Annotated in this window: 117 protein-coding genes, 5 tRNA genes, 3 pseudogenes, 1 riboswitch and 1 other annotated feature (2 of these 127 only partly in view); of the genes and pseudogenes, 61 read left to right on the top strand and 64 right to left on the bottom strand. The window is 53.7% G+C overall.

Features of this window, described 5'->3' with window-relative positions; all coding sequences use genetic code 11:
- The 5 genes from hisB to hisL all read right to left on the bottom strand — a co-directional run.
- Positions 1-964: the 5' portion of a bifunctional histidinol-phosphatase/imidazoleglycerol-phosphate dehydratase HisB gene (gene hisB, locus OGX81_RS18000; RefSeq protein ID WP_047462654.1), read on the bottom strand. Its footprint begins 104 nt before the window's first position; 964 of the gene's 1,068 nt are visible here — the first part of the coding sequence; it begins with the start codon at positions 962-964; its stop codon lies beyond the left edge, outside the window.
- Positions 961-2,040, bottom strand: coding sequence for a histidinol-phosphate transaminase (gene hisC, locus OGX81_RS18005; protein ID WP_047462657.1), 1,080 nt, complete (start codon positions 2,038-2,040; stop codon positions 961-963). Before hisC ends, hisB begins: the two co-directional genes overlap by 4 nt.
- Positions 2,037-3,341, bottom strand: coding sequence for a histidinol dehydrogenase (gene hisD / locus OGX81_RS18010; protein ID WP_047462660.1), 1,305 nt, complete (start codon positions 3,339-3,341; stop codon positions 2,037-2,039). Before hisD ends, hisC begins: the two co-directional genes overlap by 4 nt.
- A gap of 5 nt (positions 3,342-3,346) precedes the next feature.
- Positions 3,347-4,246 (bottom strand): ATP phosphoribosyltransferase, encoded by a 900-nt coding sequence (hisG, locus tag OGX81_RS18015; protein WP_058669367.1) that lies wholly within the window; start codon positions 4,244-4,246, stop codon positions 3,347-3,349.
- 45 nt (positions 4,247-4,291) lie between these two features.
- Positions 4,292-4,416: a sequence feature (His leader region), on the bottom strand.
- Positions 4,392-4,442, bottom strand: a complete 51-nt coding sequence (gene hisL / locus OGX81_RS18020) for a his operon leader peptide (RefSeq protein WP_001364200.1) — start codon at positions 4,440-4,442, stop codon at positions 4,392-4,394. It overlaps the preceding feature by 25 nt.
- A 175-nt stretch (positions 4,443-4,617) precedes the next feature.
- Here hisL and OGX81_RS18025 point away from each other — a divergent pair, with 175 nt between their 5' ends.
- The 5 genes and pseudogenes from OGX81_RS18025 to OGX81_RS22155 all read left to right on the top strand — a co-directional run.
- Complete coding sequence (locus OGX81_RS18025; protein WP_049009132.1) at positions 4,618-5,442, top strand: SDR family oxidoreductase; 825 nt, start codon at positions 4,618-4,620, stop codon at positions 5,440-5,442.
- Between the two features lie 41 nt (positions 5,443-5,483).
- Positions 5,484-6,468 (top strand): annotated as a pseudogene (locus OGX81_RS18030) (LysR family transcriptional regulator).
- A gap of 161 nt (positions 6,469-6,629) precedes the next feature.
- Positions 6,630-6,692 (top strand): membrane protein YoeI, encoded by a 63-nt coding sequence (gene yoeI / locus OGX81_RS18035; protein WP_099433339.1) that lies wholly within the window; start codon positions 6,630-6,632, stop codon positions 6,690-6,692.
- A complete protein-coding gene (locus OGX81_RS18040) occupies positions 6,682-8,043 on the top strand; it encodes an APC family permease (RefSeq protein ID WP_181397032.1) in 1,362 nt (453 codons plus the stop codon). Before yoeI ends, OGX81_RS18040 begins: the two co-directional genes overlap by 11 nt.
- A gap of 110 nt (positions 8,044-8,153) precedes the next feature.
- Positions 8,154-8,237 (top strand): annotated as a pseudogene (locus OGX81_RS22155) (hypothetical protein); the annotation flags it as partial.
- Between the two features lie 13 nt (positions 8,238-8,250).
- Here the strand turns inward: OGX81_RS22155 and sbcB are convergent.
- Entirely contained in the window at positions 8,251-9,675 is a 1,425-nt protein-coding gene (gene sbcB / locus OGX81_RS18045; RefSeq protein ID WP_104868484.1) for an exodeoxyribonuclease I, read from the bottom strand.
- A 224-nt stretch (positions 9,676-9,899) separates the two neighbouring features.
- Here sbcB and dacD point away from each other — a divergent pair, with 224 nt between their 5' ends.
- The 4 genes from dacD (at position 9,900) to OGX81_RS18065 (ending at position 13,498) form a co-directional block, all read left to right on the top strand.
- Entirely contained in the window at positions 9,900-11,072 is a 1,173-nt protein-coding gene (gene dacD, locus OGX81_RS18050; RefSeq protein ID WP_080750383.1) for a serine-type D-Ala-D-Ala carboxypeptidase DacD, read from the top strand.
- A gap of 248 nt (positions 11,073-11,320) precedes the next feature.
- Complete coding sequence (sbmC, locus tag OGX81_RS18055; RefSeq protein WP_012131750.1) at positions 11,321-11,788, top strand: DNA gyrase inhibitor SbmC; 468 nt, start codon at positions 11,321-11,323, stop codon at positions 11,786-11,788.
- 143 nt (positions 11,789-11,931) lie between these two features.
- A complete protein-coding gene (locus OGX81_RS18060; protein WP_012131751.1) occupies positions 11,932-12,990 on the top strand; it encodes an FUSC family protein in 1,059 nt (352 codons plus the stop codon).
- A gap of 172 nt (positions 12,991-13,162) precedes the next feature.
- On the top strand, positions 13,163-13,498 hold the full coding sequence (locus tag OGX81_RS18065; protein ID WP_024130204.1) for a DUF496 family protein: 336 nt from the start codon (positions 13,163-13,165) through the stop codon (positions 13,496-13,498).
- 33 nt (positions 13,499-13,531) lie between these two features.
- Here the strand turns inward: OGX81_RS18065 and OGX81_RS18070 are convergent, their stop codons facing one another.
- From OGX81_RS18070 to pduA, 21 genes are all read right to left on the bottom strand, one after another.
- The gene (locus OGX81_RS18070) at positions 13,532-14,398 is read right to left on the bottom strand and encodes a GHMP family kinase ATP-binding protein (RefSeq protein ID WP_049009208.1); all 867 of its coding nucleotides are present in this window, start codon (positions 14,396-14,398) and stop codon (positions 13,532-13,534) included.
- Positions 14,399-14,490: 92 nt separating this feature from the next.
- Complete coding sequence (locus OGX81_RS18075; RefSeq protein ID WP_104868486.1) at positions 14,491-15,705, bottom strand: acetate/propionate family kinase; 1,215 nt, start codon at positions 15,703-15,705, stop codon at positions 14,491-14,493.
- Positions 15,690-16,142, bottom strand: a complete 453-nt coding sequence (pduV, locus tag OGX81_RS18080; protein ID WP_012131755.1) for a EutP/PduV family microcompartment system protein — start codon at positions 16,140-16,142, stop codon at positions 15,690-15,692. Before pduV ends, OGX81_RS18075 begins: the two co-directional genes overlap by 16 nt.
- Positions 16,143-16,146: 4 nt before the next feature.
- Positions 16,147-16,497: a propanediol utilization microcompartment protein PduU gene (pduU, locus tag OGX81_RS18085; protein ID WP_024130207.1), complete on the bottom strand. Its 351-nt coding sequence runs from the start codon at positions 16,495-16,497 to the stop codon at positions 16,147-16,149.
- Positions 16,497-17,051: a propanediol utilization microcompartment protein PduT gene (gene pduT / locus OGX81_RS18090; protein ID WP_012131757.1), complete on the bottom strand. Its 555-nt coding sequence runs from the start codon at positions 17,049-17,051 to the stop codon at positions 16,497-16,499. Before pduT ends, pduU begins: the two co-directional genes overlap by 1 nt.
- 2 nt (positions 17,052-17,053) lie before the next feature.
- Positions 17,054-18,409: a 4Fe-4S dicluster domain-containing protein gene (locus OGX81_RS18095; protein WP_049009202.1), complete on the bottom strand. Its 1,356-nt coding sequence runs from the start codon at positions 18,407-18,409 to the stop codon at positions 17,054-17,056.
- Positions 18,406-19,518, bottom strand: a complete 1,113-nt coding sequence (locus tag OGX81_RS18100; RefSeq protein WP_012131759.1) for a 1-propanol dehydrogenase PduQ — start codon at positions 19,516-19,518, stop codon at positions 18,406-18,408. The genes OGX81_RS18095 and OGX81_RS18100 overlap by 4 nt, the downstream gene beginning before the upstream one ends.
- Positions 19,519-19,528: 10 nt before the next feature.
- Positions 19,529-20,914 (bottom strand): CoA-acylating propionaldehyde dehydrogenase PduP, encoded by a 1,386-nt coding sequence (gene pduP, locus OGX81_RS18105; protein WP_049009199.1) that lies wholly within the window; start codon positions 20,912-20,914, stop codon positions 19,529-19,531.
- Positions 20,911-21,918, bottom strand: coding sequence for a two-domain cob(I)yrinic acid a,c-diamide adenosyltransferase PduO (pduO, locus tag OGX81_RS18110; protein WP_286487626.1), 1,008 nt, complete (start codon positions 21,916-21,918; stop codon positions 20,911-20,913). Before pduO ends, pduP begins: the two co-directional genes overlap by 4 nt.
- A 10-nt stretch (positions 21,919-21,928) precedes the next feature.
- On the bottom strand, positions 21,929-22,204 hold the full coding sequence (locus OGX81_RS18115) for a EutN/CcmL family microcompartment protein (RefSeq protein WP_047462697.1): 276 nt from the start codon (positions 22,202-22,204) through the stop codon (positions 21,929-21,931).
- A gap of 3 nt (positions 22,205-22,207) precedes the next feature.
- On the bottom strand, positions 22,208-22,699 hold the full coding sequence (gene pduM / locus OGX81_RS18120) for a microcompartment protein PduM (RefSeq protein ID WP_049009195.1): 492 nt from the start codon (positions 22,697-22,699) through the stop codon (positions 22,208-22,210).
- A complete protein-coding gene (locus tag OGX81_RS18125) occupies positions 22,696-23,328 on the bottom strand; it encodes a phosphate propanoyltransferase (RefSeq protein ID WP_012131764.1) in 633 nt (210 codons plus the stop codon). The genes pduM and OGX81_RS18125 overlap by 4 nt, the downstream gene beginning before the upstream one ends.
- An 11-nt stretch (positions 23,329-23,339) precedes the next feature.
- The gene (locus OGX81_RS18130; protein WP_104868487.1) at positions 23,340-23,804 is read right to left on the bottom strand and encodes a BMC domain-containing protein; all 465 of its coding nucleotides are present in this window, start codon (positions 23,802-23,804) and stop codon (positions 23,340-23,342) included.
- Positions 23,805-23,828: 24 nt separating this feature from the next.
- Positions 23,829-24,104, bottom strand: a complete 276-nt coding sequence (gene pduJ / locus OGX81_RS18135) for a propanediol utilization microcompartment protein PduJ (protein WP_004853788.1) — start codon at positions 24,102-24,104, stop codon at positions 23,829-23,831.
- 19 nt (positions 24,105-24,123) lie between these two features.
- On the bottom strand, positions 24,124-24,474 hold the full coding sequence (locus tag OGX81_RS18140) for a glycerol dehydratase reactivase beta/small subunit family protein (protein ID WP_012131766.1): 351 nt from the start codon (positions 24,472-24,474) through the stop codon (positions 24,124-24,126).
- Entirely contained in the window at positions 24,464-26,296 is a 1,833-nt protein-coding gene (locus tag OGX81_RS18145; RefSeq protein WP_104868488.1) for a diol dehydratase reactivase subunit alpha, read from the bottom strand. The genes OGX81_RS18140 and OGX81_RS18145 overlap by 11 nt, the downstream gene beginning before the upstream one ends.
- Before the next feature lie 15 nt (positions 26,297-26,311).
- A complete protein-coding gene (gene pduE, locus OGX81_RS18150; RefSeq protein WP_012131768.1) occupies positions 26,312-26,830 on the bottom strand; it encodes a propanediol dehydratase small subunit PduE in 519 nt (172 codons plus the stop codon).
- Between the two features lie 14 nt (positions 26,831-26,844).
- A complete protein-coding gene (gene pduD / locus OGX81_RS18155; RefSeq protein WP_012131769.1) occupies positions 26,845-27,519 on the bottom strand; it encodes a propanediol dehydratase medium subunit PduD in 675 nt (224 codons plus the stop codon).
- 10 nt (positions 27,520-27,529) lie between these two features.
- Complete coding sequence (gene pduC, locus OGX81_RS18160) at positions 27,530-29,194, bottom strand: propanediol dehydratase large subunit PduC (protein WP_047462720.1); 1,665 nt, start codon at positions 29,192-29,194, stop codon at positions 27,530-27,532.
- Between the two features lie 18 nt (positions 29,195-29,212).
- Positions 29,213-30,025, bottom strand: coding sequence for a propanediol utilization microcompartment protein PduB (pduB, locus tag OGX81_RS18165; RefSeq protein WP_012131771.1), 813 nt, complete (start codon positions 30,023-30,025; stop codon positions 29,213-29,215).
- Complete coding sequence (pduA, locus tag OGX81_RS18170; protein WP_001183618.1) at positions 30,022-30,306, bottom strand: propanediol utilization microcompartment protein PduA; 285 nt, start codon at positions 30,304-30,306, stop codon at positions 30,022-30,024. Before pduA ends, pduB begins: the two co-directional genes overlap by 4 nt.
- A 523-nt stretch (positions 30,307-30,829) precedes the next feature.
- On the opposite strand from pduA, the gene pduF reads away from it, so the two are divergent.
- The 23 genes from pduF (at position 30,830) to ldtA (ending at position 50,856) form a co-directional block, all read left to right on the top strand.
- Positions 30,830-31,639: a propanediol diffusion facilitator PduF gene (gene pduF, locus OGX81_RS18175; protein WP_047462725.1), complete on the top strand. Its 810-nt coding sequence runs from the start codon at positions 30,830-30,832 to the stop codon at positions 31,637-31,639.
- 205 nt (positions 31,640-31,844) lie between these two features.
- The gene (pocR, locus tag OGX81_RS18180; RefSeq protein ID WP_012131773.1) at positions 31,845-32,756 is read left to right on the top strand and encodes a transcriptional regulator PocR; all 912 of its coding nucleotides are present in this window, start codon (positions 31,845-31,847) and stop codon (positions 32,754-32,756) included.
- A gap of 298 nt (positions 32,757-33,054) precedes the next feature.
- Positions 33,055-33,228: riboswitch (cobalamin riboswitch) on the top strand.
- Positions 33,229-33,327: 99 nt separating this feature from the next.
- Complete coding sequence (locus tag OGX81_RS18185) at positions 33,328-34,707, top strand: cobyrinic acid a,c-diamide synthase CobB (RefSeq protein ID WP_104868489.1); 1,380 nt, start codon at positions 33,328-33,330, stop codon at positions 34,705-34,707.
- Entirely contained in the window at positions 34,704-35,663 is a 960-nt protein-coding gene (gene cbiB / locus OGX81_RS18190; protein WP_047462732.1) for an adenosylcobinamide-phosphate synthase CbiB, read from the top strand. Before OGX81_RS18185 ends, cbiB begins: the two co-directional genes overlap by 4 nt.
- Before the next feature lie 12 nt (positions 35,664-35,675).
- The gene (locus tag OGX81_RS18195) at positions 35,676-36,308 is read left to right on the top strand and encodes a cobalt-precorrin-8 methylmutase (protein ID WP_012131778.1); all 633 of its coding nucleotides are present in this window, start codon (positions 35,676-35,678) and stop codon (positions 36,306-36,308) included.
- The gene (cbiD, locus tag OGX81_RS18200; protein ID WP_012131779.1) at positions 36,305-37,444 is read left to right on the top strand and encodes a cobalt-precorrin-5B (C(1))-methyltransferase CbiD; all 1,140 of its coding nucleotides are present in this window, start codon (positions 36,305-36,307) and stop codon (positions 37,442-37,444) included. Before OGX81_RS18195 ends, cbiD begins: the two co-directional genes overlap by 4 nt.
- The gene (locus OGX81_RS18205) at positions 37,438-38,043 is read left to right on the top strand and encodes a cobalt-precorrin-7 (C(5))-methyltransferase (RefSeq protein ID WP_047462737.1); all 606 of its coding nucleotides are present in this window, start codon (positions 37,438-37,440) and stop codon (positions 38,041-38,043) included. The genes cbiD and OGX81_RS18205 overlap by 7 nt, the downstream gene beginning before the upstream one ends.
- Entirely contained in the window at positions 38,033-38,602 is a 570-nt protein-coding gene (locus OGX81_RS18210; RefSeq protein WP_047462740.1) for a decarboxylating cobalt-precorrin-6B (C(15))-methyltransferase, read from the top strand. The genes OGX81_RS18205 and OGX81_RS18210 overlap by 11 nt, the downstream gene beginning before the upstream one ends.
- Positions 38,595-39,368, top strand: coding sequence for a cobalt-precorrin-4 methyltransferase (locus OGX81_RS18215; protein ID WP_104868490.1), 774 nt, complete (start codon positions 38,595-38,597; stop codon positions 39,366-39,368). Before OGX81_RS18210 ends, OGX81_RS18215 begins: the two co-directional genes overlap by 8 nt.
- Positions 39,349-40,404, top strand: a complete 1,056-nt coding sequence (gene cbiG, locus OGX81_RS18220) for a cobalt-precorrin 5A hydrolase (RefSeq protein WP_047462746.1) — start codon at positions 39,349-39,351, stop codon at positions 40,402-40,404. The genes OGX81_RS18215 and cbiG overlap by 20 nt, the downstream gene beginning before the upstream one ends.
- A complete protein-coding gene (locus OGX81_RS18225; RefSeq protein WP_012131784.1) occupies positions 40,404-41,129 on the top strand; it encodes a precorrin-3B C(17)-methyltransferase in 726 nt (241 codons plus the stop codon). Before cbiG ends, OGX81_RS18225 begins: the two co-directional genes overlap by 1 nt.
- The gene (locus OGX81_RS18230) at positions 41,126-41,911 is read left to right on the top strand and encodes a cobalt-precorrin-6A reductase (RefSeq protein ID WP_012131785.1); all 786 of its coding nucleotides are present in this window, start codon (positions 41,126-41,128) and stop codon (positions 41,909-41,911) included. The genes OGX81_RS18225 and OGX81_RS18230 overlap by 4 nt, the downstream gene beginning before the upstream one ends.
- A 10-nt stretch (positions 41,912-41,921) precedes the next feature.
- Entirely contained in the window at positions 41,922-42,716 is a 795-nt protein-coding gene (gene cbiK / locus OGX81_RS18235) for a sirohydrochlorin cobaltochelatase (RefSeq protein WP_012131786.1), read from the top strand.
- Entirely contained in the window at positions 42,713-43,426 is a 714-nt protein-coding gene (locus tag OGX81_RS18240; RefSeq protein ID WP_104868491.1) for a cobalt-factor II C(20)-methyltransferase, read from the top strand. Before cbiK ends, OGX81_RS18240 begins: the two co-directional genes overlap by 4 nt.
- Positions 43,423-44,160: a cobalt ECF transporter S component CbiM gene (gene cbiM / locus OGX81_RS18245; protein WP_012131788.1), complete on the top strand. Its 738-nt coding sequence runs from the start codon at positions 43,423-43,425 to the stop codon at positions 44,158-44,160. The genes OGX81_RS18240 and cbiM overlap by 4 nt, the downstream gene beginning before the upstream one ends.
- A 1-nt stretch (position 44,161) precedes the next feature.
- The gene (locus OGX81_RS18250; protein WP_012131789.1) at positions 44,162-44,443 is read left to right on the top strand and encodes an energy-coupling factor ABC transporter substrate-binding protein; all 282 of its coding nucleotides are present in this window, start codon (positions 44,162-44,164) and stop codon (positions 44,441-44,443) included.
- The gene (locus OGX81_RS18255) at positions 44,430-45,107 is read left to right on the top strand and encodes an energy-coupling factor ABC transporter transmembrane protein (RefSeq protein WP_047462753.1); all 678 of its coding nucleotides are present in this window, start codon (positions 44,430-44,432) and stop codon (positions 45,105-45,107) included. The genes OGX81_RS18250 and OGX81_RS18255 overlap by 14 nt, the downstream gene beginning before the upstream one ends.
- Positions 45,108-45,115: 8 nt before the next feature.
- Entirely contained in the window at positions 45,116-45,931 is an 816-nt protein-coding gene (locus tag OGX81_RS18260) for an energy-coupling factor ABC transporter ATP-binding protein (RefSeq protein WP_012131791.1), read from the top strand.
- Entirely contained in the window at positions 45,928-47,448 is a 1,521-nt protein-coding gene (locus tag OGX81_RS18265; RefSeq protein ID WP_104868493.1) for a cobyric acid synthase, read from the top strand. Before OGX81_RS18260 ends, OGX81_RS18265 begins: the two co-directional genes overlap by 4 nt.
- Complete coding sequence (cobU, locus tag OGX81_RS18270) at positions 47,445-47,990, top strand: bifunctional adenosylcobinamide kinase/adenosylcobinamide-phosphate guanylyltransferase (protein ID WP_012131793.1); 546 nt, start codon at positions 47,445-47,447, stop codon at positions 47,988-47,990. The genes OGX81_RS18265 and cobU overlap by 4 nt, the downstream gene beginning before the upstream one ends.
- A complete protein-coding gene (gene cobS / locus OGX81_RS18275; RefSeq protein WP_104868494.1) occupies positions 47,987-48,730 on the top strand; it encodes an adenosylcobinamide-GDP ribazoletransferase in 744 nt (247 codons plus the stop codon). Before cobU ends, cobS begins: the two co-directional genes overlap by 4 nt.
- A gap of 25 nt (positions 48,731-48,755) precedes the next feature.
- Positions 48,756-49,814, top strand: coding sequence for a nicotinate-nucleotide--dimethylbenzimidazole phosphoribosyltransferase (cobT, locus tag OGX81_RS18280; protein ID WP_047462767.1), 1,059 nt, complete (start codon positions 48,756-48,758; stop codon positions 49,812-49,814).
- A 112-nt stretch (positions 49,815-49,926) separates the two neighbouring features.
- Entirely contained in the window at positions 49,927-50,856 is a 930-nt protein-coding gene (gene ldtA, locus OGX81_RS18285) for a L,D-transpeptidase (protein WP_104869120.1), read from the top strand.
- Here the strand turns inward: ldtA and OGX81_RS18290 are convergent.
- Entirely contained in the window at positions 50,831-51,733 is a 903-nt protein-coding gene (locus OGX81_RS18290; protein WP_071258852.1) for a LysR substrate-binding domain-containing protein, read from the bottom strand. The genes ldtA and OGX81_RS18290 overlap by 26 nt on opposite strands.
- Before the next feature lie 110 nt (positions 51,734-51,843).
- Here OGX81_RS18290 and OGX81_RS18295 point away from each other — a divergent pair, with 110 nt between their 5' ends.
- Both OGX81_RS18295 and dctP read left to right on the top strand, forming a co-directional pair.
- Positions 51,844-52,434, top strand: a complete 591-nt coding sequence (locus tag OGX81_RS18295) for a nuclear transport factor 2 family protein (protein ID WP_104868495.1) — start codon at positions 51,844-51,846, stop codon at positions 52,432-52,434.
- Between the two features lie 48 nt (positions 52,435-52,482).
- Positions 52,483-53,538, top strand: coding sequence for a TRAP transporter substrate-binding protein DctP (dctP, locus tag OGX81_RS18300; RefSeq protein ID WP_233596423.1), 1,056 nt, complete (start codon positions 52,483-52,485; stop codon positions 53,536-53,538).
- Positions 53,539-53,626: 88 nt separating this feature from the next.
- Here dctP and OGX81_RS18305 read toward each other — a convergent pair whose 3' ends face one another.
- The 4 genes from OGX81_RS18305 to OGX81_RS18320 all read right to left on the bottom strand — a co-directional run bounded on the left by OGX81_RS18305 (position 53,627) and on the right by OGX81_RS18320 (position 56,350).
- Positions 53,627-53,899, bottom strand: a complete 273-nt coding sequence (locus tag OGX81_RS18305; protein WP_049011709.1) for a hypothetical protein — start codon at positions 53,897-53,899, stop codon at positions 53,627-53,629.
- Positions 53,900-54,016: 117 nt separating this feature from the next.
- The gene (locus tag OGX81_RS18310) at positions 54,017-54,520 is read right to left on the bottom strand and encodes a YqhG/Tai3 family protein (RefSeq protein WP_104868497.1); all 504 of its coding nucleotides are present in this window, start codon (positions 54,518-54,520) and stop codon (positions 54,017-54,019) included.
- Entirely contained in the window at positions 54,520-54,888 is a 369-nt protein-coding gene (locus OGX81_RS18315) for an NlpC/P60 family protein (protein ID WP_181397031.1), read from the bottom strand. The genes OGX81_RS18310 and OGX81_RS18315 overlap by 1 nt, the downstream gene beginning before the upstream one ends.
- A gap of 337 nt (positions 54,889-55,225) precedes the next feature.
- Complete coding sequence (locus OGX81_RS18320; RefSeq protein WP_047462784.1) at positions 55,226-56,350, bottom strand: YbdK family carboxylate-amine ligase; 1,125 nt, start codon at positions 56,348-56,350, stop codon at positions 55,226-55,228.
- Between the two features lie 243 nt (positions 56,351-56,593).
- On the opposite strand from OGX81_RS18320, the gene OGX81_RS18325 reads away from it, so the two are divergent.
- Entirely contained in the window at positions 56,594-57,157 is a 564-nt protein-coding gene (locus tag OGX81_RS18325) for a flavin reductase family protein (protein ID WP_104868499.1), read from the top strand.
- An 87-nt stretch (positions 57,158-57,244) separates the two neighbouring features.
- Here OGX81_RS18325 and OGX81_RS18330 read toward each other — a convergent pair whose 3' ends face one another.
- From OGX81_RS18330 to OGX81_RS18350, 5 genes are all read right to left on the bottom strand, one after another.
- Entirely contained in the window at positions 57,245-58,222 is a 978-nt protein-coding gene (locus OGX81_RS18330; RefSeq protein WP_180961894.1) for a FecCD family ABC transporter permease, read from the bottom strand.
- Positions 58,223-58,254: 32 nt separating this feature from the next.
- Positions 58,255-59,004 (bottom strand): class I SAM-dependent methyltransferase, encoded by a 750-nt coding sequence (locus OGX81_RS18335; RefSeq protein ID WP_047462788.1) that lies wholly within the window; start codon positions 59,002-59,004, stop codon positions 58,255-58,257.
- Positions 58,934-59,947, bottom strand: coding sequence for an ABC transporter substrate-binding protein (locus OGX81_RS18340; protein ID WP_104868500.1), 1,014 nt, complete (start codon positions 59,945-59,947; stop codon positions 58,934-58,936). Before OGX81_RS18340 ends, OGX81_RS18335 begins: the two co-directional genes overlap by 71 nt.
- Positions 59,947-62,016, bottom strand: a complete 2,070-nt coding sequence (locus tag OGX81_RS18345; RefSeq protein ID WP_233603717.1) for a TonB-dependent siderophore receptor — start codon at positions 62,014-62,016, stop codon at positions 59,947-59,949. The genes OGX81_RS18340 and OGX81_RS18345 overlap by 1 nt, the downstream gene beginning before the upstream one ends.
- 243 nt (positions 62,017-62,259) lie before the next feature.
- Positions 62,260-62,335: transfer RNA gene (locus tag OGX81_RS18350), tRNA-Asn, on the bottom strand.
- Positions 62,336-62,341: 6 nt separating this feature from the next.
- Here OGX81_RS18350 and OGX81_RS18355 point away from each other — a divergent pair.
- From OGX81_RS18355 to OGX81_RS18365, 3 genes are all read left to right on the top strand, one after another.
- Positions 62,342-62,494 (top strand): DUF5951 family protein, encoded by a 153-nt coding sequence (locus OGX81_RS18355; RefSeq protein WP_153257545.1) that lies wholly within the window; start codon positions 62,342-62,344, stop codon positions 62,492-62,494.
- 1 nt (position 62,495) lies between these two features.
- Complete coding sequence (locus tag OGX81_RS18360; protein WP_104868502.1) at positions 62,496-63,995, top strand: EmmdR/YeeO family multidrug/toxin efflux MATE transporter; 1,500 nt, start codon at positions 62,496-62,498, stop codon at positions 63,993-63,995.
- A gap of 87 nt (positions 63,996-64,082) precedes the next feature.
- Positions 64,083-64,158, top strand: a tRNA-Asn gene (locus tag OGX81_RS18365).
- Between the two features lie 101 nt (positions 64,159-64,259).
- Here the strand turns inward: OGX81_RS18365 and OGX81_RS18370 are convergent.
- Complete coding sequence (locus OGX81_RS18370; RefSeq protein ID WP_012131810.1) at positions 64,260-64,799, bottom strand: DUF2058 domain-containing protein; 540 nt, start codon at positions 64,797-64,799, stop codon at positions 64,260-64,262.
- Positions 64,800-64,926: 127 nt separating this feature from the next.
- Positions 64,927-65,400 carry a cold-shock protein gene (locus OGX81_RS18375; RefSeq protein ID WP_012131811.1) on the bottom strand — a complete coding sequence of 158 codons (474 nt, stop codon included), beginning with the start codon at positions 65,398-65,400 and terminating at the stop codon, positions 64,927-64,929.
- Positions 65,401-65,699: 299 nt separating this feature from the next.
- Here OGX81_RS18375 and OGX81_RS18380 point away from each other — a divergent pair, with 299 nt between their 5' ends.
- On the top strand, positions 65,700-67,433 hold the full coding sequence (locus tag OGX81_RS18380) for an ABC transporter ATP-binding protein (RefSeq protein ID WP_158661216.1): 1,734 nt from the start codon (positions 65,700-65,702) through the stop codon (positions 67,431-67,433).
- A gap of 175 nt (positions 67,434-67,608) precedes the next feature.
- On the opposite strand, the gene OGX81_RS18385 is transcribed toward OGX81_RS18380, so the two are convergent.
- Positions 67,609-67,935 (bottom strand): winged helix-turn-helix transcriptional regulator, encoded by a 327-nt coding sequence (locus OGX81_RS18385; RefSeq protein WP_012131813.1) that lies wholly within the window; start codon positions 67,933-67,935, stop codon positions 67,609-67,611.
- 90 nt (positions 67,936-68,025) lie between these two features.
- Here OGX81_RS18385 and OGX81_RS18390 point away from each other — a divergent pair, with 90 nt between their 5' ends.
- Together OGX81_RS18390 and OGX81_RS18395 are read left to right on the top strand one after the other, a co-directional pair.
- The gene (locus OGX81_RS18390; protein WP_104868504.1) at positions 68,026-68,352 is read left to right on the top strand and encodes a nuclear transport factor 2 family protein; all 327 of its coding nucleotides are present in this window, start codon (positions 68,026-68,028) and stop codon (positions 68,350-68,352) included.
- Complete coding sequence (locus OGX81_RS18395) at positions 68,352-69,131, top strand: SDR family oxidoreductase (protein WP_104868505.1); 780 nt, start codon at positions 68,352-68,354, stop codon at positions 69,129-69,131. Before OGX81_RS18390 ends, OGX81_RS18395 begins: the two co-directional genes overlap by 1 nt.
- 196 nt (positions 69,132-69,327) lie before the next feature.
- Here the strand turns inward: OGX81_RS18395 and OGX81_RS18400 are convergent, their stop codons facing one another.
- The 4 genes from OGX81_RS18400 to shiA all read right to left on the bottom strand — a co-directional run bounded on the left by OGX81_RS18400 (position 69,328) and on the right by shiA (position 74,712).
- Positions 69,328-69,807 carry a hypothetical protein gene (locus OGX81_RS18400; RefSeq protein WP_012131816.1) on the bottom strand — a complete coding sequence of 160 codons (480 nt, stop codon included), beginning with the start codon at positions 69,805-69,807 and terminating at the stop codon, positions 69,328-69,330.
- Positions 69,808-70,029: 222 nt separating this feature from the next.
- Positions 70,030-71,808 carry an aminopeptidase P family protein gene (locus OGX81_RS18405; protein ID WP_104868506.1) on the bottom strand — a complete coding sequence of 593 codons (1,779 nt, stop codon included), beginning with the start codon at positions 71,806-71,808 and terminating at the stop codon, positions 70,030-70,032.
- Between the two features lie 15 nt (positions 71,809-71,823).
- Positions 71,824-73,278 carry an AMP nucleosidase gene (locus OGX81_RS18410; protein ID WP_104868507.1) on the bottom strand — a complete coding sequence of 485 codons (1,455 nt, stop codon included), beginning with the start codon at positions 73,276-73,278 and terminating at the stop codon, positions 71,824-71,826.
- Between the two features lie 117 nt (positions 73,279-73,395).
- On the bottom strand, positions 73,396-74,712 hold the full coding sequence (gene shiA / locus OGX81_RS18415; protein WP_104868508.1) for a shikimate transporter: 1,317 nt from the start codon (positions 74,710-74,712) through the stop codon (positions 73,396-73,398).
- A 229-nt stretch (positions 74,713-74,941) separates the two neighbouring features.
- Here shiA and OGX81_RS18420 point away from each other — a divergent pair, with 229 nt between their 5' ends.
- The 3 genes and pseudogenes from OGX81_RS18420 (at position 74,942) to OGX81_RS18430 (ending at position 77,757) form a co-directional block, all read left to right on the top strand.
- Positions 74,942-75,775: an ABC transporter ATP-binding protein gene (locus OGX81_RS18420; protein ID WP_232103840.1), complete on the top strand. Its 834-nt coding sequence runs from the start codon at positions 74,942-74,944 to the stop codon at positions 75,773-75,775.
- 19 nt (positions 75,776-75,794) lie between these two features.
- Positions 75,795-76,751 carry an ABC transporter substrate-binding protein gene (locus tag OGX81_RS18425; RefSeq protein ID WP_024130219.1) on the top strand — a complete coding sequence of 319 codons (957 nt, stop codon included), beginning with the start codon at positions 75,795-75,797 and terminating at the stop codon, positions 76,749-76,751.
- Positions 76,748-77,757, top strand: a pseudogene (locus OGX81_RS18430) (FecCD family ABC transporter permease). The gene OGX81_RS18425 and the pseudogene OGX81_RS18430 overlap by 4 nt, the downstream one beginning before the upstream one ends.
- A 98-nt stretch (positions 77,758-77,855) precedes the next feature.
- Here the strand turns inward: OGX81_RS18430 and OGX81_RS18435 are convergent.
- Positions 77,856-77,931, bottom strand: a tRNA-Asn gene (locus tag OGX81_RS18435).
- A 327-nt stretch (positions 77,932-78,258) separates the two neighbouring features.
- Here OGX81_RS18435 and nac point away from each other — a divergent pair.
- Entirely contained in the window at positions 78,259-79,176 is a 918-nt protein-coding gene (nac, locus tag OGX81_RS18440) for a nitrogen assimilation transcriptional regulator NAC (protein ID WP_104868511.1), read from the top strand.
- Positions 79,177-79,277: 101 nt separating this feature from the next.
- A complete protein-coding gene (cbl, locus tag OGX81_RS18445) occupies positions 79,278-80,228 on the top strand; it encodes an HTH-type transcriptional regulator Cbl (protein ID WP_024130225.1) in 951 nt (316 codons plus the stop codon).
- 37 nt (positions 80,229-80,265) lie between these two features.
- Here the strand turns inward: cbl and OGX81_RS18450 are convergent.
- Positions 80,266-80,341 (bottom strand) — tRNA-Asn (locus tag OGX81_RS18450).
- Positions 80,342-80,441: 100 nt separating this feature from the next.
- The gene (gene mtfA / locus OGX81_RS18455) at positions 80,442-81,239 is read right to left on the bottom strand and encodes a DgsA anti-repressor MtfA (protein ID WP_012131863.1); all 798 of its coding nucleotides are present in this window, start codon (positions 81,237-81,239) and stop codon (positions 80,442-80,444) included.
- 93 nt (positions 81,240-81,332) lie between these two features.
- Here mtfA and OGX81_RS18460 point away from each other — a divergent pair.
- The 6 genes from OGX81_RS18460 (at position 81,333) to OGX81_RS18485 (ending at position 87,586) form a co-directional block, all read left to right on the top strand.
- Positions 81,333-81,422 (top strand) — tRNA-Ser (locus tag OGX81_RS18460).
- Positions 81,423-82,031: 609 nt separating this feature from the next.
- Positions 82,032-82,640, top strand: coding sequence for a fimbrial protein (locus OGX81_RS18465; protein WP_104868512.1), 609 nt, complete (start codon positions 82,032-82,034; stop codon positions 82,638-82,640).
- A 95-nt stretch (positions 82,641-82,735) separates the two neighbouring features.
- On the top strand, positions 82,736-83,437 hold the full coding sequence (locus OGX81_RS18470; RefSeq protein WP_058669310.1) for a fimbrial biogenesis chaperone: 702 nt from the start codon (positions 82,736-82,738) through the stop codon (positions 83,435-83,437).
- Positions 83,438-83,448: 11 nt separating this feature from the next.
- Positions 83,449-85,935, top strand: a complete 2,487-nt coding sequence (locus OGX81_RS18475) for a fimbria/pilus outer membrane usher protein (protein WP_104868513.1) — start codon at positions 83,449-83,451, stop codon at positions 85,933-85,935.
- On the top strand, positions 85,926-86,921 hold the full coding sequence (locus OGX81_RS18480; RefSeq protein WP_047462854.1) for a fimbrial protein: 996 nt from the start codon (positions 85,926-85,928) through the stop codon (positions 86,919-86,921). Before OGX81_RS18475 ends, OGX81_RS18480 begins: the two co-directional genes overlap by 10 nt.
- 14 nt (positions 86,922-86,935) lie before the next feature.
- Positions 86,936-87,586 (top strand): fimbrial protein, encoded by a 651-nt coding sequence (locus tag OGX81_RS18485; RefSeq protein WP_104868514.1) that lies wholly within the window; start codon positions 86,936-86,938, stop codon positions 87,584-87,586.
- Positions 87,587-87,645: 59 nt separating this feature from the next.
- On the opposite strand, the gene mrkJ is transcribed toward OGX81_RS18485, so the two are convergent.
- The 8 genes from mrkJ to iucA all read right to left on the bottom strand — a co-directional run bounded on the left by mrkJ (position 87,646) and on the right by iucA (position 97,965).
- The gene (mrkJ, locus tag OGX81_RS18490; RefSeq protein ID WP_058669307.1) at positions 87,646-88,362 is read right to left on the bottom strand and encodes a cyclic-di-GMP phosphodiesterase MrkJ; all 717 of its coding nucleotides are present in this window, start codon (positions 88,360-88,362) and stop codon (positions 87,646-87,648) included.
- A gap of 142 nt (positions 88,363-88,504) precedes the next feature.
- A complete protein-coding gene (locus OGX81_RS18495; RefSeq protein WP_181397029.1) occupies positions 88,505-89,089 on the bottom strand; it encodes a helix-turn-helix domain-containing protein in 585 nt (194 codons plus the stop codon).
- A 15-nt stretch (positions 89,090-89,104) separates the two neighbouring features.
- A complete protein-coding gene (locus OGX81_RS18500) occupies positions 89,105-89,818 on the bottom strand; it encodes a flagellar brake protein (protein ID WP_104868515.1) in 714 nt (237 codons plus the stop codon).
- A gap of 176 nt (positions 89,819-89,994) precedes the next feature.
- Entirely contained in the window at positions 89,995-92,196 is a 2,202-nt protein-coding gene (gene iutA, locus OGX81_RS18505; RefSeq protein WP_012131873.1) for a ferric aerobactin receptor IutA, read from the bottom strand.
- Positions 92,197-92,221: 25 nt separating this feature from the next.
- Positions 92,222-93,556, bottom strand: coding sequence for an NADPH-dependent L-lysine N(6)-monooxygenase (gene iucD, locus OGX81_RS18510; protein WP_104868516.1), 1,335 nt, complete (start codon positions 93,554-93,556; stop codon positions 92,222-92,224).
- Between the two features lie 3 nt (positions 93,557-93,559).
- A complete protein-coding gene (gene iucC, locus OGX81_RS18515; RefSeq protein ID WP_104868517.1) occupies positions 93,560-95,293 on the bottom strand; it encodes an NIS family aerobactin synthetase IucC in 1,734 nt (577 codons plus the stop codon).
- Positions 95,293-96,240 (bottom strand): N(6)-hydroxylysine O-acetyltransferase IucB, encoded by a 948-nt coding sequence (iucB, locus tag OGX81_RS18520; protein WP_104868518.1) that lies wholly within the window; start codon positions 96,238-96,240, stop codon positions 95,293-95,295. Before iucB ends, iucC begins: the two co-directional genes overlap by 1 nt.
- Entirely contained in the window at positions 96,241-97,965 is a 1,725-nt protein-coding gene (iucA, locus tag OGX81_RS18525; RefSeq protein ID WP_024130228.1) for an aerobactin synthase IucA, read from the bottom strand.
- A gap of 132 nt (positions 97,966-98,097) precedes the next feature.
- Here iucA and OGX81_RS18530 point away from each other — a divergent pair, with 132 nt between their 5' ends.
- Both OGX81_RS18530 and OGX81_RS18535 read left to right on the top strand, forming a co-directional pair.
- Entirely contained in the window at positions 98,098-99,309 is a 1,212-nt protein-coding gene (locus tag OGX81_RS18530) for an MFS transporter (RefSeq protein WP_012131880.1), read from the top strand.
- A 15-nt stretch (positions 99,310-99,324) separates the two neighbouring features.
- A complete protein-coding gene (locus OGX81_RS18535) occupies positions 99,325-100,221 on the top strand; it encodes a siderophore-interacting protein (RefSeq protein WP_012131882.1) in 897 nt (298 codons plus the stop codon).
- Positions 100,222-100,285: 64 nt separating this feature from the next.
- Here the strand turns inward: OGX81_RS18535 and ompC are convergent, their stop codons facing one another.
- Positions 100,286-101,467: a porin OmpC gene (ompC, locus tag OGX81_RS18540; protein ID WP_012131883.1), complete on the bottom strand. Its 1,182-nt coding sequence runs from the start codon at positions 101,465-101,467 to the stop codon at positions 100,286-100,288.
- Between the two features lie 408 nt (positions 101,468-101,875).
- On the opposite strand from ompC, the gene OGX81_RS18545 reads away from it, so the two are divergent.
- The 3 genes from OGX81_RS18545 to OGX81_RS18555 all read left to right on the top strand — a co-directional run bounded on the left by OGX81_RS18545 (position 101,876) and on the right by OGX81_RS18555 (position 104,528).
- Positions 101,876-102,571, top strand: coding sequence for a phosphohydrolase (locus tag OGX81_RS18545; protein WP_012131884.1), 696 nt, complete (start codon positions 101,876-101,878; stop codon positions 102,569-102,571).
- 72 nt (positions 102,572-102,643) lie between these two features.
- Positions 102,644-104,077: a DNA cytosine methyltransferase gene (locus OGX81_RS18550; RefSeq protein WP_012131885.1), complete on the top strand. Its 1,434-nt coding sequence runs from the start codon at positions 102,644-102,646 to the stop codon at positions 104,075-104,077.
- Positions 104,058-104,528, top strand: a complete 471-nt coding sequence (locus OGX81_RS18555) for a very short patch repair endonuclease (RefSeq protein ID WP_012131886.1) — start codon at positions 104,058-104,060, stop codon at positions 104,526-104,528. Before OGX81_RS18550 ends, OGX81_RS18555 begins: the two co-directional genes overlap by 20 nt.
- Here the strand turns inward: OGX81_RS18555 and yedA are convergent.
- Positions 104,517-105,437, bottom strand: coding sequence for a drug/metabolite exporter YedA (gene yedA / locus OGX81_RS18560; protein WP_012131887.1), 921 nt, complete (start codon positions 105,435-105,437; stop codon positions 104,517-104,519). The genes OGX81_RS18555 and yedA overlap by 12 nt on opposite strands.
- 177 nt (positions 105,438-105,614) lie before the next feature.
- Here yedA and OGX81_RS18565 point away from each other — a divergent pair, with 177 nt between their 5' ends.
- The 3 genes from OGX81_RS18565 to dgcQ all read left to right on the top strand — a co-directional run bounded on the left by OGX81_RS18565 (position 105,615) and on the right by dgcQ (position 108,601).
- Positions 105,615-106,526, top strand: coding sequence for a DUF808 domain-containing protein (locus OGX81_RS18565; protein ID WP_024130229.1), 912 nt, complete (start codon positions 105,615-105,617; stop codon positions 106,524-106,526).
- A 78-nt stretch (positions 106,527-106,604) separates the two neighbouring features.
- The gene (locus tag OGX81_RS18570; RefSeq protein WP_024130230.1) at positions 106,605-106,787 is read left to right on the top strand and encodes a YodC family protein; all 183 of its coding nucleotides are present in this window, start codon (positions 106,605-106,607) and stop codon (positions 106,785-106,787) included.
- A 98-nt stretch (positions 106,788-106,885) separates the two neighbouring features.
- The gene (gene dgcQ / locus OGX81_RS18575) at positions 106,886-108,601 is read left to right on the top strand and encodes a cellulose biosynthesis regulator diguanylate cyclase DgcQ (protein ID WP_024130231.1); all 1,716 of its coding nucleotides are present in this window, start codon (positions 106,886-106,888) and stop codon (positions 108,599-108,601) included.
- Positions 108,602-108,771: 170 nt separating this feature from the next.
- Here the strand turns inward: dgcQ and yodD are convergent, their stop codons facing one another.
- Positions 108,772-108,999, bottom strand: a complete 228-nt coding sequence (yodD, locus tag OGX81_RS18580) for a YodD family peroxide/acid resistance protein (RefSeq protein WP_024130232.1) — start codon at positions 108,997-108,999, stop codon at positions 108,772-108,774.
- A gap of 130 nt (positions 109,000-109,129) precedes the next feature.
- On the opposite strand from yodD, the gene dsrB reads away from it, so the two are divergent.
- Entirely contained in the window at positions 109,130-109,318 is a 189-nt protein-coding gene (gene dsrB / locus OGX81_RS18585) for a protein DsrB (RefSeq protein WP_012131894.1), read from the top strand.
- 55 nt (positions 109,319-109,373) lie between these two features.
- Here dsrB and rcsA read toward each other — a convergent pair whose 3' ends face one another.
- From rcsA to fliN, 6 genes are all read right to left on the bottom strand, one after another.
- Positions 109,374-109,997 (bottom strand): transcriptional regulator RcsA, encoded by a 624-nt coding sequence (gene rcsA / locus OGX81_RS18590; protein WP_047462896.1) that lies wholly within the window; start codon positions 109,995-109,997, stop codon positions 109,374-109,376.
- Between the two features lie 280 nt (positions 109,998-110,277).
- Positions 110,278-111,072, bottom strand: a complete 795-nt coding sequence (fliR, locus tag OGX81_RS18595) for a flagellar biosynthetic protein FliR (RefSeq protein WP_012131896.1) — start codon at positions 111,070-111,072, stop codon at positions 110,278-110,280.
- Between the two features lie 6 nt (positions 111,073-111,078).
- A complete protein-coding gene (fliQ, locus tag OGX81_RS18600; protein WP_012131897.1) occupies positions 111,079-111,348 on the bottom strand; it encodes a flagellar biosynthesis protein FliQ in 270 nt (89 codons plus the stop codon).
- Between the two features lie 9 nt (positions 111,349-111,357).
- Positions 111,358-112,095: a flagellar type III secretion system pore protein FliP gene (gene fliP, locus OGX81_RS18605; protein WP_012131898.1), complete on the bottom strand. Its 738-nt coding sequence runs from the start codon at positions 112,093-112,095 to the stop codon at positions 111,358-111,360.
- The gene (fliO, locus tag OGX81_RS18610) at positions 112,095-112,469 is read right to left on the bottom strand and encodes a flagellar biosynthetic protein FliO (protein ID WP_012131899.1); all 375 of its coding nucleotides are present in this window, start codon (positions 112,467-112,469) and stop codon (positions 112,095-112,097) included. Before fliO ends, fliP begins: the two co-directional genes overlap by 1 nt.
- A gap of 2 nt (positions 112,470-112,471) precedes the next feature.
- Positions 112,472-112,644, bottom strand: the end of a protein-coding gene (gene fliN / locus OGX81_RS18615; protein WP_012131900.1) for a flagellar motor switch protein FliN. 241 nt of this gene lie beyond the right edge of the window; the window shows 173 of its 414 coding nt (coding positions 242-414); its start codon lies beyond the right edge, outside the window; it ends in the stop codon at positions 112,472-112,474.

Here is a 112,644-nt window from a genome sequence, read left to right on the forward strand (position 1 = left end):
CGTTTTTACCTTTGGTCTTCAGGTGCAGCGTCACGCCCATGGTGTAGGAGAGCGAGCGGAAGAAGTGTTCAACCATCTCGGTGCTCAGATCGCCTACGCGCTGATAGGTAAACTCGGCTTTATATTCCAGGTGCGGGCGCCCGGAGATATCCAGTGCGCAACGCGCCAGGCATTCGTCCATCGGCAGTACAAAACCGAAGCGGTTGATGCCGCGCTTATCGCCCAACGCCAGTTTTAGCGCTTCGCCCAGCGCCAGACCGGTATCTTCTACCGTGTGGTGATCGTCAATATAGAGGTCGCCCTTGACCGCGATCTCCATACGGAAACCGCCATGCGTGGCGATCTGATCGAGCATATGGTCAAAAAAGCCCACGCCGGTATTGATCTTGCTGCCGCCTTCGCGATCCAGCCACACCTTGACGTCAATCTGTGTTTCTTTGGTATTGCGCTCAACGTGGGCATAGCGGTCGCGTTTTGTCAGCTGTTCGCCAATCATCGTCCAGTTCAGGGTTTCACGGTTATAACGTAACCCGTTAATGCCCATGTTTTCGGCCAACTGGATGTCGGTAGCGCGATCGCCAATCACGTAGCTGTTGGCGCTATCCATCGCCTGTTCAGCCAGATAACGTTCAACCAGCTTTACCTTCGGCTTACGGCAGTCGCACTCATCTGCTGGCAGGTGCGGGCAGATCAGCACTTCATCAAACAGTACGCCCTGGGAGGTGAAAACCTGCATCATCAGGTCGTGCGGGCCGTCGAAGTCTGCCTGCGGGAAGCTTTGCGTTCCCAGCCCGTCCTGGTTGGTGATCATCACCAGCTTAAAGCCGGCTTTTTGCAGCTTCAGCAGAACCGGCACCACGTCCGGTTCAAAGGCGAGTTTGTCAAAACGATCCACCTGAAAATCACTCGGCGGTTCGGCAATCAGGGTTCCATCACGGTCAATAAAAAGATACTTCTGGCTCATACTTGCTCCGCACGTAAGGCGTCAATGACGCGCTGGCTTTCTTCGCGGGTTCCAACAGTGATACGCAGACAGCCGCTTAAAGAAGGTTGTTTATTCTGATCACGTAAGATAATGCCCTGATCCCACAGAGATTTAAACACGCTACTTGACGCGGTAAAACGTGCCAGAATGTAGTTGGTTTCTGAATCGAACACCTGTTCTACGCAGGCAATCTCTTTCAGCGCATTAACCAGATACTGACGTTCCAGCAGAATCTGCGCCACACGTTCGCGCATCGCGTTGACGCCTTGCGGCGTCAACGCCTGAGCGGCAATATCGGCGACCGGCGTAGAGAGCGGGTAGGGGGCGATGACTTTCAGCAGCAGGTTGATGACCTCTTCGTTCGCCAGCGTAAATCCGCAGCGCAGACCTGCGAGCGCAAAGGCTTTAGAGAGTGTGCGTAGCACCACCAGATGCGGGTATTCAGAGAGCCAGCCAGCCAGCGTCGCCTGTGGGCAGAATTCAATATAGGCTTCATCCGCCACCACAATGGCGTTGCCGCGCGTCATTTCCAGCAGAGTACGTAAATCCTGTGGATTGATAAGCTGCCCGGTCGGGTTGTTGGGGCTGCATACAAACACCACTTTAACGCCGTCGAGTTTATCGGCGATGCCCCGCAGATCCAGCTGCCAGTTTTCCAGCGTCGGAACCGTCCGGCATTCAACGCCAATGGTTTCCGCGCTGACGCTGTACATGCCGTACGTTGGCGGGCAATAGAGAATTGCCTCTTTCCCCGGTTCGCAGAATGCGCGAATCAGCAGTTCAATACCTTCGTCTGCGCCACGGCTGACCAGCACCTGCCCGGGGTTCACCCCGGCGTACTGCGCATAATTTTCAATAACCGCTTTTGGCTGGCATTCCGGGTAGCGGTTGAGCGTTTGCTGAGTCAGCTGAAACTCCACTGCCGTCGGGAACTCATTGGCATTCAGCCACACATCGCCATTACCGCCCAGACGGCGAGCGGACTGGTACGGCGTCAGGTTGCGAACGTTTTCCCGGGCTAAGTCGGTGACGCTGCGGGTATTTTCAGTGCTCATGCTTGCTCCTTAAGGGCGTTAACGCGCAGGGTGACAGCATTTTTGTGGGCGGTCAGCCGTTCTGCCGCAGCCAGCGTTTCAATGGTGGATGCCAGTGCGGAGAAACCCGCCTGCGACAATTCCTGAACGGTCATGCGTTTCTGGAAATCCGCCAGACCGAGGCTGGAGCAGGTGGCGGTATAACCATAGGTCGGCAGCACATGATTGGTGCCGGAAGCATAGTCGCCTGCGGATTCCGGTGACCAGTCACCGAGAAAAACGGAACCCGCGCTGGTAATATCCTCCACCAGATCGCGTGCCTTACGGGTCTGAATGATCAGGTGTTCCGGCCCATACTGGTTCGAGATGGCGACGCACTGGGCTAAATCTTTCGTCACGATCAGACGGCTGGCGCTTAATGCCTGACGCGCCGTTTCCGCACGCGGTAACTCCGCTAACTGGCGTTCGACGGCCTCCGCGACGTTCTGCGCAATACCGGCATCCGGGGTCAGCAGAATGACCTGAGAATCCGGGCCGTGTTCCGCCTGAGAGAGCAGGTCAGACGCCACGAAATCTGGCGTGGCGCCGCTGTCGGCGATCACCAACACTTCAGAAGGGCCGGCAGGCATATCAATTGCCGCGCCGTCGAGACGCTGGCTGACCTGGCGTTTCGCCTCGGTGACAAACGCGTTGCCGGGGCCAAAAATTTTGTCCACTTTTGGCACGGACTCGCTGCCGAACGCCAGAGCGGCAATGGCCTGGGCGCCGCCGACGTTGAAGACTTCCTGCACACCGCACAGCTGCGCAGCGTAAAGGATTTCATCCGCGATAGGCGGTGGCGAGCACAGCACCACTTTTTTGCATCCGGCAATACGCGCGGGCGTGGCGAGCATTAATACGGTGGAGAAGAGCGGGGCAGAGCCGCCCGGGATATACAGGCCGACAGATGCGACAGGGCGCGTCACCTGCTGACAGCGAACGCCGGGCTGGGTTTCAACATCTACTGCCGGTAGTTTTTGCGCATTGTGGAAGGTTTCGATGTTTTTTACCGCTACCGCCATCGCCTGTTTGAGATCGTCGCTCAGACGCGCGCTGGCCGCGGCAATCTCTTCGGCGGACACTTTCAGCGCTGCGACGTTCGTTTTATCAAACTTCGCGCTGTATTCACGCAGGGCGTCATCACCGCGTGATTTCACATTATCCAGGATCTCTGCGACGGTACGGGTAATGCTGTCGGAGGCGGAAATAGCCGGACGCATCAGCAATGCACGCTGCTGTTCAGTATTGCAGCTATTCCAGTCGATGATTGTATTAAAGCTCATGGCCGTCACTCCATCATCTTTTCAATTGGCAGCACCAGAATAGAGCTGGCGCCGAGCGCTTTCAGTTTTTCCATCGTTTCCCAGAACAGGGTTTCGCTGCTGACCATGTGCATGGCGACGCGCTGCTGATCGCCCGCCAGCGGCAGAATGGTCGGACGCTCTGCGCCCGGCAGCAGGGCGATGACTTCATCCAGACGCTCGCTTGGCGCATGCATCATGATGTATTTGGATTCACGCGCCTGAATAACGCCCTGAATACGGGTCAGCAGTTTGTCGATAAGCTGTTGTTTGGCTTCGGCCATTTCGCCGTCACGCTGGATCAGGCAGGCTTTGGAGCGGTAAATCACCTCGACTTCACGCAGACCGTTGGCTTCCAGCGTCGCCCCGGTAGACACCAAATCGCAGATGGCATCGGCCAGACCCGCACGCGGAGCGACTTCAACAGAACCGTTTAACAGACAGGATTTAAACGACACGCCTTTCTGATCCAGATAACGCTTAAGCAGGTGCGGGTAAGAGGTGGCGATACGCTTGCCGTCAAGGGAAGCCGGGCCGTCCCAGGCTTCATCGACGGCGGTGGCCAGCGAGAGGCGGCAGCCGCCGAAGTCGAGACGGCGCAGGGTGTAGTAGCGCGGATCTTCGCCCTGCGCGCGGCGGCTCAACAGTTCTTCTTCCAGAACGTTTTCCCCGATGATCCCCAGATCGACAACGCCATCCATGACCAGACCGGGAATATCGTCATCACGCACGCGCAGAATATCAATCGGCATGTTCTCCGCCATCGCAATCAGACGCTGGGTGTGCAGGTTGATTTTAATACCGCAGCGGGCCAGTAATTCGCGTGAATCATCGCTTAAACGGCCTGATTTCTGAATAGCTATGCGTAAACGGGTGTTATCTAACATTCTTTTTTCCTCTTTATCCTGTCTGAACCGGTCTGAATCGCGCACAAAAAAAAGCCCCCGGAAGAATGATCTTCCGGGGGCTTTCTCATGCGTTCATGCACCACTGGAAGATCTGAATGTCTTCCAGCACACATCGCCTGAAAGACTAGTCAGGATGATGGTGATGATGGTGGTGTTTAAATTGAACGCGTGTCATAAAATTCTCGATGAATGCTTATTCATTTGATGCCTTTTAACCTAAACCACTTTAGCGCCGGAAAGCAAGGGCTTTTTTTCATCATTAATTCATTTCATATTGAAGGTATGAATTGTCAGTCCCGGCGGGCTGGCGTAGCCTTAGATAAGATGGCGTTAAAGTCAGGAGAGAACGCATGAAAAAGGTCGCAATTGTCGGTTTAGGATGGTTAGGAATGCCGCTGGCGATGTCGCTGACGGCAAGAGGCTGGCAGGTTACTGGCACGAAAACCACGCAGGATGGCGTGGAAGCGGCCCGCATGAGCGGCATTGAGAGCTATCCGCTGCGCCTGGAACCTGAGCTGGTTTGCGAAACGGACGATCTTGATGCGCTGATGGATGTGGATGCTCTGGTCATTACGCTGCCCGCTCGCCGTAGCGGGCCGGGGGAAGATTTTTACCGCCAGGCAATACAGGAGGTGGTCGACAGCGCGCTGGCGTATCACGTTCCGCGTATCATTTTTACCAGTTCCACGTCAGTGTACGGCGATGTGCACGGCATTGTGAAAGAGACTACGCCGCGTAATCCCGTCACGGCGAGTGGGCGCATCCTGAAGGAACTCGAAGACTGGCTGCACAATCTGCCTGGCACCTCCGTCGATATTCTGCGTCTGTCCGGGCTGGTAGGGCCAGGACGGCATCCGGGGCGTTTCTTTGCCGGTAAAACCGCGCCTGACGGCCAGCAAGGTGTGAATCTGGTCCACCTGGAAGATGTGATTGCCGCTATTACTCTGCTGTTACAGGCACCTAAAGGGGGACACATCTATAATATATGTGCGCCTTCGCATCCGGCGCGTAATGTGTTTTATCCGCAGATGGCGCGTTTGCTGGGTATGGAACCGCCGCATTTTCTGGAAAGCCAGAGTAACGATAAAGGCAAGATTATTGATGGCAGCCGGATTTGTAATGAACTCGGGTTTGAATACCAGTATCCCGACCCGCTGGTGATGCCGATGGAGTGACGCGCCAGCAGACTACCGCCATACACCGCAAGGGGGCGAGTATGAAACCACTGCTGGACGTTCTGATGATTCTCGATGCGTTAGAGAAAGAGGGGAGCTTTGCGGCGGCGTCGGCAAAATTGTTTAAGACGCCGTCAGCGCTCAGCTATACCGTCCATAAGCTGGAAAGCGATCTGAATATCCAACTGTTGGATCGCAGCGGGCATCGGGCTAAATTTACCCGCACCGGCCAGATGCTGCTGGAAAAAGGCCGGGAAGTTCTGCATACCGTGCGCGAACTGGAAAAGCAGGCCATCAAACTTCACGAAGGCTGGGAGAACGAACTGGTCATCGGCGTGGACGATACGTTTCCTTTTTCTCTCCTTACTCCCCTCATTGAATCCTTCTACCAACATCACAGCGTAACGCGCCTGAAATTCATAAACGGCGTGCTGGGCGGTTCCTGGGAGGCGCTGACGCAGGGGCGGGCGGATATCATCGTTGGCGCGATGCACGATCCGCCCTACGCCAGTGGTTTCGGTTTTGCGCGTCTGGGAGAGCTTGAGCAGGTTTTTGCGATTGCCCCGCATCATCCACTGGTGCCGGAAGAAGAGCCGTTGAGTCGGCGCACAATAAAACGGTTCCGCGCGATTGTGGTCGGCGATGAGACGCATCCGGCGTGTTCGGCAAGCGCGCAATTGCTTGATGATCAGGAAGCTATAACGGTTTTTGATTTTAAAACCAAACTGGAACTGCAAATCAGCGGCCTGGGATGTGGGTATTTACCGCGCTATCTGGCGCAACGCTTTCTGGACAGCGGTGCGCTTATTGAGAAGAACGTGGCGGCGCAGATCGTGTCGGAGCCGGTGTGGATGGGCTGGAACGAACAGACGGCCGGACTGGCCAGCGCGTGGTGGCGAGATAAAATTTTAGCAAATAGTGCTATTGCTGGCGTCTATACAATGGGGGATGCTGGAAAATCAAACAGTTAATAAAAAATATTTTTTGACGGGGCTCTCATTCTATTGTCATTTCGCCTTAATTTAGTGCACAATGCGCCGCTTGCAAAAAATGACATTAACCGACGTTTTAATACGCGTCGGTTATTTTTTTGCATCAAACCAATCATTCAATAAAAGAGGCCGGGCTTCGTACCGGATAGATACTTACTAAAAACCGACAGTTGTTGTCGCTGAGGAATCCAGAAAATGGGGCAATTTTTTGCTTACGCGACGGCATTCGCCGTAAAGGGGAATGACCATGTCGCATAACGTTACTCCAAACACCTCTCGCGTGGAATTGCGTAAGACGCTTACGTTGATTCCGGTTGTAATGATGGGTCTTGCCTATATGCAGCCGATGACGCTGTTCGATACATTTGGTATCGTCTCAGGCCTCACTGACGGTCACGTTGCGACGGCGTATGCCTTTGCGCTGATCGCGATTCTTTTTACTGCGTTGAGCTACGGTAAACTGGTGCGTCGTTTCCCGTCCGCTGGCTCCGCGTACACTTACGCCCAGAAATCCATCAGCCCGACCGTAGGCTTTATGGTGGGCTGGTCATCGCTGCTGGACTACCTGTTCATGCCGATGATCAACATTCTGCTGGCGAAAATTTATTTTGAAGCGCTGGTGCCGACAGTGCCGTCGTGGATCTTTGTGGTGGCGCTGGTGGCCTTTATGACCATCTCTAACCTGCGCAGCATCAAGACCGTCGCTAACTTCAACACCCTGATTGTTATTCTGCAAATGGGGATTGTAGCGGTGATTGTCGGGCTGATTATCTACGGCGTGTCTCACGGCGAAGGTGCGGGTACGCTGGTAAGCTCCCGTCCATTCTGGTCTGAAGGCGCGCACGTTGTGCCGATGATTACCGGTGCGACAATCCTGTGCTTCTCGTTCCTCGGCTTTGACGGTATCTCTTCTCTGTCTGAAGAGACTAAAGACGCGGAGCGCGTTATTCCGCGCGCGATTTTCCTGACGGCGCTGATTGGCGGCCTGATCTTTATCGCGGCGTCTTACTTCCTGCAACTGTACTTCCCGGATATTTCGCGCTTTAAAGACCCGGATGCATCACAGCCTGAAATCATGCTGTACGTTGCGGGTAAAACCTTCCAGTGGGGCGTGCTGATTTTCTCCAGCGTGACCGTACTGGCATCCGGTATGGCGGCACACGCGGGCGTTTCCCGTCTGATGTACGTCATGGGTCGTGACGGCGTGTTCCCGACGCGTTTCTTCGGCTACGTTCATCCGAAATGGCGTACTCCGGCGTGGAACGTGCTGCTGGTTGGCGCGATCGCACTGCTGGCGATTAATTTCGATCTGGTTACGGCGACGGCGCTGATCAACTTCGGTGCGCTGGTGGCGTTTACCTTCGTGAACCTCTCCGTGATTTCCCAGTTCTGGATCCGTGAGAAGCGCAACAAAACGCTGAAAGACCACTTCAACTATCTGATTCTGCCGGTGTGCGGCGCGCTGACTGTTGGCGCACTGTGGATCAACCTGGAAGAAAGCTCAATGACTCTGGGTCTGATCTGGGCAGGTATTGGCCTGGTGTATCTGGCTTGCGTGACCAAAAGCTTCCGCAATCCGGTACCGCAGTACGAAGATATCGCACAGTAATGAAATGACCTTTCACAGGTAAAAAACCGGAGACATGTTCTCCGGTTTTTTTATGCAAAAATCTGTAGGCCGGATAAGGTCATCGGCCGTCCTTCGGCACAACGCCAACGCCTGATGGCGCTTCGCTTATCAGGCCTACACTCCTCACTGTTTGTAGGCCGGATAAGGCGTTTACGCCACCATCCGGCAAAAGCGACGCGTGGCTCCTCAGACAATCTCTTCTGCGTACTGCCAGAGTGATTTCAGCAATGCCAGTTTCTCTTTGTCGTCAGCATATTGCTGATACAGCATCTGTAACTCTTCCGCATACCGTTGCAAAAACTCTGGCGTAAACACCTGACGACGATGCTCCAGCCAGCGTTGCTGTTCGGTTTCATCCAGCGTCCCAGGGAAGTTACGGGCGCGATAGTTGAACAGCAGTTTTTCAATCCGCTTATCGACAAACGTAATATCCAGCGCGGGCAAATTGCGCGGTTCGGTTTCCAGCACGATTTTCATGGCGGCACGATCGGCGTCGCTGAAAAAGCCATTGTATAGCTGCGCATCGACGTTTTCAGACGGCGTAAACGGCTCGGCCTCAGCGAAGATTGCCACAACTTTATCGCGTACCTGCGGATTATCGCGCAGCACTTTCAGGTTATCGAGGCAGTGCTGACGGTTAATCCCCAGGCGATCGGCATCCTCCGGGCGGAGCGTATTAGCCTGAGCCAGCACCGGGCATTTATTGATGTGTACCAGTTTTACCGGAACTGCGGCGTTATCGCCGAGATCGGCTTTAGCGGTATATAACCGCTCGCGCAGGGTATCGCTGTCCAGCTCCAGCAATGGCGACATATCGCCCGCCAGATCCACCATAATGACCGCGTTGCGGTTTTCTGGATGCCAGGCCAGCGGCGCAACCCAACTGGTGTTGCCGCGCCAGGCGCCAAACATACCGGAGATATGTACTAGCGGTTTCATTTGCGGCACATCGATCAACGCCGCCAGTTTATGTTTGTTGCGATGCGTGTAAAGGTAGTCAAACAGACGCGGCTGGCGCGACTTCACCAGTTGCGCCATAGCGATGGTGGCGTACACGTCTGCCATTGCATCGTGCGCGTTGGCATGTTCGATCCCGTTGGCTTTGGTCAAGTGCTCAAGGCGGAAGCTGGGCAATCCGTCGTCATTTTCCGGCCAGTTTATGCCTTCCGGGCGCAGGGCATAGCAGGCGCGCATCACATCCAGCAAATCCCAGCGCGAGTTGTCGTGCTGCCAGCTCCAGGCATAGGGATCGTAGAAGTTGCGATACAAAATGTTACGCGTGACTTCATCATCAAAACGGACATTGTTGTAGCCGACGACACAGGTCTTTGGCACGGTGAACAGCGAATGAATACGTCTGGCAAAGGAGGCTTCGTTCTCTCCTTTGTCGCGCGCTTCCTGCGGCGTAATCCCGGTGATGAGCACAGCGCCTGGTTGAGGCAGGTAATCATCGGCGGGCTTGCAGTAAAAGACTTCAGGTTCGCCAATAATATTAAAGTCGCTATCCGTGCGGATGGCGGCAAACTGTGCGGGTCTGTCCAGCGCCGGGTGAGTCCCGAAGGTTTCGTAGTCATGGAACAGGAAGGTAGGGTGCTGCTTGCCGTCATTCATTGTTCAGTTCTATCCGTTACTGTGTGTTTGCGCGGTTCTGCGCAGCAGGGTATCAAATCCTGGCGGTGTTATCAGCTTCTGAGTCGTTATTGGGAGCGTTAAGGTTACACTGTCCGGCACTGCATAGAAAAACGTGCGTTATGTCACATTTTCTTGCAATTTATCCCTGTTTGTTTATCAGAACTTCCGTAAAAAGAACGGCAAATTATGACTTTCCTGAGGAAATAGTGTTGAAACGCCGTTTGTTTATTGCCGCTTCACTTCTCGCGATGAATCTTTCTTCCGCTCTGGCTGCCGATGTGCCAGATTTTTCTCCCCAGCCTCCGGCCATTCAGGCAGGGTCATGGGTACTTATGGATTACACCACGGGTCAAATTCTGACCGCAGGTAATGAACATCAGCGGCGTAACCCGGCCAGCCTGACCAAGCTGATGACCGGCTATGTTGTCGATCGCGCTATCGACAGCCATCGTATTAGCCCGGACGATATCGTAACCGTTGGACGTGATGCCTGGGCCAAAGACAACCCGGTGTTTGTGGGATCTTCATTAATGTTTCTGAAACAAGGGGAGCGCGTTTCGGTTCGGGATCTCAGCCGGGGGCTGATTGTTGACTCTGGAAACGATGCCTGCGTTGCGCTGGCGGATTACATTGCCGGAGGGCAACCGCAGTTCGTCGCCATGATGAATCACTACGTTGAAACCCTGAAGTTGCAGGATACCCATTTTGAAACGGTACACGGACTGGATGCGCCAGGCCAGCACAGCTCAGCCTATGATCTGGCGGTATTGTCCCGCGCCATTATTCACGGTGAGCCTGAGTTTTATCATATGTACAGTGAAAAGAGCCTGACATGGAACGGTATTACCCAGCAGAACCGTAACGGACTGCTGTGGGATAAAACCATGAATATCGACGGGCTGAAAACCGGCCATACCTCCGGCGCGGGTTTTAACCTGATTGCCTCCGCCGTGGACGGGCAGCGTCGTCTTATCGCCGTTGTGATGGGCGCGGAAAGCGCGAAAGGGCGCGAAGATCAGGCACGTAAGTTGTTGCAATGGGGGCAGCAAAATTTCGATACGGTACAAATTTTACGCAGTGGCAAACAGGTTGGCACGGAACGTATCTGGTACGGCGATAAAGAAAATATTGCTCTGGGCACCGAGCAGGATTTCTGGATGGCGCTGCCGAAAACTGAAATTCCGCATATTAAGGCCCGGTATGCCCTTGATAAAAAAGAACTTGAAGCCCCTATTGCCGCACATCAGCGGGTCGGTGAAATTGAGCTATACGATCGGGATAAACTGGTGGCGCACTGGCCTCTGGTGACGCTGGAGTCTGTTGGCAAAGGCGGCGTTTTTTCCCGACTGAGCGATTACTTCCACCATAAGGCGTAACCCCCTTTTCTGACACGGCAGACTGGTAAGAGTGCGAGTCTGCTCACATACTCATCATGATTTCCTTGTGACCTTTATATGCAAAATCCTATACTGTGTTTATATACAGTATAAGATTTGCCGGAGGGGACATCGCTTCCTTATCCGGCGCTGACTTCAATGCATTATGGAACACCGTCGACCTGATACGCGCAGCGCCATCAGGTCGACGGTGTGCTATCAGTCTCAGTGAAACTATCGGAGGCAGTATGGACTACGAAATCAGGCAGGCAGAGAAGCGTAATATCGCCGGTTTTCACATGGTCGGCCCGTGGGAAAAAACGGTGAAGCAAGGTTTTGAACAACTCATGATGTGGGTTGACGGGAATCAGGTTGTTCCGCTCGAATGGATCGCGGTTTACTACGATAATCCAGATGAGGTTCCGGCGGAAAAACTCCGCTGCGATACGGTGGTGTCTGTCCCGGATAATTTCACCATTCCGAAAAATAGCGAAGGCGTCATCCTGACGGAGATCGCCGGCGGGCAGTATGCGACAGCGGTGGCGCGCGTTGAGAATCATGATTTCGCGACGCCCTGGTATCAGTTTTTCAATAGCCTGTTACAGGACAATCACTACCAGATAGCGGCTAAACCGTGTTTTGAGGTCTATCTTAACAATGGAACGGAAGACGGGTACTGGGACATTGAAATGTATGTACCCGTACAGTCGAAATAGCCCTGTGTAAATTGTACGCAGTACCCGGCGGATAGGCGTCGTGACGGGGCAGTTTACGTGCGAGTCCTGTCCGCTCTAGTGATATTTTCGCTGCAAAAGCGGGTACAATTCGTTTTTTGGTCATTTCCAGACGGAGTGCGTGAGTGCGGGCTGATAAATCGCTGAGTCCCTTTGAAATTCGTTTATATCGCCATTATCGTGTTGTACACGGCATTCGCATTGCGCTGGCGTTTATTCTCACTTTCCTGCTGGTTCGACTGTTCAACATCCCGGAAGGCACCTGGCCGCTGATTACACTGGTCGTCATTATGGGGCCGATCTCCTTTTGGGGGAACGTGGTTCCCCGTGCGTTTGAGCGCATCGGCGGCACGATTCTGGGGTCGGTATTAGGTCTTGTAGCGTTACGTCTGGAGCTTTTTTCCCTCCCGCTGATGTTGATCTGGTGCGCTGCGGCAATGTTCTTGTGCGGTTGGCTGGCGTTAGGGAAAAAGCCGTATCAGGCTCTGTTGATCGGCATCACGCTCGCCGTGGTGGTAGGCGCGCCGGCAGGCGACATGAACACGGCATTGTGGCGCGGCGGGGATGTTATTTTAGGTTCGCTGCTGGCGATGCTGTTTACCGGCATCTGGCCGCAACGCGCGTTTTTACACTGGCGCATTCAGATGGCGCATTGTGTGACGGCGTACAATCGGGTCTATCAGGCCGCGTTGTCGCCCAATTTGTTAGAGCGTCCCCGGCTGGAGAAACATTTACAGAAACTGCTGAGCGACGTCGTCAAAATGCGTGGGCTGATTACGCCAGCCAGTAAAGAAACCCGCATTCAAAAGTCGATATTCGAAGCGATTCAAACCGTGAACCGCAATCTGGTCTGTATGCTTGAGCTGCAAATTAATGCGCACTGGGCATCTCGTGCCAGCCATTTTGTGATGCTGAATGCGCATACGCTGCGCGAAACGCAGCAAATGACGCAGCAAACGTTGCTCACCATCGCCCATGCGCTGTTCGAAGGCAACCCACAACCGGTACTGGCAAACACGGAAAAACTCAATGAGATTGTCGCGGAGCTGCGCCAGTTGATAAACGAGCATCATGGCAATACCGTGGCTGAAACGCCTATTCATGGCTATGTTTGGCTAAGTATGGAGACGGCGCGGCAACTGGAGCTGCTCTCCCATTTGATCTGCCGGGCATTGCGCAAATAAAAAGCAGATGACGCTCGTGATTCGGCTGCTGCTTCGATTCAGCACCGATTAAGGGTATGATACTGAAAAAGGATAAAACCATTGTCATCTGCAACGGCTAAAAGTAATGTTTACCCTAACGTATAGCGGTTGCTTAAACGAATCCGAATCTCACATTATCAGGGGTGTAAAAATGGAAACCAACAAGCCTTCTTTCCAGGACGTACTGGAATTTGTTCGTCTGTTCCGCCGTAAGAACAAACTGCAACGTGAAATCCAGGACGTTGAGAAAAAGATCCGTGACAACCAGAAGCGTGTTCTGCTGCTGGACAACCTGAGCGATTACATCAAGCCAGGTATGAGCGTTGAAGCGATCCAGGGCATCATCGCCAGCATGAAGAGCGACTATGAGGACCGCGTTGATGATTACATCATCAAAAACGCAGAAATTTCTAAAGAACGCCGCGACATTTCTAAAAAGCTGAAAGCGATGGGCGAAATGAAAAACGGCGACGCAAAAGCAGAGTAACAGCCTGTGGCAGTGGGGAACGCCGCGTGTTCCTCACTGCAATTCAACCCCGCCAGTGACCATCTTCAGCAAATGCTGATCGGGCCAGTGTTCCGTCAGTTTTCGTTGTGCGAGTTCCCACTTAATATGGTCAACGTCATGGCGCTGCCTGTCCAGCATCAGCCCGACAACGCTTCCGCTGTGCGCCACATTCAGACCGTATAAATCACATGTTTCCACCAGCGCCAGCAGGGCATCAAAGCCTGGCTTTGGTAACAGTTGTTGGCTGGCGATAGCGCTGAGCGTGGCGGCTTCCCCCATCCGACGAGGGTTTTGCGTTATGCAGGCTTCCTGCACTCTCTCCCATGCCTGCTGCAACATCGCTGCCCCCGCATGCAGACGTTCCAGTCGGGGGATGCGGTGATAATCTGCCGTGCGCAACGTTATTGGGCTTTCGAGGACTAAAAGATCAAGCTGTGGCTGCGCTTCACAAGCCATTTGCGTAGAGGCGTCATTGTGATCGAAAAGCGTCAGTTGACGGAAAATGGTGCTGTCGGTGGGTTCAAGCGAAACACACAGATGTGCAAGCGTGGGTTCATCTAGCGTATGCCCCAGATGGTGTGCGGTTGCGACTGCCGTTGCCGCGATATCTGCGGTACTGCTGGCCATCCCTTTGGCGACGGGAATGGTGGAATGCACTGCGATCCGAATCTCCTGGCTCCACTGCGCAGGGTAGCGCCAGTATTCCAGTAGCCGATTGACCATTGCGCGTGAAAGGGGGCGTTCATCCGCAAGGGGAGCGCCCGAGCTTACTTCCACGGTGCTGTACCATTCGACAGGGCAGGAGACCAGTTTCTCACTGCCCAGAATCCAGCCCTGGATAAGTTCTCCGCATGACGCGGGACATTGCGCAACAGCCACGTTTTCACCTTTCTGGTCAGCAATCCTCGGCGCATAGTGTCACGGCGATTGCGCTATTACCATGATTTTCCGCAAGTTGCAGTCGGGCAAAATCAGGCGGAAACGTCAAATGTGACCTTGTCACTTAACGCAATCCGCATCACATCTTGCGCGATCATAAGCTCTTCATTGGTATTAATGACCGCCACTTTCACCACTGCGTTTTCTGCCTGAATAAACGTAGCATTGCGCAGGTTTTTTCCCTCATCAATACTCAGCCCCAGGAAATGCAGATTATGGCAGACTGCCGCTCTGGCACGGGCGGAGTTTTCGCCGATTCCACCGGTAAAAATGAGCGCATCCAGACCGCCCATTTGCATGATATAACTGCCGATTGTCGCGCGAATGCGCTCAGCGAATAGCGTAAGCGCAAGCGCCGCCCGGCGATTTCCGCCATCGGCGGCCTGCTCAACGTCGCGGTAATCATGCGAAACGCCGGAAATGCCCAGCAGCCCCGACTCATTGTTTAATAAATAATTAAGCTGCTGGGGCGTCTTCCCTTCACGTTCTGCAATCCAGGGCAGAATGGAGGGATCGATGTCTCCGCTACGGGTTCCCATCATCACGCCTGATTGCGGCGTAAATCCCATTGATGTATTGACGGATTGCCCCCCTTTGATAGCGCAAATGCTGCTGCCATTACCCAGATGGCAGCAAATAACGCGTAAGGCGCTGAGCGGGACGCCCAGTCTTTCAGCTAATGCCGTGCTGACATATTTATGGCTGGTACCGTGAAAACCATAGCGGCGAATACCCAGCTCGGCGTAATAACGCCAGGGCAGAGGGTAAATATAGGCCGACTCGTCCAGCGTCTGATGAAAGGCGGTATCGAATACGGCTACAGAAGGCGTTGAGGGTAACAACTGGCGAAAAATATGAATACCGAGCGCGTTAACCGGGTTATGCAACGGGGCCAGTTCGGCAAGACGCTCAATTTGAGCGAGCGTTTCATCGGTCACGCGCGCCGAATCCTTAAAGAACTCTCCGCCGTGCGCCACGCGATGACCCACGCCGTCAATATCCTGTAAGGTATTAATGATGTGATGACTGAGGAGCTTATCCAGCAGCAGGGTAACGGCTTCGCGGTGATCGGCGATGGGGGCCGTTTCCTGCCATTTTTGCGCGGATGTTTTCATTGTGACTCTGGCGTTCGCCATTCCGATACGTTCGATTAATCCCTGGCAGATCATTTCGCCCTGCGGCATTGCCAGCAACTGGAATTTTAGCGATGAGCTACCGGCGTTAATCGCCATTATTTTGTGAGACATAAGGGTTCCTTAGCACTCAGAAAAACAAACATTTCATCAATCCCGGATTTCATCAGCGCGCTGGTGACAAAAATTTTCTGCGCACCGGCTTGAATCAGCCAGTTCTCCACGCATGAGATACGTGACGAATCCGCCAAATCAGATTTGGTGACGATCCCGATAACGGGTCTGTTCATTGGGCCGGTAAAACCGGGGGAGAAGGGCGACCACGGCGCATCGGCATTAAGAACCAGCGCGATAATGTCGGCTTCACAGGCGCTTGCCAGCAGCGCGCTATACAGACAGCGGTTCTCCAGATATTCGCCTGGCGTATCGATCGTGCCGGGCGACCAGACAATAGCCTGTGTTTTCTGGTAATGAAGCGCTTCGCCGTTCAGACTCTGTGTAAGAGAGGTTTTCCCGCACTGGCTGGGGCCGATTAACATAATGCGTTTCATGGCGTTATGTCCGGGTAATTGGGCAGGCGGTAAAACACATCATTTCTCCCAATGTTCTGGTCACCTGATTTAACGCATACTCGACGGCTGATACATCGCCGGTCAGCACGACGGCCCCGGTGAAACGGTCAAGAAAACCAATCTCGACCGCGCCGGATTTGGTGGCGATATCGCAGGCAATAATCGAGGCTTCGCTGGGCGTAATGGTCAGGATCCCAATAGCGGACACCGCATCCGGCAGACCCAGTTTTTTAAAGAGATCTTTGCCTGGGTTAGCAATCAGATGCGCCAGCGTCACCTGTTTCCCGGGAACATACTCCTGAATCATGCGTTCCGTTGTCGGTTGCTTTTCCATCATCCCTCCACGATCTGTCGCCACATGGCTTCATGCGGACGGGGGATCACGGCGCGGTAAACCAGCAGTCCTTTTTCGCCTGCGCTTTCACTGGCTACCGTAACGGCGTTGTTGACATCGGAGACATCGCCTGCCACCACCATGTAACATTTTCCGCCAATACCGAACGCCATATGGACACGCACCAGCGTCACGTTGGAGGCTTTAACGGCGCGATCGGCGGCACTGATACAGGCTGCTACGCTCCAGGTTTCCACGATCCCTACGGCCTGACGTTGATCAACGCTGTTCAATCCGCTGACCGCAGGCAGCACGCTGGCATGAATATTCGGTAGCACCAGACTATCCACGAGCATGTCTGCGGCCAGCGATGTACCCGTTTCGATGGCCTGCTGTACCGCACCGACATCGCCGCCCAGCATCAGTAAAAATTTACCCGGACAGATTGTTTTACTGACCAGTAAATTGACGCTGGCGCTTTTCAGCATGGCATCGCCTGCTTCCATTCCTTTAGCGATGCTGGTGAGTTCTAAAATACCTATAGCCTGAGACATGGTTAACCTCTTACAACCGTGATGGCGTGTTCAGTAATGTCGCTGACAATGCCGTCAATACTGGCGTGAACGGGAGCGCCTAACGCGCCAGATGGCATATCGGCGACACACTGTCCACGGACAACGCGTTCACCTTTTTGCACGCAGGGAACGGCGCTGGCGCCAATATGCTGACGCAAGAGCAGCGTCGTTTTGTCTGTTGAAGGGGCGACGTCCGTTAGCGGCGCGTCGTGATACCAGTCGCTGAGCCCCAGTTTGGTAATTAATCGTTTAATCGGCACCAGCCGATATTTCGCCATTTCATCGGCGGGATTCAGCGGGCCTTCGTAACGGAGGTTTTGCGCCCGTAGCTCACGTTTCAGCATGCGGTTAATGCGCATGGGGGAGATCCCCACCGGGCATGCCACGCTTTCGCAAACATTGCATTCTGAACACGTCAGCGCGCTAAGCAGGAGTTGCGGTGTCGCGGCCTGTTGATAGTTCACCGCGCGTACCAGCAAATGGGGAGATAACTCATGGCCGATCAAATGCCTGGGGCATAAATCAGTACATAACCGGCATTGCTCGCAAACGGTTTTTGCAACAGACAAAACGGTGCGTTCATCCTGCATTCGCCGCTGAATCAAGGGATGGTTTTTTGGTAACACCAGCAGGCCGCCGGTGGTCTTTGTCACCGGTGAATCCAGCGATGTCACCAGGCTTCCCATCATGGGGCCGCCGTTAATCAATCCGGGGTCATCAACGGTGGCGCCGCCTGCAAGCGCTAAAACGTCGCGTAAAGACATACCGACAGGGACGGTGACGGTCAGCGGCCTTGCAACCGCGCCGTTAACGGTAAGAGTGCGGCGCGTTACGGGATACTGTTGTTCTACCGCACGGGCGATATTCAGTACGGTCTGAACATTATTGACCACCACGCCGACGCTCACCGGTAACGCCGCAGGCGGAACGCGTCGGCCTGTCGCCATCCAGATGGTCAGCACTTCGTCCCCGGCCGGGTAGACATCCGGTAAAATATGCAGCCTGATACTGGAAGGTAGCAGGGGGGTTAATGCCTCAATCGCATCGTGGTATTTTTCTTTTAACGCAATAATCCCCTCGCGTGCGCCGGTTGCCTTCATGGCGTACTGCACGCCGCGAATCAGACGCGCGGGCTGCTGCGCCATTAATTGCTGATCAACCTTGAGCATCGGTTCACATTCAGCAGCATTAACCAAAAAGATCTCAACCTGCGCCTGTAGTTTGACATGGGCGGGGAAACCCGCACCCCCGGCGCCAACCACGCCCGCAGCACGTACTCGATCGCGTATGGTTTGCGCATCATAGCTATCCTGTTCAATGGCGCTGACGGTATTCATGACAACGCCTCAAGAAGTTCCCGGATCGCGCTGGCATCGGCGGTACGCGGGTTGGTTCTTAACGTCACATCAGCCAGCGCCGCCTGAACCATGACCGGGATTCGTTGTGAATACGCCTGTCGTCCCTCTTTAAGCGCCTGGGCGAATGAAGGAATTGCACACTGCGTTTTGAGCTGCTCAATCTGATGAATCAGCGCATTGAGGCATGACGTCTCGTTTGCGCTGGCGGGGCAGAGTTGACAGGCTTTAGCGAGTCTTGCGTATCGTTTTGCCGCCCGGGGATCGTGGGCGTTAAAGCGGATGACCGATGTCAGCAGCAGCGCATTGGCAAGCCCGTGCGGCAGATGAAACTGGCCGCCTAACTGATGGGCAATAGCATGGTTCAGCCCCAGTCCAGCTTGGCTAAACGCCATTCCCGCCAGCGTTGAGGCGTTGTGCATCTTCCCACGGGTAGCCAGACAATCCCCTTTCCTGACCGCAACGGGCAGATACTGAAAGACGATTTGCGCGGCTTTTTCCGCCAGCGCGTCAGTGAAGTCGCTGGCATGCGGAGACACATACGCTTCAAGCGCATGCGTCAGGACGTCCATCCCCGTGTTGGCGGTAATATTTGCCGGAACGGTGACAACCAGCGTCGGGTCGAGAATAGCCATATCTGGATACAACGCTTTATTAAATAACGGATATTTAATGCCCTTTTCTGGATCGCTAATGACGCATGCGCTGGTGACTTCGGAACCGGTGCCACTGGTGGTGGGAATTGCAACACAGGTTTCAATTTCGATGCCGAACTGACGGCTGAACCAGACGATGGCTTTTGCCGCGTCGAGCGCCGATCCCCCGCCAAAGCCGATGACTACATCCGGTCGCAGGGCATGCATCTGCGCAATACCTTGCACTACCGTACCGATGGTAGGGTCCGGGGTGATGTCGCTGAATATGCTGATGCGATTATCCGTTGGAAGGGCGTCGCGCAGCGTATTGATCAGCGGTGATTGCGCCAGAAATCCATCACAGATAATCCAGATATGACGGTTTGTAAAACGCGTCAGCACATCCAGACTTCCTCTGCCACTGTACAATCGGGTTGGTAGTGAAAACGTATTCATAACGACCTCATTAGCGAATTGAAAAGCCGTTGGTCAGTACGCAGCGACGGGAACGGGCAAATGTGCGTGCTGAGGTTGTCCCTTCGCCGGTCGGGGTGGCGATGGTAAAGGTGGTAAACCCTTCGCCGCCAACGCCGATACCGGCATAGGAAGGGCCGTTTTTCACAAAAATAGAGGTCTGTAAGGTGCGCGCCGCCAGATTCAGGCGAGAGACATTCTGCGAGTGCATAATGGCGGTATGGTGCAGACCTTCTTCAACGTTTAGCGCCAGTGCCAGCGCGCTGTCGAAATTATCGACCTTCACGACGGGTAGCATTGGCATCAACTGTTCGCTGGTTACCCACGGATCGTCGGCACTGACGATACCGATAAGCAAACGCGGCGGTTTTGCGGGAACGGCAATACCGGCGGCTTCCAGCATGGCGGTCGGGCTTTTCCCGACCAGTTTTTTATTCGCGTGACCTTCCGGGAGGCAGACGGCGCGTAATTTATCGATATCCGCAGCGTTTAACAGCAATGCGCCGAAAGCCTGCATTTGCTGAACCAGGAGCTCAGCGACGCTCTCTACGACAATCAGACTTTTTTCTGCGATACAGGGCAGGTTGTAATCGAACGCTGCGCCGTTGATGATATCTTCGGCCGCTTTGACGATATCGGCGGTCTCATCAACGATACAGGGCGGATTGCCCGCCCCGGCGCCAATGACCTTTTTACCGCTTTTCATTCCCATCGCAACAATGCCGGGGCCGCCAGTAATAGCCAGCACCGCAATATTGGGATGCGCCATCATTTGCTGGGTTGCCTCAAAAGTCGGTTCTGCGACAGTGACGACCAGATTGCGGATGCCGCAGCAGCGGAAAGCGATATCTTCGATCATGCCGATCAATTTGAGTGAGACGTTTTTCGCGCCAGGATGCGGGCTGAAATAAACGCTGTTGCCCGCAGCCAGCATACTGATGCTGTTGTTAATAATGGTTTCGGTAGGGTTGGTGCTGGGCGCGACGGAACCAATGACGCCGAACGGTGAATATTCAAACAGCACCATGCCGCCATCGCCGGTGAGGGCCGTGGTTGTCAAATCCTCAATGCCTGGCGTGTTATCCAGCGCGGCTTTGTTTTTAAGGAATTTATCTTCTTTGTTTCCCATCCCCGTTTCCGCTGCGCTCTCCGCCGCCAGCGTGGCAAGATGCGGCGTAAGCTCCTGGCGCAGGGCGCTGATAATGGCGCTGCGCGTTTTGAGCGGACACTGCTGATAACGTAAGAAAGCCTGATGCGCCGCGTCTATCGCTTCACCGACGGACTGAAAAATACCGTGTCCTTGCGTTTCGGCCTGCGCAGGCGCCAACTGTTCGCTTAAAATATTACGGATGAGGGTTTCCAGCTCAGAAGTATTCATTGATGTGTTCTCACGTTAATTGCCGCAATGGCGGCTTGTGCAATATCCATGTCCTGTTCAACGCTCCCGCCGCTGATGCCAAGACCCCCAATGAGCAGACCATCACGCCATAACGCGAATCCGCCGCCAAAAGTGACGACTTTCCCCTGCATATGGCTTTCCAGACCGTAGAGCGAAGCGCCCGGCTGAACGGCGCAAGCCAGTTCGTGGGTGGCTGTTTTCATAGCGACGGCGGTCCAGGCTTTTTTCGGCGCCAGTTCACTGCTCACCAGCAGAGCGTCCGGCATACGCCAGGTCACGGTTTCGGTGCCATTGGCATCCACAATGCTGACGACCACAGGAACCTGAAGCGCCTCCGCCCGCGCCACCGCTGAACGAGTTAACTGATGAAGCTCGTGAAAAGAGAGGGCCATAGAGGGCTCCTTGACGACAGAGGCCGGGTTTGAGGCCAGGTAGCGCTCAGTGACCTCCCGAATGATGTTGCTCTGATGAGCGTCATGATCTTCGGCGCGCGCCAGCGCATACAAGCAATCAGATAAGCGGTTGATGTAGCGCATCAGGACGTGCCTGACGCTGGCGGTTGCCGACAGCTCGACCAGACGTCTTTCAGCCCGGCGGGCAAGCGTGCGGGCAAAGTGCAGGCGATTTGCGGCTTCGCAACGGCCAGGTAAAATAAAACTGTGTAAAGGCGTAACGCGTCCCATCGCGGTATCAATAGCCGCTTCAAGCGCGGCAATATCTTCCGCGCTGATATAGCGCTGCTCCGGCGACGGCTGCTCGCTTTCGCTGGCGAGTTCGGCGCTAAACCAGAATATCTGCATCTGAATAGATTCGAGCAACGTGCGGTGTTGCGCGCAGGTTGTGGCGCAAACGCATAAACTTAGCGCTGCATTGAGTTCATCCAGCGTGCCGTAGGTTTCGACGCGTGGATGCGTTTTACTGACCCGTTGGCCGGTAAATAAGGCCGTAGTGCCGGTATCTCCTGTTCGGGTATAAATCGCCATCATCCGCTCCTTAATGAGAAAGCGTGTCTACGATGCCGACAATGGCCAGGTCGATGGCCTCGTTCGGGCTGGAAAAAACATGTCTGGCGCTGGAGCCGCTGCTGAGTAAAACCAGTTCACCCACGCCAGCGCCGACGGAATCGACGGCAACCTCATCTCCGGTAATGGGCGGGTCGGGAAGCTCTCCATCGGCACTTACCCGACGTACCAGCAAAAGTTTTTTCCCAACCAGAGAGGGCGATTTTTGCGTGGATACCACCGCGCCTGTGACTCGTGCCAGATGCATGGTTCACTCCTGCTTAATAAGTTGAATATTCCGCGCGCTGGCGGCTTCATGGGCCAGAGCGGTGACGACGCAGCGACGACGCAGCACCAGTAATTGCCCCGCGAGTAGGGCGACGTCGGCGTAACTCAAAAGAGTGGTCGGATGCAGGCAGATTGTTTGCCCTCGTTCATCGACCAGCCTGATGGGCAGACGCGCCAGCTTTTTCACCGGCAGCGACGGCAACAGGCGATGGTGCAGGGATATCTGTAGACGAATACCTGATGCCAGTGCGTCATGGATTTTCTTCGCTACAGGGTCGTCAGCATCCTGCTCTGCGATATACGTCAGCGAAGGCAGGTCCGCCTGCACAATATGCAGCGCCGCATACTGACAAAACAGCGCGCGGGAATCGGCCTCCCGCAGTTGCGAAATACTGAGCGTGGCCGTGCTTTCCGCCCGACGCTGCAAGCGGGAAATGACCTCCTCAATAATGCGCTGCAACATCTCGCCGTTCATCGCGGTGTAACCAGAGTGGCAAACGCGTCCGGGCTGTCGGCGCCTGCGGCATTGGCTTCGTCTGTGTCGATGTGCATTTCAAGACGCATATCCGCAGAGACACGAATCGCGACGTTGTCGAAAATTAGCCTGCGCGCATTGCCTTCAATAGCGACAGAAACTTTATCGCCATGCGCAACGCGAAATATCAACGCATCAAGCGGCGACATATGAATGTGGCGTTGGGCGACAATCACGCCGGATGCGAGATCCAGCTCGGCGAAGGGGCTGACAAGACGAATGCCTGGCGTTCCTTTAAGGTCTCCCGACATGCGCAGCGGCGCAGCGATGCCCAATGTTCTGGCATCGGTGCGGGAAATCTCAACCTGGCTGGTACGGCGAAGGGGGCCGAGCAGGCGCACATTCTTTAACTGACCTTTAGGGCCAATAAGCGTGACGGTCTGGTCGGCCGCATATTGCCCAGGCTGGAGCAGCGCTTTTTTCTCGCTGATTGGCTGACCAGGGAAAAGCCGGGCATAGTCTTCAGCGCTAAGATGGATATGACGGTTGGAAACACCCAGAGGAATAGGGCGCTCACGCATTTCATCCAGCACTTTGCTGACAGTTGTTTCCAGAAGCTGTTTATCCATTACGCTTTACCTCACTTACCTGAATGCAGGCAGAGTGACCGGGGCTCGCCTTTTTGCCGTTTACAGGCAGGGTCAAGACAGAGATTGCAACTGACCATTCCGGCTTCGGGTTCTGCTTCCGGTGCTGACTCTTCTACAACCACGACGTCAGGTTCAGATTCAGGTTCTGTTTCAGGTTCCGGGGCTGGCATGGGCGCGGGCGGAATAACCTTCGCGCGGGAAAGAATCCCCTCCCCAGGCCTGGCGATAACTTTATGGGCGATCAGCCCCTGCTGTTGATCGGCAAAACTGGCACCGGTGATGATGGCGGACTGCACGGAGGCCACATCACCGGTGATTTTGATCACCGTCCAGCCGGAACCATTAGTTCTCTCAAGCCCCACCAGCGTGATGGAAGCGGCTTTCGCCATGACATCCGCGCAACTGATGGCTAATGCCAGACCACTAACTTCAAGTAATCCCAGTGATTGCTTCACGCTGTGCTCCTTGGTTGCGGCCGTTTAGGCTGACTTGGGTAAAATGGCCTCAACGTCGCTGTGCGGACGTGGAATGACGTGGCAAGATTTCACCTCGCCCACGGCGCTTGCTGCGGCGCTTCCCGCATCGACTGCCGCTTTAACCGCGCCAACATCACCGCGAACCATAACGGTGACCAGGCCGGAGCCGATTTTTTCATAGCCCACCAGTTGCACGTTGGCGGACTTCACCATGGCGTCAGCGGCTTCGATAGCGCCGACTAACCCTTTTGTTTCAACCAGTCCCAGTGCGTTGTTCATACTGCGATTCTCCTGTTGCTTAGGTATTCAGATCCCGAAAGGGGATCCCTTTGACTAACCTTGCCGCGTTGTTACCAGCACTTCGCCGGGCATGGCTGTCCTGGTGATACATCAGCGTAAAAAGCGGCGCTGATGCGGGTAAATTCTTGTAATGCACAACCAGCTTTTCTTTGTCGCAGGCTATGCCGACGAGTAGCGGAGACCGACGCGCCGCCTGCCAGGCGCAATGGGTCACGTCACCGTCAGTCTGCGTCTGGATAACAAAGGGGATACCTTCTTCTTCAATACCGAGAAGCACCTCTTTCCAGACCGTGATACCGTCATTGATGGTCGAAATAACGATAGCCGGGGCACTGGCGTTACTGTCCATGCGCGAACTCCTTATGCCAGGAGAGAATCAGCCCGGTCGCGACCGCATTTCTCGGGCCTTCTGTGCCGCGAATGTTTCCGCGACCGGCCACCAGGCGATAGTGCGCCAGCGCATCGGTGACGAGTTGCGGGATCTCGAAATCCAGAGACGATCCGCCAACCAGCACGACAAAAGGAATGTCACGAATGTTGCCGGTCGGGCTGACCTGGCGCAGCGCGCGCAGGGCGTTAGTGACGAAAACCCGCTCTTTGGCGCTGCGGCGAATGGCGCGTACTTTTTCCAGCGCTAAATCGCCGGGTAATGGAACCAGTTCATCGGGCTTCACCACACATACGCGGGCAAATACGGCTGGCGGCAGCGGGGTGGGGAAAAACTGGACGCTGCCATCTTCGTGACGCAGATGAAAAAGGCTTTCCACCTTCGCGAGCGGATACTTTTTAATCTCTTCTGCCAGATAGCGGTCATCCAGACCCAGCTCACGGGCAATAATCATCGTGACCATATCGCCAGCCCCTGCGAGGTGGGTGGCAATGATCTCTCCTTTGGGATTGATGATGGAGGCATCTGTCGAACCTGCGCCCAAATCGAGAATCGCCAGCGGACGCGTGGTGCCGGGAGTCGTCAACGCGCCTAAAATCGCCGCTTCAGCCTCAGCACCGCCAACCTGAACGTCAACACTCAGCTTCTGTTTGATTTCGCGGGCGATCATCGCCATTTGCAGACGGTCGGATTTCACCATTGAGGCGATGCCCACGGCCTGCTCCAGAGAAAATTCGCCAGCCAGCCCGCCGGTAACGCTCACCGGAACGGAAGTATCGACAGCCAGCAAATCCTGAATGAAGATCTCGTTGCTGGGCTTATTGGTCAGTTCCGCCATGGTCTGGCGTACATGTTCCAGCATGCCGCCAATATTGGTGCCTGCTTCGCCGGTCACGTTGTCCAGCTTGCGGCATTCGCCCACCGCTTTCATGATGGCTTCAGCACCGGCGGCAACATCTACACGGAGCGTGCGTCCCTGAGAAAGCAGTTCCAGATTCCCGGCGGGAATGGCGCGCGCTTTGACATCCCCTGACGGCGTTTTCACGACGACGGCGGAGCGATTGCCAATCAGCGCGCGCGCCATAGGGACGATATTTTTAGTTTCTTCGGCATTAAGGCCGAAAACCGTGGCAATACCGTAAGGGTTAGAGAGCGTTTCAATCACTTTCCCTGGTACGGCAACCTCAATAGCGGCCAGCATGCCCAGCGGAATCCGGTCGATATAGAGCACTTCATCGATGATCGGTAAAGGCTGTTCCAGACGGTTGCTGACCAGGACGCCGTCATCTTGCTGCAAAATGACGCCGGTGAGTTGATATCCGGCACGTACGGAGGCGTTAATCATGGTGGCGACATCGGCGAAATCGAACGCCGATGACACGACCAGGATATAAGGCGTATCCGCCGGGCGGGTTAATAACTCTTGCGGCGTAATGGTCACTCCCACACCCAGACCGACCCCGCCTGGGGTTTTAGGGTTATGGCCGATCATTGTGGACTCGGTAATGATGGTTTCCGTGATGGTTTCCATCGCGACATCGCCAATGACCGGTGTGGCTTCGTTGATGCGGATAAGCGAAATATCGCTGACATTGATGCCTGCGTTTTTTGCCGCAAGCGTAAGCGCCTCCTGAATACCAAACACATTTCGTAATGTGCCTTTAATTCCGGTGGTTTCTGCCAGCGCGCTGCCGGTAATGGTCAGTGCGCCAGCCTCATCCAGCCGCGCCAGCGCGACTTCTGTTGATGAGTTGCCAATATCAATGCCAGCTATGTATCGCATCGTATTTCCCTAAAATTAATCGTCACCTTTGAGTTTTTTACGCTCGACGTATAACGTTGCCGCTTCACGCACGAAAGCTGCGCAAATCTTCGCCTGATAGCGATTTTCCAGATCGTCTGCGATAGCCATCAGCTCTTCTTTCGTCGAACGGTATGGACGCAGGGCGTTGTAAATTTCAAGGATTCGATCGTCCGGTACGGCGGTCAGTTCCGCTGCGCGCTCAAAGTTCATCGCCAGGCGGTCACGTCCGGCATCTCTGGCGATAGCCGCCTGAATGCGCAGCGTATCCGGCGTGATACGCATATCCTGTGCGGTCACTTTGTCGCTGAGGACGTTTTCCAGCGTGAATTCATCCAGCGTTTTATTGGTGGCGGTTTTTACCCATTCTGGATGTTTATTCGCCAGCGGATAATCCGTCACTTTTGCGGTATGCGTTGATGCGCTTGCTGCGGCTGGAGCAGGTGCGTTGCCCTGCAAGCTGTTCATGCGGCTCAACACGTCCCGAACCATCGATTCAATTGCGTCGGTATTCATGGAGGTATCCTTTGTTAAAGCGCCACGCGCAGTTCCTGCGGGTTTTTGCCCGTCACGACATACTTCGTCTCTTTAATGTGCAGAATGGCGGATTTCGCCTGGTACTTCGGGCGCGCCATTTGGTCATTTAAGGTCGGAACCGGTTGTGGTGACTCACGCTTCGCATAGCGCGCGGCGTTCTTGCCAATCTGACGATACGTTTCCAGCGTCAGCAGCGGCGCCTGAGGGAATAACTCCAGATTGGAGAGCGGCGGCAGCCCTTGCTGATGAATAACGGTAGTGCCTTTTGACTGAATACCGATTGAAATGCCGGAGCCGCTGAGGCGGTTGCCTTCAACGGCGACGAACGCCACGTCAGAGGATTTAAAGCAGCGGATCACGCGGGCTTTAATGCCTTCTTCTTCAATACCGGCGATCACTTCACGCAGGATATTTTTGTGCGGCAAGCCGACGATATTCACGGTCTGCGACAGGCCAAATGCCGGGCCCACGGCAATGATCACTTCATCCTGCTGCGTACCTTGTCTGGCCTCGCCAATTTCCGTCAGAAAACCGTCGTCTTGCGGTGCTGCGGCTTGCGGCGAAGTTGATGCTGTCGGTGCGCGAAAGGAGACGGGCTTATCGCTGGTTTGCATTTCAGAAAGCACGTCTTCGATTATCTGGCGCAGCAGCTTTTCATTAATTTCCATTTTTCACCCCTTAGCCAAGTTCGTTGGGATCGAGTGCGCCAGGGATGTTTTTAATCTCTTCCCAGCGTTCGCCTTGCAGGCGATAACCTGTTGCCGGACCGGCATAATCGTTGACGTCATTCACCGCAGAGAGCACCTGCCCGTCGCCGACGATAATGGCGGAGGTATGCAGATAGTCTCCGGTTAATTTGGCTTTCTGGATGTTGAGCATGTCTTGCGCGACGTCGGTGAAACCGCCTTTTGCAAGGGCTTTCACCACTTCCAGACCGTTACGGTTTTTGTTGATGATCTCTTGCGCGAACTTGATGTCTTCGACGATGTTACGTTCAGGCATATCTTTCGAGCCGTGAGCGTAGGTTGCGGCTTCAACCTCTTCATCGGTAATCGGCGGCAGCCCCATTCCGGCAAACACGGCTTGCAGCGCGCGCGCGGCTTTGTTACGGATGGCGATAACGTCTTCTTCGCGAACCGGACGCAGACCACCGTCCACTTTCAGGTCACGCTGGATAACGTTGTAGTCGTCGAAGTCCTCCGCATCTTCGTTTGAACCGGCAAACATGTTGTCGTAGTTCGGTACGGCGGAATAACCCGAGGAGATGAAGTCAGTACCCGGCAGGAACTGCATCAGCAGACGCGCGGTACGACGCATATCGGAGTGGGTGAAGGTCTGGTCGTTACTGGAGGCGCATTCCAGATCCAGCGCGGAGCAGATCAGGTTTTCCGCCAGTACGGCGCGAATGCCTGACGGTACGGCAGAAGGAACGCCGATGCAGCTGACAGAACCGTTCTGTAGACCCTGAACGCCTGCGGCTTTGGTGATATAGATACAGCGGGCTTCCAGATAGAGCATTGATTTGCCTTCAGCATAGCCCATCTGTACTTCGGAACCCGACCCCGAGGTAAAGCGCATTTTCAGGCCGCGAGAGGCATAGGAAGAGGCGAGGAAGCCTTTTGACCAGGGGGTATCGTCGCCATCGGTAAAGACCGGTTCAGTACCATAGACGGAAATGGTTTCGGCGTAGCAGGTGTGGCCCAGCATACCGAGCTTCAGTTCGGTGGCTTCTTCCAGTGAACACTGCGTTAATACGCCTGGGCGACCGACCTGGGAACCCACCAGCAGAGCGATAGCATTGAACGGGGCGTAGCGTGCGACCGCAACCGTTGTCTCTTGCTCATCAAACCCACGCCACGCGCCTTCTGCGGCATCGGCGGCAATCTGAACCGGGTTGTCTTTCACGTTGGTGACATGCGCCTGCTGAGAAGGCGTGCGGCGGGCGCGCATTTTTTGCATCGCCATCATCATCTCTACCACGTTCATGTGTGAGACGACTTCAACGATTTTTGCTGGCGTCATCGCCGTGGTGAGCGGAACGATGTCGCTGCGTTTGACGTTTGGATCGCACAGCATATTAGCGAGTTTGACCGAGTCCATCGCCATCACTTCTTCCGCGCGCGCCAGGTTAATACCGTAACGGGCGATAAAGTGGTCGATCAGGTCAAATTCGCTGGCGGCTTTGCCGTCCAGCTCGGTAACCGCGCCGTTAACGATTTTAATCGACGGTTTGGGGTCGTTCGGGCTTTCCATCGCAATGAAGCCTTCTTCGATCCACTCCTTAACGAAGCCATCCTGATTCACAGGGCGTTTCGCCAGTGCTTCAAATCTTTTCGATCTCATGAATCAGCCTCACGGATATCAGATGTAGGACGGACGATCGTTTTTCGGCGTCGCGCCGAGGGTGGACAGAACGGTTTTGCCGATTTCACGGGCTGAAATAACCGCCTGACGCACCGCGCCGGAATCCCCGGAAATCACCAGAATGGCTTCGTTACTGAAGCTGGTGCCGTGTGCCGGAGAGCTGTAAGCCACGACCTCAACATTGGCGGATTTCAGCGCGGTATCCGCCATCAGTACGCCAACGGAGGCGGGGGCGCCGACAATCACGCCGCAGGCGCGGCCAATTGGCGCGCCAAAGGCTTTTTCAAGCGCATAGCTGGCGCGGGCGGTGTATTGCAGCTCGATATGTCCGGCTTCATTGGCGTATACGTCGCCGAACGTCCGGTCGAGTTCTTTCAGCGCAACTTCAATGCCGCGCTTCACGTCCGAAACATCGTTGCCGCCTAAAATAATCAGCGAACCGTGGCCTGCGCCGCCTTTGGTATCGCGGGGAAGCTCAATGCTGACCACTTCGGTATTGGTCGCTTTTACTGCTTCATCGGCGGCCATAATGTGCGGGCCTGCGCCAGTTCGCGCGCCAAGGATTCCGATGGAGCGGTAGCGCTTTTCCAGCTTCATCGCTTCCAGTAAGGCACTGTCCACATTTGCGATCACCAGACCGACGGTGTCGCCAATCGCGGTGCCGACAAATTCCGTTAAACTGCAACTTTTCTCTGCCATAGCCGTCTCTCGTATTGGGTGGGTTTCTTCAGGAATGGCCGTTTGTTCTGGCGTTGCCACACGGGCAATCACCTGCGCCATGATCTGTTCCACCAGTTCATTGCTGCTCATTGGCTAATTCCCTTCGGTAAGATTTTTTCTACATCGGTATGAGGGCGTGGAATAACGTGTACGGCTTTCACTTCTCCCACGTTGCGTGCGGCAGCGGCGCCCGCATCGGTTGCCGCTTTTACTGCGCCAACGTCACCGCGAACGATGACCGTTACCAGCCCGGAGCCAATTTTTTCGTAGCCGACTAACATCACATTGGCTGACTTCACCATTGCGTCTGCGGCCTCTATGGCTGCGGTTAAGCCTTTGGTTTCTACCATTCCTAATGCTTCTTGTTGCATAAAGACCTCGCCTGGGTTGTCCCGATGTTGATGACTATAAAAAGAAGCGAGGAAAAAGAATGGCTGACTTTAAAAAGAGAATGAAAAAATAATGGGTGGTCAATAGCACTAAATTGCTGTGATTTTTTATAACCCGTTGAATCTAAAGGTTTGATGTGTTGTTTTTGATATGATTATTTCGTTTTCGCTATTCCATTTTTACATTTTACAGGGTGACAAAATAAATAACTTTTGCTACGCGAAAAATGGAATTGTGATATTTGTTTGAAAACGAATATCTGGTGATCGCAATTTTTTATTATCCCTAATCTGGCATTTTATTCGTTAGAGTACGCTCCATTATTGCCCTGGAGAATAAACAGAGAGCAATATTTTGCTATAGCAACACGATTTTTCGGGGCAGGTTAACGGCAGATTGCCAACAATTTACAGGTGCCGCTTTTTATAGTGATGCTCGTTGTACTCTACTGCCAGTACGGCGTTGTGCTGGTAAAGACACGAACTCTGCTTAGAAGGTGTCACAATGAACGATTCACTAAAAGCACAATGTATTGCCGAGTTTTTGGGCACCGGGCTGTTTTTGTTCTTTGGTATCGGTTGCCTGAGTGCATTAAAGGTTGCGGGTGCGAGTCTGGGGCTATGGGAGATCTGCATCATTTGGGGGCTTGGGATCTCGCTTGCCGTTTATCTCACGGCCGGGATATCGGGCGCGCACCTGAACCCGGCGATTACCATTGCGCTGTGGTTGTTTGCCTGTTTCCCTGGGCGAAAGGTCTTGCCTTATTCCATCGCTCAGGTTGCCGGAGCGTTCGGCGGCGCGCTGTTGGCCTATCTGCTCTACGGTAGCTTATTTACCGAGTTTGAAGCGGCGAACCATATGGTGCGCGGCAGCGTGGAGAGTCTGCAACTTGCCAGTATTTTCAGTACCTACCCGGCAGCCGCGCTGAGCGTATGGCAGGCGGCGCTGGTCGAAGTGGTCATTACCTCGATTCTGATGGGGATGATCATGGCGCTGACCGATGATGGCAATGGGGTTCCTAAAGGGCCGCTGGCGCCTTTGCTTATCGGTATTTTGGTTGCCGTTATCGGGGCGTCTACCGGGCCGCTTACGGGGTTTGCGATGAATCCGGCGCGTGATTTTGGTCCAAAATTATTCGCGTGGTTTGCCGGTTGGGGAGACATTGCCATGACCGGGGGGCGCGATATTCCTTATTTTATTGTGCCGATTATTGCGCCGATTGTCGGAGCTTGCGCCGGAGCTGCGGTTTATCGCTACCTGATTGGTAAAAATTTACCGTGCAATGCCTGTAAGCTGGAGGAAAATGGACGTTAACACGACGGGACGTATGTATTTTTGAAACACGTAAAATCATTTCGTGATCTGGTTTCACGAACTGGTCAAAACGTCTCCCACGGATGGGAGACTTTTGTTATTGTCCCTTATACTTTTTTATCACTAATACAGTATGGTGATGATGAAAGGTAAATGTGAAATAAATGTTCCATTTGCAACAATAAATTAACTGAGGGGTTTTATCATGATTTCTGCGAGTGCCCTGAACTCAGAACTCATTAATAAAATCGCACAGGATTTTGCACAAGCCACCAGTCTGGCGGTCGTGGTTGTCAATATTCACGGTGATGAAATTTCTGAGTTATTCAATTTCACGCCTTTTTGTCAGCTAATGCGTCAACATCCTCAACACAGTATTCGTTGCCGTATGAGCGATCGCTGCGGGGGGCTGGAAGCGTCAAAATCAGATCAGCCCTGTATTTATCGTTGCCATGCCGGGCTAACCGATTTCTCCATTCCTTTGGTGATTGCCGGTCATCTGGTGGGGTTTGTGTTATGCGGTCAGGTACGTTTAAGCGATGATGTCGGACTGGTTGATATTCTTAATGTCGATGATCGCTGGCAGGCCGATCCTGAACTGTTGAATGAGTTCCGAAACGTCCCCGAAATGGACTACGCGCGGGTGATAGCCTCTGCGGATCTGCTGAAGCTGATTGTGGAAAATTGCCTTAAAAAACAACTTAATTTTGTTGTTATTAAAGACAATCCGCCGCAAGCGGAACCTGCTCGTTCGCAACGTGGGCCCAATCCCCACGACAGCAAAATGAAGAAAGCGTTACGCTACATTGATGCGCATTTATCGGACGATCTTCGCCTTGAGGATGTCGCTTCTCACGTCTACCTCAGCCCGTACTACTTTAGTAAGTTATTCAAGAAATATCAGGGAATCGGTTTTAATGCCTGGGTAAACCAACAGCGCATGGCCAGCGCCAGAGAGCTGCTTTGTCACAGTGACTGGAGTATCGCCAGCATTGCACGTAATTTAGGCTTTTCTCAAACCAGTTATTTTTGCAAAGTGTTCCGTCAGACCTACCAGATCACGCCACAGGCTTTCCGTCAGCAAATAAATGATAATTCGTCCGCCGAGTCCGCATAAATAGCAATATTTTGCTATTGCCGATTTTTGATATCGTATTGTATGTCAGTCATTATAAAATGAAAAAAACTATAGCAGAGCAATAAATTGTCATAGCGCAACAAAATAATGTTATCTGAAGGATAAACTGAGCCAGTTTTTATTTTTGTGATGAGATACAGTGTCATTATGAATAGGTTTCATTATTCTTTTGCGCAGTGTTTCATTCAAAACAGGCGTCATTACACCATTGCGTTGGCATAATGGCGCGTAACAGGTAATTAAAATTTAATTGTCGTTATGAGCGAGAAAGTGATGCTCATAACATCAGCCGACAGGTTTGGCACATTTGTGTCAGGGAAGGGGGTGAGAATCCCCCGTAGCCCCCGCTGCTGTGATGCTGACGACCCCGTAAGACCACTGATCGCAAGATTGGGAAGGACGGGCGAGGAGGACGCTAAGCCAGAAGACCTGCCTGTCGGTATTTACCAACAACTTCGGTGGGAAGTGGGTTGCTCAGTAGCGTACAGTCGAAAGACTGGGGTAATACGCAGCTAAACAATACCTCTACCACCCTGAACAGGATCAGGGTATGGCGGCAAAGCTTCACGCATTTATTCTCGCAGGAACCGGAAGCGGCTGTGGTAAAACCACCGTCACGCTTGGTCTGCTGAGTCTGCTGAAAAGACGTGGAATGCGTGTTCAGCCATGCAAAGTCGGCCCTGATTATCTCGATACTGGCTGGCATACGGCAGTATGCGGCAGTGCGTCCCGTAACCTCGACAGCTTTATGCTCCCGGAGCCCGTGCTTAACGCGCTGTTTTGTGAACACATGCAGCAGGCGGACGTCGCGGTGATCGAAGGCGTGATGGGACTCTATGACGGCTATGGCACCGACCCGAACTACTGTAGTACGGCGGCGATGGCGAAACAGCTGGGCTGCCCCGTGATTTTACTGGTGGACGGTAAAGCCGTTTCTACCTCCATTGCCGCAACGGTAATGGGATTTCAGCACTTTGATCCTGACCTCAATATCGCTGGCGTGATTGTTAATCGCGTTAATAGCGAAACTCACTACCAACTCCTGAAAACGGCGATTGAACGCTATTGTTCGCTACCGGTGCTTGGCTATGTTCCCGGAGTGGAAGGCGTGGCGTTGCCGGAGCGTCATCTGGGGCTGATTACCGCGCGTGAGTCCGTTGTTAATCAGCAGCCGTGGCAGGAGTTTGCCGATACGCTTGAACGAACGCTGGACATTGATGCGCTTCTTTCCCTGAGTCAGCTAACCGCGTTGCCTGCTGGCGAGTGGCCGGCGTTACCCGACCCGCAGGCGGGAAAAGGACTTACCGTTGCCATCGCGGATGACGAAGCGTTTAACTTTTACTATCCCGATAACATCAAACTGCTGGAACGTACTGGCGTAACGATGACGCGTTTCAGTCCACTGCATGACAGCACGCTGCCGGAATGCCAGATGATCTGGCTGGGAGGCGGATACCCCGAGCTACACGCCGGCGCGCTGGCGGCGAACACCCCAATGCTGGCGCAAATGCGCGCCGCCCATCAGCGCGGCGTGGCGATTTACGCAGAGTGCGGCGGGCTGATGTACCTCGGCAGTACCCTGGAGGACGCTAGTGGAGAGATTCACCGGATGGTGGATGTGATTCCGGGGCACAGCAAAATGGGGAAACGGTTGACCCGCTTTGGCTACTGCGAAGCGCAGGCCAGAGAGCAAACGCTGCTGGCGGCGGCAGGCGAAGTGCTGCGTGGACATGAGTTCCACTATTCTGATTTTCTCCCGGAAAACCCGGCGGTGATGGCGTGCCGTAAAGTCCGCGATGGTAAGACATTGCAGGAATGGTCTGGCGGCTGGCAGGTGGGAAATACCTTTGCAAGCTACCTTCACGTTCATTTCGCACAACGCCCTGCAATGCTGAACCACTGGCTGGCGGCAGGAAGGGAGGCGCTATGACCGTGCTTGCGTGGTGTATCGCCTGGCTTCTGGATTTCGTTATTGGCGATCCGCAGAACTGGCCGCATCCGGTACGCTGGATTGGCAATTTAATTTCAGCAACTCAACGTGTTGTGCGGCGTTACTGCCATAGCGACAGATCGCTGCGCATTGGCGGAGCGGTGATGTGGCTGGTGGTGGTCGGCGTGACGTGGGCGGTTTCCTGGGGCGTGCTGGCGCTGGCGAGCGCGATCCATCCCTGGTTTGGCTGGCTGGTAGAGATCTGGATGATTTTTACCGTGCTGGCTGGCCGCTGTCTTGCGAATGCTGCCCGCGATGTTGAACGCCCGCTGCGGGCGGGCGATTTAGCTGAAAGCCGCGAGAAGCTGTCATGGATTGTCGGACGGGATACCTCACAGTTACAGCCTGAACAGGTTAATCGTGCCGTGGTGGAAACGGTCGCCGAGAACACCGTAGATGGCATCATCGCCCCGCTTTTTTTCCTCTTTTTGGGCGGCGCGCCGCTGGCAATGGCGTACAAAGCCGTAAATACCCTCGATTCAATGGTTGGCTATAAACACGAAAAATATCGCGCCATTGGTATGGTCAGCGCCCGTCTGGATGATATTGCGAACGTTATCCCGGCGCGTCTGAGCTGGCTGCTGCTGAGCATTGCCGCGACGTTGTGTCGTTACGACGGCTATCGCGCCCTGCATATCGGCTGGCGGGATCGCTACAACCACAGCAGTCCTAACTGCGCGTGGTCAGAAGCCTCTGTTGCTGGTGCGCTGGGTATTCGTCTTGGCGGCCCGAATGACTACTTTGGCGAGCGTGTTGAAAAACCCTGGATAGGCGACGCGCAGCGCGGCATTTCAGTAGATGACATTTCCCGAACGATTCGATTGATGTGGGTAGCCTCGACCCTGGCACTGGCGCTGTTTATCGCCGTACGGTGCCTGCTGGTTGGCGCAGCCTGAGGATAACAGACGATGCAATATATTCAGCAGCCCCAGGCGATTGAGGCCAAAAGTTTCGACATCATTGGCGAGATCATTCGCGAGACACGCCCGGAATATCAGTTTGCCAGCCCGCTTCACGAAGCGATCATCAAGCGGGTGATTCACACCACCGCCGACTTTGACTGGCTGGATATTCTCTGGTTTTCCGATGACGCGCTGGAGCGACTCTGCGCGGCGCTGAGTCGCCCATCCATTATCTATACCGATACCACAATGGCGCTTTCCGGCATCAATAAAACATTGCTGGCGACGTTTGGCGGTGAATGCCGTTGCTATATCAGCGATCCGCGAGTCGTGGCGGAAGCAAAAGCGCAGGGGATTACCCGATCAATGGCGGCGGTGGATATCGCCGTGACGGAAGAGAGTGAAAAGGTGTTTGTATTCGGCAATGCACCGACGGCGCTGTTCCGGTTGCTTGAGCATGACGTTGCCGTGAGCGGCGTGGTAGGCGTACCGGTCGGGTTCGTCGGGGCGGCGGAGTCTAAAGATGCGCTGACGAAAAGCGCATTGCCAGCTATCGCGGCGCTGGGGCGTAAAGGAGGAAGCAACGTCGCCGCCGCGATCGTAAACGCCATGCTCTATTACTTGCAGGGGGCGCGATGAGCGATCAATCCTTCGACGCGCCTGTCTGGCACAACGGCAAAGCGTTGCGAAAAGGGTATACCACCGGATCGTGCGCGACCGCTGCGGCAAAGGTCGCCGCGTTGATGGTGTTACGCCAGCATCTGATTCATCAGGTCTCCATCGTTACGCCGTCCGGGGTGACATTGTGCCTGAACGTCGAGTCGCCGCACATTGAAGGGCGGCAGGCGATTGCCGCGATCCGTAAGGACGGCGGCGATGATGTCGATGCCACGCACGGAATGCTGATTTTTGCCCGCGTAACGCTGAACGATAGCGGCGAGATTACGTTGCAGGGCGGAGAAGGCGTGGGAACCGTGACGCGTAAGGGAATTGGACTGCCGGTGGGCAGCGCGGCGATTAATCGTACTCCGCGTCATACCATTGAGTCTGTAGTACGCGAAGCGATAGGCCCGGCGCGGGGAGCGGATATTGAAATTTTTGCCCCGGAGGGGGAAGAACGGGCGCAGAAAACCTATAACGCGCGCCTCGGTATTTTGGGCGGTATTTCGATCATTGGAACCACCGGCATTGTCACTCCGATGTCGGAGGAGAGCTGGAAACGCTCACTGTCGCTGGAGCTGGAAATCAAACGCGCCGCCGGTCTGGAACGCGTTGTGCTGGTGCCGGGAAACCACGGCGAGCGTTTTGTGCGCGAACAGATGGGTATCGACACGCAGGTTGTCGTCACCATGAGCAATTTCGTCGGTTACATGATTGAAGAAGCGGTACGTCTGGGATACCGCCATATCGTGTTGATCGGCCATCCCGGTAAGTTGATTAAAATAGCCGCGGGAATTTTCCACACTCACAGCCACATCGCAGATGCCCGCATGGAAACCCTGGTGGCGCATCTGGCGCTGCTTGGCGCGCCGCTTGAGTTACTGACTCGGGTCAGCGACTGCGACACCACCGAAGCGGCAATGGAGCACATTGAAGCATACGGTTTTCAACATATTTACAACCATCTTGCGCAACGCATCTGTATGCGCGTGATGCAGATGCTGCGCTTCACGAAAACGCCACCTACCTGCGACGCCATCATGTTCTCTTTTGATAACCAGATCCTCGGTAGCAATCGCCCGATCGAAGAGATTGTGGAGGAGATGCAATGCTAACGGTGGTGGGCATGGGGCCGGCAGGGCTGCATTTGATGACGCCAGCGGCACGCGAGGCCGTGGCGGATGCCGATGTGCTGGTGGGGGGAAAGCGCCATTTATTGCAGTTTCCTGCGTTCACCGGCGAACAGTTTGTTCTGGGCGCCAATATTGCGGAATTGCTCAACTGGATTGCCGGGCAGCAGGACAAACGCATCGTGGTGCTGGCGTCCGGCGATCCGCTGTTTTACGGCATCGGGACGCGCATGGTGGCCCATTTTGGCATTGAGCGGGTGCGCATTATTCCCGGTATCAGCGCAGTGCAATATCTGTGTGCGCAATCGGGTATCGATATGAACGATATGTGGCTGACCAGCAGCCACGGTCGCAGCGTCTGTTTTGATGAGTTGGCGCGTCATCGCAAGGTCGCGATGGTGACGGATGCCCGCTGCGGGCCGCGAGAAATTGCGACGCAGTTAATGGCGCGCGACAAGGGGCATCGCTGGATGGTGATAGGCGAAAACCTGGCAATGGAAAACGAGCGGATTCACTGGCTGCGCGTCAGTGAAGTCAATGCCGACTATGACATGAACGCAGTGGTGATCCTTGATGAAAGATGAGCTTTTTCTACGTGGCGAGAACGTGCCGATGACCAAAGAAGCGGTTCGCGCGCTCGCGCTGTCAAAACTTGATTTGCACCGTGCCAGCCATCTGATTGACGTAGGCGCCGGAACCGGGAGTGTGTCGATAGAGGCGGCGTTACAGCACCCTTCGCTGCACGTTACGGCGATTGAACGTAACCCGGCAGCCCTGCGGTTGCTGGATGAAAACCGCCAGCATTTTGCCTGCGGCAATATCGACATTCTGCCGGGTGAAGCGCCGATGACGATGACCGAAAAAGCGGATGCGGTGTTTATGGGCGGGAGCGGCGGCCATCTGACGACGCTGATTGACTGGGCTATGCGGCAATTGCATCCCGGCGGCCGTCTGGTGATGACCTTTATCCTTCAGGAAAACCTGAATACTGCGCTGGAATATCTGACACAGATTGGCATCCATGAGGTGGATTGCCTGCAAGTGCAGGTGTCGTCACTCACTCCCCTCGGCAATGGCCACTATTTCAAACCGAATAATCCTGTTTTTGTTATCGCCTGTCAGAAGGAAGAGAACCATGTCTGAGACATTTGATCCCCGCTGTGTATGGTTTGTCGGCGCAGGTCCGGGCGATCGTGAACTGATCACGCTCAAAGGTTATCGCCTGTTGCAACAGGCGCAGGTCGTTATTTATGCCGGATCGCTGATTAATACTGAACTGCTGGACTATTGCCCGCCAGGCGCTGAGTGCCACGACAGCGCCGAACTGCATCTGGAGCAAATTCTTGACCTGATGGAAGCGGGCGTGAAGGCCGGAAAAACGGTCGTACGCCTGCAAACGGGCGATGTGTCGCTGTACGGCTCCGTGCGTGAGCAGGGCGAAGAACTTACCCGGCGCGGCATCGACTGGCAGGTGGTGCCGGGCGTCAGCGCGTTTCTCGGCGCTGCTGCGGAACTGGGGGTGGAGTATACCGTCCCGGAAGTTTCGCAAAGCCTCATCATTACCCGTCTGGAAGGGCGTACTCCGGTGCCGGAACGTGAACAACTGGAGTCCTTCGCCAGCCACCAGACGTCAATGGCGATTTATCTCTCCGTGCAGCGTATTCACCGGGTTGCCGAGCGGCTGATTGAAGGCGGCTATCCGATCACCACGCCGGTGGCGGTTATCTACAAAGCGACCTGGCCGGAAAGCCAGACCGTGCGCGGCACGCTGGCGGATATCGGCGACAAAGTACGTGAGGCGGGTATCCGTAAAACGGCGCTCATTCTGGTCGGGAATTTCCTGGGGGATGAGTATCACTACTCAAAACTCTATGCGGCGGACTTTAGCCATGAATACCGTAAAGCCTGAATCTATAGCCCTGTTTTGTCTGACGCCCGGCGGCGTACAGCTTGCGAAGCGGCTGGCGGCGATGCTGCCGTTAACCTGCTTTACCAGTGAGAAACTGCTGGAAGATGGGTTTATGCCCTTCGAAGGCGGATTTGCACAATCGGCCCGCGATGCGTTTGCTAACTATTCGGCGCTGATTTTTATCGGTGCGACCGGCATCGCGGTACGCGTGCTGGCGCCGCTGGTAAACGACAAATTCAGCGACCCTGCGGTGGTGGTGATCGACGAGCGGGGCCAGCATGTGATCAGCTTGCTCTCTGGTCATGCGGGGGGCGCCAATGCGCTGACCCGCTATCTGGCGGGCATGCTCGGCGCCGATCCGGTTATCACGACGGCGACTGACGTTAACGATATGGCGGCGCTTGATACGCTGGCATTTCAGCTCAATGCCCGGATGACCGATTTCCGCTCGGCGGTAAAAATCGTCAACCAGATGCTGGTCAGCCACCAGCGCGTCGGGCTGTGGTGGGATGAGGAGCTGGCAGACGATGTCAGTCACTGCGATCGACGCGGGTTCATCACTGTGACCGACCTGCACCAACTTCCCGAGCTTGATGCGCTGATTTGCATCACTTTGCGCAATGAATTGCCAGAAATACCCGTCCGGCACTGGAAGCTGGTGCCGCAGCGGGTGGTCGCCGGAATCGGCTGTCGCCGCGACACGCCGTTCCCGCTGCTGGCAGCGCTGCTGGCGCGACAACTGGAGGCGCAGAAATTTGATCCGCTGGCGTTGAAAGCGATTGGCAGCGTCTCGCTCAAAAAAGATGAGCAGGGATTAATCCAGCTTGCCTCCTGCTGTCGCGTTCCCTTTGAAACCTTTACCGCTGACGCGTTGCGTGAGCATGAACATCGCTTCCCGGCCTCCAGATTTGTGCGGCAAACCGTCGGTGTGGGCAGCGTATCCGGCCCGGCGGCCTGGCTGTTAAGTCACGGAAAACTGTCTGGCGAAACCCTGCGCGAACAGGGCGTCACTATTACTTTGGGAGTTTCACACTGATGTTAAGCGTAATTGGAATTGGCCCTGGCTCGCAGGCAATGATGACGATGGAAGCCGTAGAAGCCTTACAGGCGGCGGAAATTGTCGTTGGCTATAAAACGTACACCCATCTGGTAAAAGCCTTTACCGGCGACAAGCAGGTGATCAAAACCGGAATGTGCAAAGAGATCGAACGCTGTCAGGCGGCGATTGAACTGGCGCAGGCCGGACACAATGTGGCGCTGATCAGCAGCGGCGATGCGGGGATTTATGGCATGGCTGGGCTGGTGCTGGAACTGGTCAGCAAACAGAAGCTGGATGTTGAAGTGCGGCTGATCCCCGGCATGACCGCCAGTATCGCGGCGGCCTCCCTGCTGGGCGCGCCGTTGATGCACGATTTCTGTCATATCAGCCTGAGCGATCTCCTGACGCCGTGGCCGGTCATCGAAAAACGGATTATCGCCGCCGGAGAAGCAGACTTCGTGATCTGTTTCTATAACCCGCGCAGCCGTGGCCGTGAAGGTCATCTGGCGCGTGCTTTTGAACTGCTGTCCGCCAGCAAAAACGCGCAAACGCCGGTTGGCGTGGTGAAGTCGGCCGGGCGTAAAAAGCAGGAAAAATGGCTGACCACGCTCGGCGATATGGATTTTGAGCCTGTCGATATGACCAGCCTGGTGATTGTCGGCAACAAAGCCACTTACGTACAGGATGGTCTGATGATCACGCCGCGAGGTTACGTACTGTGAGTTACGGCGACGTGCTGGTTATGGGCGGCACCAGCGATGCCCGGATGCTGTGTCAGCAACTGGATGCGGCAAAGGTGGCATACACCCTGTCGGTTGCCACGCCGACAGGAAAGCAGCTGGCTGGCGACATTAAAGGTCAGATCCGCTGCGGGCGCCTGGAGCCAGAGGAGATGGTGGCCTGGCTGAAAGCGCACCGCACGCGTTGGGTCATTGATGCGTCGCACCCGTATGCCGAGGTCGTCAGCCGCAACATTATGCACGCCTGTGAACGCGCGGGGGTGTTGCTGAGCCGCTATCAGCGCCCGGAACAGCTCAGCGAGCTTACGCACCCGCTGTTGCACCATGTCCACACGATTGCTGAGGCCTGCGATGTGGCGCAGCGCTTTGGCGAACGCGTTCTGTTAACGACCGGAAGTAAAGATCTGGCGACCTGGCGAGCCGGGTTGCCGCACAAAAAACTGCTGGCCCGTGTCTTACCTGTTCCTGAGGTCATTCAGCAATGTGCCGACCTGGGATTTGGCGTTGGTGAGATTTTTGCCCTGTGCGGGCCGTTCAGCGCTGAATTTAACGCGGCGTTTTACCGTCAGTGCCAGGCCGATGTCGTGGTGACAAAAGCATCGGGGGCGGAGGGCGGTTATCAGGAAAAAGTTCAACCCTGTCTGGATGCCGGTATCCCCTGCATCGTGATTACCCGCCCGGCAACGCTTGTAACGGGTGATGAGTTACTGGAAAGTCAGGCCGCATTTGCGCAGCGTTTGGCGCGCTGGCTGGCCGCTGCTTAAGGAGTAAGAGATGAAAAAAGCGCTTCTGGTGGTGAGTTTTGGCACCAGCTATCACGACACCTGTGAGAAGAACATTGTGGCCTGCGAACGCGATCTGGCAGCCAGCTGCCCGGATCGTGATCTGTTTCGCGCGTTCACCTCCGGGATGATTATCCGCAAGCTCAAACAGCGTGACGGCATTGAAATCGATACGCCGCTTCAGGCATTGCAGAAGCTTGCTGAACAGGGGTATCAGGATGTGGCGATTCAGTCCCTGCACATTATTAACGGCGACGAATACGAAAAAATTGTGCGTGAAGTTCAGACTCTGCGCCCGTTATTTACCCGTCTTACGCTCGGCGTGCCGCTGTTGAGCAGCCATGCCGATTACGCGCAGCTGATGCAGGCTTTACAGCAGCAGATGCCGACGCTTGGCGCGACGGAGAAAGTGGTGTTTATGGGGCACGGCGCCAGCCACCACGCGTTTGCGGCCTATGCGTGTCTGGACCATATGATGACGGCGCAGCGTTTTCCGGCGCGTGTGGGAGCGGTTGAGAGTTACCCGGAGGTGGATATTCTCATCGGGAGCTTACGTCAGGAAGGCGTAACGGCGGTGCATCTGATGCCGCTGATGCTTGTCGCCGGCGATCATGCCATTAACGATATGGCTTCCGATGAAGAGGACTCCTGGAAAACGCAGTTCAACGCCGCAGGCATCCCGGCGACGCCGTGGCTGAGCGGTCTGGGGGAGAATCCGGCGGTACGCGCCATGTTCGTGGCGCATCTGCAACAGGCGCTGAATACGGCCATGGAGGAAGCGGCATGAGCGGAAAGCTGTATGCGTTAAGCACCGGGCCGGGCGCAGCCGATCTGATCACCGTGCGCGCGGCGCGAATACTTGGCTCGCTCGATATCCTCTACGCTCCGGCAGGGCGCAAAGGCGGCGACAGTCTGGCGCTCTCTATTGTGAGTGAATATCTGGGTGAGCAGACGGAAGTCCGCTGCTGCCACTTTCCAATGAGCGCTGACAGCGCGGAAAAAGAAGCCGTCTGGAATGAGGTGGCCGCAGCGCTGGTTCAGGAAGTGGAGGCGGGTAAACAGGTGGGGTTCATCACCCTCGGCGATGCCATGCTGTTCAGCACCTGGGTCTTTTTACTCCAGCGGATCGGCAACCCGGCGTGGCTGGAAATCGTTCCTGGCGTCACCTCGTTTGCCGCCATTGCCGCCCGCGCAAAAACGCCGCTGGCGATGGAACAACAATCGCTGGCGGTGATCTCCTGCACCGCGGCGGAAGAAACAATTCAGCAGGCGTTAAGACAGCATGACAGTCTGGTGCTGATGAAGGTCTACGGTCGCTTCGCGCGTATTAAAGCATTGCTGCAACAGGAAGGTTTGCTGGAGTGCGCCCTGATGATGGCAGAAGCCACGCTGCCCGGTGAGCAGTACTGGCGTCACCTGAATGAGGTCAGCGACGAGCAGCCGCTGCCCTATTTTTCGACCATTCTGGTCAACAAACAGTGGGAGTATGCAGAATGAAACTTGAACAACAGCTAAAACAGCTGTCTTTCAGCGGGTTAGCTGCGGCGTTATTGCTGATGGTTGTCCCGGAACAGGCGTTCGCCATGCATATCATGGAGGGATTCCTGCCGCCGATGTGGGCGCTGGCCTGGTGGGTGCTGTTTTTACCGTGCCTGTGGTACGGACTGGTGCGCCTGCGCCGTATCGTGCAGGAAGATAACAACCAGAAGGTGCTGCTGGCATTGTGCGGGGCGTTTATCTTCGTGCTGTCGGCGCTGAAAATTCCTTCTGTTACAGGTAGTTGCTCGCACCCGACAGGGGTAGGGCTTGCGGTGATTTTATTTGGCCCAGGCGTTGTGGCGATCCTCGGGGCGATTGTGCTGCTGTTTCAGGCGCTGCTGCTGGCGCATGGCGGCCTGACCACGCTGGGTGCGAACGGGATGTCGATGGCGGTTATCGGCCCCGTTGTCGGGTATCTGGTATGGCAAATGGCCTGCCGCGCCGGGCTGCGCCGCGATGTCGGCGTCTTTCTTTGCGCCATGCTGGCGGATCTGGTGACGTACTTCGTGACGTCGGTGCAGCTTGGGGTGGCGTTCCCGGACCCGCAGGCTGGGGCAATGGGTTCAGTGATTAAATTTATGGGGATTTTCTGCCTGACGCAGATCCCCATTGCGATCGCGGAGGGGCTGCTGACCGTCATGATTTACGACCAGTTGACCAAACGCCGGTTGATTACCGCACAAGGACATTAAGATGAAAAAGACGCTGATATTGTTAGCTATGGTGATTGCCCTGGTGATCCTGCCGTTTTTTATCGATCATGGCGGTGAGTTCGGTGGCTCTGACGGCGAAGCGGAAAGCCAGATCCAGGTGGTGGCGCCGCACTATGAACCGTGGTTCCAGCCATTGTATGAACCGGCCAGCGGTGAAATTGAAAGCCTGCTGTTTACGCTGCAAGGTTCGCTTGGCGCGGCGGTGATTTTCTATATTCTCGGTTACAGCAAAGGCAGACAGCGCCGTGATGACCGGGCTTGATCGACTCAGCTACCAGAGCCGCTGGCTTCATGTTACGCCGGTGCGTAAGTTTTTGCTCTGGTTGCTGATGATGATTCTGGCCTTTACCCTGCCTCCTTTGGGGCAGGGTATTGAACTGGCGCTCATCGCCGGGCTGAGCTGCTGGCTGCTGCGGATTTCGTTCTGGCGCTGGTGTCGCTGGATGGCGATACCGTTTGGTTTTTTAAGCGTGGGCGTGGTGACGATTTTATTCAGCGTGAGCCGCGATCCTCACTCGTTACTGGCAAGCGTTCCGGTTGGCGATTACTGGCTGGGGGTGACTTCGTCAGGGTTGAATACCGCCAATGAAACCTTCTGGCGCAGCCTGAGCGCACTGGCGGCGACGTTCTGGCTGGTGTTGAATCTGCCGTTTCCGCAACTGATTATTTTGCTTAAGCGCGCGCATGTGCCACGGCTGCTGACCGAGCAGATCCTGCTGACATGGCGCTTTATTTTTATCCTGTTAGACGAAGCGCTGGCCATTCATCGCGCGCAAACGCTGCGTTTTGGCTATCGTAGTTTGCCGAAAGGCTATCGTTCTCTGGCAATGCTGGTGGGTTTGCTGTTTACGCGTGTGCTTATCCGCTATCAGCAAATGACCACCGTGCTTGATATCAAACTGTATCAGGGTGATTTTCACCTGTAAGGATTCGTATGCTTGCCACCTCCGGTCTCTGGTTTCGCTATCAGGATGAGCAGGTGCTCAAGGGGCTAACGCTGGATTTCTCCCCCCATGCGGTTACCGGGCTGGTGGGCGCGAACGGCTGCGGAAAATCGACGCTATTTATGAACCTGAGCGGTTTACTGCGCCCGCAAAAAGGCGAGGTTTTGTGGCAGGGAAAAGCGCTGGATTACAGTAAGCGCGGGCTGCTGGCGCTGCGCCAACAGGTGGCAACCGTTTTTCAGGACCCCGATCAACAAATTTTTTATACCGATATCGACAGCGATATCGCTTTTAGTCTGCGAAATCTAGGTGTGGCTGAGGATGAGATTGCCCGCCGCGTGGACGATGCGTTGACCCTGGTTGATGCGCAGCATTTCCGTCATCAGCCGATCCAGTGTTTAAGTCACGGGCAAAAAAAACGCGTGGCGATTGCGGGCGCGATGGTGTTGCAGGCCCGCTACCTGCTGCTGGATGAACCCACTGCCGGGCTTGATCCTGCCGGGCGCACGCAGATGATTGCGATCATCAAGCGGATTGTGGCGCAGGGGAATCATGTGGTTATTTCCAGCCATGATATTGATCTCATTTATGAAGTCAGCGATGCCGTTTACGTGCTGCGCCGTGGCGAGGTACTGGCATACGGTGAACCGGGGGAGGTGTTTGCACGCACTGAACTGATCGAACAAGCCGGGCTGACGCAACCGTGGCTGGTCAAACTGCATGCGCAACTGGGGTTGCCGCTGTGTAAAACGGAAGAAGAATTTTTTGGGCGTATGCGAGAGAACGCGCTGAAGGAGGCGTCATGACGCAGGCAGTAATGTTGCAGGGAACGGCATCAGATGTAGGTAAAAGTGTGCTGGTGGCGGGGCTGTGCCGCATCTTTTATCAGGATGGCCTGCGCACGGCGCCATTTAAGTCACAGAATATGGCGCTGAATTCCGGCATCACGCCGGACGGCAAAGAGATGGGACGCGCGCAGATTTTCCAGGCGGAAGCGGCGGGGATTTCGCCGGATGTGCGGATGAATCCGGTCCTGCTGAAACCGACCAGCGATCGGAAAGCGCAGGTGGTGTTGATGGGCAAAGTCGCCACCGATATGGACGCGGTTAGCTACCATGAATATAAGCCGCGTCTGCGTGAGCAGATCCTCACGGTTTACAATAGCCTGGCGCAAGAATATGACGTTCTGGTGCTGGAGGGCGCCGGTAGCCCGGCGGAAATAAACCTGCGTGACCGCGACATCGTCAATATGGGGATGGCGGAAATGGCGCAATGCCCGGTCATTCTGGTGGCGGATATCGATCGCGGCGGCGTTTTTGCCTCTATCTACGGTACGCTGGCGCTGCTGCATGATAGTGAACGCGCCAGAGTGAAAGGGGTGATCATCAATAAGTTTCGCGGTGATGTGACGCTGCTCTACTCCGGCATTGAACAAATTGAAGCGCTGACCGGCGTGCCGGTTCTGGGCGTGATGCCCTGGCTGGAGGTCGATCTTGAAGATGAGGATGGCGTGGCGCTGCAAAAAGGCAAATACCTGCGTACCGATAGGCGTGATATCGACATTGCCGTTGTTCAGGTGCCGCACATCTCGAATTTCACCGATTTCAACGCGCTGGCGGCGCAGCCGGATGTTCGCGTGCGCTATGTGCGCCATCCTGAAGAACTGGCGGGCGCGGACCTGATAATTCTGCCGGGCAGCAAAAATACGCTTGGCGATCTGGTCTGGCTGCGTGAAAGCGCAATGGCGCATGGCGTGTTGCAGGCGCATCGTCAGGGCGTACCGGTGGCAGGCATCTGTGGCGGCTATCAGATGCTGGGCGACACCATTATTGATGAGGTGGAGTCCGGGTTGGGCACGCTTCCCGGTCTTGGTCTGCTTAATACCGTCACGCACTTCGCGCAGGATAAAACCACCACGCAGGTTGAAGGGCAGATGGCCTCTGCGCTGCCGGGATGGCTGGCGGCGGCGTCTGGCCTGGCGGTGCGCGGGTATGAAATTCATATGGGCGAGACGACACTGAATGCACAATGCCAGCCAGCCATGACGTTACGCAAAGGCGAAAACGCTATCGCTGACGGCGCGGTAACGGACGACGGACTGGTCTTTGGCACCTATCTTCATGGCTTGTTCGACAGCGATGCGTTTACGCGGGCGCTGGTCAATGGCCTGCGCGTGCGTAAGGGGCTGACGCCGCTGGATCACGCCTTCCATTACGCGCAATATAAATCGCAGCAGTTTGATCTGCTGGCGGATGCGATGCGACAACACATCGATATTGAGAAAATTTATACCATCATGCAGCAGCACCGGGAGCCCGTATGATGATTCTGGTGACCGGCGGCGCGCGCAGCGGGAAAAGCCGCCATGCGGAGGCGTTAATCGCGGATTCGCCGCAGGTGCTGTACATCGCCACGTCGCAGATTTTTGACGAGGAGATGGCGGCGCGGATTCAGCACCATCGGGATGGCAGACCGCCGCACTGGCGGACAGCGGAATGCTGGCGGCATCTTGATGCGCTGATTACGCCAGATAACGCCCCCGAAGAGGCCATTCTGCTGGAGTGTATCACGACCATGGTGACCAATTTATTGTTCGCGATGGGCGGCGATACGGACCCGGACAACTGGGATTACGCGGCGATGGAGCAGGCGATTGAAGACGAAATTCGCACGTTGATCGACGCCTGTCAGCGCTGTCCGGCTCAGGTGGTTCTGGTGACCAATGAGGTGGGCATGGGCATTGTCCCGGAAAATCGTCTGGCGCGACATTTTCGCGACATCGCCGGGCGGGTCAATCAGCGTCTGGCTGCGGCGGCGGATGAGGTCTGGCTGGTGGTATCGGGTATTGGAGTCAAAATTAAATGAGTAAGTTGTTCTGGGCGATGCTCGCTTTTATTTCGCGTTTGCCTGTTCCGACCCGTTGGTCTCAGGGGCTGGATTTTGAGGAGTATTCCCGCGGTATTGTGACATTCCCGCTAATCGGCATGCTGCTGGGCGCGATTGGCGGCCTGGTGTTTGTGGCGCTTCAGTCCTGGTGCGGCATTCCACTGGCGGCCCTGTTTTGCGTTTTGACGCTGGCGCTGCTGACCGGCGGTTTTCACCTCGACGGTCTGGCGGATACCTGTGACGGTATTTTTTCCGCCCGCCGCCGGGAGCGGATGCTGGAAATTATGCGTGACAGCCGCCTGGGCACCCACGGCGGGCTGGCGTTGATTTTTGTCCTGCTGGCGAAAGTGCTGGTGATTAGCGAACTGGCGCTGAGAGGCACGCCGATGCTGGCGGCGCTGGCGATGGCCTGCGCGGCGGGGCGCGGTGTCGCCGTATTGCTGATGTATCGTCATCGCTATGCCCGTGAAGAAGGGCTGGGCAACGTGTTTATCGGCAAAGTTACCGGGCGACAAACCTGCGTTACGCTGGGATTAACCGCTATTCTCGCGGCGATACTCATGCCGGGGATGCGCGGGGTCGCTGCGCTGGTGGCCACTCTGGCGGCAATTTTTATTCTTGGGCAATTATTAAAACGCACGTTGGGTGGGCAAACCGGCGATACGCTGGGTGCGGCGATTGAACTTGGCGAGTTGATCTTCCTGCTGGCTCTGCTGTGAGCCAGCCAACACGATGAGAACCCTTATGCAGACGTTAACCTCTTTACTCCGTGACATTCCCAAACCGGACAGCGACGCAATGGCGCACGCCCGGCAGCACATCGACGGCTTGCTCAAACCGCCGGGCAGCCTCGGGCGCCTGGAAGCGCTGGCCGTACAGTTAGCGGGGATGCCCGGTCTCAACGGCACTCCGCATGTCGGTAAGAAGGCGATGCTGGTGATGTGCGCCGATCATGGCGTGTGGGATGAAGGGGTTGCGGTCTCGCCGAAAGTTGTCACCGCCATTCAGGCGGCCAACATGACGCAGGGAACAACCGGTGTTTGCGTACTGGCTGCTCAGGCCGGGGCAAAAGTCCATGTGATTGACGTCGGGATTGATGCCGACCCGATCCCCGGCGTGGTGAATATGCGCGTGGCGCGTGGGTGCGGGAATATTGCGACAGGCCCGGCGATGAGCCGCGTTCAGGCCGAAGAACTGCTGCTGGAAGTGATGCGCTACACCCGCGAACTGGCGCAAAGCGGCGTGACGCTGTTTGGCGTTGGCGAACTGGGAATGGCGAATACCACCCCTGCGGCGGCGATTGTGAGTGTACTGACCGGTAGCGATGCCGAAGATGTGGTGGGGATTGGCGCGAATCTTCCGCTCTCCAGAATTGGCAATAAAGTTGAGGTTGTGCGCCGCGCCATTGCGGTGAACCGGCCCGATCCGCGTGATGGCGTTGAGGTGCTGGCGAAGGTGGGCGGTTTTGACCTGGTCGGTATGGCGGGCGTGATGCTGGGCGCCGCGTCATGTGGATTGCCGGTTGTGCTGGATGGTTTTCTCTCCTATTCTGCGGCGCTGGCGGCGTGTCAGATTGCGCCGGAAATTAAACCGTATCTGATTCCGTCGCATTTCTCGGCAGAGAAGGGCGCGCGGATTGCGCTGGAGCACCTGGAGCTGGAGCCGTATCTGCATATGGGAATGCGTCTTGGCGAAGGCAGCGGCGCAGCGCTGGCAATGCCCATCGTTGAAGCCGCCTGCGCGATGTACCGCAACATGGGGCAACTGGCGGCAAGTAATATTGTCCTGCCGGATGGTAAATAAAGATAAGCTGTATCGTTTCCCTTCGGTGGCGCTTATTCGCTGTTAACGTCGGAAAGGCGATAAAAAAGCTATAATTAACCGACATCTGCTGCGATTTGAGGAAAGGGAAATGATGCCTCGTGTGAAATTGTTTTGTTCTTTTATTCTGCTGTTCGCAAGCCAGAGCGCGCTGGCGGTAAGTTATCCATTGCCGCCAGAAGGGAGTCGTCTGGTCGGCAACCCGCTGACGATAACCGTCCCGGACAATAATACTCAACCGCTGGAAGCATTTGCGGCGCAGTACGGACAGGGGCTGAGCAATATGCTCGAAGCGAATCCCGATGTGGACGTCTTTTTGCCGAAGTCCGGTTCGACGCTGGTGGTGCCGCAGCAGCTTATTTTGCCGGATACCGTGCGTGAAGGCATTGTGGTTAACGTGGCGGAAATGCGTCTTTACTACTATCCGAAAGGGGGCGATACCGTTGATGTCCTGCCGATTGGCATTGGCGAGGCGGGGCGAGAAACTCCACGTAACTGGGTGACTGCGGTAGAGCGTAAGCAGGAAGCACCGAGCTGGACGCCGACGGCGAATACCCGACGTGAATATGCTAAACGAGGCGAAAGTCTGCCCGCGTTTGTCCCCGCCGGGCCAGATAACCCGATGGGGCTGTATGCAATTTATATCGGTAAGCTGTATGCCATTCATGGCACAAATGCGAACTTCGGTATTGGGCTGCGCGTGAGCCAGGGGTGCATCCGGTTGCGTAACGATGACATCAAATACCTGTTTGACAATGTGCTGGTGGGCACTCGCGTGCAGATTATCGATCAACCGGTGAAAACCACCGTCGAAGCGGACGGCAGTCGCTGGATTGAAGTGCATGAGCCGTTATCGCGTAATCGCACTGAATTTGAATCCGACAAAAAAGTACCGCTGCCGATCACGCCGGTGATGCGTACTTTTATGAAGGGCGACGGCGTTGACATTCATCGCGTCAACGAGGCGCTGGAGCGCCGCTCCGGGATGCCGACAAATATCAGCGCGGGTCTGACGGGGTTCTGACGTTTCTCCGCGCAATCTCCAGAAAAGCCTTTACCGCGCCGTTATTGTCGTTCTTTCTGCTGAGCAGCATCAGATTGGCCGATAACTCAGGCGCGTCGAGAGGGCGATAGACCAGGCCGGGAATGGCGATGTGCATCAGCGGTTCAGGCACCAGCGCCAGCCCTTGCCCGGCGGCGGCCAGAGCCAGTACGCTGAGCGTGCTGGAGGTGCAATGGGCGACGTGCGGAACATGACCCATAATCTCTGTGAGCATCATATAAAGCGGCTCATCCGCACGGTGGGTGTCGTAGAAAATGAGGGGCTCTTCAGCCAGCATATCTACCGTCAAATGGGTTTCACAAGCCAGCGGGTGATCGTCGGCGATGGCGACCATCCGGCCCCAGAGGCCTATTTTTTCAGCCGCTAATTCTGGCTGGCGTACGTTATGGTGATCGGGTGTGTAACCAATGTCGAGCTGGCCGCTCAGAATGGCATCCGCTTGTAGCAACGGCGCGATTTCGCACACGACCAGTTCCGCATCGGGATAGGCCTGGCGAAAGGCGCGCAGATCTTCTGTCAATTTGCCGCTGAACACCGCGTTGCCAGCAAAGCCGACGCGCACAAGACCCGTTTCTCCGCGCATCGACCGTTGTACTGTCAGACGGGCATGTTCCGCCTGCTCAAGCGTGCGTTGCGCTTCAGTCTGCAACAATTTTCCCGCTTCGGTTAACTCAACTTTCCGGCTGGTACGAATAAACAGCGGGCCGCCTAACTCTTCTTCCAGCGCCTTGATCTGCATGCTCAGCGCGGGAGGAACAATATTGAGTTTTTCGGCGGCGCGGCCAAAGTGTCCTTCTTGTGCAACGGCAAGAAAATAGCGTAAGTGGCGCAGATCCATACGATGGCCTCATCATTCATCTAAACTGAATAATCTGTAAGATTTATCTATTGGATTTTAACGTTAATGGCGAGGAAACTGAATCCACTTAACTGGCTGGAGTAAAAATTATGCACAATCACCTGGCGGATCGTCAGCAAATTACCGATCTTCTCACTGGCTGGATGCATCGCGATCTGGGCGAGTGGGAGCAACTTCGCGGGCTGTTTCACCCGGATGGCACCATTGAGATAACCTGGTTTGAAGGGCTGGCGAGCGATTTTGTTGACGGCTCAATGCGTATGGGGGCTTCTGACATCCGCACCAAACATTTGATTGGCACGCCGGTAGTGACCTTCAATAGCTGCGTCAACCGCGCCATTGTTGAAACTAATGCCATGATCATCGGCGAGAATGTGAAGCTGAATCTGGGGATGGTGACCCATAATCGCTTTTACGATATGGCGGAAAAACGCGATGGCGTGTGGAAGCTCTTCAGACGCCAGAGCATTTATGACATGGGGAGTTTTACCTTCCCGCTGGGCGTGGTCGATATTGATCAAAGCGCGGTAGCAAAATACCCGCGAGAATACGCCGCGCTGGCATACCTGCTGGAAAAAAGCGGATTTCCGGTCACGCGTGTATTCGCAACGCGCGGCAGTGCGCTCGAACAGCAGATGAAAACCGAAGGGCAGCGCTGGCTGTCTGAGCCCGTTGTTTAAGCTTCATCAGCGACTGCGATCATCATGATTCTCAAAAGGATAAGAGAAATGCTCACCACTATACCAGGACGAAAATGCATCGCCGTTCTGTTTGCGATGCTAATGTTTCCCGGTGCGACTTTGGCTGCGCAAACCCTAATCTACAGCGACCATGAACCGCTGGGTGGAATGCGCACTCGTTTTATCAATGACGTATTTTTCCCCGCAATCGAAAAAGAGTCGCATGGTCGCCTGAAGGTAGAGGCGCACTGGGGAGGTGAGCTAAGTGATGGTTATACGGCTCTGGCTATGGCGGGAAAGGGGGACAAAGCGGATATGGCTGTTGTTGTACCTGAATATGCGGCTAAGGCATTACCATTGCAGCAAATCTTTAAAAGCTTCCCCGTCGGCCCTGCCGGGGAAAAGCAGGTTGCTTTCTTTCGCCGCGTTTATGCGGATATCCCGGATTTTTCGGCAGAACTCAAGAAAGAAAATGTGGTGAATGTTTTCATTGCGACCGGCTATCCGCTGGCTTTTTTTAGCACTACCGCGCTGAGTAATCCTGAAGGACTTAAGGGGGGAACGTGGCGCTCCGCCAGTTTCTGGCACCAGGGGTTTCTGAAAAATGTCGGCGCTAAAGCCGTGACCATGCCCTGGGGAGATGAAACCTACAAGGCCTTACAAAGCGGAAGTCTCGACGGATTAATGTTGAATGTGGATAGCGGCTATGCGTTAAATGCTCAGCGATTCGCGCCTGATGTGCTGGTTTCGCGGGATCTCTGGCTTGGGCATGTTTACCTGCTGGTGATGAATAAAAACACCTGGGATAACCTTTCCCGCGACGATCGGGCGGCGATTCAACGGGCGGCTGACGTCGCTTATCAATCCCTGGGTTCCGTAATGGATAAAAGTTTCACCACACAAGTCGCCGATCTGGAAAAAAGCGGTGCGACGGTCAGAATCCTGCACTCTGAAGGCGTTGCGCAATGGAAAGCCGCCACCCGATACCAGGAGATTCAGTCTGAGTGGGTGAAGGAGCAGGAAAAGAACGGGCTTACCGAGGCGGGAAGGGTGATGAACCAGGTCAGTAGCATTCTGGACGAGATGATGTCTCCGGCCCCTTAAGCGAGAAGGCAAAACGTAACGCTCGGGAACGTATTACTACAGTTGCCTGATAAAAGGGCCGAATAACCATTTTCGGCCCTGGCGTGCATCATTTTTTATAATTCTTTGGTGCTGATAGCAGCATTTTTCGCATACGTTCCATGACTGTGTTTAAGTCCACCGCGCGTTTAATCATACTGCGTATTCTGTCTGAATCATTGATGCCCTTTTTGACATACCGGGCAATATATTGCAGAACGTATTTATCCTCATCACTGTGGGTGCGTAATGACAGGTTCTCTACGGTCTGCAATATCTGACTCGCCAGCGACTGACGCTGGCGGGAGTGGGCTCTTATATCCTTAAACGACGGCTGAATCATAAAACATTCCGTAGCGCTGACGTTGTTGAATCCACTGGAGGGCGAAAGAAAAGCATAATGACTGTTAAGGTTGGCCGCGAATTGGGATTAATTTAGCGGCCGTCATAATCGCCCTATTTAATTGGTGGTTGCAGCATGTTGCTTCGCTTTCTCAATGGCGTGCGCGTCAAATATGTAATGCTCATAACCGGTGGTAATATTCTTCACTCTGTATATTTTCCACTTGCCGCCCTCTCTTTTTAGGTAGACTCCAATTTGATACGTCTGATTGTTTTGTCGACCCAACCAAACATCGACGTATTCACCACCAAAACAGTTTTTAGCTTTTCCAACTTTCAATAAGGGGATCCAATCTGCTGAATAATCTTGCGCATATGTATAGTAATCGGTGTCGATAATCTCCTGCTCATAAATATGAGAGATAGTATTTAGTTGGGCTAGTGTATCCTTCGAAATATATTCATCCATCTTTTCAGGCGCAGGCTTTATTTTCCCTTCACTATTTGCAAACACGTTTAGATAGTAAGTGTAGAAATCTGAAACACGCCGTTCTGCGTTATCGCGTCCTGAGCTGCACGCGGTAATTGCAAATATCATGAGAACAACATAAAGGGCTTTCATCAATCCTTCCTGTACATTTGATGAGCTGGCTTTGACGAACGGTATCCAGGACCGCCCCAAAAATCCCGCTGTTTAAAGTCTGAATACCAATCCTGGCCGTCGTAAATAGCCATGTGACCGGCGGCGTGTCCTCCCGCGTAAGGCTGAATCACTACCACGTCGCCAGCTCTGGGGGATTGCGTTGAAGATATTTTTATAAACCCCGCAGACTCCAGCATTGGGCCGTAATCTTTGGCGTTTTGCGTGTTTGTTACGGTCACGCCCCCTGCCTTTATGGCCTTGCGCACATACGATGCACAGTTATTCGTTGGCCCCGGTTCGGCGTGATGTTTTGCCCCGTTTCCGGCGCTTCTTGTGTCCCATCCCATGATTATCATCCATTTCAGTTAGAGAAATTGCTAATAGATACCCAATTAGTTAGGAGGGTTAATCATTTAGTGCCACAGAAAGCGTAACGTGATAAGCGAGGCAAGTGCGCTTGACGCTGAGAGCAGGCGGAATCAATAGCGAAGGGATTGCCTAAACGAATTCCGAAAATAAAAGAATGCGGGTATCGGAATATGAGCGGGAAACAGGTCAGTAGCATTCTGGACGAGATGGTGTCTCCGACCCCTTAAGCGAGAAGGCAAAACGTAACGCTCGGGAACGTATTACTACAGTTGCCTGATAAAAGGGCCGAATAACCATTTTCGGCCCTGGCGTGCATCATTTTTTATAATTCTTTGGTGCTGATAGCAGCATTTTTCGCATACGTTCCATGACTGTGTTTAAGTCCACCGCGCGTTTAATCATACTGCGTATTCTGTCTGAATCATTGATGCCCTTTTTGACATACCGGGCAATATATTGCAGAACGTACTTGTCCTCATCACTGTGGGTGCGTAATGACAGGTTCTCTACGGTCTGCAATATCTGACTCGCCAGCGACTGACGCTGCCTGGTTAACGTGTTGACGTAGCTGGCCTGTAAGCCATCGCGCCGGGCGTTAAAGATATTGTATTTTTCAATAGCATGATGTTTTTTGACGATATTCGTCCGGTTGGCTAACAGATACTGAGCCAGTATTTTGCTATAGCCTGTGAGCATTGCGGCATGAAATATTGTCAGCGGCATATCGCATATTCTGATTTCAATTGTGCCCAGAGCAGGCTGTGGCCTGACGTACCAGTAAATATCTTTGATACTTTTAATGATCCCGACATCGACCATCTCGTTATAAAATACGACGAACTCGTCCCAGTTATAGATGTTTTCAATCAGTTCACTGTTCAGAAAGGCGTTCTGCCCGGTAAAGCGGGAACTTGAAAAAGAGGTATCCACGCCATCCAGCCACGGCGAAGAGGCGCTGAGTGCAACTAAATGGGGCAGGTAGGGAATAAGCGCATGACACAGATAAATGGCGTCATCGCCATCCTGAACGCCAATATGAATATGCTGCCCAAATACGCAGGCCATTTTGGTGATGTAGCCATAGCGTACGGCCAGATTTTGATGACGTTGTAAATCGCTAATCACCTGTTCTCGCCAGTCGCCATCTAAATGGCGGCCGCCGCCGGTAACATCGCAGCCGTGTTTTCTGGCGACTTCCCTGACGTTACAGGCTAATAAAGATAATTCTTCATGCAGTTTAAACACCGAAGAGTGTACTGAGCTGTTCAGTTCAATCATTGACTTGGTTAGCTCATGCTTTATTTGCTGAGTGTGCGCCATATCGGCCAGCACGATATCCGCTTTATCCACCAGCCTGGTATCGTTTCTGTCGATTAACTGGAGTTCCAGCTCGGTGCCCGTCGTAAACCGCAGTGAGCGGGTAAAAGGTAGAGATACCATAATGTCCTCTGCACTGAGTTGTTGTGGTTGGCCTGAAATTCTATTGTTAAAAGTGTAGGTCAGACGGTCATGCCTGCCAGAGGTGAATCGCGGAACCCTGATTACGGTCATAAAACCATTTTATTAGTATGGTTAATTTTTTGCGATATGACGAGAGAGAGTATGCTGTAGCGCGAGGACTGCTCAGGTATTGCCGCAGCAGTGTGGCCTGTTTTTGTGGAACACTTTAACAGGAGTCATCTTATAAGCTTAGCTATTACTAAAGTCGATTATCCGGTCAGTCAGGTTCGCCGGTATTTAGAACCGGGCCCGGTTGTGTTGGTGTCATCCAAATGGAACGGGAAGACCAATATCATGACGCTGGGCTGGCATACCGTTCTGGAATTTTCTCCCTCGCTGGTCGGGCTGATGATTTCGGGCGGCAACCACAGTTTTGAGATGATCCGTCATAGCCGGGAATGCGTGATCAACGTTCCGTTGACGGATTTGGCCGAGACGGTCGTGCGAATCGGCAACTCGTCCGGCGCTGACATCGATAAGTTTGCCGAATTTAATCTTACGGCACAGGAAGCCGATGAGGTTGATGCCCCGCTGATCCAGCAATGTTATGCGAATTTTGAGTGCTGTTTGTATGATGATGTGCTGGTGGAACGCTACAATTTTTTCATTTTCGAGGTCGTGAAGGCGCATGTGGCCACATCACCGGAACACCCTGAGACGATTCACTATACAGGGAAGGGGGAGTTCATGGTGTCGGGCAAGACAATGAATCTGAGCGCGCTGTTCAGGCCGGAAATGCTTATCTGAGCGTTTGCGGTGGCGCTCGTCACGGATAAATGGCAGAAAGCCCGCTTTTTAGCGGGCTTTCTGCCAGGGATCGCCTTCGTCAGTATTTTATCGGGAAGTCCGTGAAATCAGGAACAGAAATACCGGAACCCCGAGTATCGCCGTCAGGATGCCGACGGGTAATTCACGGGGCGCAAACAGCGTTCGGGCAAGCGTATCAGCCAGAACGGTAAAAGTCGCGCCGCACAGCATGGATGCCGGCAGCAGCGATCGATGGCGATGACCAATGAATATGCGGGCGATATGAGGCACGGTCAGCCCAATAAAACCTATTGCTCCGCAACATGCCACAATGACCGCAGTCAATAAGGTCAATAAACAATACAGGGCGAGCCTGATTGCGCCAACGTCCACACCAAGCGATGCCGCCGTCACATTGCCGAACGTGAGCACATCCAGCTCTATTGCCCGCCACCAGCAGAACATAAATATCGGCAGCAGCACCAGTGCGCAAAGCAGTACCTGAAGCCAGGACGCCTGTGCAAAGCTTCCCAGCAGCCAGAACATCACCCCTCGCGTGGTGTCTGCATCCGTTTTCCAGAGTGTGGTTAATGATGTGGCGGCGGAGAGAAGCTGTGTCACGGCGACGCCGGTCAGGATAAAACGGCTGGACTGGCCGGATAGCGATTTCCGCGCCATGAAAAGCACCAGTGCGAAAGCCAGCATCGCGCCGCAGAACGCTCCGGCAGGTACAGCGGCCCAGCCCGCACTGAGACCAAGCGCAATGACCAGTACCGCGCCAAACCCTGCGCCGGATGAGATCCCCAACACCCAGGGGTCGGCAAGAGGATTACGTGTCAACGACTGGAGCACCGTTCCGGCCAGCGCTAATGCGGCACCCGCCAGCGCAGCAAGCAGGGTGCGTGGCATACGCAGAGACCATACGATCCGCTGATGAAGCGTTCCCGCTGTATCGCTATGCCAGTAGCCTGCCAGTATGGCATTTGCCACGTCCTTCATGGAAAAGGTCACCGGGCCATACATAATGGCAATGCAAAACGCCAGCATCAGGGCCGGAAACAGCATGGAAAGGCGAAAAACAGGAGAACGCAGCATGATTATTTCCAGCCAGCGATCACATAATCATCCAGGAATTGCCAGAGAGTACCCGTTTCGCTAAAACCCGCCTGGCGCAGAGCAGCGAGCTGGAATTCGACCGTGGTGGGCAGCGGTGTCGGGCGGTCTTTAAAGATAGCGGTGCGCGCGTCCATCAAATCAGCCAGCTCATGATGACGGGTGGCCGATGCAAACCAGCTATCCCAGTCCTGCACTCCCGCTGTCCAGGCTTTTTTCTGCGTATCTTCGTCATGAAGCTGGGCAATCCGTTTCTGGCATGGATTGCGATTATCAAATCGCTGATGATCGGCGTTCATGAATAAGCCATGTTCATCCAGCAGGTTAAAGATGTTGCGATAAAGCGCGACCTGCTGTTCCGGCAGCAGCCAGTGGATGGCCGTGCTGGAAACAACGGCCTGAGGTTTGTCGGTAATAGCGGCAAAGCAATCCGCTGTTGCAATATCGCCGCTGAAGAACTGAATACGGTCACTGTATTCAGATAAGGCTTCTTTGGCCAGCGTAAGCAGAAGCGGGTCGAGGTCAATAGCCGTTACTCTTATCGCCGGAAAGCGATTCAGAAGACGCATGCTGAATGAGCCTGGACCACAGGCCAGATCCACCACATGGAATTCTTCGCCATATAGCATTGCCAGAACATCCAGCGCGGCGTTATAGCGTTCTTCACGGTGAGCGATGTAGGCGCTTTGTTGTTCGTCCCAGTTTTTCAGTAATTCGCGGGCTGGAAAGGTCATGTTGTTCCTTAGCGTGTATTTGTGTGACTAGTCGGTGAAGGGCCAGAACTGAACGCGCAGATGCGTCCATGTCATAGCCAGGTAAAATGATGTAACGTTTTGCTTTAACCGCCTTCATGCCTGCGGTGAGGGGATTACGTTCAAGAAAATCGATTTTGCTCCGGGCGCTGTCGCCATCTCCCCCCCTTTGCAGATCGCTCAGGATCAGGTAGTCAGGGTCCCGTTCGGCAATGACCTCCCAGCTCATGGCAGGCCACAGTTCAGCACTGTTATCAAAGATATTTTTACTGCCGATGGTTTTGGTTAACAGCTCAGAAGCGCCATAACCACCCGCCACATAAGGTGTTGCCGTACCGGAATACCACCACATGAGCGTTCTGCGTGGCAGTTTTATGCGGCTGTCAGCAGTGACCTGTTGCTTCAGTTCATTGATAAGCGCCTCTGCACGCGGCTCCACGCCATATATGCGCGCAATATTACGCAACTCGTCGTAGATGCTGTCGAAGGTTACAGGCGCAGGAGGGCCACTTTGCAGGCCATTGCACATCCCTTCAATGAGCCAGCTTCCAATTCCCCATTCAGCCATCCTTTCACGACCGGCGGTCTCCGGGCTGTTAAACCAGTAGTAGCTGCCAGAATAGATAAAATCTGGCCGGGAACTCAGCAAAGCCTCTCCCGACCAGGGCGAACTGTCGAGACGTGCTTTTAGCGGTTTGTACCAGGGGGAGGGCGCGGTATCTTCATCTGGCCGATAACCGACAGCACTGATCACTGAATCTCCCAGACGTAATGCGAGCATGTTTTCCATTGCGGTCGGCATATAGACGATTGCCCGCTGTGGTACATGCTCAAACGTCCAAGATCTTCCGCAATTCTGTAACGTAACGGGATGTGCAAAGCTGGCGAAGGTTGCCAGCAATGCGAGGGAGGCCAGGCGTTTCATCAGAAGCGCATGTTGACATAGGCTTCGTAAGTTCGACCTGGCGCAATCATTTCTTGCCCTGTATAAGTACGCTGCCAGGTGTAGAAGCGATCCGTCAGGTTACGCACACGGGTGCCTACGGTAACGTCCTTAATCACTTCATAATCGGCGTTCAGGTCGACAGTCGTGTAATCGCCCATTTTGTTTTTGTTGGCATCATCGTTATAGCTACTGCCAACATAGTGGAGCTGCGCGCCCAGCCCCAGTTTGCTAATCGGCATATAACGGCCAGAAAGGTTAGCCGTCCACTCCGGGATATAGCGCGGCTGATTACCGGAAAGGTCCTGCGTACCTTGTTTGAAATTGTCAAAGCGCGCATGGGTATAAGCCACATTTCCCGCCAGCGTGACGCTATCCAGCGGTTTAATCAATCCGCTGAACTCAATGCCGCGCGAAGTCTGCTTGCCAACCGCATTCCATACACCGGCCTGGACAGCCGATTGCTGATAAAGATTTTTTTTCTGGAGATCGTAAACGGCCAGCTTCATTTCGCCGTGGTCGAATGTCCCTTTTACACCGGCTTCATATTGCTGAACTTCTGTAAGCGGCAGGGACGTTTGTTCAGGGCTGATAAAGAAGATATCGCTGCCGGGCTCTTTACCTGTGGAATAGTTGGCATACACCGTCCAGTTTTCGTTAATGGCCCAGCTCGGCCCAATACCAACACTCATAAAGCTATAGCTACGATTGATGGTTTTATTGTCCTGCTGGTAATTCCAGTGCATGTCCAGGTTGGTATAGCGCAACTGGCTTAACAGGGCGACAGCATCAGTGATATTCAGATTGTCTTCCAGCAGCAAGGCATACTGGTTCTGAGTGATGTGACGAACAGGTGAGCGCATCTTGCCACCCGCACCGGTGCGAAAGTCATTGGAGGCGGGGTTGGTCAGCAGAACATCTTCGCCCCCCGGGAAGCCGTTAGAATAGTACTGGAATTCGCGTTTTGAAAAATCGACACCCGCAGTCACGCGGTTGGCGAATGATGCAATCGGGTGATCCCAGGTGACCATAGTACGGTTGCCCGTCAGCTTGTCATCATGAGCAAGATCGCCATAAGAATCACGGGTAACATAGCCCGCTTTGTTTGACGGGTAATAGCGTTCAACGTTCTGCCATTCGCGGAATCCTTTGTAATAGTAGAACTGGTTATCAAAGGTTACATCAGGCGTCGCATACCAGGACTGGGTCGACTGGAATGAGGTTGCCTGGCTGCGGATATGCGCATCCTGAATGTTGTTGTAGTTTACATGGCGCAAGTCGCGATCAACGTTGCCGTTGATGACAGGCGTCCCGAAATAGGGATTGCGCATATCCGTTAAGCTACGATCGATGTCAAAAGTAACCTGTGTGTTATCGGTCGGCGTCAGCAGGAGCTGTGCGCTGACACGCTTCGGGCGGCTGCGATCTTTATCAACCTGAGTGCCGGTATTTGATGCGCTTACATCCACGCGGCCAGCAGCTATACCCTCAACAAGCGTACCACCCGCGCCGATGTGGGCGCGATGGCTGTTATAGCTTGACCAGCTATAGTCAGCTTCTACTGGCTGTCGACCAAAGGTTGCTTTACGTGATATCAGGTTGACGCTGCCACCGGCAGAACTCAGACCGTTTAAAACGGAGCCTGTGCCATACAGGATGTCCACGTTTTCATAATGAACCGGGTCGGCGATTTGAATGGTGCTACCGGGTACGGCCACGCCGTTTAGCAGCCAGGAAACGCCGGAGAAGCCGCGCAGTGAAACGCTGTTTGAGAGCGTAGGTGAGCTGGTGCCGGACATGCCCGGGGCGGTCTCAACGACTTCGGTGAGCGTGCGTTTGCCCTTAGCCATAATGGTTCTGGCGCTGATGGTTTCAGTATGGCGTGGCGTTTGCTTATCGGTCAGACCGAGACGTGAGGCTGAACCGGATGAAAGACGTGCCGAGTCGGATTCGGCGGAATAGTCGGATACGTCACCGCCGGTGACGACGATGGTTTCATCTGCTGCATAGGCCAGAGGCGAAGTATTTACTGCTACTGCGAGAGCTATCAAAGAAGGCTTAAGTTTCATAGGTTGGCATTACATTATAATGGATATGTTATAACATAACATATTTCATAAAGAAAAAAAGTAGACAAATGAGAACAAGTGGGAAGGGGGCTGGAGAGGTCTGTGGGGTTGTCCAAAAACTACAGGCGTCAAAAAACCGGCAATCCTTATCAGGACAACCGGTTCAATTTAACTACTGCTTTTAAAACGCCTCAAGACTCACTGAGATACCTCGAGACTAAAATCTGGCTCCTCTGACTGGACTCGAACCAGTGACATACGGATTAACAGTCCGCCGTTCTACCGACTGAACTACAGAGGAATCGTTGTGGAGGCTTATCTTAGCGGCGAAAAATCTTTTGTCAAACCACATTTCCCTGGTGGCGGTTCAATTGCTGCTTCTCTCAACAGTTTGTTGCAATTGCAGACATTTTACAGGGAAAAAACTTTGCAGCTTTTTGGATTCTCCCTCATTATTTGAAATGAGGTTTCAACTTTCTTCATTAAGGTCCACTTTGAACGTCTCCGCAGCCTTACGCCAGGCCGTCTCTCGTACGCCCTGGTATGCCAAACGTAAGAGTTATAAGGTTCTTTTCTGGCGTGAAATCACCCCGCTTGCCGTGCCTATCTTTCTGGAAAATACCTGCGTACTGCTAATGGGGGTGCTGAGCACCTTTCTGGTCAGTTGGTTGGGTAAAGAGGCGATGGCCGGGGTAGGGCTTGCCGATAGCTTCAACATGGTCATTATGGCGTTTTTTGCTGCTATCGATCTGGGGACGACCGTGGTTGTGGCGTTTAGCCTGGGAAAACGCGATCGTCGTCGCGCCAGGGCTGCCGCGAGACAGTCACTGGTGATCATGACGCTTTTTGCCATCGTGCTGGCGGCGGTTATTCACTATTTTGGCGAACAGATTATTGATGTCGTGGCCGGGGAGGCGTCTTCCGAGGTGAAGGCTCTGGCGCTGACATACCTGGAACTGACGGTGATCAGCTATCCCGCTGCGGCCATCGCCCTGATTGGCAGCGGCGCATTGCGTGGAGCCGGAAATACCAAAATTCCGCTGTTGATCAATGGCGGTATGAATATTCTTAACATCATGATCAGCAGCGTCCTGATTTATGGCGTTTTTTCCTGGCAGGGGCTGGGTTTTGTCGGGGCGGGACTCGGGCTGACCATCTCTCGCTATATCGGAGCCGTCGCCATTATCTGGGTGTTGATGATTGGTTTTAACCCGGCATTGCGCATTACGTTGAAGAGCTATTTTAAGCCGCTGAACTTCACCATTATCTGGGAAGTGATGGGGATTGGTATCCCTGCGAGTATCGAATCTGTTTTGTTCAACGGTGGGAAATTGTTAACGCAGATGTTCGTAGCGGGAATGGGGACCAGCGTTATTGCCGGTAACTTCATCGCTTTTTCAATTGCCGCGCTGATCAACCTGCCCGGAAACGCGCTGGGTTCTGCATCGACAATCATCACTGGCCGACGGCTGGGGAATGGTCAGATTTCCCAGGCAGAGATTCAGCTTCGTCATGTGTTCTGGCTATCTACCATTGGACTGACCGCGATTGCATGGTTAAGCGCGCCGTTTGCGGGACTGATGGCCTCGTTTTATACCCACGATCAGGATGTAAAAGATGTTGTCGTGGTTCTGATTTGGCTGAACGCGGCGTTTATGCCGATTTGGTCTGCGTCCTGGGTGTTGCCCTCAGGGTTTAAAGGGGCGCGGGACGCACGTTTTGCAATGTGGGTTTCGATGCTGGGGATGTGGGGCTGCCGCGTGGTTGCGGGTTACACGCTGGGGATCGTGCTTGGCTGGGGCGTTGTCGGGGTCTGGCTGGGGATGTTCTTTGACTGGGCGGTGCGCGCCGCACTGTTTTACTGGCGTATGGTCAGCGGTCGTTGGCTATGGAAATACCCGCGTCCTGAGCGTGAAGAGCGTATAAAATCGCCCGTTCAGCCTAAATCTCCAACGAAATGAAGAATATTTCGGCAAACGAACGTGTTTGTGCATTCAGGCTTTGACAATGATCGTGGGCGTCGTTAATATGCGCCCCGTTCACACGATTCCTCTGTAGTTCAGTCGGTAGAACGGCGGACTGTTAATCCGTATGTCACTGGTTCGAGTCCAGTCAGAGGAGCCAAATTTAAAGAAGCCCGCTTTTTAGCGGGCTTTTTGCTTTCCGTCATCGGCATTCAGTTCTTTCAGTGCCCGGCACGCCGGACGCTGATCGACAAACGTTGATTACCACATCAAATCATCAGGCACTTTAAAATCAGCATACGGATCTTCTTCGTCCTGCTCTTCCTGACTAAGCGCACTATTTAAGACGATACTGTTAGCATCTCGCTGTGCAATTTTATCGGCTACGCTTGCGGGGATAATCGCGTATTCACATTCCCCACCGTTATCAACAACCAAACGCGCAATGGCGAGACGACCATTAATCAACTGGGCTTGCGTCGCCTTATCCACATCTATTTTTTTAATTAAGTTATTATCTGTGAAGTTAAAACCAATATCGCCTTTTGAAATGCTGATTCTATTCATTTCAATAAGTTGCTTCACCTGCGCTTTATATTCTTTGGATAACGCCGCTTGTTTTTGTTGCTCGCTTAGCTGTTTATCACGCTCAAGTTGTGCTTTTTTATTTTCTTCCACAGCCTCTCTTGCTTCACGCGCCTGAACTCGTGATTTTTTAGCCGTTCTCTGGACTTTGGCCATTTTTTTACTGGTTACTAATCCCGCTTTTAGCATCTGCTCTTGTAAGGTGAGTTTTGTCATCTTCGTTTCTGAAACCGTTGAATAATGTATGCGATTATACCCGTAATTTTTGCGTCTGTACCTGGCGCACGCGAGCCGGAATTCTGTTTATGAATGGCGCAGTATTCCGGCACGGGATTCAGATGAATTACTTGAGCAGTTTCACCGTGGCCTCTATGTCTATCTCATCTTCCGAGAAGATTAACGTCGTTCCCTGGAAGGTGGTGATTGCCAGTTTTCTCAGCGAGCGCATTTCACCGGGCTTTGCGGCTGATTTGGGTCTGATACTACTCATCAGCACGCCCACAGACAGCACCGCGTTTTCTTTATCAATTCGGGTATCGGCTGGCACTTCTTCGCTGTAAACCAGATAAGACTTGATCGACGTGAGCTTCAGGCGCTCGCCCGCGATATAGATATATTTGCTTTCCGGGATGACTTTCACAGCATAAGCGGACAAGCCTTTGTTATTGGTGGTGGGTTCAAAAGTCACCGCCGCGTCTTTCTTAATCAGCTCAGGGTTGGCAACCTTAATCACATGAAAATAGCGATTATCACCGTTTTCATCTTTGATAAATCCAAAACCTTTATCTTTAAACCACGTTGTGATTGTTCCGTTCATCGCCTTACCGCCTGGTTAATCGTTTATCTACTCAGTTTTTACAGCGCGCAGTGTAAAGCACAATGCCCACGCAGACCATGTCTTTGGCTTAAGTTTGGGTGATAAATGTCCATCAGACCAGGGGGCCGTTGGGGGAGGGAAGTCGCGATTGCATTTGGCCGATGGTCAGGGATGGGGAGAACGTCTACTTCACAACCCAGTTCACTGTTACATTCCATTAATGCAATTGAGTGCCATTCTCATCTATCATGATCTGCGACTCACACGATCTATGGCTACTGCAACAAGGGAGGTCGTCAGTGCTACTGGCTATCAGGTACGTCTTTGCGTCATGCCCACTTCGTATTACCGCACTTATCGTCGTTGTGTTGCTTCAGGGGCTGATACCGGCCCTCAACATCTTTATGACCGGCCAAATAATCAACACGCTGCATGCAGTGCAAACCACCGACGGTGATCTGATGCTGAGCGTTGCGGTCTGGTGTGTTTCACTCCTTGGCATGCAGCTTATGCAGCCCCTGGTCAATCTTGTTCAGGGGGATGTCACGGAGATTTCGACCAATCACTTCAGCGCTAAGATTATGTGCCGTATGAACGACTCCTTTTCCTTGAGCCTGTTTGATAATAAGGAGCGTTACGAGCAACTGGAATATTTGAAAAAAGAAGCGGCGTATCGACCGCTTAATTTCATCATCTGTATCATTTACGTGATCCGGGCAATCGTCATGTCCGGCAGTCTGCTGCTGGTTCTGATCAACTATTCAGGAGCAGGGGCGGCCATTTGCGCGCTTTCCGCCATACCGATGATTGCCATCAATATGCGTATCCAGCAGAGATACGTGCGGGATTTATTCTTCACGTCTAAAGATGCAATTGCGATGCGCTACGTATATGGCGTCAGTATGGACAAGAGTTTTTTGCAGGAGATCCGGCTTTACGGTCTTGGTAAATATCTGCTGACTAAATTCAATGCGTCCGCTCGCAATACCTATAATTGCATGCACAAACAGCGCATCCGCGCGCTAATCACGCCTGTGCCGGCCATGATGCTGAGCCTGACTATGCTGTTCGTCGGGGTAACTCTTTTTTTAAACAACTTACGCACCAGTGATATTGCCGTGAGCGCGCTGGTGATGGTGTTTCAGTCCATTGTGATGATGAAATCGCACCTCGACGAGATCGCCAATTATGGTTCGAATCTCGTCAGCATGAGCAGTTTTTTCACCCGCTACCATGCGTTTATGACGGATAAGATTGAACCGGTGAAAAACGGGCACCTTACCTTACCCGCCGAAACACCTTTTTCCCTCAGCATTCACAAACTCCGGTTTCAGTATGAGGGGCGTAATCATCCAGCCCTGAATGGGGTTAACCTTGAAATTGCTCCCGGTGAAAAGGTCGCTATTCTCGGTGAGAACGGCAGCGGAAAAACAACTCTGATTAAAATGATCCTGCGCATGTACGCCTTCAGTGAGGGGGCGGTGTCTGTGTCAGGCGTGCCGCTCGACAGGTTGGATATTGAAAGTTACCGGAACCAGATAGCCACCGTGTTTCAGGATTACGGAAAGTACGAGTTCACGGTGGGCGAAAACATTGCCCTGAATAATTATGATGCAGAAACCCCGTCGTCAGCGGTTGATGAATTGCTGAAAAAGGTAGGATTTCCGTATGACCAGCACACCCGGCTGGGCAAGCAGTTCGGCGGCGATGAACTCTCCATAGGGCAGTGGCAGCGGCTCGCGATTGCACGGGCGCTATACCGAAAGGCCAATCTGTTTATTTTTGATGAGTTCTCTTCATCACTCGATCCTGAAACTGAGCACCGGCTGTTTAATGATATTCTGGCCCTGAACACAACCGTGATCGCAGTGACGCACAGGCTCGGTAATATAAAAGAGTTCGACAGGATTATCGTGATGTCTGCTGGAGAGGTCATCGAAAATGGGGACTTCACTGCGCTGATAAGCCGTCGGGGGAAATTTTACGACATGTGGCATGCGCAGTTTAAATCGGTGATGACTCAGGCAGTTTAATACTACGGGAATGGTACGCAGGTATTTGCACGTTATTCCAGATGTAACCCATTCAAATATATCGTCATTGTTCCCCGGTGTACGCCGGACAAGAGGTTCGGCATAACCATGTCCGATTTGAGCGAAAACCAGATATCAGTAATTTTCGCTCACGACAAAAAGGCTCCAGTGACAACTAATCCTCGCGTTTTTCCGCCCATTTCAGCATTGCATCAAGGGCCGGGCACAGTTCTTGCCCCCACTCGGTAAGGCGATATTCCACTTTCGGCGGCACCTGAGGGTACACTGTGCGTGATACGATGCCGTCGGCTTCCAGTTGTCGCAGTTGCTGAGCCAGCATCTTCTGTGAAATACCCGGGATCAGTTTTTCAAAATCAGAATAGCGCTGTACCTTTCCATCGAACAGATGAAAAAGAATAATTAATTTCCAGCGACCTTCCAGTAGTCGCAGCACATGCTCCACGCCGCTTGCGGCAGATTCTGGAGTGTATAACTTACTCATAATTCAGTTGCTCACTTTTTCGTGCGTACTTGTCAATTTCACAGTCTATGTTGAAAATTCCTGTACTGTAAACAACAGGAGTAAAGCGCCATGTCATTAGCCCTACCGCACGCTATTTCTGACTATTTTGCGATCAGCAACGGAGCAAATATTGCCAACGTTAAGCACTGTTTTACCGCCGATGCTGTCGTGACAGACGAAGGTAAAACGCATAAGGGACACGCAGCGATCGAGGCATGGCAACGTGCCGCACAGGCCGCGTTTGACTACAGCGTTGAGCCGGTTCAGTTCCTCACCGAAGGCCACCGGGTGACGGTCACCTCAAACGTCGTCGGTAATTTTCCCGGCAGCCCGGTCGTGCTTAAACATGCTTTCGGCCTGGTCGGCGACAAGATCAACACACTGGAGATTATCTGATGTCGTTAGATCTTGATTTTCAGGACAAACGCATACTGGTTACTGCCGGCACCAAAGGCGTCGGCAAAGCGGTCGTTGGATTATTAAAGCAACTGGGTGCCAGGGTGTTAACCACCGCGCGTCATACGCCCACAGAATGTATCGCCGACGCCTTCGTGGCGGCAGACCTGACCACGGTCAACGGGTGTGCTTCAGTAGCTGAAGCCGTTCAGATGCATCTGGGAGGTGTCGACGCCATCATCCATGTTGCGGGCGGTTCTACCTCACCTGGTGGTGGTTTTGCAGCACTGGGCGAAACGGAGTGGCAGCAGGAACTCAACCTTAATCTGCTGCCAGCGGTACGCTTAGATCGTACGCTGTTGCCAGGGATGCTGGCGCAAGGCAGTGGGGTTATCATTCACGTCACCTCTATCCAGTGTGAACTGCCGTTACCGGAATCGACCACCGGTTATGCGGCGGCAAAAGCTGCGCTGTCGGCGTACAGCAAGAGCCTGTCGAAAGAGGTATCCCCGAAGGGGGTTCGTGTGGTTCGTGTTGCGCCCGGCTGGATCGAAACTGAGGCTTCGGTAGCGATGGCAGAGCGACTGGCGAAGCAGGCGGGAACGGATTACGAAGGCGGTAAGCAGATCATCATGAATGCACTCGGGGGTATTCCTCTTGGTCGTCCATCAAAGCCCATTGAGGTGGCGAAGCTCATTGCTTTCCTCGCGTCGTCTCATGCTGCCGCCATCACCGGCACCGAATATGTGATAGATGGCGGCACCATCCCGACGGTGTAATCATGTATCTTAATCGGCCCGAATTATGAGCCGATTAAGATCGCCAGAGGCAGAAAATGGTTAATCGTAGCGTCCGTTTTGACGCAAAACAGTCTGATGTAAGTGAATAGTCTGCTATGAGCGAGAAACGGAAGTTTGCAATCGCTCTCATTGCTGATGACGGCCGCACCCGTAGCAGGATAGGAGGTGTTGTCACTCAATCTATCCAGGGTACAGGTTCACCAATATAAGTGTGTGTACAGCAGCGGCAAGTCACTTTAACGTCCTTTCTCGTAATTGAAGGGTTTACCTGTTGCAGAATTCCATTCTCATCAACAAACAAACCCGGATAAAAACTGCTTTCGCCAATGCAGACTAAATCCCTTCGCTGATGCTCATGTAGCGCGACCAACCAGAATACAGGCTCGGTGGTATCAAGACGTCCACATACTTCGCTGAATATTTCATCCCACGGTTTGCCAATCTGCTTGATCAGAAAATAAAACAATGGGGTGTAGTCTCGGCCACGATTCTGTCTGCCATGCATTGTCTCGCGCTTTACCAGTAGCTCATCTCCGGCTTTTTTACGATTGCGTTCCCAGCGATACTCTGCACCTGGATTATTAGAATGGTGCCGCGTAGTCGTGTTGACGCTGCGATACAGTTTACGGGACTTATTCAGTTGATGAGTACGCATAGCTCGATCTCGTGCATCCTTTATTCTGTGAGTCAGTAACCCCTGCCGGAGCTAGATTCAATAGTTTGTGACTGCATAAAAAATGGTCATGCTTAAAGGCAGTCTCATTCTGCTGAAATACCTTCCCACTGACAACTACCAAAAAGTCCACTCCTGGCACAAACCCGACCCTCTACCCAAAAAGCCCACTTTTAGCGGGCTTTTGGTTTTCAGCATACAGGGTTAATTTGCGCGCACCCGTATGGGAGCGGTAGCGGCGAACAGCCACGGGCGGGCGTTGCTTTCTACGCGAGGGGATAATGTTTCTCTTACCTGCTGATGGTACTCATCAATCCACAGTTTTTCTGCCTCGCTAAGCAGATGTAATTCCACGAGACTTAAGTCGATCGGCACCAGCGTCAGTGTGGAGAATTTGCAGAAACCAGGGCGGCTTTCGACAATTTCGACCTGATTTTCAATGCGGATACCGTATTGTCCGGCGAGGTAATAGCCCGGCTCTATCGTAATGATGTTGCCTGCCACCAGCGGCCAGGGGTTCACTTTTTTGGCGATACGGTGCGGCTGCTCATGAATCAATAGCTGATGGCCTACGCCGTGTCCCGCTCCGTGATCGTAATCCAGACCAAGATCCCAAAGCGCCCGGCGGGTAAAGGCGTCAAGTTGGTGTCCCTGAGTTCCGCTGGGGAATTGCAGGGTAATCAGCGACAAAAAGCCCTTCAACACAGCGGTGTAGTGTAACCGACGCTGCGGCTCCTGCGGCCCAAATGCGAGGGTACGGGTCGTGTCTGTCGTACCGTTCTGATATTGACCGCCCGAATCGTTCAGGTACATCTCTTGGGTTGTGACTGGCGCGTTTGTTTTCTCGCTTGAATGATAGTGGCACATGGCAGCATTGCCTGCCGATGCAGAAATGGTGTTAAAGCTCTGCTCAAGAAATCCCGGTTGTTGCTGGCGATAAGCCCGCTGTTTTTCCTGGGCTTCCAGCTCCGTTATCGGATTGCCTGCGGCTTCACGCAGCGGCACTTCGTGCGCCAGCCAGGCGAGGAAATTAACCCAGGCGGCGCCGTCCTGCTCATGGCATTCGCGGTATCCTGCCAGCTCGGTTTCGTTCTTGTGCGCTTTCATCAGCGTAATCGGATCTGCTGACCAGATGACGTCACCGCCATGCTGCTCAATAGCGAAGCGCAGGGCGACCGGGGCGAAATCTTTATCAACCAGGAAACGCTTTCCGGCCGCGCGTTGCTGACAGCGTGCAAGGAACTCACCCGGCGGGGAAATGGTCAGCGTGCTGAGCAAACTTGCAGGTAACTGCTGAGTTTTCTTTTCATCAACGAACCATTCCAGTTCGCCCGTGCGGTGCAATAACGCAAACGAGAAGGGAACAGGCACCATGTTGAGGTCGCTGCCGCGCACGTTCAGCGTCCAGGCGATATTATCCGGCAGGGTGATCGGCAGGTAATCCGCCTGCTGTTTTGCCAGTTCGTCGAGAATGCGCGCGCGTTTCTGCGCGCTGCTTTCACCGCTGATTTCAACGGGCATTTCCCGGATGATGCCGCAGGGGGCGGCGGGGCGGTTTTGCCATACAACGTCGAACGGATCGCTGTCTAACGCCACCAGTTCGCAGTGGGTAGCTGAGAGTGTCTCAAATTGGCTGTTGACCATCAGCAGAGGTTCGAAGGCAATACGTGCGCCGGAGGCAACCTGTTCCTGCAAATACTCCGCAAGCGGCTCGTTATGCAGGTGATGAATTTCAAAATCATTACGATCGACTTCGGCGCGGGCCTGAACCTGGTAGCGGCCATCCACAAACAGCAATGCGCGGTCGCGAAGCACTAACGCCAGTCCGGCAGAACCGCTAAAGCCCGTTAACCAGGCCAGTTTATTATCATGTGGCGTACAGTCCTCGCTTTGATGAGCATCGGCGCGAGGAACGATCATGCCATCCAGCCCCTGCGCAATCAGGAGATTACGCAGGGCGGAAAGGGGAGTTGGGTTGCTCATAGACACCTTCATGCCTTAACGGAACGGCGGTTCGTTGAATGTGCGCAGTTTACGTGAGTGCAGGCGATCGCCTTCTGCGCGTAACAGATCAATGGCGCGGATGCCGATTTGCAGGTGCTCCGAAATCGCACCTTCATAAAAACGGTTAGCCTGGCCGGGAAGTTTAATCTCACCGTGCAACGGTTTGTCGGAGACGCACAATAGCGTGCCGTAAGGTACGCGGAAGCGATAGCCCTGGGCGGCAATTGTGGCACTTTCCATATCAATGGCGACGGCGCGGCTCAGGTTGAAACGCAATGCGGAGGCGGAGTAGCGCAACTCCCAGTTACGATCATCGGTGGTGACGACCGTACCAGTACGCAGCCGCTGCTTAACCTCTTCGCCAGGCATGCCGCTCACCATTTTTGTGGCGTCATACAGCGCGCGCTGAACTTCTGCGATGCTGGGGATGGGAATATCGGGCGGCAGTACGGCATCGAGCACATGATCGTCACGTAAGTAGGCGTGCGCCAGCACATAGTCGCCAATCGCCTGACTTTCACGCAGGCCGCCGCAGTGACCAATCATCAGCCAGACGTCCGGGCGCAGTACCGCCAGGTGATCGCAAATAGTTTTGGCGTTTGACGGCCCGACGCCAATATTCACCAGCGTAATCCCCTGGCCGTCAGCCGTAATCAGGTGCCAGGCTGGCATCTGGTGTTTTTTCCACGCCAGATCGGAGATGGCTTCTTCGGGAGCCTCGGTTTCTGCGGTGATCCAGATCCCGCCAGCACAGGAAAGTGCGATATAGGGACTGTCCGGGTCCAGAATCTGGCTGCATCCCCAGCGCACAAATTCGTCTACATAGCGGGTGTAGTTGGTAAACAGAACAAAGGGCTGAAAATGTTCAACTGGCGTCCCCGTGTAGTGACGCAGTCGCGCCAGCGAGAAATCGACACGGCGCGCGTCGAAGTGAGAGAGCGGATAAAACTCACCGGGGTGGAACAAACCGTCTGCGGTCTCGTCGCCAATCTGCGCCAGTTCAGTGGTGGGGAAAAAGCGCGTCAATCCGGCGCTCATGGAGCGGTCAAGCGACAGCTCGGAACCGTCAATGACATAAGGATACGGAATTTCATGATGGGACGGTTCAACCGCGATATGCGCGTCATAATCCTGATACAGCAGCGTTAATTGCTCTTCAAGGTAAGGGCGAAACAGCGCAGGACGGGTGATGGTTGTGGTGTAGCAGCCAGCATGGGTAAAGCGGCCATAGGCGCGGGTCTTGGGGGGATTCGTCGCATTGCCGCTCCAGGAGACGGAAAGCGATGGGTAAACAAAAAGGCCATTATTTCGGGCTGTAATGTCTGGAAGCTCCCCGTTTTCAACATACTTGCCAATTGCACTACGCAGAGCCTGAACCGCTTGCTCGTAGAGTTCGTCCAGTTTATCCAGCGCCTGAGACGGGGTCAGGCCGGCGCCCTTATTATTCATGTCTGTCTCCTTGTTCCACAGGTGTACTGCTCTCCCGATAGTATGTCACAGGAATGTGAAACAAAAGTCAGACGTTGCGTAAGAACAGACGGAGGCCAGACGGCCCCCGTACAGGGATTAGACGTGTGGTTTATTTTTCATCAACAGCGCCGTAGCGGCAGAGATCAGGCAGCCTGCCAGCAGGTAAATGGCAACGCTGTGCCAGTTCCCATCGGAGAAGGTGACCAGTGCGGCGGCGATAAAGGGAGTGAACCCGCCGCCCACGACGCTGGCGACCTGATAACCGACTCCGGCACCGCTGTATCGATAACCTGCACCGAACATGCCGGTAAACATCGGCTGCTGTACGCAGACCACCATATCATGAGCAATATTGGCCAGCATGATGGAGAAGAACACAATCCAGAAGATTGACTGGGCTTCAAGCGCCATAAAAAACGGGAATGCGCTGAGCGTACCGATTAAGGCACCTGTAATATAGACGCGCCGACGACCGAAGCGGTCCGCAAGCCAGGCAAAGCAGGGAATCGTCAGGCAGCTTAGTCCCCCCACCAGCAGACCGATATTCAGAAAAAGCTCACGCGGAAGGCCCAGATTTTGGGTGGAGTAGTTCAGGGCGAACGCGGTGACGATATACATCGTCAGCAGCTCGCACAGGCGCAGGCCGATGATTTTCAGAAATGCGCCAGGGTGGCGGCTCAACGCCTCCATAACCGGCAAGCGTTTTTTCTCCGGTGGTGTTTCCTGTTTTTGCTGTTCAAATTCGGCGGACTCTTCCATGCCATTGCGCACCCATAAGGCACCAAGCACCAGAATAATGCTGAACAAGAATGGGATGCGCCAGCCCCAACTCAGAAACTGTTCATCGGTCGTCAGCGTGCTGATCAGCGAGACCAGACCGGTCGAGAGCAGCAGCCCTACGCCATAACCCACCTGAACGCCGCTGCTGTAAAACGCTTTTTTGTTCTCCGGCGCGCTTTCAACCGACAGCAATGCCGCGCCACCCCATTCGCCACCGACGGCAAAACCCTGAACAGCCCGTAATATCACCAGTAGTACCGGCGCCCACCAGCCTATAGTGGCGAAAGAAGGGAGGATGCCAATCAGTGCGGTAGCGATACCCATCATCCATACGGTCAGCATCAGCATACGCTTACGGCCCAGACGGTCGCCGAAGTGGCCGAAGATCACACCCCCCAGCGGGCGAAACAGAAAGCCAACGCCGAAGGTGGCAAACGCCGCGAGTGTACCCATCGCCGGGCTGATTTGCGGGAAGAATTCACGATTAAACACCAGGGCAGCGGTGATGCCATAGAGCAGAAAATCGTACCAGTCGACGACTGCGCCAGCGAAGCTTCCTAATGCGGCGCGGCGCGCGCGATTAAGCGAAGGCGTCTCATCCTGGGGACGCGTGGAGGTGAGGGTGGAATCCATAGTTATCCTGTCTGTGCTGTTTTTTTAGTTATTAGTATGGAGAAATGATTACTCATATTGCTGCCGACATATTAACGGCCTTTATGAGACTACCGCGACAGACGGAAAGAGAAAATGATTTTATCCGTCACGCGCAGACAAGATGAAAAATAGTACGGAGCCCCGGTTGAAATCGCCTTGTATCTCAGGGTTGTTAACGTTAATTGTTATGATATAACATATCCAATTAATGATTCGATCATGGAAGAGGTTAAGTATTGTGCAATTCGTCGCATCCAGTGATAACCCGGCGAGTGCTCTAAGCGTCAATATTGCGTCGCTACAGCGACCCGGAGGCGGAGAACTGCTTTGTGCAATTCGCTTTGAGGTTGAGGAAGGGAAATGCCTGGCCGTTATTGGGCCTAACGGCAGCGGTAAAACGTCTTTACTGAGGGCGATAAGTCAGGAACTCCCCCTTCAGAAGGGCGATATTCAGCTACTGGGCCGGTCTGTTTCGGCGCTGTCGCGGCAGCAGCGGGCAAAGCAGATCGCCGTTCTGGCGCAAAATGATACGCCCGATCTGAGGCTGGCTCTTGAGGATTATGTGGCGCTGGGGCGTATCCCGCACGCCCGGGATGCACCACGCGACAGGCATGATGCCATCGTGACGAATGCCATTAAAGAGACGGGATTACTGGCGTTGCGAAAGCGGTCGCTGTCCGCGCTTTCTGGCGGAGAAAGGCAGCGGGCGGCGCTGGCGCGGGTGTTAGCTCAGATGCCGAGCCTGGTGCTGCTTGATGAGCCAACCAACCATCTGGATCCCTCCGGTCGGGTGGAACTGCTTTCGTTGGTGAAAAACAAGGGGATAACGGTGGTGGCGGTATTGCACGATCTGTCGCTGATTGAATCTTTTGCTGACCGCGTTCTTCTTCTGTCACAGGGAAGAATGGTGCTCTGCGACACACCGGAGCGTGTGCTGGTGTCTGAAAACCTTTATCCCGTTTTTGGGGTGACCTGCTTTACCGTACCACACCCTGATACGGGGAAAGCGCTGCGTATTTTTGAAGTTCCTGGCTATGCATAATAACTATCTGAGGATTGTGATGAAAAAATTGCTTGCAGGCATGGTTGCTATTTTGTCGGTATCGGCAGTAGAGGCTGCGGATTTTCCTGTCACCATAGAGAGTTGTGGAACACCCGTGACGTTCACGGAACCGCCAAAGCGAGCGATTATTAATGACCTTAATATGTCTGAAATGGCGTTCGCTCTGAATTTACAGGATCGTATCGTCGGTCTGACCGGTATCAGCGGGTGGTACAAAATGACGCCGGAATTTAAAAAAGCAATGGGGTCGATCCCTGAACTGGCACCAAAATATCCCTCTCTGGAAACATTGCTGGCGGTTAATCCAGATTTCTTTTTCGCAGGCTGGAATTATGGCATGAAAGTAGGGGGTGAAGTGACGCCTTCTTCACTCAATAAATATGGCATCAAGACTTTTGTTCTGAGCGAAAGTTGCGTCTTTACTGCCGCGCATAAGCGTAAAGCCAGTATGGATCTACTTTATAATGACGTACTGACGCTGGGGAAGATTTTTGGTAAGCAAGATGACGCTCGGGCGCTGGTTAATCGCTGGAAAAAGACGCTGGAGGCGCTGCCCAAACCGCCGAAAGGAACCCGACCATTAAGCGTGTTTGTTTATGATTCGGGAGAGGATAAACCTTTTACCAGCGGGAAATACGCGATGCCTGACGCCATTATTGAAGCGGCTGGTGGTAAAAATGCGATGGAGGCGCTGGATATCAGTTGGGGCACAACTTCCTGGGAAAGTGTGGCTGCCACTGAGCCGGACTTTATCATTCTGCTGGATTATCAAACGGGAAGTGGGGCTGATGAGCTTCGTCACTTCCTGGAAAATCACCCGTTGATGAAACTCACGCCAGCGGTGAAACACCAACGTTATCTGAAGCTGCAATATGCTGAACTGACGCCAGGCCCTGCGAATGTCAAAGCAGTAGAAAAACTGGCTCGGGCCATGTATCAGACGGCTGCACAATGAGTTTTACTTCGTACCGTTACCACTGGGCGATGTGGAGCGCGGTGGTGGTACTGGCAGGATTAATGTTACTCAGTATTGCCAAAGGCGCTGTTTCGTTATCGCTGTTGCAGGTGCTGGGAGCGATGGGGATTGCAGATGTGCCGGTATCGGATATGGTCAGCAGAATTGTGATTGACTTACGCGTGCCGAGGACGCTCCTCTCTGTACTTACAGGGGCAGGGCTGGCGATAGTGGGCGCGTTGTTGCAGACCACCACACGTAATGATCTTGCCGATCCATTTTTATTTGGGCTGTCATCGGGCGCATCGGCGGGCGCGGTGCTGGTCATTACCCGATTCGGCAATCAGCTTGGCACGCTGACGCTCCCCGTATCGGCATTTGTTGGTGGGATCTGCTCCGCTATGGCGGTGATATTACTGTTCCACTTCAAAAAGCAACGCGGGGCTGAGCAGTTAATTATCAGTGGGCTTGCTATCTCCTTTCTGTTTGGCGCGTTAACCAGCTATTTCATTTTTTCTGGCGATCAACGTGCCGCCAGTTCCGTGCTGTTCTGGTCACTGGGCGGCCTGGGATTAGCCAGTTGGGGCAATCTGCCTTTCGCCTTACTGAGCCTGATGTTACTGAGCGCTTTTATTCTGCTGCGATGGCGTGCGCTGGATGGCATGCTGGCTGGTGAGCAGACGGCGTTATCGCTGGGGATTAACGTCAGCCGCCTGCGGATGGAAATTTTCCTGTGCTGCGCGCTGGCGACCTCTTTCTTAGTGGCACTGACAGGAGTGATCGGCTTTGTTGGGCTGATGGTGCCACATCTGTGTCGGTACTTTTCTGGCGTTAAACATCTGCTTTTACTGCCTCTTTGTGGTGTCTGGGGGCTGTGCTGTTGTGCGGCGGCGATATTGTCAGCCGAACGTTGCTGACTTCGCAGGAACTGCCTGTCGGCATTATTACGGCGGGTATTGGCGGTTTGTTTATTATTGTATTGCTCGCCAGAACGTCGTCAATATGACGGCCAGAAACGGTAAGCGGCTGGAACGTATACCTGATTGTGGTTGTTCGGAGTACAGAAAAGCAAAAAGCCCGCTAAAAAGCGGGCTTTTCTAAATTTGGCTCCTCTGACTGGACTCGAACCAGTGACATACGGATTAACAGTCCGCCGTTCTACCGACTGAACTACAGAGGAATCGTGTGAACGGGGCGCATATTAACGACGCCCACGATCATTGTCAAAGGGTGAAATGCGATTGCGCGTTCGTTTGCTGACAAAATCAACAAAGCGATGATCTTTCATTCGGCCGCTATTTTGCGCCATTCTGGTGCAAACGTACCTCTTATGGGGCAGATCGGAAACTGTTGTTAACGTTAAAAACGTTGTCTTGTAATCACATTCTCTTATTTGACAGCAGGTTAGCATAAAAATCAGCGTCGGCCAGAAACTGGCAAGCCTTTTGCAAAATCCTTCATAACATGACAGCCAGTATCATGACTGGTATTCCTGACAGGAGGCAAAATGAACTTCAGACGACTGAAATACTTTGTGAAAATCGTCGACATCGGTAGCCTGACGCAGGCCGCGGAAGTATTACACATTGCGCAACCCGCACTCAGCCAGCAGGTCGCTACGCTGGAAGGGGAACTGGATCAGCAATTATTGATTCGGACAAAGCGCGGCGTGACGCCGACTGAAGCAGGAAAAATCCTGTATACCCATGCGCGAACGATTTTGCGTCAGTGTGAACAGGCACAGCTGGCGGTTAATAACGTCGGGCAAACGCTGAGGGGGCAGGTGTCTATTGGTCTGGCGCCGGGAACGGCTGCCTCGTCGGTGACGATGCCGCTGCTACAGGCCGTGCGGGCGGAATTGCCAGAGGTGTTGGTCTACCTGCATGAAAACAGCGGGGTGGTGCTGAATGATAAATTACTCAGCGGCCAACTTGATATGGCGGTTCTTTACGAGCGTTCTCCGGTGGCCGGTATTACCAGCCAGCCGCTGCTGAAAGAAGATCTTTTTCTGGTGGGAACCCGGGATTGCCCTGGGCCGAGCGTGGATTTAACGGCGGTTGCGGAGATGAATCTTTTCCTTCCTCGCGACTATAGCGCCGTTCGTTCGCGCGTGGATGAAGCCTTTTCCTTACGCCGATTGACCGCAAAAGTGATTGGCGAAATCGAATCCATCGCGACATTAACAGCGGCTATTGCCAGTGGGATGGGGGTGACGGTGTTACCGGAGTCGGCAGCCCGATCGTTAAGCGGCGCGGCAAATGGCTGGATGGCGCGTATCACCACGCCGTCGATGAGTTTACCGCTGTCGCTGAATATGTCGGCGAGGGGGGGTCTGACGCCGCAGGCACAGGCAGTGAAAGAGATCCTGATGTCGCTGGTGAGCCGCCCTATGCTGGAAAACCGTGAGCTTCTGCTGGTGAGCTAAGCGTTATTCCATCGCGGTATAAGATGCAGGTTTTTATTATTTGTTATGCCGGGCTTCAGACTTTAACAATAGCGTCATGTCTGATGTCTTCGGAGCGAAGCGTGAATTTCCAGCAACTTAAAATCATCCGCGAGGCGGCCCGTCAGGATTACAACCTGACTGAAGTCGCCAATATGCTTTATACCTCTCAGTCAGGAGTGAGTCGGCATATTCGCGAGCTTGAAGATGAGCTCGGTATTGAAATTTTTATCCGGCGCGGCAAGCGCCTGCTCGGGATGACAGAACCGGGTAAGGCGCTGCTGGTCATCGCCGAGCGCATTCTGAATGAGGCCAGCAATGTTCGCAGACTGGCCGACCTGTTCACCAATGATACATCTGGCGTACTGACCATTGCCACGACGCACACCCAGGCGCGATATAGCTTGCCGGAAGTGATCAAAGCCTTTCGCGAGATTTTCCCGGAAGTTCGACTGGAGCTTATTCAGGGCACGCCGCAGGAGATAGAGGGGCTGTTGCAAAACGGTGGCGCGGATATTGGCATTGCCAGTGAGCGTCTGAGTAATGATCCGTTGCTGGTGGCCTTTCCCTGGTTTCGCTGGCACCACAGTTTATTAGTACCTCGCGATCATCCCCTGGTGCAGACCTCGCCACTGACGCTGGAAGCGATCGCGCACTGGCCGCTAATCACTTATCGTCAGGGCATTACAGGGCGCTCCCGTATTGATGAAGCCTTCTCCCGCAAAGGGTTGTTGCCGGATATTGTTCTGAGCGCTCAGGACTCTGATGTGATCAAAACGTACGTTGCTCTGGGGCTGGGGATTGGATTGGTCGCCGAGCAATCCAGCGGCGAGCAGGAAGAGGGGGCGCTGACGCGTCTTGATACCCGACATTTATTTGATGCCAATACCGTCTGGCTGGGGCTGAAACGCGGACAGTTACAGCGCAACTACGTCTGGCGGTTTATTGAGTTGTGTAATGCGGGGCTGTCTGTCGAAGATATTAAGCGCCAGGTGATGGAGTCGGATGAGGCGGTCATTGATTATCAGATATAAAGCAAAAAGCCCGCTAAAAAGCGGGCTTTTCTAAATTTGGCTCCTCTGACTGGACTCGAACCAGTGACATACGGATTAACAGTCCGCCGTTCTACCGACTGAACTACAGAGGAATCGTGTGAACGAGGCGAATAATACTGACCGCTCTGTAACGTGTCAACAGTAAAATTCGCACGTCATTTCAATTGGTTAATTAATCTTCAAAACCACGATTTAATGGACGTGTGATGTCGGTATATTGTCCTCTTCTGGGTTATCACGCAGTCGCAGTAAGGGGTCCTGGCGATAAAACTGACAAAAACGTTGCCACAATGCAGGGAAACGCGGGGCGAACAGTTCCGGGGCGCTGAAGAAGTATTCTGACAGAACCGCAAAGCATTCAGCAGGGTCGGTTGCTGCGTAAGCATCAATGCTGGATGCGGTTTCACCCACAAGATCAATTTCATCCTGAATATTGTTCATGGCCGCGTGGAGATCGTGCTCCCAACTGGCCACTTCGCGCAGAGGAATCAACGGGATACCGCTGGCCCGGTCGCCATTGCGCATATCAAGTTTATGCGCTACTTCATGGATAATCAGATTGAAGCCGGACGCATCGAAGGAGTCCTGGATATCAAGCCAGTTCAGAATTATTGGGCCTTGCTGCCAGCTTTGCCCGGACTGGACAACGCGCTGGTTATGCACCAGACCAATATCATCTTCCCATTCATCATCCACAACAAAAGGCACAGGGTAGATCAGCACTTCATGGAAGCCATCGAGCCATTCGATGCCCAGCTCCAGCACCGGGAGACAAAAAAGCAGCGCAATACGCGCGCTTTTCAACGCATCCAGTTCAAATCCCTGAAGAGCGACCAACCTTTTTTGCTGTAAAAAACGCTCGGCCAGCGCAATTAATCTGGCTTGCTCTTGCGCGGTCAGGTTGACCAGAAGGGGAATTGCCAGGGCGTCATCCCACGGCAAGGCCGCATTCTGGTCTGTTTCGTGTACTTTCCAGGGCCACTTAATCATCGTTTTGCTCGCAAACTCGTCACTTGAACAAAATTGCAGGAACAGGGTCTGTTAAAATGCCAAATTACCTGGCATCATGGCAACCACCAGAACGGAGAGATGCCGGAGCGGCTGAACGGACCGGTCTCGAAAACCGGAGTAGGGGCAACTCTACCGGGGGTTCAAATCCCCCTCTCTCCGCCACTATTCAAGCACTTAGTTCACTCCCTTTCAACGACCCCCGTCACACTTGGTATAGTGTTGGTATATTCACCGGGTATGCTTCTCGCCATCATCCTCCTCCGATTTTTCCAGAACAGGACGAGTCAGCGTCGGGGAACACTTGCGCTTTGCGATCGGCAACAAACCTCTGGCTTTCCGTTTTATGACCGGAGAATAACGGCTTCTCTTTGCCGGGTTCGCCGCGAATTTAACCGGTGATTATATTTGGCAATATTGGTGAAGCACTGACAGGCAGTACAGAGAGAAATTGTAGAAGTTTTAAGATAGCAATATGCCATTGAGTGGATTTTTCTATTTTTCAGGTGAGGATTAATAGGTGTAATCCTGTTAAACGGCCTCAATCAAGATATGAAAAAATGTATATTTGACTCCGAAATAGCATTCTTTGACGCCGACAGCATCAACGAGTTTTTATCGAGTTCGTTTTTGATACCTTAAATATAGCAGCTTCCGGTCAGTCGAAGTTTCTATTAACAGTCGCACAAGTAAGAATCGCATATCGCTTCTGATTTTTGTGTGAACTCACTGTTTGCTCATTGATACTTAATTCACTCTGACAAGGAAATGGCAATGAAAAAGGTTCTTCTCTCTGCTGCAATCGCGACTGCATTTTTTGGCATGGCTGCGGCAAATGCTGCTGATACTAATGTCGGCGGCGGTCAGGTTAATTTCTTCGGTAAAGTTACCGACGTATCTTGTACTGTTTCCGTAAACGGCCAGGGCAGCGATGCTAATGTTTATCTGTCTCCGGTAACGTTAACGGAAGTTAAAGCTGCGGCTGCGGATACCTATCTGAAACCAAAATCTTTCACCATCGATGTTTCTAACTGCCAGGCGGCTGATGGTACGAAACAAGATGACGTGAGCAAACTGGGTGTGAACTGGACCGGCGGCAACCTGCTGGCGGGCGCTTCCGGCAAACAACAGGGCTACCTGGCCAATACGGAAGCGGCTGGCGCGAAGGATATCCAACTGGTTCTGTCTACCGATAACGACACCGCGCTGGCCAAGAAAATCATCCCGGGAGACACCGCTCAGCCGAAAGCGACTGGCGACGCAACTGCCGTTCAGGATGGCGCGCGTTTCACTTACTATGTTGGTTATGCCACCAGCACGCCTGACAGCGTGACAACCGGTGTGGTCAATAGCTATGCGACTTACGAAATTACCTACCAGTAATATCGGCTGAGAGATAAAACCGCCTCGCGCCGGGGCGGTATAAAACAATAATAAAGCGGCCGCTGCTGCCGCTTATTTTTTATTCAGAGGTCAGCATGAAGCTTATTGCCCTTTTTTTCTGTTTCATTTTTAGTTTTGCGGCTAATGCTAATAACATTATTGTTAATGGCACCCGCTTTATTTATCCAGGAAATGAAAAAGAAATAACGGTGCAGCTCTCTAATACCGCAGATCGTCCGGCACTGGCACAAGCCTGGCTGGATAACGGTAATGCCGATGCGACGCCGGATACGATTACTACACCATTTATTATTACACCACCTATTTCCCGCGTTGACGCTAAAAGCGGTCAGACTTTGCGTATTAAGCTCGGCAGCAATGCAGGGCTCGCTAAAGATAAAGAGACATTATGGTGGCTGAATCTTCTGGAAATTCCGCCGGTAGAGGCTAACCAGAAAAATGAAGGGCAGAATATCCTGCAACTGGCGATTCGTTCTCGCTTTAAGTTTATCTATCGTCCGAATGGATTAGGCAACCGTGATGCGGCGGCGGAAAAGTTGGTGCTTTCCGCCAACGGCAGCAGTCTGTCCGTCAACAATCCCACGCCTTTTTATATCACCGTAAGCCGTATCTCTCGTGACGGCGGCAAAGCGCTGAACAGCAAAACGGTGATGTTTGCCCCACAGTCCAGTCAGACTATCGTGCTTTCCTCGACAGTGAACAAAGGCGAGACCCTGACTGTTAACAACATTAATGACTATGGCGCAGATGTCGCAGTGAAAGTTGCCGTTAAATAAGGGAAACGATCATGAAGCAGAGGTCAATCCGCCCGGAAAGATTAAGTACGGCAATTGCGATTGCACTGTACTGCTTTCCGCCATTTTCAAGCGGCCAGGAAAACCCAGGAACGGTTTATCAGTTTAACGATGGCTTTATTGTCGGCAGTCGCGAAAAGGTCGATCTGTCGCGCTTTTCCACGAGCGCTATCTCCGAGGGTGTTTACTCACTTGATGTGTATACCAATGGTGAGTGGAAAGGCCGCTACGACCTGAATATCACCCGTGGAAAAGACGGCAAAATGGGCGTCTGCTACACCAAAGCGATGCTGATGCAATACGGTATCTCGCCAGAAAAATTTAACCCACAGCTTAGCGCGAAAGAGGGCTATTGCGGACGACTGCAAGAGTGGCGTAACGAAGAAAATGTCAGCGACAACCTGATTCAGTCCTCTCTGAGGCTGGATATTTCCGTACCGCAAATCTACGAAGATCAGCGCTTTAAGAATTTTGTCAGCCCGGAGTTCTGGGATAAAGGCGTTGCGGCGCTGAATTTAGGCTGGATGGCTAACGCCTGGAACAGCCACACGTCATCGGCCAACGGGTCAGATAACAGCAGCGCCTATCTTGGCGTTAACGCGGGTCTTTCCTGGGACGGCTGGCTGCTCAAACACATTGGTAACCTGAACTGGCAACAGCAGCAGGGGAAGGCGCACTGGAACAGCAACCAGACCTACCTGCAACGTCCGATTCCGCAAATTAACTCGATTGTCAGCGGTGGGCAGATTTTTACCAACGGTGAGTTTTTCGACACCATCGGCCTGCGAGGGGTAAATCTGGCGACCGATGACAATATGTTCCCGGACGGTATGCGTTCCTACGCCCCGGAAATTCGCGGCGTGGCGCAAAGTAACGCGCTGGTGACGGTACGTCAGGGCAACAATATTATCTATCAGACCACCGTGCCTCCGGGGCCGTTTACGTTGCAGGATGTTTACCCCTCCGGCTATGGCAGCGACCTTGAGGTTTCAGTAAAAGAAGCCGATGGCTCGGTACAGGTGTTCAGCGTGCCTTATGCCTCGGTAGCGCAATTACTGCGTCCGGGGATGACCCGCTATGCGCTCTCTGCCGGTAAGGTTGATGATAGTTCGCTGCGTAATAAACCGATGCTCTACCAGGCAACCTGGCAACAGGGCTTAAATAACCTGTTCACCGGCTATGCTGGCGTGACCGGTTTTGATGACTATCAGGCATTCCTGCTGGGGACCGGGATGAACACCGGCGTCGGCGCCTTGTCATTCGATGTCACCCATTCGCGGTTGAAGAGCGATACCCTTGACGAGCATGGTCAGAGCTACCGCGCCACCTTTAACCGCATGTTCACCGAAACGCAGACCAGTATTGTCCTGGCGGCGTATCGTTACTCCACCAAAGGCTACTACAACCTGAACGACGCGCTGTACGCCGTCGATCAGGAAAAGAACCACAACAGCAACTACACCGTGTGGCGACAGAAAAACAGCATGACCTTTACCGTAAACCAGAACCTGCCGGACGGCTGGGGCGGTTTCTACTTAAGCGGTCGGGTTTCGGATTACTGGAACCGTTCAGGCACGGAGAAGCAGTATCAGCTCAGCTATAACAATATGTTCGGTCGTCTCTCATGGTCGGTCAGCGCCCAGCGTGTCTATACGCCGGACAGCTCCGGTCATCGTCGCGACGATCGCGTTTCGCTCAACTTTAGCTACCCGCTGTGGTTCGGCGAGAATCGCACCGCGAATCTGACGTCAAATACCTCGTTCAACAACTCGCACTTCGCCAGCTCGCAGATTGGCGTCAATGGCTCGCTGGACAGTGAAAACAACCTCAACTATGGCGTGTCGACCACCACCGCGACCGGAGGCCAGCACGATGTGGCGCTGAACGGCAGCTATCGTACCCCGTGGACCACGCTGAACGGCAGTTATAGCCAGGGCGAAGGGTATCGTCAGAGCGGGCTGGGCGCCAGCGGGACGCTGATTGCCCATCAGCACGGCGTGGTGTTCTCGCCGGAAAGCGGCACCACGATGGCGCTGATCGAAGCGAAAGATGCCGCAGGCGCCATGTTGCCAGGTTCGCCGGGGACCCGCATTGACAGCAACGGCTACGCCATTCTGCCGTATCTGCGGCCTTACCGGATTAACGCCGTGGAAATTGACCCGAAAGGCAGTAATGACGATATCGCTTTCGATCGTACCGTGGCGCAGGTTGTGCCGTGGGAGGGGAGCGTAGTCAAAGTTGCCTTCAATACCACGGTGCAAAACAACATCACGGTGCAGGCGCGCCAGGCGAATGGCCTGCCGTTGCCGTTCGCCGCCACGATCTTTGACCCGAGCGGAAAAGAGATCGGTGTTGTGGGGCAGGGCAGCATGATGTTTATCAGCGACGCCAGCGCGTCAAAAGCCACGGTTAAGTGGAATAGCGGGCAATGTACGGTGGATCTGAGTCAGGCAAAAACAAAGGAAACGCTATGTCGCTGAGTAAAAGACTGACGCTTTTTATTGGATTAATGGCGCTGGGGACAACGTCGGCATGGGCTTTCTGCTCGCGCCTTTCACAGCCGACGGTGACATTAGACATGGCCATCGGGCGAGTGGTTGTTCCGCCGGATCTGCCGGTGGGCTCAGTGATTGTGTCCCGTGACTGGACAATGTCGGCGTCGGGTGGCGCAAGCTATAGCTGTTCAGCCGGTACTAACCGTTTTGCGGCGAAAATTGTCGTGCCCGGAGCCACCGACCTGGGGAATAAAATTTATTCGACAAACGTAGACGGCATCGGCTTGCGTTTTAGCCGCGGTGGCGCAACGGTCAATATTGTCTACCCGGATGTCTACTCCTCCTATGTCAACAGGCAGACCAATTATTCACTGGAAGGCTCCCGCTTTACGCTGGAAGTGATTAAAACTGCGAACGTGACCGGCAGTGGCACCCTGGCGGCGGGGAAATATACCTCTTATGACTGGGAAAACGGCAGTAACCCGATCCTTGAAACGTTCCTCAGCGCCAATGCCATCACCGTCGTCTCGCCCTCCTGTACCGTGTTAAGCGGTAAGAATATGAACGTTGATATCGGTACGATTAAGCGCAGCGATCTGAATGGCGTTGGCACCACGGCGGGAGGTAAAGATTTTAATATCCAGTTGCAGTGCAGCGGCGGCGTAAGTGAATCCGGTTTCGCCAATATCCATACGACATTTTCCGGCAACCTGGCGACAAGCACCACTGCCGCTCAGGGCGTGCTCATCAACGAAAAAAGCGGAAACGCTGCGGCGAAAGGGATTGGCGTCCAGGTACTGAAAGATGGCACCCCGCTGGAATTTAGCAAGAAATATAATATCGGCACTTTGCAGACCCAGGAAACCCGTTACATTACATTGCCTTATCGTGCACGCTTCTATCAATACGCATCGACCACAAGTACCGGTGAGGTGGAGTCGCACATGATCTTTAACCTGACGTACGATTAATTCGGGAGGTGGGTATGCGTGATTCAGCACAGTATAAAAATATCAGACGACTCACTCAGTTGACCCTGATAAGCGGAATGCTTGTCGCCTCTTCAGCGTGGGGATTTGAAACCAATTACGATCGCGGACGGGTGGACTTCGCAGGGCGAGTAACGGATATCTCCTGTAGCGTGGCACTCAACGGGGGCAACAATGCGGGCAGCGGTAGCGTCTGGCTGGCTCCGGTAAGCCTCGCGGAAGTACATGCCCGTGGCGCGGGCGCATTTATGAAACCGCAATCCTTCACCCTGGAATTGTCGAACTGTCAGTTACGTCATGATGGTGGCGCTGCGAATAACGATGAGATCAGCACGGTAAGTGTGCGCTGGATTGATGGATTCACGGTCAATACCGTCGGCAACGAAAATGCCGGTTATCTGGCGAATACACGAGCGGATGGGGCCAGCCATATTTTTCTGGCGCTGTCGACCAACGACAATAATACGCTGGATAAAAGCAACAAAATTGTTCCGGCTGACCCGCAGCAAAACCGGGTGCCTTTGGTGGAAAAAGCGGTAAGCGGCGGTGTGTTTACTTATTACATCGGTTACGTTACGCCAGCGCCGGAGAAAGCGACCAGTGGCCCGTTGACCAGTTGGGCAACCTGGGAGTTAGTGTATAACTGATTTCTTGCGTGTGAAGGTTGGTTTTGATGCCGGAGTCTTCCGGCATTTTTTTCTCTTTTTTAAACCGTAATCTCTTCTTTGACCAGTTGTTCAATACTGACTTCTTTCCAGTAATGCCCCTGAATGGCAAACCACTCCATACCCTGCAACCATTTCTTATGCGCTTCGCTTTCGACGCCTTCAATAATCACATTATGCTGGTTACGGGAAAGGAAGGTGACCAGCGCATCCATCAATGGCCGACCAGACTCTTTTTGCATTAAATGCCAGAAGAAGTTTCTGTCGATTTTGACATAATCAAAATGATAGCCGCGAATCGCGTTAATTCCCGCGTAGCCAGCGCCAAAGTCATCGAGCCAGAGTGGGGTGCTGTGGGAATCACACCAGGCGGCGAGAGAGTTATTCAACAGTTCGTTAGAGTTTTCCGTGATTTCAAAGTGAACGCAGCCCAGTGCTTTGACTTTCGCTTTCACTTCTGGCCGTAGCAGGACGCTGAGTATATGGTCGTCAACGTTAATCGTGGCAGAAACATTGTTTTTTATAAACCACGCTTTATGTTTTTCTATTAACGCCAGTTGTTCCATAAAGATACTTTCCCGTAAGTCCGCATTGGCATAACGAAATAACTCTTCTGGAGAAACAGGGATATGGTCAAAGCGGCTCAGGCACTCAACGGCGACAAGCGCCCCGAGAGGTGAAAACATTTTTTGGAAGACATATCGAACGGATATATCGCTACGTGACAAATTATGATTGAAAAACATAAGTGCGTCCATTATATCTCGTCAGAAATCAGGTCAACGGTGAGAGGGGGTGGTATTAATATAAGTGATATTTTTGTCGGTGAAAATGATTGGCAGGGGGCTGGTTAACAATTAATTATCGGTTTTTGATTGGTCATCTGCACATTTAATATGTTTAGCATCGAAACATATTGACGATTCTTTTGTTCATCACTTGCGAGTTATTCATGCCTAACTTTCTCATAATACTCGCTCTGTGAGTGTGGGCTGTTTTATAGTCAATATTGAGAAGCTCTGCTATTTGTTTATTGTTATGGTTGGCAATCATTAGCGCCAGCACCTGCTGCTCCCTGGTAGTGAGTTTTCGCCGGGTGTATAAGCGCTGATATTCGCGGGCCGTTAAAGGATGTTTGAAGATGGCCGAGAGATCGGAGCAAGACGCGTTTTCCGTCAGAATCAATACATTTTCAAGATCGAGAAGTTCACGGCATAAGCTGGCGAGGTCGCTTTTTACAATCAGAACGAGCAGCGTGCAGTGCGTGAGATACATTCGTAATCTATTGAGCAAGGCGACCGTCCTGGCCGCAGAGATATCCTTATGAATGACATTGATAATAATCGTACCCGACTGAGGGGCACAGGTTCTCCCGGCGATCTCCTGATAGCCCAGCGTGGTAATATTTATCTCATTGTCCGCCATGTAATGCAGGATTGATTGCCCAATGAGATTATCATCAGTGTAAAATAATAAATTACTCAATGTTTTCCCGGTCTGTTAAACTAAAAAAATCTTATTTTTAATTTTATTGTCAATAATTAATTTGACGATAACATTCTCTATGTAATGTTTATAATCGTCACTTTTATGCTGAAACATACAAGAGATGCGGAAATCTGCTTCTTCATACGATTTTTCGCTATGGAGTTCTGTTACGCTGATGATTTTTAAGTTAGTCATTACGCTGCCATATTCACCAAAGCTCATCTCAACATTTTCTAACACATTATCTTTACGCATAAATTTAAGTTGAGATTGGGTGGATATGAAAGAACACCCGCCGTCAGAGACATCATTTAACGTATGTTTAAAAGTAACGCCATTTTTATAACGACCAGAACAACAGAATTGATAACTCTCTCTTGTCTTAAGTCGGGGGGACGATCGCCGTTGCAGTATGTTTATGCTCTCAGGAATGGCAAAGCGGAAAACGTTATCCGGGCTATTGTGCTCAGTATTTATCTGTGCGGTGGCAAACTCAATCCTGCCAAGTTTACTGTGGATCTGAAAACAGACATCGTCGTTTTCAGATAACGAAGGCTGAAAAGAGGGAGGGAGATCGATATAAAAAGATGAACTGTCAACTTTTCGTAAATCTGATTGCCAGCTCAGATCGTTAAAACTAAAATCCAGTTTAGACTTAACCCTGAATTCTTCTCTCAGGATAGCAATAATTTCATATCTGGATTTTTTCGAAACTCCTTCTGACATACCATCTCTCTAAAATACAATGTCCTTTCAGATTATTATCCCATGTTGCGATCGCCTGTTTATTAAAAATAAAAGGATGCGGCCTATTGTTGAATTTTCAAAAATAGTTCAATGCTATTGATTGCGTATTGACATTCGGTGAATTTGCCCGGCATGTGCCGGGCAAGGAGGGCGGTTTAGAACAGAACTGAGTAGTTCAGACCAAAGGTGCGGCCGCGTCCTTTGTAGTCATACAGGGAAGCGGGGCCGTAACCAGGGCTGTAGTACAGCGGTGCGCGCTGCCCCCAGACGGTGGTGTAGTCACGGTCGAAGAGGTTCTCAACGCTGAAGCTGAGTTTACCCACCGGAAGCTGATAGCTGCCGAGTAAATCGACGGTGGTATAGCCATCAATGCTGTAGCCTTCTGCATCGCTCACATCGAAGGAGGTGGTGCTCTGTACGCGCAGGCTCCACGGGTCCGGCGCCCAGCCAATGTAGGCTGTCGCTTTCGATGGACTTGCCACCTTCACGTCATATTTCTGCCAGCTACCGTTCACTTTCGACTCGGTTTTCAGCACGTTGAAGTTCGCACCGGTACTCCAGTCGGTATCTGGAATCAGGTAGTCCACCGCGCCTTCCACGCCGTAAATGCGACGTTTGTCGTCCACCACGCTGATGGTCAGATCTTTATTCGCCACCACGCTCTTATCGGAAATCGAGTAGTAGGCCGCGATTTGGGTGCGCAGGTTGTCGCCGGTAAAGCGCCAGCCCAGCTCATAAGAATCGACCTTCACGCCTTCCAGCTTGCTGTCGCCGACGTTCACGCTGTTGGTCAGAGGAAGGTGACCGTTCACCGCTGCGCCATAGGTGCCGCGACCGTAGTATTTACCCGGGTCCGGCAGCTCCACGCCCTGGGAGAAGTTGAGCCATGCCTGCTGGCGTTCGGTGATGTGCATCAGCAGACCGGCGTTGAACAGGAAGTTGTCGTAATCGACCGAGCCGCCTGGAATGGCGTCGGCGGATGTCGCCTTCCCGGCGGCAATCTGCTGTTGTTGCGCGTAGCCGATGAAATCATCAATCTTGTTCTCAGTGTACTGATAGCGTACGCCGCCGCTGAGGGTAAAGATATCATTGATGTCATAGCTTGATTGCAGGAAGGCCGCCAGGTTGGTGATGTCATACGACGGATAGCGCCCGGTGGTGTAAATCTTCTGGTTGTTCAGCCCCCCGGAAGCGCTTGCCTGGGCCAGATCGAAGAACATCTGGTTGGAGGTAAAGCGCTCGTGGTCGGCATCCAGCCCGTAGGTGATTTGCCAGCCGTCCAGCGGTTTGCTGTTCAGGGTCAGTTTCATGCCGTACTGGTCGGTGTCCTGCTGTGACGAGGAGAAAGCCGTCGCCTGTTTGTTCGCATTTACAGTCGGGAACGGGTAGAACAGCAGCGACTCATCGCGGTAGTAAACCTGGCCGACCAGCTCCTGACCAAAGAAATCGCTGTTGGAGTACTGTAGGCTGATCAGATGACGCTCGGTGCCGGGAATACGGTCGGAATTCAGCCCCTTACTGACGTATGGCGTGCTGGCCCCGCTAATGGCGGAGAAATCTTTCCCAAGATTCAGCCCGTAATCGTCGTCGCCCTGGCTTTTATAGTACTGCGTGATCAGCTGAAGCTGCTGGGTTTCATCGATGTTCAGCGTACCGGTGCCCATGATGTCCAGGCGATCGGAATACTGTAGGCCGGTCTGGGTGTTATCGAGCAGGGTGGCATCGCCGTTACCGTCAAACCAGCCGCCAAACTTCTGGTACGCCACTGAAACACGCCCGGAGATATGGTCATTGCCGCCGGAGATGGCGCTGGCAATGCGTTCATCGTGATCTTTACTGCTGTTAAAGCCGCTTTTGGTGCCAGCCTCAAACTCCATCTGGGTTTCCGGCTGGCCTTTTTTGGTCACGATGTTGATCAGACCACCGGTACTGCCGCCGCCGTACAGGGCCGTTGCGCCGGAGATCACTTCAATATGGTCGATATTGAAAGGATCGATAGAGTCCAGCTGTCGGCTGTCGGTGCGTGAAGAGTTGAGACGCACGCCGTCAACCAGCACGACCAGCGGGCGGCCACGCACGTTCATACCGTAGTTGGTGCGGCTCTGGCTACTGACGTCAAGGCCAGGGATCAGCTGAGCCAGCGCGTCTTTCAGCTCTTTGCCGCCCTGAATCTGCTGTTCCAGTTCGGCGTTTTCGATAACCCAGGTGGTTTGCGCCATCTCCGCTACGGTGCGATTGCTGCGGTTGGCAGACACCACGAGCGTTTCATCATCGGTTTGTTGAGCGACTGCTGGCGCCATCATGGCGAGAAGCAGTGGGTTGAGAGCCCAAAGGGTATACTTTTTGCTTATCATCATTATTCCTTCACACGGGCGGAAAAAATCAGCCCAAAGATGCTGTGTAGCGAGTTAAAGAAGCAGCCTCCGGCTGCGGTTTTTCCCGGCTGCCGCTGCGCCATTGAATCAGGGCGGGCGGCATACTGAGATCGAATAAATCACGCCCCAGCGCGCGATTAAGAATACGGGCGGAGCGCCAGGCCATCAGGCTGAGCTGTGGTTCGGCAATGCCGTGGGTTTGCATACTGGCGTTGACCGCGAAGATGTTGTTCTCTTTCGGGCCGTTCCACTCCAGGGTGAAGTCGTCGCGTACTTTGAAATTGCACTCATCGCGCATGGCGATTCGCGACATCAGCGGTGAAAGTATCTGCGGCAGCGCGGGACGGTAGCCGGTGGCGAAAATCACCACGTCGCTTTCCAGAGTGTCATAGCCGTTATCCAGATGATGCTCCAGCAGCAGTTGCCAGCTCTGGCCTCGATTTTCCAGCCCGCTGACCGAGCGGCTTGGCAGCAGACGGGCGTTACGCGGTTGCCTCAGTACCTCGAAGCGGTGATACAACTCTCGATAGATGGTCAGTAGCGAGTCGGCCGTGATGCCGTCGGAGGTCATTTTCTGCTCGTCGAGCATCTTCTGGCGCGCGCTTTCATTCAGACCGACGAAGCCTGAAACGTACTCAGGCGTGAAGTATTCGTTGGCGAACGCCGCCTCATCCAGCGCGTTAAAGTTATTGCGGCGCGAGACCCAACTGATCTCTGCAACGTCGCCCCATTCTCCGCGCAGCGCATTGAGGAACAGGTCGGCGCCGCTTTGCCCGCCGCCAACCACGGTGACTCGCTTGCCGCCGAGGTCTGGCTGGCGCAGGCTCATTTCACTGGCGTGGAAGCAGGTTTGCGTCGCCGTTTTTACGCAAGGCGGCAGGTGCGGTTGCTTGCCAATGCCAAGGCAGATATTGCGGGCAACGCTTTCGCCCTGGCTGGTCTGCACCACAAACCGCTGGCGTCTCTCGTCGAAATCAATACTCTCAACGGTATGATTGAAATGCAGATTGTTCATCCCTTCGGCGGCCCAGCGCAGGTAATCGGAAAACTCATCGCGGGACACGGTACGCAGCTCGGTGGTCAGGAAGCGGTAGAATTTTTTGCGCTTCACCAGATAGTTAACAAAGCTGTACGGGCTTGTGGGAGCCACAGCGCTAACCAGATCTTTCAGGAACATGGTCTGCATATGGCAGTCCGGCACCAGCATGCCGGGATGCCAGGCAAAATGCGGGCGGCCGTCAAAGAAGCGGCTGCTTAATCCTTCGGCCTGATGAGATAGCGCCGCGATGCTCAGGTTGAACGGGCCGATGCCTACGCCAATAAAATCTACAGTGTTTGTCATGATTCAGTCCCTGGTTGCCAGCCACAGCGGGTTTTGCAGATCCTCAAGGTAATTCGGCAACATGCGGCTGCCGCCGTCCTGGTCGGGCCAGGTCAGTTTTACCGGGTTCAGCACTACGCGAATAATTTGTGGCTTGAAGAGTGAGAAAAGCGCAAAGCGCGCTGACATTTGTGGATGTTCCTGCATGTAATCACTCAACACTGCTGCCAGCAGTTGATAAAAACGCCTCTCCGGTACGCCAAGGCGAGCCATCAGCGGCGAAACAAAGCGCAGAACCGTCACGAAGTGGCCGGTCTGCAAATCATGAATTAAGTAGTCGGCGCTCAGGCGAGCGGTGACGTCACGCACCTCCTGAGGCAGGGAGTCCATCTCCGGGAACGCATCTTTCACCAGCCGCATATCGCCCTGGAAGTCTTTCAACAGCACGCGCTGCGGTACGCCCTCTTTCATGGCGAGCGTTATATTTTGTCCGTGGGCGATAAGCGCGACGCCGTAGCGGCAAAGCAGGTGATACAGCGGAACCACTACCACCCGGAACAGCTGCGTGAGCCAGGTTTCAGCGTCCAGCCCGGAGCGGTCGATATATGCGCCTATCAGCGGCTGATTGTTTTCATCGCACTCCATCAGTGTCGCCATCAGAATCGGACTTTCGTCCGGCTTCAGCCAGCGACACGGATTCTCACGCCAGATAACGCCGAGCATCTCCTGGTAGCGGTAGGGGGCCTGGGCAAGCGCGGCATAGCCTTCATGGGACACATAGCCCGCCGCCGGTTCACCGAGGATCACCGCGCCGCTTTGCTTAAGCGTGGCGTCGGTCGCAAAAACCTGTTGCAGCCAGCGTGAGGCCAGCGGCCCGGCGGCGATGTATTTGCCCGGAATCCCCCGGTAGCAGGAGGTGTTGTAGATGGTCAGCGGCAGCTTGATATCCAGCCCGCCCTGGCGACTGGTGTTGGTCAGGGTGCGCAGCGACTGCTGGGCGAGCCACAAGTCGCCAAACTCGCCGAGAGAAACCATCCTGCCTTCGGCAAGATCGGCGATGAAGTCGAGGGCGATTTTTTGCTGCCACTGCCACGGATGTACCGGCAGTGGCAGCCAGTCGTTATCCAGCCCGTTTTCCTGCCAGACCTGATTGAAGCGGGCAAACTCCTGCGGGTCCATCGCGGCCGTCAACAACTGCTGAATATCCAGCTCGCTGTCGCAGCGCCAGACCATATGCTCACGTTTTACCGCCAGCCAGTGCAGTCTGAAGGTGTTGGCGTACTCTGGCGCATATCGCTCCAGCGCCTCTTTGCCCCAGCCCCGACGGCCTTTATTAAAAGCGAATTTAGGATGGCCGCTTAGCAGGCATTGCAGGCGGTCGGCATCAAGATCAATCAGGTCACTGGCGCTCAGCCCGCGACGTGCCTTCAGCAGTTGCAGGTCGCCCAGCAGCGTGGCATACAAATCCTGCATATGCTCAGCAACGGTGGCATCGCTCATCGACAGCACCGGCTTTAGCTGCATCAGTAGCGTTTGCGCCAGAACGGGCTCGTCCGCGCAGCGCAGCGTTTGAGCATCAATCCACAGCCAGCCCCAGATGCCGCGTTCAGCGCTGAAGCGCCATTGCGCGCCCGGCAGGTTAATGCAGTAGCGGCCATCGCCCTGAGATTCCGCGTGGAAAACCTGCTCATACTCCAGCTCGGCCAGCATTTTTGCCACCAGCTGGCGGTTAACAAAATCCCAATCCTTGTGATTCATTACAGACCGACCTCCGTGAAGAAGTTATGGCGATCCGCCATCACCATGCGCGAGCGCTTGTGCGGGAAGTCGAACTCTTTAATTGTCCGGTATCCCGCAGGCTCAAGGTGGCGGAACAGGCGCTGGTTATCGGCGCGTGGCTCAAGTACGGTGCGCTGCGTGCGGGGCTCATCCAGCAGCAGGTAATGCGTCAGCCCGCGCAGCCAGCTTTGCACGTAGTGGGCTCCGCGCCATTGCTGTTCACCAACCAGCAGATGCAGGCCACGGTCAAAGGGTTGCCACGAATAGTGGCGGCCAATGCGGTCTTCCGCCGCCCAGTAGATTTCGAAATAGCTAAACGGCCGATCGTCGAAGCAGCCGATCAGCGGGAACGCATGTTTACTGGTGAGTTGGCGCTCCAGATAGGCGGTCTGTACCTCCAGCGAGCCGCTTTGCTCCCAGAAATACTCAACGCGCGGATCGTTCATCCAGCGGGTGAAACGTTCTGCATCAAGAACGGGATCGGCAACGCGGAAACTCAGCGTCTTGCGAACGCGTGGATCGTAACGGCGATAAACCTCGCCCTGCGGACGGGGCGGGCGCAGCGGGAAATAAATCTCACGCTCTGCATCAAAAAACATTTCGCCGGAGGCCCAGTTTGCCGGAGAACTCAGCCATAGCGGTAACTGCCAGAAGGCGGCGCGATGGATGATGTCGCTTTTTACCTGCCCGAAAAGCGTCAGCGCCTGTGGCTCCTCGCGCCATTCGGCCCAGGGGAGAACCACCGCTGAAAGTTGCGGTGCGGCGATAAATATCTGATCCAGCGCGTCGCGCAGCCACCCTGTCGGCAGCGGCCCCGGCCAGCGCAGCACCGCGCTATTGTCCAGCCCCCAGCTAAGATTCAGAGGCTTGTCGAGTTTTTCACAGCGCAGTCCATATCCGCTGTGAACGATGTTTGCCTTAGACATTTAGCCCTCCTGAGCCAGCAGCGGGTTGGCGAAATCGAAGTAGATCACCGAGGGATCGACGATGGTGTTCTCGTTGTGGTCGTTCAGATAACAGAAAAAGTTACCTTTTACGTTCCAGTACGGATTTTCCAGCACGTAGTTGAGACAGGTTTTATGAGTCACCTGATCACGCACTTCAGCCAGCAAGGTTCGTACGCGAGCCATCAGATTCGCTTCACTGTCCAGCCCGGCGGCGCCCAGCGCGGCGGTCACGGCAAAAGTGGAGTTAACCAGCAGGTAATAAGGGAAGTAGCGCAGCAACTGCTCATGGGTGAAGACGTTTTCCGCCTGCGCTTCGCCAATGGTGTCGAGCCAGCCTGCCGCGTGAGGCATAAATGCGCTGCCCTGGCAGTCACGGTAGATAAGCCCGACCGGCAGATCCCCAAGCATCTGAACCAGAATATTTTGCTGATGTGCCAGCAGCACCAGGCCGTAATCCGCTTCAGCCGTAAACAGCGGCTTCAGCACCTGCTGACAGTAAGCATCGACCCATGCGTGGGCGGCCTGTTGCGCAGTGATGCCGAGGCGATCGCTCAGGCGTTTTACCGCCGCAACCAGCAGCGAATCACCGCCATCCGGTGCGGCCTGGGTCAGGGAGACCAGTACGTTAGTCTGGCTTTGCGGCTGATCCACCAGCAGGTTTTCACGCAGGGCAAACAGGCTTTCCTGCATGATGTTGCCGTGGAGATCGCGCAGCCCGGCCCAGCCGTCTTCCTGCATCACCCGGAAAGTCGGGAAGCGAGCCTGTAGCGTCTGCCAGTCGTCGGTTTGCGCCAGGCGCGCCAGGCGCATTCCACGCTTCACTTCTTTCACTGACAGGGTACGGACGGAGTTGGTCAGGCGCACGCTCAGGGAGAATTTGATCATGTCGCGGCTGGTGGCGCAGTAGAGCGAGCGGGAAGAGGTGGTCGGTAGCCACGGCGCGCCGGCCTCGCCTAAATCTTTAATCAGTCCTTTAGCGACAAGCTCCTGGCACCACTCCTGCTGCAACAGATACTCCCCCTGCCACGGGTGCAGTGGGAATAGCCATTGATTGTCGCTTAATTCATTGAGTAACTGCGGCGCATTCTCTGCGGCAAATCGCGTCAACCGCTGTTGCAGGTTGAGGTGCAGGCTTTCACCGGCGATCTGCGTTTTGTCCACCGCAAACCACCGCAGCGGGAAGTGGGGCGCGAAGTCCGGTAGGTAGCGTTCGGCCTCCTGCTGGTTAAACGGTTCATGAGACTTAGGCGCAGGGTGGAAGGCGTGCCCGACCAGCAGAGCCTGCTCCGCCTCGCCAAAGTTCAACGCTTTTTCACGCAGGGCTGCCCAGTCATGGCGGGCATCAATCGCCTGCTGCGTATGGGCGTGGCTTTCCATCACGCGCTGGTGGAAGGTTTCGCAACTGGTCGCGGGCAGCAAGAGTTGGTGCTGGAGCTTATCAACAATAAGCCGGGAGAGGGTGGCGAAATCGACGGGGTGACTGCCGGACGCTGTGACCAGACGCGCCGGAAATTCAAAGCGGTGATGCTGGGTTGGGGAAAAATAAGCCACTCTGAAATGGAGCGCCTGCTGTTCGCCCAGCGGGATGATCAATTCGGTTGGCTGGTATTCCGTCAGCCGCCAGTCTTTGGTTTCACGAACCAGGGAATTCAGGAAGCACTGCGCAGCCACATCCAGGGCTGACGTTTTAGTTGGCAAAGTCATAATCAAACAGATCCCACTCATTATGATAATGCGAATTTTGCCGATAAGGTTTCTCATTATCAATAACAATTGTTAGAATCGGTAAAATTAATTTTACAAATAAACACAATTAATACATGGAATTGCAACATCGTGACGTCTCTTGAGAGCGCGGAAACGCCGCAAAAACCATTGTCCTGCTGGCCGCTTGCGTTCAGCGCGGGGTTACTCGGTGTCGGGCAAAACGGCCTGCTGGTCGCGATCCCTGTACTGGTGATTCAGACAAACCTGAGCCTGTCGATTTGGGCGGCTTTGCTGATGCTTGGCTCAATGCTGTTCCTGCCGTCTTCCCCGTGGTGGGGAAAGCAAATTGCCCGTGTGGGCAGTAAGCCTGTGGTGCTGTGGGCACTGGGGGGATACGGCGCAAGCTTTACTCTGCTTGGGCTGGGAAGCATGCTGATGGCGACCGGCGCCGTAACAACAGCGGTGGGGCTGGGAATATTAATCATCGCGCGGATCGCCTACGGGCTTACCGTGTCGGCGATGGTGCCAGCCTGTCAGGTCTGGGCATTGCAGAGAGCAGGGGAAGGGAATCGTATGGTCGCTCTGGCAACCATTAGCTCCGGCTTGAGCTGCGGCAGACTATTCGGGCCGTTGTGCGCAGCGGCGATGCTGGCAATTCACCCTCTGGCGCCGATGGGGCTGCTGATGGCAGCGCCACTGCTGGCGCTGGTGATGCTGCTGCGGTTGCCTGGCACGCCACCGCAGCCCGCAGCGGAGCGCAAGAGCGCCAGCCTGAGGCTGGATTGCCTGCCTTATCTGCTTTGCGCGCTGTTATTAGCTGCGGCGGTGAGCATGATGCAGCTTGGTCTTTCACCCGCCCTTACTCGCCAGTTCGCCACGGATACCGCCGCCATTAGCCATCAGGTGGCGTGGCTGTTGGGGCTGGCCGCAGTCGCCGCGCTTATCGCACAGTTCGGGGTGCTCCGCCCGCAGCGCCTGACGCCGATGGCGCTGCTCTTGAGTGCCGGAGCGCTGATGATTTGTGGCCTGGCGATAATGCTCGCCGAACAGCTATGGTTGTTTTACCTCGGCTGTGCGGTGCTGTCGTTTGGGGCTGCTCTGGCAACACCCGCTTATCAGCTTTTACTGAATGATAAGCTGACAGACGGCGCAGGCGCGGGCTGGATCGCGACCAGCCACACGCTTGGCTATGGGCTTTGTGCATTGCTGGTGCCGCTGGTGTCGAAAACCGGCGCCGCAGCGGCGCTGATTGTGGCGGCTTTTTTCGTCGCTGTGTTATTTACCGTGGTGTCTGGCTTTATCTGGCGCAGCCGCTACCGTTCACGTCATTCCGCGATTTAAGCGTAAGGAAAAGTTATGGCTGGAGTTCAGGGCTACCGCCTGTTCAACGTTCAACTGGCGCGTAAGACGGAGGTTTCCCCTTCGCTGCTGAACCTGGTTTTCAGCGGGCAGGAGGTGGCGCAGATGAAATGCGACTCGCCGGATCAGCGCATTAAGATGTTGTTTCCGTCTGAAGACGGTACGCCGCCGTCGTTGCCTGCCGAAGGGCACTGGTACCAGCTTGTACTGGGGATGCCAAAAGAGAAGCGCCCGGTTATCCGCACCTATACGCTGCGACATGTCGATCCTGCTCGCCAGGAGGTCACCGTGGAATTTATCAATCATGGTACAGAGGGACCGGCTTCGGCATGGGCGATTAACGCCAGACCCGGCGACGCCATTCAGATGGTGGCGCCTGACGCGGCGTATGCTGAAGACAGCGGCGGCTATGAATGGACGCCTCCCCAGGGACTGCGGAATGCGTTAATCATTGCTGATGAGACGGCGCTCCCCGCCGCGCGCGGTATCCTTGAGATGCTGGCGAGACAGACCAATCCGCCACAGGTTCAGGCGTTCTTTGAAGTTCCTGAACAGGGCGACTGCGCGAATTTAAGCGAGTTTAAGTTCGCCGACATTTTTTGGTTGCCGCGTAACCCCGCAGCGGCGAAGCACGGTGAATGCCTGATTCAGGCCGTAAAAACGCATGCCAGAGTACCCGAAAGTCGCCATCCCGATACGGTGGATACGGTGAAAGAAGAAGCCGAAGGGGAGCTTCTCTGGGATAAGGCCACGACCAGCAGCACGGCGTTTTATGGGTGGGTGGCCGCAGAGTCCACCGTCGTCAAACTGCTGCGCCGCCATTTAATTGGCGAGCGTGGCGTTGAGCACAAAGCGATTAACTTTATGGCATATTGGTCTAAAGGGCGCGCGTGATAATAAAAAGCCCGCATCATGAAATTATTCCATTATGCGGGCTTAGTGCAGTATCTAATGAATATTAGAACTGGTAAACCAGACCGACGGCTACGATATCATCGGTTGCGATACCGTTGTCTGCGTAGAAGCTATCGTCTTCATCCAGCAGGTTGATTTTATAATCAACATAGGTGGACATATTTTTGTTGAAGTAATAGGTCATACCTACATCAACATATTTCACCAGATCTTTATCGGTGTAACGCCAGTTGCCGTGTCTTACTTCCTGACCACCTAAGTCTTTGCCTTTAGATTGCAGGTAGGCAATAGACGGGCGCAGACCGAAATCAAACTGATACTGTGCAACAACTTCAAAGTTCTGCGTTTTGTTGGCGATACCGCCATTAAGTTCGCTGTCGCCATTGCCATAGTAAGTCATATTACGGGTTTCAGCGTACATGGCGGCGAGATAAACATTGTAGGCGTCGTATTTAGCACCAACGGTCCAGGCTTCAGCTTTATCGCCACCAGCATAGTTATTACGCTGGTTCATGCCGTCACCGTAACCACGAGCAACCTGAGCATCGGTACGATCGGAATTGGCGTATGCCGCACCCAGGCTTAAACCGAAGTCGAAGTCGTAGGAGGTGGACATACCGAAGCCGTCGCCGTTTTCTTTAGCCAGCTTGCGACCTGCGCTATTGCCGGAACCTTCCTGACCAAAACCGGTGCCTTCATTATTACCCTGATACTGGAGCGCAAAGTTCAGACCATCAACCAGACCAAAGAAGCCGTTATTACGGTAGGTTGCTACGCCGTTAGTACGGCCTAACATATAAACGTCAGTCTGAGTGTAAGTATCGCCGCCGAATTCTGGCAGCATATCGGTCCAGGCTTCTACGTCGTAAACCACGCCGTAGTTACGACCGTAATCGAAAGTACCGTTTTGACCAAAACCTAAACCAGCGAAGCCGAGACGAGTCCAGGAGTCACCTTTATCACCTTCAGTACCGTTGGCCTGAATGTTGTATTCCCACTGACCGTAACCGGTTAACTGCTCGGCAATTTGCGTTTCGCCTTTAAAACCCAGACGGGCATAGGACATGTCGCCGTCGCTACCTGCATCGTCAGAGAAATAACGCAGGCCATCAACTTTACCGTACAGGTCCAGTTTATTGCCGTCTTTATTATACACTTCAGCCGCATTTGCAGCGCCTGCAATTAATAGAGCAGGGACAAGCATCGCCAGAACTTTTCTTTTCATTATGTATTCCCTATAATAATAATTGATATGAATAAGTGATCGAATCCTGAAGATCACTGTTGAATACTATTCCAGGAAGTTCATTCTTTTTTAAATATTACATGTAACAAATGTATTTAAAATATTTCTAATTATTTCCTTGGGTGTGATTATAAATAATTTAATATGTATTTATTGCTTTATATTTAACTGTATTATGTTTTTCTTTTAATAAATTATGATTTGCGTTTTTGGAATTTATTTTGTGAATGTTTTATCGTAATTAACGCTATTTTAACGTCGTTCGGATTTTCTTTTTATTCCATTTATTGCCTTCGTTAACTTGTCTGATACCTCCTCCCGTAATCATTGAGCGTGAAGACAAGGCGGAATATTGCTAATGTTGCTTTCTGATTCAGAGGAGGCAGCGTGGATTTACACTACTGGCAATCGCAGTTCGAAGCGTGGTTGGGCAAAAATCACCACGAGCAGGATAGCGCCCATGACATTTTTCATTTTCGTCGCGTCTGGGGAACGGCACAAAAGCTGTCGACGGATGAGGATGTTGACTGGCTTGTTGTGCTGACCGCGTGTTATTTCCACGATATCGTCAGCCTGCCGAAAAATCATCCCGATCGCTATCGTTCATCCGTGCTGGCCGCTGACGCGGCACGTCGCATATTAATGAACGATTTCCCTGCGTATCCTGAAGCGAAATTAGCGGCAGTCAGTCATGCGATTGAGGCGCACAGTTTTAGCGCCCACATTGCGCCAATGACCAGCGAGGCGAAGATTGTGCAGGATGCCGACCGGCTTGAAGCACTGGGCGCAATCGGTCTGGCGCGCGTGTTTGCCGTTTCCGGCGGGCTGGGCGTTTCGCTATTTGATGCTGAAGATCCCTTCGCGCAACGTCGCCCGCTTAACGATAAGCAATTCGCCCTCGACCATTTTCAGACAAAACTTCTGACCTTGCCGCAAACCATGCAAACCGCGCGGGGAAAGCTGCTGGCAGAGCATAACGCCGACTTCCTGGTGACCTGGATGGCGAAGCTAAGCGCGGAGCTAAGGGGGGAGTACGACTCGTTGGATCAGACGGTAATTCAGGCTTTTAGCTGCGATAAGTAGCAACCATACCCAAAACGTAAACGCGTTCATTTTGTGTTAACCTGTCGAATATCAATTTCGCCGGTTAAATGTATGCAGGAAAATCTTTCAGTAACAGGTTTCCAGGATCTGATGACGGACAATGCCGGGGCTGCCGTACAGGCGCTGCTGGGCAAACTGCTGGAAATCTATGATGTGAAAACGCTGGTGGCGCATCTGAATGGCGTTGGGGAGAACCACTGGAGCCCGGCTATTTTTAAACGCGTCGTGGCGAACGCAACGGCGTGGCATCGTCTGAGCGAGAGCGAATATACGCACCTCAGGACATTGTTGCCAACGCCTCCGGCACACCATCCGCATTATGCCTTTCGTTTTGTCGATCTCTTCGCCGGGATCGGCGGAATTCGCCGTGGCTTTGAAGCGATAGGCGGGCAGTGCGTGTTTACCAGCGAATGGAATAAACACGCGGTACGCACCTATAAAGCCAATTATTACTGCGATCCGCAACGGCATCATTTCAATGAAGATATTCGCGATATTACTCTGAGCCACCGCGACGGCGTGAGCGATAGCGAAGCGGCGGAGCATATTCGCCAGCACATACCGGAGCACGATGTTCTACTGGCCGGTTTTCCCTGCCAGCCATTCTCTCTGGCAGGGGTATCAAAGAAAAACGCGATGGGACGGGCGCATGGTTTCGCCTGTGATACGCAGGGGACGCTCTTTTTCGATGTCGTGCGGGTCATTGACGCCCGACGCCCGGCGATTTTTGTGCTCGAAAACGTCAAAAACCTGAAAAGCCACGACCAGGGAAAAACGTTTCGCATCATTATGCAAACGCTTGACGAACTGGGGTATGACGTCGCCGATGCTGCGGATAATGGGCCGGACGACCCGAAAATTATTGATGGCCGCCATTTTTTACCCCAGCATCGGGAGAGGATTGTGCTGGTGGGGTTCCGCCGCGATCTTAATCTGAAAACCGATTTTACGCTGCGGGATATTGCCACACGCTATCCGCAGCAGCGCATCACGCTGGCGGAGCTGCTTGAACCGGCGGTTGAAGCGAGATATGTGCTGACGCCGGTATTGTGGAAGTATTTGTACCGCTACGCGAAAAAGCATCAGGCCCGGGGTAACGGTTTTGGCTATGGGATGGTCTATCCTGCGAATCCCGGCAGCGTAACGCGCACATTGTCGGCGCGTTACTATAAAGATGGCGCGGAGATACTGATTGACCGTGGCTGGGATATGGCCGCAGGAGAGGCGAATTTCGACGATCCGGTGAATCAGCAGCACCGTCCACGCCGGTTAACGCCCAGAGAGTGCGCGCGGTTAATGGGATTTGAATCGCCGCAGGAATATCAGTTCCGCATTCCCGTTTCAGACACCCAGGCCTACCGTCAGTTTGGTAACTCCGTCGTGGTTCCGGCATTTGCCGCAGTAGCAAAACTGCTGGAGTCGAGAATTAAACAGGCTGTTACATTGCGCCAGAAAGAGAGCCAGCATGGCGGACGTACACGATAAGGCGACGCGCAGCAAGAATATGCGGGCGATAGCCACGCGCGATACGGCGATAGAAAAACGCCTTGCCGCTCTGTTGCAGGAGCAGGGGATGGCGTTTCATGTGCAGGACGCCACGTTGCCCGGACGCCCGGATTTTGTCGTGGATGAGTATCGCTGCGTTATCTTCACGCACGGCTGTTTCTGGCATCATCATGACTGCCACCTGTTCAAAGTTCCCGCCACGCGTACCGAGTTCTGGCTGAACAAAATCGGTAAAAATGTGGAGCGCGATCGGCGAGACATGCTGAGGCTTCGCGAGCTTGGCTGGCGTGTGCTGATTGTCTGGGAGTGTGCTTTGCGTGGCCGGTTGAAACTCAGCGACGCCGCACTGGCGGAACGGCTTGAGGAGTGGATCTGCGGCGGTGGCCCCACCGCGCAGATCGACACGCAGGGTATTCATTTACTGGAGTGATTTTTCCGATTCACTCACTGCAGTCGCGGGTCTGGCGGGAAACAAATATTTCCCCAGCGTCACCAGGACGACAGCGAAAACAATTACCCCTAATGCCAGCCACTCGACGGAAGAAAGGCTTTCTCCCCCCAGACCTGTTCCCAGTAACACCGCCACTACCGGGTTGACGTAAGCGTAACTGGTCGCCAGCGCCGGGCTGACATTACGGATCAAATACATATAGGCGTTAATGGCGATAATGGAACCGAATAGCGCCAGATAACCTACCGCCATGAAGCCGGAGAGCGTCGGCATCGTCGTCAGCTTTTCCCCGGCGATAAAGGAAGCGAACATCAGCACAACACCGGCAGCCAGCATTTCAATCGCTCCGGCCATCATGCCTGTCGGCAACGCGATGCGGGCGCCGAACACGGAGCCGAATGCCCAGCTCATCGAGCCAATCAGGATCAACAGCGCGCCCCAGGGGTTGCCGCTCAAATTTCCGCCACTATTGAGCATGATGATCCCCGCCAGGCCGATGGCGATGCCTGTCCACTCCAGTTTTCGCGTTTTAATGCCAAAGAAATGGCTGAAGCACAGCGTGAATAATGGAACCGTCGCGACCACCACGGCGGCGATGCCGGACGGTACATCCTGATGTTCCGCTACGGTAACCAGACCGTTCCCCACCGCCAGCAGCAGAATGCCAATCAGCGCGGCATTGAGCAATTGACGCAAAGGGGGCAGTTTGTGCCCGCGAAGAAGTAAGAATGTTGTTAACAAAATCCCCGCAGACAGAAAACGGACGCCCGCCATCATCAGCGGCGGCCAACTCTCAACGCCAATACGAATAACGAAGTACGTGGAACCCCAAATGATATACAGCGCGAAGAGTGCGCTAAAAAGTGGTAGTAACTGCCTGAAACGCATAATCCCTCACGGCGGAAATAAAAAGGTGCAACATAGTAAACGTCAAAACTATCGCGCTGGCGAGCGTTATAATTGCACTCTTTTGTTAAATTTTTGTTGACGATTGCTACCCGTTTCGGCATTACGTTTTTTACTTCATACTTACCTCTTCAAAAGAAAAATATTGAGGGATTTATTTTGGCAGGAAGTAGTTTGCTGACGTTGCTCGATGATATCGCCACGCTGTTGGATGATATCTCGATGATGGGAAAACTGGCCGCGAAAAAAACGGCAGGCGTATTGGGTGATGACCTGTCGCTAAACGCGCAGCAGGTGACGGGCGTGCGGGCGAACCGCGAACTGCCGGTCGTCTGGAGCGTGGCGAAAGGGTCGTTGATCAACAAGGTCATCCTGGTGCCTCTGGCGCTGCTGATCAGCGCTTTTATCCCGTGGGCGATTACACCGTTGTTGATGATTGGAGGCGCTTTTCTCTGTTTTGAAGGCGTAGAGAAAGTTTTACACACGCTTGAGGCCCGAAAGCACAAAGAGAGCCCGGAGGCGCGTCAGCAGCGTCTGGCCGCGATCGCCGCACAAGATCCTCTCACGTTTGAGAAGGAGAAAGTGAAAGGGGCTGTGCGCACCGACTTTATCCTTTCTGCGGAGATCGTCGCGATTACGCTGGGAATTGTCGCGGATGCGCCGTTGCTCAATCAGGTTCTGGTGTTGTCCGGTATCGCGCTGGTGGTGACGATTGGCGTTTATGGTCTGGTGGGATTCATCGTAAAACTGGACGATATGGGGTACTGGCTGGCGGAAAAACGCAGCGTACTGGCTCAGGCGGTGGGCAAAGGGCTACTGGTTACGGCGCCCTGGCTTATGAAGGCGCTGTCCATTGTCGGCACACTCGCGATGTTCCTGGTGGGGGGCGGGATCGTGGTGCACGGCATCGCGCCATTACACCACGCGATCGAACATTTTGCTCAGCAGCAGAATGGTCTTATTGCGCTCACGCTTCCCATGTTGATTAATCTGGTGCTCGGTTTCATCATCGGCAGCGTGGTGGTAGGGCTGGTAAAAACTGTTGCCAACGTTCGCGGTGGTTCGCACTAATTTATGCCTCGCCGGATTATGCAAAAAAGGCCATCGTCGTCTAAGGTGAAAAAGTTTCACTGGATACAGGAGGCAGGTATGGTCTTTTTTGTCAGTGAGGAAGTTATCGCAAAAGAAGGTGGTCCACGCATGATCGTAACCGGTTATTCCAGCGGCATGGTGGAGTGCCGTTGGTATGACGGTTTTGGCGTCAAACGGGAAGCATTCCACGAGAATGAACTTATGCCCGGTGATGGCAGGCGGTTGCGGGAAGATGTCTGATAAAGGAACGCCCGGTTAATGCCGGGCGTTTTGTTACCCCAGAAAATAGCCGTTGAGTCGCGACACATAGTTCAGGAATAAAAGTAGGGAGCCGTCAGGTGCCGCATGAAACAACGCCAGGAAACTGGAGCTGGCTGAGAACGTTAGCACGACGCTTTGGGCCAGGCCATGTCGTAAATATCTGTTTTCTGGTTGTGATGATTTGTTCAACATTGCTGACCTGGCGTGAAGTGGTCGTGCTGGAGTCGGCATACCGGGCCAGTCAACGTAACCATCTGGAAAACGTCGCTAATGTGCTGGACAGACAGCTGCAATTCAGCGTGGATAAACTCTTGTTTCTGCGCAACGGTATGTACGAAGCGCTGGTCACGCCGCTCGATTTTGCCGACCTGCACGATGCGGTGGCGCAATTTGCGCAACTGCGCGGCAAAAGTTTCTGGCAACTGGAGCTAGACAGACGGCGAACGTTACCGCTTAACGGCGTCTCTGACGCGTTTGTTAACCGTACAACGCTTCTCTCGCGGGATAACGATGCGCTGGCAAACGAGTTAAGCGCCGCGTTGGAACTGGGGTATTTGTTACGGCTGGCGCATTCTTCTACCATGCTGGCGCAGCGGACAATGTATGTTTCGCGTTCAGGCTTTTATGTCTCAACTGAACCCACAACCAATGGCGGCGACATTATGTCCCGCTATTACCAGTATGTGATCCAACCCTGGTTCAGCGGGCAATCCCAACGACAAAATTCAGCGCGCGGCGTGCGCTGGTTTAGCTCGCCGGTGCCGGGCGGTGAAGTGCAACAAAAAGTCACCGTGAGCCTGTCGCTGGATAACGAAAGACACTGGTATGGCGTGCTGGCAATGGATATTCCCGTGTCATCCATGAAGCGTTTCCTGGAGGATGCGGTCGAAAAAGATTCCGAAGGGGAGTACCAGCTCTACGACTATCAGCTCAGGCTACTGGCGACCTCAACGCCGGAAAAGCGTCAGGTTAATACCTTTGATGACCTTGAACTGGCGTTGCTCGCGAATGACATCGAACATGATACGCATGGCGGTATCCGTATGGGCAGCCGCTATATCAGTTGGGAAAGGCTGGATCATTTCGATGGCGTGCTTTTGCGTGTTCATACCCTGAGAGAAGGCGTGCAGGGGGCTTTTGGCAGTATCAGTATTGCGCTTGGTCTCCTGTGGGCGCTTTTCACGATGATGTTGCTCATCTCATGGGTTGTTATCCGCAAGATGGTCAGCAATATGTTTGTGCTGCAAAGTTCCCTGCAATGGCAGGCCTGGCACGATCCTTTGACGCGGCTGTATAACCGTGGCGCATTGTTTGAGAGGGCGCGCGTACTGATACAGCGCTGCCACGAGCAGCGACAGCCGTTTTCCGTTATTCAGATCGATTTGGATCACTTTAAGAGCGTCAATGACCGTTTCGGCCATCAGGCGGGAGATCGGGTGCTCTCCCATGCCGCCGGGCTTATTAGCGGCACAATACGTTCGCATGACCTTGCCGGGCGCGTAGGCGGCGAAGAGTTCTGTATTGTCTTACCGGGGACGACGCTGGTGCAGGCAGCACAGATCGCAGAGCGGATACGCCAGCGCGTGAACGACAAAGAAATCCTGATCGCAAAAGGCACGACTCTGCGCATTAGTGCATCGCTGGGCGTAAGCGGGGCGCAGGAGAACGGAGACTACGATTTTGAACAGTTGCAGTCGCTGGCGGATCGCCGGTTGTATCTGGCAAAACAGGCCGGGCGCAATCAGGTTTGTGTCCGTGACGACCATCCCGCGCCGTCGCCTGATACACGCTGAACCATTAGCTGTATTAATCATTTCTGCGAGAAATATTTGCTTGTCATACAAAAAAATTGCAGATAAGGTAAAACGCACATCAGATTTTCTGGTGTAACGAATTTTCAAGTGCTTCTTGCATAAGCAAGTTTGATCCCGGCTCTGCGAGCCGGGATTTTTTTCACCCCAGATCAGCGATTGATTTCCGTGACGCTAAAATCATGAATATCGAGTTCAAACGCATCCGCTAATTCATGCCATGTATGATAATCGCGGCCATCCACACTGACTTTCTCAGGATCATCAGCGCTGCGATGAATTTCGCTCTCGCTGATTTCATTGATCGCCGCGAGCAGGGCGTCAACATCAACGCTGACTTCGCGCTTGGCCGTTTCGCTGTACTCTTTCGCGGTTTTCATCTTCAGTACCTCATTTAACCGTGGCATCTGTAAGTATAGACCGTTGAGAAAACCAGCAATCACGCGCGGCAGACGCTGCCAGAAAAAGGAATTTGTTCTACACTGGCACAAAGCCACAGGAGGATAATTGATGAAGGTGAATGATCGGGTAACAGTCAAAACAGACGGCGGCCCTCGTCGGCCAGGCGTGGTATTGGCGGTTGAAGAGTTTAGTGAAGGTACGATGTACCTGGTTTCGCTGGAAGACTACCCGCTCGGTATCTGGTTCTTCAATGAGTCAGGCCATCAGGATGGGATCTTTGTGGAAAAAACAGAGTAATGTGATTTTCGTCGCTTTTACCCTGACTGGTGGAATATCCACCAGTCAGGGGGCCTCATCGCATGTTAACAAAAATTCCGTTTGTCACGTTATCCGTCAGCCGCACGACATGATAGATAACCTGTTTATTATGCGTTTTTATCTTCCGTTTAATATTCCCTTTGTGGGATGACACCGTCTTTGCCTTGATATTCATTTGATCTGAAATCTGTATTGTTCCCTGTCCATCCATCCACATTCGCAACATACTGGATTCAGTACGGCTTAAAGATAACGTAGGTAAATTTACTACTCCTACAATATCCGTCTCTTTTTTCAGAATATCGCCAAGAATATCATCCAGAGAATCGGGCTTAATTGATTTTGAACTAATCAATAAGTTTTTTCTTACTAATAAGTATTCATCAAAATGCACATTAGCAATTGCCATAAAAACAATAAATAACGTGTTGGGATGCTGATTAATGATCTGCTTTATTTGCTGACTGTTAGATGGATCATGGATGAAACAGTCCTCATTAATAAACACCACAGAAGGCTGCTGTGAGTCACAAGCGATGGCGAGTTCGTCAACGGTCTCAATGTCGTTGATTTCCCTTTTTTTCACCCCTCTGCTTACCAGATACCCGGTCAAACCTAGCCGGGTGTAACTGCATAAATCCATAATAATCGTTGACATGGCATACCCTCACTCAATGCGTAACGATAATTCCCCTTACCTGAATATCTCATCACAACCCAACGGAACAATAATAGTGACCTAAGATGACGCTTTCGCTGTTTTCAGGCGAACTTACTATCCCGTAAAGTTACGTATAATTTGCCAGGAATCTTCTCAAAGTAAAGTAAATGTTATGTTATGTGAGTAAGGTAAAAACAAATAAAGCGCAGCAGATATATCCTGGTAGATGTTTTTAGATTTTAAATTTAGGAAAATCCTTAGTAAGACAGGATAAAAATTATGGGTTATTGGTTGTCGGCATTTCGCTAACGATATCAGCAAGCAAATTGAAAATTTCACCGAATAAGTGTTCACAGAAAGGGGCAATTAATGGCATGAGCGCGGTTATTAACAAAATGCCGACGGATAAGGTTAGCGGGAAGCCAATAACAAATACGGATAACTGCGGAGCCATACGGTTTAATAGCCCGAGCGACAGGTTGAGTGTGAGCAGTAACGTAATGACCGGCAAGGCTAACATGAGTCCGTTGAGGAAGATCAGTCCGCCTGCCCGGGCAAGCGCCAGAAACGCATTGCTGTTGACCGGGTCGCCGCCGATAGGCAGCGTATGGAAGGTGTCTACCAGCAGCGAGATCAGCCACAGATGGCCGTTAAACGTAAGAAACAGCAGCATAGCGAGCATGTCGAGGATTCTGGCGAGTACCGGCATATTGAGGCGGCTGCCCGGGTCAACAAACGTGGCAAAAGAGAGACCCATTTGCAGACCGATGAATTCCCCCGCCGTACGCACCGCAGCAAAGGCAAACTGCATGGTAAACCCTAGCGCAATGCCGATCATGATTTGCTGCATGGCGAGCCATAAGGCTTCGGTGGAAAAAACAGGCACATTATTCGCCGGGAGTGAAGGGGCGATAATGAGAGTGATCATAAACCCCAGCCCCAGCTTTACCCGTTTGGGAACCGTGCGTTCACTGAGGATCGGCGCGGTAGAGATCAGCGCCAGTACACGTAACAGCGGCCAGAAGTAGAGGTTAAGCCAGTATAACCATTGATCGCTTGTGACCTGCAACATCGCGTCTTATCCGATGATATACGGCAAGTTACTGAACAGCGTACGCACGTAATCCAGCAGCAGGTTAAGCATCCAGGGGCCCGCCACAATAATCGCCGTAAATACCGCCACAATTTTCGGGATAAATGACAGCGTCATTTCGTTGATCTGGGTGGCGGCCTGTAAAATACTGATGATAAGGCCGGTAAACAGCGCAACCAGCAGCAGAGGCGCGGCAAGCGCAAGCGCGACCTTCATTGCCTCCGTGCCTATCATCATGACCGATTCGGGTGTCATTTCGCGCCTCTAACTGTAAAAACTTTGGGCAAGAGAGCCAACGAGCAACTGCCAGCCGTCGACCAGGACAAAAAGCATAAGCTTAAACGGCAGCGCAATGGTGGCCGGCGGCACCATCATCATCCCGAGCGCCATCAACACGCTGGCGATAACCAGATCGATAATCAGGAAGGGGATGAAAATCGTAAAACCGATCTGAAAAGCGGTTTTTAACTCGCTGGTGACGTAGGCCGGGAGCAAAATTCGCATCGGCACGGCTTCCGGCCCCTGTAGCGGGCCGCTGTTTGCCAGACGCGCGAACAGGCCCAGGTCAGCCTCACGGGTCTGCCGCAGCATAAACTCCCGTAGCGGCTGAGCGCCTTTTTCCAGCGCTTCCTGCATGGAAATCTTCTCTTCGCTGAAAGGCTGCCAGGCATCCACATAAATTTTGTCGATAACCGGAGACATAATAAAAAACGTCAAGAACAGCGCCAGCCCGAGAAGCACCTGGTTTGGCGGCGCAGAGGGCGTTCCCAGCGCGTTTCGCAGCAAGCCGAAGACGATAATGATGCGGGTAAAGCTGGTCATCATCAGCAAAATGGCGGGCAGGAACGTCAGTGACGTAATAAAGACCAGCGTCTGTACCGGCAGGGACCAGCTTTGCCCGCCGCCGGGTAGCGGTTGGCTGACCAGTCCGGGTAATTGTGCGAACGCGGCAGGGCTGATAAACCACAAAGCCATCAGCGTGAGGGATAACAAACGGCGCATCAGGATCTCCCGGAACGCTTCAACAAACTCTTCATCATGGCCTGGAAATCCGCAGGGGCGGCCGGTTTTTCTTCTGCAACGACAGGCGCAGGGGGGAGGGTATGCAGCACATTGACTTGCGTGGCCGTGACGCCCAGTACCAGCCGAGCGTCTTCAACATCGACAATGACCACGCGCTCACGCGGGCCCAGCGAGGTGCTGGCTGACACTTTCAACCCTCGCGTACCGGCGCCTTTGGGCGCAAAACCCAGGCGTTTAATGACCCAGGCTGCGACCAGAATCAACACGATGATCCCAAACAGCGCGCCGCTCACCTGAACTAACGGCGAGCCTGATACGGCAGAGGGCTGTGAAACGGTAGCCTGGGTTTTCATGCTTAACGGCTCAGACGACGCATACGTTCAGACGGCGTGATGATATCCGTGATGCGCACGCCGTATTTATCGGCGACCACCACGACTTCACCCTGGGCAATCAGGTAGCCGTTAATCAGAATATCCAACGGCTCGCCTGCCAGTCCGTCCAGTGCGACCACCGAACCCTGCGTCA

Origin of the sequence: Citrobacter sp. CK206 (genome assembly GCF_030333125.1) — a bacterium.
GTDB classification, from domain to species: domain Bacteria; phylum Pseudomonadota; class Gammaproteobacteria; order Enterobacterales; family Enterobacteriaceae; genus Citrobacter_B; species Citrobacter_B koseri.

What these genes read in the sequence shown, in the direction of transcription:
- hisC (WP_047462657.1), bottom strand. Translation starts at nt 2,040, where the DNA reads ATGAGCACTGAAAATACCCGCAGCGTCACCGACTTAGCCCGGGAAAAC.
- hisD (WP_047462660.1), bottom strand. Translation starts at nt 3,341, where the DNA reads ATGAGCTTTAATACAATCATCGACTGGAATAGCTGCAATACTGAACAG.
- hisG (WP_058669367.1), bottom strand. Translation starts at nt 4,246, where the DNA reads ATGTTAGATAACACCCGTTTACGCATAGCTATTCAGAAATCAGGCCGT.
- OGX81_RS18025 (WP_049009132.1), top strand. Translation starts at nt 4,618, where the DNA reads ATGAAAAAGGTCGCAATTGTCGGTTTAGGATGGTTAGGAATGCCGCTG.
- OGX81_RS18040 (WP_181397032.1), top strand. Translation starts at nt 6,682, where the DNA reads ATGTCGCATAACGTTACTCCAAACACCTCTCGCGTGGAATTGCGTAAG.
- sbcB (WP_104868484.1), bottom strand. Translation starts at nt 9,675, where the DNA reads ATGAATGACGGCAAGCAGCACCCTACCTTCCTGTTCCATGACTACGAA.
- sbmC (WP_012131750.1), top strand. Translation starts at nt 11,321, where the DNA reads ATGGACTACGAAATCAGGCAGGCAGAGAAGCGTAATATCGCCGGTTTT.
- OGX81_RS18065 (WP_024130204.1), top strand. Translation starts at nt 13,163, where the DNA reads ATGGAAACCAACAAGCCTTCTTTCCAGGACGTACTGGAATTTGTTCGT.
- OGX81_RS18075 (WP_104868486.1), bottom strand. Translation starts at nt 15,705, where the DNA reads ATGTCTCACAAAATAATGGCGATTAACGCCGGTAGCTCATCGCTAAAA.
- pduV (WP_012131755.1), bottom strand. Translation starts at nt 16,142, where the DNA reads ATGAAACGCATTATGTTAATCGGCCCCAGCCAGTGCGGGAAAACCTCT.
- pduU (WP_024130207.1), bottom strand. Translation starts at nt 16,497, where the DNA reads ATGGAAAAGCAACCGACAACGGAACGCATGATTCAGGAGTATGTTCCC.
- pduT (WP_012131757.1), bottom strand. Translation starts at nt 17,051, where the DNA reads ATGTCTCAGGCTATAGGTATTTTAGAACTCACCAGCATCGCTAAAGGA.
- OGX81_RS18095 (WP_049009202.1), bottom strand. Translation starts at nt 18,409, where the DNA reads ATGAATACCGTCAGCGCCATTGAACAGGATAGCTATGATGCGCAAACC.
- OGX81_RS18100 (WP_012131759.1), bottom strand. Translation starts at nt 19,518, where the DNA reads ATGAATACGTTTTCACTACCAACCCGATTGTACAGTGGCAGAGGAAGT.
- pduP (WP_049009199.1), bottom strand. Translation starts at nt 20,914, where the DNA reads ATGAATACTTCTGAGCTGGAAACCCTCATCCGTAATATTTTAAGCGAA.
- pduO (WP_286487626.1), bottom strand. Translation starts at nt 21,918, where the DNA reads ATGGCGATTTATACCCGAACAGGAGATACCGGCACTACGGCCTTATTT.
- OGX81_RS18115 (WP_047462697.1), bottom strand. Translation starts at nt 22,204, where the DNA reads ATGCATCTGGCACGAGTCACAGGCGCGGTGGTATCCACGCAAAAATCG.
- pduM (WP_049009195.1), bottom strand. Translation starts at nt 22,699, where the DNA reads ATGAACGGCGAGATGTTGCAGCGCATTATTGAGGAGGTCATTTCCCGC.
- OGX81_RS18125 (WP_012131764.1), bottom strand. Translation starts at nt 23,328, where the DNA reads ATGGATAAACAGCTTCTGGAAACAACTGTCAGCAAAGTGCTGGATGAA.
- pduJ (WP_004853788.1), bottom strand. Translation starts at nt 24,104, where the DNA reads ATGAACAACGCACTGGGACTGGTTGAAACAAAAGGGTTAGTCGGCGCT.
- OGX81_RS18140 (WP_012131766.1), bottom strand. Translation starts at nt 24,474, where the DNA reads ATGGACAGTAACGCCAGTGCCCCGGCTATCGTTATTTCGACCATCAAT.
- OGX81_RS18145 (WP_104868488.1), bottom strand. Translation starts at nt 26,296, where the DNA reads ATGCGATACATAGCTGGCATTGATATTGGCAACTCATCAACAGAAGTC.
- pduE (WP_012131768.1), bottom strand. Translation starts at nt 26,830, where the DNA reads ATGAATACCGACGCAATTGAATCGATGGTTCGGGACGTGTTGAGCCGC.
- pduD (WP_012131769.1), bottom strand. Translation starts at nt 27,519, where the DNA reads ATGGAAATTAATGAAAAGCTGCTGCGCCAGATAATCGAAGACGTGCTT.
- pduC (WP_047462720.1), bottom strand. Translation starts at nt 29,194, where the DNA reads ATGAGATCGAAAAGATTTGAAGCACTGGCGAAACGCCCTGTGAATCAG.
- pduB (WP_012131771.1), bottom strand. Translation starts at nt 30,025, where the DNA reads ATGAGCAGCAATGAACTGGTGGAACAGATCATGGCGCAGGTGATTGCC.
- pduA (WP_001183618.1), bottom strand. Translation starts at nt 30,306, where the DNA reads ATGCAACAAGAAGCATTAGGAATGGTAGAAACCAAAGGCTTAACCGCA.
- pduF (WP_047462725.1), top strand. Translation starts at nt 30,830, where the DNA reads ATGAACGATTCACTAAAAGCACAATGTATTGCCGAGTTTTTGGGCACC.
- pocR (WP_012131773.1), top strand. Translation starts at nt 31,845, where the DNA reads ATGATTTCTGCGAGTGCCCTGAACTCAGAACTCATTAATAAAATCGCA.
- OGX81_RS18185 (WP_104868489.1), top strand. Translation starts at nt 33,328, where the DNA reads ATGGCGGCAAAGCTTCACGCATTTATTCTCGCAGGAACCGGAAGCGGC.
- cbiB (WP_047462732.1), top strand. Translation starts at nt 34,704, where the DNA reads ATGACCGTGCTTGCGTGGTGTATCGCCTGGCTTCTGGATTTCGTTATT.
- OGX81_RS18195 (WP_012131778.1), top strand. Translation starts at nt 35,676, where the DNA reads ATGCAATATATTCAGCAGCCCCAGGCGATTGAGGCCAAAAGTTTCGAC.
- cbiD (WP_012131779.1), top strand. Translation starts at nt 36,305, where the DNA reads ATGAGCGATCAATCCTTCGACGCGCCTGTCTGGCACAACGGCAAAGCG.
- OGX81_RS18205 (WP_047462737.1), top strand. Translation starts at nt 37,438, where the DNA reads ATGCTAACGGTGGTGGGCATGGGGCCGGCAGGGCTGCATTTGATGACG.
- OGX81_RS18210 (WP_047462740.1), top strand. Translation starts at nt 38,033, where the DNA reads ATGAAAGATGAGCTTTTTCTACGTGGCGAGAACGTGCCGATGACCAAA.
- OGX81_RS18215 (WP_104868490.1), top strand. Translation starts at nt 38,595, where the DNA reads ATGTCTGAGACATTTGATCCCCGCTGTGTATGGTTTGTCGGCGCAGGT.
- cbiG (WP_047462746.1), top strand. Translation starts at nt 39,349, where the DNA reads ATGAATACCGTAAAGCCTGAATCTATAGCCCTGTTTTGTCTGACGCCC.
- OGX81_RS18225 (WP_012131784.1), top strand. Translation starts at nt 40,404, where the DNA reads ATGTTAAGCGTAATTGGAATTGGCCCTGGCTCGCAGGCAATGATGACG.
- cbiK (WP_012131786.1), top strand. Translation starts at nt 41,922, where the DNA reads ATGAAAAAAGCGCTTCTGGTGGTGAGTTTTGGCACCAGCTATCACGAC.
- OGX81_RS18240 (WP_104868491.1), top strand. Translation starts at nt 42,713, where the DNA reads ATGAGCGGAAAGCTGTATGCGTTAAGCACCGGGCCGGGCGCAGCCGAT.
- cbiM (WP_012131788.1), top strand. Translation starts at nt 43,423, where the DNA reads ATGAAACTTGAACAACAGCTAAAACAGCTGTCTTTCAGCGGGTTAGCT.
- OGX81_RS18250 (WP_012131789.1), top strand. Translation starts at nt 44,162, where the DNA reads ATGAAAAAGACGCTGATATTGTTAGCTATGGTGATTGCCCTGGTGATC.
- OGX81_RS18255 (WP_047462753.1), top strand. Translation starts at nt 44,430, where the DNA reads ATGACCGGGCTTGATCGACTCAGCTACCAGAGCCGCTGGCTTCATGTT.
- OGX81_RS18260 (WP_012131791.1), top strand. Translation starts at nt 45,116, where the DNA reads ATGCTTGCCACCTCCGGTCTCTGGTTTCGCTATCAGGATGAGCAGGTG.
- OGX81_RS18265 (WP_104868493.1), top strand. Translation starts at nt 45,928, where the DNA reads ATGACGCAGGCAGTAATGTTGCAGGGAACGGCATCAGATGTAGGTAAA.
- cobU (WP_012131793.1), top strand. Translation starts at nt 47,445, where the DNA reads ATGATGATTCTGGTGACCGGCGGCGCGCGCAGCGGGAAAAGCCGCCAT.
- cobS (WP_104868494.1), top strand. Translation starts at nt 47,987, where the DNA reads ATGAGTAAGTTGTTCTGGGCGATGCTCGCTTTTATTTCGCGTTTGCCT.
- cobT (WP_047462767.1), top strand. Translation starts at nt 48,756, where the DNA reads ATGCAGACGTTAACCTCTTTACTCCGTGACATTCCCAAACCGGACAGC.
- ldtA (WP_104869120.1), top strand. Translation starts at nt 49,927, where the DNA reads ATGCCTCGTGTGAAATTGTTTTGTTCTTTTATTCTGCTGTTCGCAAGC.
- OGX81_RS18290 (WP_071258852.1), bottom strand. Translation starts at nt 51,733, where the DNA reads ATGGATCTGCGCCACTTACGCTATTTTCTTGCCGTTGCACAAGAAGGA.
- OGX81_RS18295 (WP_104868495.1), top strand. Translation starts at nt 51,844, where the DNA reads ATGCACAATCACCTGGCGGATCGTCAGCAAATTACCGATCTTCTCACT.
- dctP (WP_233596423.1), top strand. Translation starts at nt 52,483, where the DNA reads ATGCTCACCACTATACCAGGACGAAAATGCATCGCCGTTCTGTTTGCG.
- OGX81_RS18305 (WP_049011709.1), bottom strand. Translation starts at nt 53,899, where the DNA reads ATGATTCAGCCGTCGTTTAAGGATATAAGAGCCCACTCCCGCCAGCGT.
- OGX81_RS18310 (WP_104868497.1), bottom strand. Translation starts at nt 54,520, where the DNA reads ATGAAAGCCCTTTATGTTGTTCTCATGATATTTGCAATTACCGCGTGC.
- OGX81_RS18315 (WP_181397031.1), bottom strand. Translation starts at nt 54,888, where the DNA reads ATGGGATGGGACACAAGAAGCGCCGGAAACGGGGCAAAACATCACGCC.
- OGX81_RS18320 (WP_047462784.1), bottom strand. Translation starts at nt 56,350, where the DNA reads ATGGTATCTCTACCTTTTACCCGCTCACTGCGGTTTACGACGGGCACC.
- OGX81_RS18330 (WP_180961894.1), bottom strand. Translation starts at nt 58,222, where the DNA reads ATGCTGTTTCCGGCCCTGATGCTGGCGTTTTGCATTGCCATTATGTAT.
- OGX81_RS18335 (WP_047462788.1), bottom strand. Translation starts at nt 59,004, where the DNA reads ATGACCTTTCCAGCCCGCGAATTACTGAAAAACTGGGACGAACAACAA.
- OGX81_RS18340 (WP_104868500.1), bottom strand. Translation starts at nt 59,947, where the DNA reads ATGAAACGCCTGGCCTCCCTCGCATTGCTGGCAACCTTCGCCAGCTTT.
- OGX81_RS18360 (WP_104868502.1), top strand. Translation starts at nt 62,496, where the DNA reads ATGAGGTTTCAACTTTCTTCATTAAGGTCCACTTTGAACGTCTCCGCA.
- OGX81_RS18370 (WP_012131810.1), bottom strand. Translation starts at nt 64,799, where the DNA reads ATGACAAAACTCACCTTACAAGAGCAGATGCTAAAAGCGGGATTAGTA.
- OGX81_RS18375 (WP_012131811.1), bottom strand. Translation starts at nt 65,400, where the DNA reads ATGAACGGAACAATCACAACGTGGTTTAAAGATAAAGGTTTTGGATTT.
- OGX81_RS18385 (WP_012131813.1), bottom strand. Translation starts at nt 67,935, where the DNA reads ATGAGTAAGTTATACACTCCAGAATCTGCCGCAAGCGGCGTGGAGCAT.
- OGX81_RS18390 (WP_104868504.1), top strand. Translation starts at nt 68,026, where the DNA reads ATGTCATTAGCCCTACCGCACGCTATTTCTGACTATTTTGCGATCAGC.
- OGX81_RS18395 (WP_104868505.1), top strand. Translation starts at nt 68,352, where the DNA reads ATGTCGTTAGATCTTGATTTTCAGGACAAACGCATACTGGTTACTGCC.
- OGX81_RS18400 (WP_012131816.1), bottom strand. Translation starts at nt 69,807, where the DNA reads ATGCGTACTCATCAACTGAATAAGTCCCGTAAACTGTATCGCAGCGTC.
- OGX81_RS18405 (WP_104868506.1), bottom strand. Translation starts at nt 71,808, where the DNA reads ATGAGCAACCCAACTCCCCTTTCCGCCCTGCGTAATCTCCTGATTGCG.
- OGX81_RS18410 (WP_104868507.1), bottom strand. Translation starts at nt 73,278, where the DNA reads ATGAATAATAAGGGCGCCGGCCTGACCCCGTCTCAGGCGCTGGATAAA.
- shiA (WP_104868508.1), bottom strand. Translation starts at nt 74,712, where the DNA reads ATGGATTCCACCCTCACCTCCACGCGTCCCCAGGATGAGACGCCTTCG.
- OGX81_RS18420 (WP_232103840.1), top strand. Translation starts at nt 74,942, where the DNA reads ATGATTCGATCATGGAAGAGGTTAAGTATTGTGCAATTCGTCGCATCC.
- OGX81_RS18425 (WP_024130219.1), top strand. Translation starts at nt 75,795, where the DNA reads ATGAAAAAATTGCTTGCAGGCATGGTTGCTATTTTGTCGGTATCGGCA.
- nac (WP_104868511.1), top strand. Translation starts at nt 78,259, where the DNA reads ATGAACTTCAGACGACTGAAATACTTTGTGAAAATCGTCGACATCGGT.
- mtfA (WP_012131863.1), bottom strand. Translation starts at nt 81,239, where the DNA reads ATGATTAAGTGGCCCTGGAAAGTACACGAAACAGACCAGAATGCGGCC.
- OGX81_RS18465 (WP_104868512.1), top strand. Translation starts at nt 82,032, where the DNA reads ATGAAAAAGGTTCTTCTCTCTGCTGCAATCGCGACTGCATTTTTTGGC.
- OGX81_RS18470 (WP_058669310.1), top strand. Translation starts at nt 82,736, where the DNA reads ATGAAGCTTATTGCCCTTTTTTTCTGTTTCATTTTTAGTTTTGCGGCT.
- OGX81_RS18475 (WP_104868513.1), top strand. Translation starts at nt 83,449, where the DNA reads ATGAAGCAGAGGTCAATCCGCCCGGAAAGATTAAGTACGGCAATTGCG.
- OGX81_RS18480 (WP_047462854.1), top strand. Translation starts at nt 85,926, where the DNA reads ATGTCGCTGAGTAAAAGACTGACGCTTTTTATTGGATTAATGGCGCTG.
- OGX81_RS18485 (WP_104868514.1), top strand. Translation starts at nt 86,936, where the DNA reads ATGCGTGATTCAGCACAGTATAAAAATATCAGACGACTCACTCAGTTG.
- mrkJ (WP_058669307.1), bottom strand. Translation starts at nt 88,362, where the DNA reads ATGGACGCACTTATGTTTTTCAATCATAATTTGTCACGTAGCGATATA.
- OGX81_RS18500 (WP_104868515.1), bottom strand. Translation starts at nt 89,818, where the DNA reads ATGTCAGAAGGAGTTTCGAAAAAATCCAGATATGAAATTATTGCTATC.
- iutA (WP_012131873.1), bottom strand. Translation starts at nt 92,196, where the DNA reads ATGATGATAAGCAAAAAGTATACCCTTTGGGCTCTCAACCCACTGCTT.
- iucD (WP_104868516.1), bottom strand. Translation starts at nt 93,556, where the DNA reads ATGACAAACACTGTAGATTTTATTGGCGTAGGCATCGGCCCGTTCAAC.
- iucC (WP_104868517.1), bottom strand. Translation starts at nt 95,293, where the DNA reads ATGAATCACAAGGATTGGGATTTTGTTAACCGCCAGCTGGTGGCAAAA.
- iucB (WP_104868518.1), bottom strand. Translation starts at nt 96,240, where the DNA reads ATGTCTAAGGCAAACATCGTTCACAGCGGATATGGACTGCGCTGTGAA.
- iucA (WP_024130228.1), bottom strand. Translation starts at nt 97,965, where the DNA reads ATGACTTTGCCAACTAAAACGTCAGCCCTGGATGTGGCTGCGCAGTGC.
- OGX81_RS18535 (WP_012131882.1), top strand. Translation starts at nt 99,325, where the DNA reads ATGGCTGGAGTTCAGGGCTACCGCCTGTTCAACGTTCAACTGGCGCGT.
- ompC (WP_012131883.1), bottom strand. Translation starts at nt 101,467, where the DNA reads ATGAAAAGAAAAGTTCTGGCGATGCTTGTCCCTGCTCTATTAATTGCA.
- OGX81_RS18550 (WP_012131885.1), top strand. Translation starts at nt 102,644, where the DNA reads ATGCAGGAAAATCTTTCAGTAACAGGTTTCCAGGATCTGATGACGGAC.
- OGX81_RS18555 (WP_012131886.1), top strand. Translation starts at nt 104,058, where the DNA reads ATGGCGGACGTACACGATAAGGCGACGCGCAGCAAGAATATGCGGGCG.
- yedA (WP_012131887.1), bottom strand. Translation starts at nt 105,437, where the DNA reads ATGCGTTTCAGGCAGTTACTACCACTTTTTAGCGCACTCTTCGCGCTG.
- OGX81_RS18570 (WP_024130230.1), top strand. Translation starts at nt 106,605, where the DNA reads ATGGTCTTTTTTGTCAGTGAGGAAGTTATCGCAAAAGAAGGTGGTCCA.
- yodD (WP_024130232.1), bottom strand. Translation starts at nt 108,999, where the DNA reads ATGAAAACCGCGAAAGAGTACAGCGAAACGGCCAAGCGCGAAGTCAGC.
- dsrB (WP_012131894.1), top strand. Translation starts at nt 109,130, where the DNA reads ATGAAGGTGAATGATCGGGTAACAGTCAAAACAGACGGCGGCCCTCGT.
- rcsA (WP_047462896.1), bottom strand. Translation starts at nt 109,997, where the DNA reads ATGTCAACGATTATTATGGATTTATGCAGTTACACCCGGCTAGGTTTG.
- fliR (WP_012131896.1), bottom strand. Translation starts at nt 111,072, where the DNA reads ATGTTGCAGGTCACAAGCGATCAATGGTTATACTGGCTTAACCTCTAC.
- fliQ (WP_012131897.1), bottom strand. Translation starts at nt 111,348, where the DNA reads ATGACACCCGAATCGGTCATGATGATAGGCACGGAGGCAATGAAGGTC.
- fliP (WP_012131898.1), bottom strand. Translation starts at nt 112,095, where the DNA reads ATGCGCCGTTTGTTATCCCTCACGCTGATGGCTTTGTGGTTTATCAGC.
- fliO (WP_012131899.1), bottom strand. Translation starts at nt 112,469, where the DNA reads ATGAAAACCCAGGCTACCGTTTCACAGCCCTCTGCCGTATCAGGCTCG.